General features: G+C 60.8%; 79 protein-coding genes and 1 pseudogene (2 of these 80 cut by a window edge). 59 read left to right on the top strand and 21 right to left on the bottom strand.

Annotated elements, in window-relative coordinates:
• On the top strand, positions 1 to 94 hold the final stretch of the coding sequence (locus AC1VVM_RS23640) for a hypothetical protein (RefSeq protein WP_482956690.1). The gene continues 545 nt to the left of window position 1, outside the view; only the last 94 of its 639 coding nucleotides appear in the window; its start codon lies off the left edge, out of view; it ends in the stop codon at positions 92 to 94.
• 1,551 nt (positions 95 to 1,645) lie between these two features.
• A complete protein-coding gene (locus AC1VVM_RS23635) occupies positions 1,646 to 1,888 on the top strand; it encodes a hypothetical protein (protein ID WP_343610810.1) in 243 nt (80 codons plus the stop codon).
• Between the two features lie 510 nt (positions 1,889 to 2,398).
• On the opposite strand, the gene AC1VVM_RS23630 is transcribed toward AC1VVM_RS23635, so the two are convergent.
• Positions 2,399 to 3,568 carry a Ros/MucR family transcriptional regulator gene (locus AC1VVM_RS23630; RefSeq protein ID WP_482956689.1) on the bottom strand — a complete coding sequence of 390 codons (1,170 nt, stop codon included), beginning with the start codon at positions 3,566 to 3,568 and terminating at the stop codon, positions 2,399 to 2,401.
• A 150-nt stretch (positions 3,569 to 3,718) separates the two neighbouring features.
• Complete coding sequence (locus tag AC1VVM_RS23625) at positions 3,719 to 7,153, bottom strand: AAA domain-containing protein (RefSeq protein WP_482956688.1); 3,435 nt, start codon at positions 7,151 to 7,153, stop codon at positions 3,719 to 3,721.
• 268 nt (positions 7,154 to 7,421) lie between these two features.
• On the opposite strand from AC1VVM_RS23625, the gene AC1VVM_RS23620 reads away from it, so the two are divergent.
• The 13 genes from AC1VVM_RS23620 (at position 7,422) to AC1VVM_RS23560 (ending at position 19,577) form a co-directional block, all read left to right on the top strand.
• Positions 7,422 to 9,488, top strand: coding sequence for a conjugal transfer protein TraG (locus AC1VVM_RS23620; RefSeq protein WP_482956687.1), 2,067 nt, complete (start codon positions 7,422 to 7,424; stop codon positions 9,486 to 9,488).
• A 2-nt stretch (positions 9,489 to 9,490) separates the two neighbouring features.
• Entirely contained in the window at positions 9,491 to 9,889 is a 399-nt protein-coding gene (locus AC1VVM_RS23615) for a CopG family transcriptional regulator (RefSeq protein WP_482956686.1), read from the top strand.
• Positions 9,886 to 10,887 (top strand): P-type conjugative transfer ATPase TrbB, encoded by a 1,002-nt coding sequence (trbB, locus tag AC1VVM_RS23610; RefSeq protein ID WP_482956685.1) that lies wholly within the window; start codon positions 9,886 to 9,888, stop codon positions 10,885 to 10,887. The genes AC1VVM_RS23615 and trbB overlap by 4 nt, the downstream gene beginning before the upstream one ends.
• A gap of 4 nt (positions 10,888 to 10,891) precedes the next feature.
• Positions 10,892 to 11,233: a TrbC/VirB2 family type IV secretion system protein gene (locus tag AC1VVM_RS23605; protein WP_482956684.1), complete on the top strand. Its 342-nt coding sequence runs from the start codon at positions 10,892 to 10,894 to the stop codon at positions 11,231 to 11,233.
• On the top strand, positions 11,230 to 11,502 hold the full coding sequence (locus AC1VVM_RS23600; RefSeq protein ID WP_482956683.1) for a VirB3 family type IV secretion system protein: 273 nt from the start codon (positions 11,230 to 11,232) through the stop codon (positions 11,500 to 11,502). Before AC1VVM_RS23605 ends, AC1VVM_RS23600 begins: the two co-directional genes overlap by 4 nt.
• The gene (gene trbE / locus AC1VVM_RS23595; RefSeq protein ID WP_482956682.1) at positions 11,496 to 13,934 is read left to right on the top strand and encodes a conjugal transfer protein TrbE; all 2,439 of its coding nucleotides are present in this window, start codon (positions 11,496 to 11,498) and stop codon (positions 13,932 to 13,934) included. Before AC1VVM_RS23600 ends, trbE begins: the two co-directional genes overlap by 7 nt.
• A gap of 57 nt (positions 13,935 to 13,991) precedes the next feature.
• Entirely contained in the window at positions 13,992 to 14,762 is a 771-nt protein-coding gene (gene trbJ, locus AC1VVM_RS23590) for a P-type conjugative transfer protein TrbJ (protein WP_482956681.1), read from the top strand.
• Positions 14,763 to 14,931: 169 nt separating this feature from the next.
• On the top strand, positions 14,932 to 16,239 hold the full coding sequence (trbL, locus tag AC1VVM_RS23585) for a P-type conjugative transfer protein TrbL (RefSeq protein ID WP_482956680.1): 1,308 nt from the start codon (positions 14,932 to 14,934) through the stop codon (positions 16,237 to 16,239).
• Positions 16,240 to 16,242: 3 nt separating this feature from the next.
• Positions 16,243 to 17,040, top strand: a complete 798-nt coding sequence (trbF, locus tag AC1VVM_RS23580; protein ID WP_482956679.1) for a conjugal transfer protein TrbF — start codon at positions 16,243 to 16,245, stop codon at positions 17,038 to 17,040.
• Positions 17,037 to 17,855, top strand: coding sequence for a P-type conjugative transfer protein TrbG (gene trbG / locus AC1VVM_RS23575; protein ID WP_482956678.1), 819 nt, complete (start codon positions 17,037 to 17,039; stop codon positions 17,853 to 17,855). Before trbF ends, trbG begins: the two co-directional genes overlap by 4 nt.
• Positions 17,852 to 19,123 carry a TraB/TrbI/VirB10 family type IV secretion system protein gene (locus AC1VVM_RS23570; RefSeq protein WP_482956677.1) on the top strand — a complete coding sequence of 424 codons (1,272 nt, stop codon included), beginning with the start codon at positions 17,852 to 17,854 and terminating at the stop codon, positions 19,121 to 19,123. The genes trbG and AC1VVM_RS23570 overlap by 4 nt, the downstream gene beginning before the upstream one ends.
• Complete coding sequence (locus AC1VVM_RS23565; RefSeq protein WP_482956676.1) at positions 19,120 to 19,335, top strand: DUF2274 domain-containing protein; 216 nt, start codon at positions 19,120 to 19,122, stop codon at positions 19,333 to 19,335. Before AC1VVM_RS23570 ends, AC1VVM_RS23565 begins: the two co-directional genes overlap by 4 nt.
• A 2-nt stretch (positions 19,336 to 19,337) precedes the next feature.
• The gene (locus AC1VVM_RS23560) at positions 19,338 to 19,577 is read left to right on the top strand and encodes a hypothetical protein (protein WP_482956675.1); all 240 of its coding nucleotides are present in this window, start codon (positions 19,338 to 19,340) and stop codon (positions 19,575 to 19,577) included.
• A gap of 401 nt (positions 19,578 to 19,978) precedes the next feature.
• Here the strand turns inward: AC1VVM_RS23560 and AC1VVM_RS23555 are convergent, their stop codons facing one another.
• A complete protein-coding gene (locus tag AC1VVM_RS23555; protein ID WP_482956674.1) occupies positions 19,979 to 21,010 on the bottom strand; it encodes a tetratricopeptide repeat protein in 1,032 nt (343 codons plus the stop codon).
• A gap of 177 nt (positions 21,011 to 21,187) precedes the next feature.
• On the opposite strand from AC1VVM_RS23555, the gene AC1VVM_RS23550 reads away from it, so the two are divergent.
• The 6 genes from AC1VVM_RS23550 (at position 21,188) to AC1VVM_RS23525 (ending at position 34,670) form a co-directional block, all read left to right on the top strand.
• Positions 21,188 to 21,547: a hypothetical protein gene (locus AC1VVM_RS23550; RefSeq protein ID WP_482956673.1), complete on the top strand. Its 360-nt coding sequence runs from the start codon at positions 21,188 to 21,190 to the stop codon at positions 21,545 to 21,547.
• Between the two features lie 243 nt (positions 21,548 to 21,790).
• Positions 21,791 to 22,030, top strand: a complete 240-nt coding sequence (locus AC1VVM_RS23545; RefSeq protein ID WP_482956672.1) for a hypothetical protein — start codon at positions 21,791 to 21,793, stop codon at positions 22,028 to 22,030.
• A 264-nt stretch (positions 22,031 to 22,294) separates the two neighbouring features.
• Positions 22,295 to 28,672, top strand: a complete 6,378-nt coding sequence (locus AC1VVM_RS23540) for a hypothetical protein (protein WP_482956671.1) — start codon at positions 22,295 to 22,297, stop codon at positions 28,670 to 28,672.
• A 127-nt stretch (positions 28,673 to 28,799) separates the two neighbouring features.
• Positions 28,800 to 30,023 (top strand): DUF3644 domain-containing protein, encoded by a 1,224-nt coding sequence (locus tag AC1VVM_RS23535; RefSeq protein ID WP_482956670.1) that lies wholly within the window; start codon positions 28,800 to 28,802, stop codon positions 30,021 to 30,023.
• A gap of 401 nt (positions 30,024 to 30,424) precedes the next feature.
• A complete protein-coding gene (locus AC1VVM_RS23530) occupies positions 30,425 to 31,117 on the top strand; it encodes a sacsin N-terminal ATP-binding-like domain-containing protein (protein ID WP_482956669.1) in 693 nt (230 codons plus the stop codon).
• A complete protein-coding gene (locus tag AC1VVM_RS23525) occupies positions 31,017 to 34,670 on the top strand; it encodes a protein NO VEIN domain-containing protein (RefSeq protein WP_482956668.1) in 3,654 nt (1,217 codons plus the stop codon). Before AC1VVM_RS23530 ends, AC1VVM_RS23525 begins: the two co-directional genes overlap by 101 nt.
• A gap of 91 nt (positions 34,671 to 34,761) precedes the next feature.
• Here AC1VVM_RS23525 and AC1VVM_RS23520 read toward each other — a convergent pair whose 3' ends face one another.
• On the bottom strand, positions 34,762 to 34,980 hold the full coding sequence (locus tag AC1VVM_RS23520) for a MerR family transcriptional regulator (RefSeq protein ID WP_482956667.1): 219 nt from the start codon (positions 34,978 to 34,980) through the stop codon (positions 34,762 to 34,764).
• Between the two features lie 341 nt (positions 34,981 to 35,321).
• On the opposite strand from AC1VVM_RS23520, the gene AC1VVM_RS23515 reads away from it, so the two are divergent.
• Positions 35,322 to 35,792, top strand: coding sequence for a hypothetical protein (locus AC1VVM_RS23515; protein ID WP_482956666.1), 471 nt, complete (start codon positions 35,322 to 35,324; stop codon positions 35,790 to 35,792).
• Positions 35,793 to 36,267: 475 nt separating this feature from the next.
• On the opposite strand, the gene AC1VVM_RS23510 is transcribed toward AC1VVM_RS23515, so the two are convergent.
• The 4 genes from AC1VVM_RS23510 to AC1VVM_RS23495 form a co-directional block, all read right to left on the bottom strand.
• The gene (locus AC1VVM_RS23510) at positions 36,268 to 36,948 is read right to left on the bottom strand and encodes a hypothetical protein (protein WP_482956665.1); all 681 of its coding nucleotides are present in this window, start codon (positions 36,946 to 36,948) and stop codon (positions 36,268 to 36,270) included.
• A 43-nt stretch (positions 36,949 to 36,991) separates the two neighbouring features.
• Entirely contained in the window at positions 36,992 to 38,869 is a 1,878-nt protein-coding gene (locus AC1VVM_RS23505; protein ID WP_482956664.1) for a hypothetical protein, read from the bottom strand.
• A 178-nt stretch (positions 38,870 to 39,047) separates the two neighbouring features.
• The gene (locus AC1VVM_RS23500) at positions 39,048 to 40,694 is read right to left on the bottom strand and encodes a hypothetical protein (protein WP_482956663.1); all 1,647 of its coding nucleotides are present in this window, start codon (positions 40,692 to 40,694) and stop codon (positions 39,048 to 39,050) included.
• Positions 40,695 to 40,733: 39 nt separating this feature from the next.
• Complete coding sequence (locus AC1VVM_RS23495) at positions 40,734 to 41,243, bottom strand: TPR end-of-group domain-containing protein (protein WP_482956662.1); 510 nt, start codon at positions 41,241 to 41,243, stop codon at positions 40,734 to 40,736.
• Positions 41,244 to 41,434: 191 nt separating this feature from the next.
• Here AC1VVM_RS23495 and AC1VVM_RS23490 point away from each other — a divergent pair, with 191 nt between their 5' ends.
• The 12 genes from AC1VVM_RS23490 (at position 41,435) to AC1VVM_RS23435 (ending at position 56,169) form a co-directional block, all read left to right on the top strand.
• Positions 41,435 to 41,809, top strand: a complete 375-nt coding sequence (locus AC1VVM_RS23490; protein ID WP_482956661.1) for a hypothetical protein — start codon at positions 41,435 to 41,437, stop codon at positions 41,807 to 41,809.
• A gap of 315 nt (positions 41,810 to 42,124) precedes the next feature.
• Positions 42,125 to 43,726, top strand: a complete 1,602-nt coding sequence (locus AC1VVM_RS23485) for a sensor histidine kinase (RefSeq protein WP_482956660.1) — start codon at positions 42,125 to 42,127, stop codon at positions 43,724 to 43,726.
• Complete coding sequence (locus AC1VVM_RS23480) at positions 43,723 to 44,328, top strand: response regulator transcription factor (protein ID WP_482956659.1); 606 nt, start codon at positions 43,723 to 43,725, stop codon at positions 44,326 to 44,328. The genes AC1VVM_RS23485 and AC1VVM_RS23480 overlap by 4 nt, the downstream gene beginning before the upstream one ends.
• An 868-nt stretch (positions 44,329 to 45,196) precedes the next feature.
• Positions 45,197 to 46,531 carry a tyrosine-type recombinase/integrase gene (locus AC1VVM_RS23475; RefSeq protein WP_482956658.1) on the top strand — a complete coding sequence of 445 codons (1,335 nt, stop codon included), beginning with the start codon at positions 45,197 to 45,199 and terminating at the stop codon, positions 46,529 to 46,531.
• Positions 46,532 to 46,740: 209 nt separating this feature from the next.
• The gene (locus tag AC1VVM_RS23470) at positions 46,741 to 48,219 is read left to right on the top strand and encodes a DUF1214 domain-containing protein (RefSeq protein ID WP_132392379.1); all 1,479 of its coding nucleotides are present in this window, start codon (positions 46,741 to 46,743) and stop codon (positions 48,217 to 48,219) included.
• Between the two features lie 548 nt (positions 48,220 to 48,767).
• On the top strand, positions 48,768 to 49,685 hold the full coding sequence (locus AC1VVM_RS23465; protein ID WP_482956657.1) for an alpha/beta fold hydrolase: 918 nt from the start codon (positions 48,768 to 48,770) through the stop codon (positions 49,683 to 49,685).
• Positions 49,682 to 50,173 carry a cupin domain-containing protein gene (locus AC1VVM_RS23460; protein ID WP_482956656.1) on the top strand — a complete coding sequence of 164 codons (492 nt, stop codon included), beginning with the start codon at positions 49,682 to 49,684 and terminating at the stop codon, positions 50,171 to 50,173. Before AC1VVM_RS23465 ends, AC1VVM_RS23460 begins: the two co-directional genes overlap by 4 nt.
• The gene (locus AC1VVM_RS23455; protein WP_482956655.1) at positions 50,170 to 50,781 is read left to right on the top strand and encodes a hydrolase; all 612 of its coding nucleotides are present in this window, start codon (positions 50,170 to 50,172) and stop codon (positions 50,779 to 50,781) included. The genes AC1VVM_RS23460 and AC1VVM_RS23455 overlap by 4 nt, the downstream gene beginning before the upstream one ends.
• Before the next feature lie 48 nt (positions 50,782 to 50,829).
• Positions 50,830 to 51,540, top strand: a complete 711-nt coding sequence (gene bdcA / locus AC1VVM_RS23450; protein ID WP_482956654.1) for an SDR family oxidoreductase — start codon at positions 50,830 to 50,832, stop codon at positions 51,538 to 51,540.
• 158 nt (positions 51,541 to 51,698) lie between these two features.
• Complete coding sequence (locus AC1VVM_RS23445) at positions 51,699 to 52,400, top strand: SDR family NAD(P)-dependent oxidoreductase (RefSeq protein WP_482957368.1); 702 nt, start codon at positions 51,699 to 51,701, stop codon at positions 52,398 to 52,400.
• Between the two features lie 104 nt (positions 52,401 to 52,504).
• Positions 52,505 to 55,540: a sensor histidine kinase gene (locus AC1VVM_RS23440; protein WP_482956653.1), complete on the top strand. Its 3,036-nt coding sequence runs from the start codon at positions 52,505 to 52,507 to the stop codon at positions 55,538 to 55,540.
• On the top strand, positions 55,540 to 56,169 hold the full coding sequence (locus AC1VVM_RS23435) for a response regulator (protein ID WP_243652827.1): 630 nt from the start codon (positions 55,540 to 55,542) through the stop codon (positions 56,167 to 56,169). Before AC1VVM_RS23440 ends, AC1VVM_RS23435 begins: the two co-directional genes overlap by 1 nt.
• Positions 56,170 to 56,785: 616 nt before the next feature.
• Here AC1VVM_RS23435 and AC1VVM_RS23430 read toward each other — a convergent pair.
• A complete protein-coding gene (locus AC1VVM_RS23430; protein WP_482956652.1) occupies positions 56,786 to 59,941 on the bottom strand; it encodes a YadA-like family protein in 3,156 nt (1,051 codons plus the stop codon).
• Positions 59,942 to 60,538: 597 nt separating this feature from the next.
• Here AC1VVM_RS23430 and AC1VVM_RS23425 point away from each other — a divergent pair.
• From AC1VVM_RS23425 to AC1VVM_RS23415, 3 genes and pseudogenes are all read left to right on the top strand, one after another.
• The gene (locus AC1VVM_RS23425; RefSeq protein ID WP_132392506.1) at positions 60,539 to 62,047 is read left to right on the top strand and encodes an arylsulfatase; all 1,509 of its coding nucleotides are present in this window, start codon (positions 60,539 to 60,541) and stop codon (positions 62,045 to 62,047) included.
• An 818-nt stretch (positions 62,048 to 62,865) separates the two neighbouring features.
• The gene (locus tag AC1VVM_RS23420) at positions 62,866 to 73,875 is read left to right on the top strand and encodes an autotransporter-associated beta strand repeat-containing protein (protein WP_482956651.1); all 11,010 of its coding nucleotides are present in this window, start codon (positions 62,866 to 62,868) and stop codon (positions 73,873 to 73,875) included.
• A 142-nt stretch (positions 73,876 to 74,017) separates the two neighbouring features.
• A pseudogene (locus AC1VVM_RS23415) lies at positions 74,018 to 74,799 on the top strand (IS5 family transposase).
• Here AC1VVM_RS23415 and AC1VVM_RS23410 read toward each other — a convergent pair.
• The gene (locus AC1VVM_RS23410; protein WP_482956650.1) at positions 74,796 to 75,248 is read right to left on the bottom strand and encodes a GNAT family N-acetyltransferase; all 453 of its coding nucleotides are present in this window, start codon (positions 75,246 to 75,248) and stop codon (positions 74,796 to 74,798) included. The pseudogene AC1VVM_RS23415 and the gene AC1VVM_RS23410 sit on opposite strands and share 4 nt — an antisense overlap.
• Before the next feature lie 667 nt (positions 75,249 to 75,915).
• On the opposite strand from AC1VVM_RS23410, the gene AC1VVM_RS23405 reads away from it, so the two are divergent.
• On the top strand, positions 75,916 to 77,208 hold the full coding sequence (locus tag AC1VVM_RS23405) for a tyrosine-type recombinase/integrase (protein WP_395335337.1): 1,293 nt from the start codon (positions 75,916 to 75,918) through the stop codon (positions 77,206 to 77,208).
• A 255-nt stretch (positions 77,209 to 77,463) separates the two neighbouring features.
• Here the strand turns inward: AC1VVM_RS23405 and AC1VVM_RS23400 are convergent, their stop codons facing one another.
• Both AC1VVM_RS23400 and AC1VVM_RS23395 read right to left on the bottom strand, forming a co-directional pair.
• Entirely contained in the window at positions 77,464 to 78,438 is a 975-nt protein-coding gene (locus AC1VVM_RS23400; protein ID WP_395335334.1) for a hypothetical protein, read from the bottom strand.
• 188 nt (positions 78,439 to 78,626) lie between these two features.
• Complete coding sequence (locus tag AC1VVM_RS23395; RefSeq protein ID WP_395335331.1) at positions 78,627 to 80,024, bottom strand: helix-turn-helix domain-containing protein; 1,398 nt, start codon at positions 80,022 to 80,024, stop codon at positions 78,627 to 78,629.
• 111 nt (positions 80,025 to 80,135) lie between these two features.
• Between AC1VVM_RS23395 and AC1VVM_RS23390 the strand changes: the two genes are divergently transcribed.
• The 11 genes from AC1VVM_RS23390 (at position 80,136) to AC1VVM_RS23340 (ending at position 95,535) form a co-directional block, all read left to right on the top strand.
• Positions 80,136 to 81,662, top strand: a complete 1,527-nt coding sequence (locus AC1VVM_RS23390) for an acyl-CoA carboxylase subunit beta (RefSeq protein WP_132385597.1) — start codon at positions 80,136 to 80,138, stop codon at positions 81,660 to 81,662.
• 102 nt (positions 81,663 to 81,764) lie between these two features.
• On the top strand, positions 81,765 to 82,946 hold the full coding sequence (gene bktB, locus AC1VVM_RS23385; protein ID WP_395335328.1) for a beta-ketothiolase BktB: 1,182 nt from the start codon (positions 81,765 to 81,767) through the stop codon (positions 82,944 to 82,946).
• 237 nt (positions 82,947 to 83,183) lie between these two features.
• Positions 83,184 to 83,621 carry a methylmalonyl-CoA epimerase gene (gene mce / locus AC1VVM_RS23380; protein WP_132385595.1) on the top strand — a complete coding sequence of 146 codons (438 nt, stop codon included), beginning with the start codon at positions 83,184 to 83,186 and terminating at the stop codon, positions 83,619 to 83,621.
• Between the two features lie 137 nt (positions 83,622 to 83,758).
• Positions 83,759 to 85,915, top strand: coding sequence for a methylmalonyl-CoA mutase (scpA, locus tag AC1VVM_RS23375; protein WP_395335326.1), 2,157 nt, complete (start codon positions 83,759 to 83,761; stop codon positions 85,913 to 85,915).
• Between the two features lie 76 nt (positions 85,916 to 85,991).
• Positions 85,992 to 88,016, top strand: a complete 2,025-nt coding sequence (locus tag AC1VVM_RS23370; protein ID WP_395335323.1) for an ATP-binding protein — start codon at positions 85,992 to 85,994, stop codon at positions 88,014 to 88,016.
• Positions 88,017 to 88,021: 5 nt separating this feature from the next.
• On the top strand, positions 88,022 to 88,768 hold the full coding sequence (locus AC1VVM_RS23365) for an electron transfer flavoprotein subunit beta/FixA family protein (protein ID WP_395335321.1): 747 nt from the start codon (positions 88,022 to 88,024) through the stop codon (positions 88,766 to 88,768).
• Positions 88,768 to 89,697: an electron transfer flavoprotein subunit alpha/FixB family protein gene (locus AC1VVM_RS23360; RefSeq protein ID WP_395335319.1), complete on the top strand. Its 930-nt coding sequence runs from the start codon at positions 88,768 to 88,770 to the stop codon at positions 89,695 to 89,697. The genes AC1VVM_RS23365 and AC1VVM_RS23360 overlap by 1 nt, the downstream gene beginning before the upstream one ends.
• A 230-nt stretch (positions 89,698 to 89,927) precedes the next feature.
• Complete coding sequence (locus AC1VVM_RS23355; RefSeq protein ID WP_395335316.1) at positions 89,928 to 90,836, top strand: helix-turn-helix domain-containing protein; 909 nt, start codon at positions 89,928 to 89,930, stop codon at positions 90,834 to 90,836.
• Between the two features lie 93 nt (positions 90,837 to 90,929).
• Positions 90,930 to 92,345 carry a phenylacetate--CoA ligase family protein gene (locus AC1VVM_RS23350; protein WP_395335314.1) on the top strand — a complete coding sequence of 472 codons (1,416 nt, stop codon included), beginning with the start codon at positions 90,930 to 90,932 and terminating at the stop codon, positions 92,343 to 92,345.
• An 8-nt stretch (positions 92,346 to 92,353) separates the two neighbouring features.
• Positions 92,354 to 93,811: an acyl-CoA reductase gene (locus tag AC1VVM_RS23345; RefSeq protein ID WP_395335312.1), complete on the top strand. Its 1,458-nt coding sequence runs from the start codon at positions 92,354 to 92,356 to the stop codon at positions 93,809 to 93,811.
• Positions 93,812 to 93,822: 11 nt separating this feature from the next.
• Positions 93,823 to 95,535 (top strand): N-acyl-D-amino-acid deacylase family protein, encoded by a 1,713-nt coding sequence (locus AC1VVM_RS23340; protein WP_395335310.1) that lies wholly within the window; start codon positions 93,823 to 93,825, stop codon positions 95,533 to 95,535.
• A 12-nt stretch (positions 95,536 to 95,547) separates the two neighbouring features.
• Here the strand turns inward: AC1VVM_RS23340 and AC1VVM_RS23335 are convergent, their stop codons facing one another.
• Entirely contained in the window at positions 95,548 to 98,037 is a 2,490-nt protein-coding gene (locus AC1VVM_RS23335; RefSeq protein ID WP_482956649.1) for an aldo/keto reductase, read from the bottom strand.
• A 14-nt stretch (positions 98,038 to 98,051) separates the two neighbouring features.
• The gene (locus AC1VVM_RS23330) at positions 98,052 to 99,428 is read right to left on the bottom strand and encodes a hypothetical protein (protein WP_395335306.1); all 1,377 of its coding nucleotides are present in this window, start codon (positions 99,426 to 99,428) and stop codon (positions 98,052 to 98,054) included.
• Between the two features lie 286 nt (positions 99,429 to 99,714).
• On the opposite strand from AC1VVM_RS23330, the gene AC1VVM_RS23325 reads away from it, so the two are divergent.
• From AC1VVM_RS23325 to AC1VVM_RS23300, 6 genes are all read left to right on the top strand, one after another.
• Positions 99,715 to 100,089 carry a limonene-1,2-epoxide hydrolase family protein gene (locus AC1VVM_RS23325; RefSeq protein WP_395335304.1) on the top strand — a complete coding sequence of 125 codons (375 nt, stop codon included), beginning with the start codon at positions 99,715 to 99,717 and terminating at the stop codon, positions 100,087 to 100,089.
• Positions 100,090 to 100,100: 11 nt separating this feature from the next.
• Positions 100,101 to 101,123 (top strand): LLM class flavin-dependent oxidoreductase, encoded by a 1,023-nt coding sequence (locus AC1VVM_RS23320; RefSeq protein WP_395335301.1) that lies wholly within the window; start codon positions 100,101 to 100,103, stop codon positions 101,121 to 101,123.
• Complete coding sequence (locus tag AC1VVM_RS23315) at positions 101,116 to 102,174, top strand: class I SAM-dependent methyltransferase (RefSeq protein ID WP_395335299.1); 1,059 nt, start codon at positions 101,116 to 101,118, stop codon at positions 102,172 to 102,174. Before AC1VVM_RS23320 ends, AC1VVM_RS23315 begins: the two co-directional genes overlap by 8 nt.
• Positions 102,175 to 102,260: 86 nt before the next feature.
• Positions 102,261 to 102,644: a nuclear transport factor 2 family protein gene (locus AC1VVM_RS23310; protein WP_395335297.1), complete on the top strand. Its 384-nt coding sequence runs from the start codon at positions 102,261 to 102,263 to the stop codon at positions 102,642 to 102,644.
• A 127-nt stretch (positions 102,645 to 102,771) separates the two neighbouring features.
• Entirely contained in the window at positions 102,772 to 103,152 is a 381-nt protein-coding gene (locus AC1VVM_RS23305) for a VOC family protein (protein WP_133085015.1), read from the top strand.
• Between the two features lie 102 nt (positions 103,153 to 103,254).
• The gene (locus AC1VVM_RS23300; RefSeq protein WP_395335293.1) at positions 103,255 to 104,469 is read left to right on the top strand and encodes an aromatic ring-hydroxylating oxygenase subunit alpha; all 1,215 of its coding nucleotides are present in this window, start codon (positions 103,255 to 103,257) and stop codon (positions 104,467 to 104,469) included.
• A 790-nt stretch (positions 104,470 to 105,259) separates the two neighbouring features.
• Here AC1VVM_RS23300 and AC1VVM_RS23295 read toward each other — a convergent pair.
• Together AC1VVM_RS23295 and AC1VVM_RS23290 are read right to left on the bottom strand one after the other, a co-directional pair.
• A complete protein-coding gene (locus tag AC1VVM_RS23295) occupies positions 105,260 to 106,837 on the bottom strand; it encodes a phytoene desaturase family protein (protein WP_395335291.1) in 1,578 nt (525 codons plus the stop codon).
• A gap of 21 nt (positions 106,838 to 106,858) precedes the next feature.
• A complete protein-coding gene (locus AC1VVM_RS23290) occupies positions 106,859 to 107,740 on the bottom strand; it encodes an SDR family NAD(P)-dependent oxidoreductase (RefSeq protein ID WP_395335289.1) in 882 nt (293 codons plus the stop codon).
• 73 nt (positions 107,741 to 107,813) lie between these two features.
• Here AC1VVM_RS23290 and AC1VVM_RS23285 point away from each other — a divergent pair, with 73 nt between their 5' ends.
• The 4 genes from AC1VVM_RS23285 to AC1VVM_RS23270 all read left to right on the top strand — a co-directional run bounded on the left by AC1VVM_RS23285 (position 107,814) and on the right by AC1VVM_RS23270 (position 111,934).
• Positions 107,814 to 108,569 (top strand): TetR/AcrR family transcriptional regulator, encoded by a 756-nt coding sequence (locus AC1VVM_RS23285; RefSeq protein ID WP_395335287.1) that lies wholly within the window; start codon positions 107,814 to 107,816, stop codon positions 108,567 to 108,569.
• 166 nt (positions 108,570 to 108,735) lie between these two features.
• Positions 108,736 to 109,491 (top strand): GntR family transcriptional regulator, encoded by a 756-nt coding sequence (locus AC1VVM_RS23280; protein ID WP_482956648.1) that lies wholly within the window; start codon positions 108,736 to 108,738, stop codon positions 109,489 to 109,491.
• Positions 109,445 to 110,656, top strand: a complete 1,212-nt coding sequence (locus AC1VVM_RS23275; RefSeq protein ID WP_395398141.1) for an acyl-CoA dehydrogenase family protein — start codon at positions 109,445 to 109,447, stop codon at positions 110,654 to 110,656. Before AC1VVM_RS23280 ends, AC1VVM_RS23275 begins: the two co-directional genes overlap by 47 nt.
• Before the next feature lie 66 nt (positions 110,657 to 110,722).
• Entirely contained in the window at positions 110,723 to 111,934 is a 1,212-nt protein-coding gene (locus tag AC1VVM_RS23270) for a cytochrome P450 (protein WP_395337583.1), read from the top strand.
• A 73-nt stretch (positions 111,935 to 112,007) separates the two neighbouring features.
• Here AC1VVM_RS23270 and AC1VVM_RS23265 read toward each other — a convergent pair whose 3' ends face one another.
• The 5 genes from AC1VVM_RS23265 to AC1VVM_RS23245 form a co-directional block, all read right to left on the bottom strand.
• A complete protein-coding gene (locus tag AC1VVM_RS23265; RefSeq protein ID WP_395335283.1) occupies positions 112,008 to 112,607 on the bottom strand; it encodes a malonic semialdehyde reductase in 600 nt (199 codons plus the stop codon).
• Between the two features lie 2 nt (positions 112,608 to 112,609).
• Positions 112,610 to 113,221 carry a gamma carbonic anhydrase family protein gene (locus tag AC1VVM_RS23260; RefSeq protein WP_395335280.1) on the bottom strand — a complete coding sequence of 204 codons (612 nt, stop codon included), beginning with the start codon at positions 113,219 to 113,221 and terminating at the stop codon, positions 112,610 to 112,612.
• 130 nt (positions 113,222 to 113,351) lie between these two features.
• Entirely contained in the window at positions 113,352 to 114,578 is a 1,227-nt protein-coding gene (locus AC1VVM_RS23255) for an acyl-CoA dehydrogenase family protein (protein WP_236549404.1), read from the bottom strand.
• A gap of 4 nt (positions 114,579 to 114,582) precedes the next feature.
• Positions 114,583 to 115,215 carry a TetR/AcrR family transcriptional regulator gene (locus AC1VVM_RS23250; RefSeq protein WP_133085022.1) on the bottom strand — a complete coding sequence of 211 codons (633 nt, stop codon included), beginning with the start codon at positions 115,213 to 115,215 and terminating at the stop codon, positions 114,583 to 114,585.
• On the bottom strand, positions 115,212 to 115,343 hold the final stretch of the coding sequence (locus AC1VVM_RS23245) for an SDR family NAD(P)-dependent oxidoreductase (RefSeq protein ID WP_133085023.1). The gene runs 681 nt beyond the window's last position; only the last 132 of its 813 coding nucleotides appear in the window; the start codon falls outside the window, past its right edge; the stop codon is at positions 115,212 to 115,214. Before AC1VVM_RS23245 ends, AC1VVM_RS23250 begins: the two co-directional genes overlap by 4 nt.

The following is a 115,343-nucleotide window of genomic DNA, read 5'->3' as shown; positions in this document are numbered from 1 at the left end:
GCTAGAAGATACTGAAGGCAAAAGGATAAATGCCGTCGATGGCTTGCCTGCGGGCTCTGGCGATGTGACGCCAGCCCTATTGATATGTTCATGACCGACAATCACATATTTTCCGGCACGGCAGGTTTCAGGCGTTTGCCTGTGGCCGCAGAATGACCAGCTTGGGCGCGTAGCTGCCAAAGTCCCGTGCCCTCCCCCCATCAAAAGCGCCGATAAAGCGGTCGTACCCGGCGCTGAGCCGACCGATGCAAAGCGGCCGTACGTTCATTGTCGCAACGCCAGAAAAAAGGCAGCTTCTGGTGAGCGACATCAACTCACCAAATTAGAAATAAGACACCAAGGACCTTCCCTCGACACCCGAGCAATCATAATCGTGATACGGCGGAGCTGTGAGCGAGAACCAACCGGTCATCGCCCTATACGCCGGCATTTCCATCTTAAATAGGAATTTATTATTTACATGCACGTCAATTTTTTGAATAATTAGGCCGTCTAGGTTATCTGATGGAGGCGCAGGCCTCACATATTCTCCAGAATTCATCGAGCCGCTTACGAATGATACGTCTCGCTCTGGATTTACGTCTCCAGAATTAATTTCATGCCTCAGTCGGTCTGCGGCTTGCCTCCATTGCGGCTTCACATATTCGAATGTTCGGCAAACATCTTTGAAATGCTTTATCGATCCTTCACTTGGCTTTGAACTGCATCCAGACAAGCACAGAGATCCGATAATAGAGATAAAACCCGATGCGCTTCGATTTGCAAACATTTGACATCCCGCGATATAATACTTCATAATCATCCGAGATTTTCTTAGAGCCCGTTTAAGAGTTCTCATGGATGGACAATTCTTCCGAGCATAAGGCTGCCGAGGGCGATGTGGACATAGCCTCGGAGACGTCTATCCCCAACAAACCGGAATGGCAGAGTTACAGCGTTTTAATCCGAAACCTGCCTGACCGGCCCCGCCGACGTTGCGGGCAATTGATTTTGCCTCTTTCGCACCATTGATCGAATGCAAATCCTTGAATAGTCCATTCACATGTTTCTGAGCTTCATTTGGCACTACCGGGGTAAAGTTCCCGTACCGATCGACATACCGCAGGCGATGTCTTGGATAGCCTAGAGGGTATGTTGGCGGAGCAAAGCAAGGATATCGTCATAAGAGGTGAGAATTGCATTTCTTTCAGCATCCCGGCGCCGCTATATTCGGGCGGAAATAGGTCGGACGCTATGGTTCTATTCGACAGGGGATCGTTTTGGCTTGATTGCGATGAAGGCGGGTCAATGCCGATGTTGACGTTCGACATTAGCTGCCTTTGGGCTTTTCTTTTTTGCCTGACCCCAGTCGCAATCGGTGCTGGCGTGAGCATAAGCGATCCGAAACATGGGGCGCTGATTGCGGTTGCTGGGTTCTGGTGGCTGTACGGCATGAACCAAATTCTGGCTCGCATTAGAATTCCGTGGTTGCTTCACCGAACTCTGCAGCGCTGCACTAATCTTCCGTTGTCCGCTAACCCAACAACGCGGAATGGCGGATTTTCAGAGTTTTAACCGGAAGCCTGCCCTTCCGGATGCGCCGACATTGCCGTCATTGAAATCCTCTGCCAGCGCCTTGTGACGGCTCATGGGCAGGAGTTTGCATATGTTCGATCCGCAGGTGATGAAGGCGCTAATCGACATCGCGATATTCTTGGAATTTTCGGACGATCGGATCATCGACCCTGACGCCGCGGTATCGGCATTGGAAGATTTGGCAGCCAATTTACAGATGGCGACACCGGAGACTCGCGCCGAACTCACGCAGGGTATCCGATCCTTGGTTGGGTCTTATCCTGACCGCGTCGAATTTGTGTCAGATCTTCCAGAGACTCTCGGGATTGCTTAAGAATTCCACGTCGTCTGGGACGGCAGCTTTCCCCAACATTTCTGCCATTCAGCGCGCTCCGGAACTCCCCGATAGCTGCCCATCGTTCAGCCAGAATTATGTCCATGCGGCGTAGCAACGCTGATCGTCCGGTTTCAGGATCGCAGAAGGGGGCGGCCTAGGTCTGGAATCGGGCGCTTGCCGCCAATGGATTTTTAGCAAGCTGGACGTTGGGAGTGTCTTGTTTCCTGAGCCGGGCACTCAAAACCAGAAAGTCGCGAAGGTCCCAGACCCAGTCATGACCCGAATGTCCGCTGCCAGGCGCGGCACAATCACTGTCGAACGGGTGGGATGGGCGCATTCCCGACTGGCGCCCTAGGAGGCGGGGGCGCGATTATGCGATCAGGTGATGGATGCTAGGAACGATCCAGGATACCTGAGCCGGAAAAAGTGTGATCGGCGGTCCCTAAGGTGTTTTGACGTCAGCCTTCTGGGGCGGCCTACCATTCAGAAAGGCCGCCCCAAAAATTCTTAGACCTTGGCTTCAGCAGGGCTCTGCTCAGATGGCAGTTCGGAAGAGGACGCCAATGTCGCTGACCCAGCAGTCGTCGAAGCTGCGTTCTTCGCAGCAGGAACCGCGATCCGGAGCTTAGCACGGCTCTTCTTCGGGGGCGCAGACTTGGCGGTCGCTGCAGTCTTGGCCTCGGGCTTGACTGTCGGAAGCTTTGCCGTCTTGGCGACTTTTTCTGCGGCAGGCGCAACGGCATTCGCAGCGGCTGCAGTAACCTCGGCCGTCTCGAGCTTCGAGGCCTTGCTCGCCGCAACGGTAGACTTCTTGCCGGCCTTAGCTCCCTTCTTGGGAACTGTAATTGGCTTTGCGGCACCTGCTTCGGTGGTAGCATTGCCGATCGTGCGGGCCATGCGGCGGCCAGGCTTGCTGACAGAAGTTGTGGCGGCGACCGGCTCACCCTTCGCTGCAGCGGCCTTTTTGGCTACAGGCTTAGTCTCCTTGAATACTGCCGCGCTGGCAGACGCCTTGGGCACAGGCTCACTGACTGACTTCGGCGCTGCCTTTGGGGCATTTTTCGGTGTCGCGTTTGAAGACTTGGCTGCTGGCGCCGTCACGGAAGACGGTGCTGCAAGTGCCTGCGTTACCTTGCTCGACGGATTGGTCGTAGCCTTGGCCGTCGGCGCGGTTTTTGGACCTGCCTTCTTCGCAGCTCCCTTGGTGGCCTTCGCTGCTACGGGAGCTTTGGCCGCTGCGGATTTGGATGGCACGGCGGCAGAAGCCCCTGTACCGGCTCTGCTGCCACCAAGGCCTGCTGCTTTGGCGAAAGCGCGGCGCTTCTCGGAGTAGCCTGCCGAAACCATGGGGTAAGTGGCGGGAAGGTTGTAACGCGCACGGTATTCTTCGGGAGTGAGGCCGTTGCTTGCCAGGTGCCGTTTGAGCGCCCTGTAAGGCTTCCCGTCGATCAGGCTGAGAATGTGTTCGCGGGAGGTCAGGCTGTCTTCAACCGAAACAGCGGGTTTGAATTCCGGCGCTTCAACACTCTGCTCCTGCGCGGCTTTTCCTGCGAGTGCGCTGCGCGTCGCCTCGATCAGGCCAGGAAGAGCATCGCTTGAAACAGTATTATTTGAGACAAAGGCGCTGAGCAGTTCAACTGTCAGGCGAGCGAGCTCGGGCTGCTCGGTGTCGGACATCGAGTTTCCCTCTTGGGAGATTTATCGGAGGACGCCGTTCTCTTCCCAATTCCTTCCCAAGTAAAGGCGCATTTTTGCGGGAATCGGTGTGCGAATAGTGGGCCTCGGCCGGATCGCTATACTGGAATTGCCGGTTTGCCCGAAAACGGATCATGCAATCGCCCGCTTACGCAAGCTGTCCTTCATGGTTTCGATCTCAGGCGAGACGCTGGTCCCGCGATAAGCGAGTGAGGTCTCGTGGCGCACGAAGGCGCCTTCGCGCGCCGCGCTCAGCCAATTGAACGACCCGACACAATAGACATTGTTGTCGGCCATCACGATCTTGCTGTGCACGTCCTTCACTTCAATGACAATGGCGCCGGCGCCTTCAAGGTTCTGCTTTGCCGCCGTAAAGCTCTCGACGGCGCCTTTGTCCTGTTTGCCCCGCCATTCGTTGAGAGCTCGGTCGGTATAGACTGTGACCGAAACGCCGGAGTTCGCAGCGGCCTCGATGAGCGGAACGATCCTGGCACCCTGCAGTCCGCGATCCGTCAGCCAAGGTGTGACGATGTGAATGTCGCTTCGGCATTCTTCGAGGACGTCGCGCAAAAAGCCGTCGTGCGCATCGAGGTCGGTGAGGTGCACCAGACCTGCTTCGCGTGTGAGATCGGGCCGTGCAGGCGCGTCGAAGAACAGCCGATTGCCTTCGTGTGCCAGAAGCCGCTGTCTCAATCGGCCGCGCGGGCTACCCGGTGCCGCGGCCGAGAAGCAATCCATGTCGCCGAACACGAGGAAGCTGTTCATCGCCCGCGAGACTGCCACGTTGAGCATGCTGGCCTTGGCGTCGATGAAACCGCCATCCGCGTGCTTGGAGTAGGTCGGAGAGAACAGGATTACCGGCCTTTGACCACCCTGGAAGGTATTGATCGTGCCGATAGTGACATTGGCGCCGGCAAGGCTTTCCTGGCGGCCGAGCGCAGACGTGATCGCCCGTGCCTGACCTGCGAACGGGGTGACGATGCCAACGATCTCGTCGAGGCGCTTGCCGGGATAGGAGGTCAGCAGTTCTTCCTGTCGATCAGCCAGCCACCGAGCGATCGTTTCGGCTTCGAGAGCATTTCGCCGGCTGCCGCCAGCGATGGAATCGCACCGACCGTCGATATGAAGGTAGCCGAGCGCGGGGAGCCCGTCGCTCTTGCGGGCATCCGATTTGAGCCCGCGCTTCGGCTGCAGTTTTCCACGATAGCAAAGGTCGTTGCAGTAGCCGACGATCTCGTCGAAGCACCGGCGATGCTCGTAGAGCATGAGGCCGCGCTCGAGATCGGCATCCTGATGGAAGCGGGACGCATGTTGAGCAATCCTCATCACACTGCCGGACGAAGCGGCGCGTCCTGTCTCGAGGAAGGCGGTCAGATCCGGACCGTTGTCGTCGCCGCCAATGAGCCCGGCCTGCCTCAGGTTGCCGACGTCGATCCGGCTGGGCACGCTCCAGATCGGCTCGATCTGGGCCGTGTCGCCAATGATCATCGCACGCTTGGCGAGAGCAAAGGAAGCACCGGCGATTTCGGGAGTGACCTGTCCGGCTTCGTCGACGATCAGGAGATCGATCTGGCCATAGAGGTAGTCCGGCAGGAAATCACCGTCCTGGAAGCGGCTCGCACAGAGCAGGCGCGGTAGCATGTAGAACGTCGAAACCGCGCAAGGTGTCAGTTTCATCCGGCGGGACCACCGCGCGGTCATCGGGATCCTGCCGGTTTTCTTCTGCTTGGCCGGAATGTCCGGATCGGCCGCCATGTCGAGCAGCCAGCGTCCTTCCCAATAGTGCGTCGTCGTCAGGAAGATCGGGAAGCGAAGCAGGCGATCCGCAGCCTCGTCCGCATCGGCGAGCGTCATGGAGGTCGCAGCCTCAGGACTGATAGAAAGTACCGCGAGGGCACTGGCCCAGGAACCGAGCGCGGTGGTTTCGTCCGCGATAACAGCGTCGGCGCGGCCAAGTGCCGCAATATGGTCGCCCATCGCCGACTGTGCCCGAGCAACTTCGGCCCTCACGGAGGACGAGATATCACCCAGACTTGTCCATTCCGGCAAAGGGCCGGACCAGTCTGATGCAAGGGCTGCCCGTGCTGCAGCAAGCCGCCGCCTTGCGATCGACGGGAGCCAGCCAAGCAGGGCGTGAAGAACCGGCTCGGAGGCCTGGTGCCGATCCCAGAGGCTTGAGATTGCTTGTGTACGGTGCAACTCGGCTTCGGCCGCTTCCAGTGCATTTGCCCGATTGGCACGCGCTTGGCGCGGATCCGGGCCCAGTTCTGCAAGAACCGCCGCCCGCGCTTGGAGAAGAGCCTGCCAGGCGTTCTCGATCGCCGCCAGCATTTGCACCTGTTCGATTAGCCGATGGTGCAGCGCCGCGACTACGGTTTCGACGGTCAGGGATTGGAGGTGCGGAAACGCTTTGGCTGCCGCATCAAGGTAAGCAAGGCGGCATTGCTCGACTTGATCGGCCTCTTCGAGACGGTCGAAGAAGGCGGCGATCTGATAGGTCTTGGCCGCATCGCTCTCGCGGCGCTTGGATGGGAAGTAGGACCCGAAGCTGCGAAGCGCGGGAAGCCATCGCCCGGCGAAAGGTCCGGTACCCTTGGCATAGTCGGCGCCGAACGCATCCAGGATATTGGTCACGGCCTGGTTGTTCGTCGAGGTCGCGACGATCAGTGGGGCTTCACCCTGCTCGATCGCCGCCTTGGCCCAGAGGGTGGCGATGACCGAGAGGAGCATCGTTGTCTTGCCGGTGCCAGGCGGGCCGTTGACCGCGAGGACTTCGCCGTCCTTCGATGCCGTGAGGTGGGCAAGCGCCTCGCGCTGCGCGGGGGCCAGTGCATAAGTATCGCTGGAGTGGCCGAGCCGTTCCGCAAAACGCGAGTTTTCGGGCAGGCATGGCTCGGTACGCTGCTCTATCTGACCGGCGAACGTGGTCAGGAGCGGCCCGTACGCGCCGTCGAGTTCGATCTGGTCGTAGAGCGCAAGAACGCTGGCGGACATGCTACCATGCCCATCCGAGCGCTGGACATATCCGTGCGGCACCACTTCGAAGCGTCGGTCTTCCTCGATCGCGGATGCGACCGTCTCCATAAGGCCTTCCGCGTGCTCGACGTAGTCCTGCCATTGGCAGTCTTCGGATAGTGGATGCGTGGTGACAAACGTATCGAGCGCATCAATCGTGCCCACCGTAAAGGCCATGCGATGCAAGGGCTCGAGAATGTCGCGCGGGACAACGCTGCTGACCGGGCGAATGAGGCGCCCATCGCGGGTTACCATCATCCGCGTCGCAATCGGTGTCACGATTTCCGGGAGGCTGCCGCGCTTCTGGCCGCGCTCGGTCCGGGAGGCAAAGACGAAGGGGCGCAGGATGATCGCGCAGGTTTCATCGGGCGAGGCGTTGGCGCCGAACAGGGAGGCAACCAGGTTTGCCGGGAGGCGGCCGGCGTTGAGGCTGGCGTGGTCGACGATTAGAAAATCGTCCGCGTCCTTTTGGGTGAACGTGCCGCGCCCCAATTCTGCGTCCGCCAGCGAATTGCGCCAGTACTTGGTAACCTTCTGAGTATCGCTCGTCATGATGTGCCGCATGCCTTCGTGGCGCGGCATTGTCATGATTAATGTCGAGTAATCAACCGGCGGATCATTCAATCATCCAATACGGCGCGGAATTGGACGTCTTTGTCGCCCCGCTCATCGCGACAGCAAGTCAAAACGGCGTCTGCCGGTTCTGAAGTGCACTCGAAAGACACCCGGGTGCACCAGACAGGCACTGTGACCGGTCGCTGATTTGCGGGACTCTCTGCCTGACGCCAGCGGATGTGATCCGCGGCGCGCGGAGGCTTTCATGACACCGACGAAACTCCTCATCGGACAGATGATGGTCGTGTTCGCGATCGTCCTTGCCGGTGTCTGGCTGGCAACCCAATGGGCAGCGGCGCAGCTTGCCTACCAGCCCGAACTGGGCAGCCCTTGGTTCGTGCTGCTGGACCGTAGGATCTATGCGCCCTGGGCGATCTTCCTCTGGTGGTTCGAGTTCGATGCCTACGCGCCGGTCGTGTTTGACGAGGCTGGCGGCATTGCGGCATCGAGCGGGCTCGTCGGCTGCGCGGCGGCCATCGTCGGTTCGGTCTGGCGCGCGCGCCAGCGCAGCAATGTCACCACGTACGGATCGGCGCGCTGGGCGAGCCGCAAGGATATCCAAAAGGCGGGCCTTCTGGCCGACGAGGGCGTGTTCCTCGGGCGGGTCGGCGCCGACTATTTGCGCCACGATGGGCCCGAACATGTGATGGCCTTTGCGCCGACGCGTTCGGGCAAGGGAATCGGCCTTGTCATTCCGACCCTGCTAGGCTGGTCGGGTTCTGCCGTTATCCACGACATCAAGGGCGAGAACTGGCAACTGACCGCCGGCTGGCGCGCGCGCTTTTCCCATTGCCTGCTGTTCAATCCCACCGATGCGCGTTCAGCCCGCTACAATCCATTGCTGGAAGTGCGCCGCGGCATCCACGAAGTCCGCGATGTCCAGAACATCGCCGATATCCTCGTCGATCCCGAAGGAGCAGTCGAGCGACGGGGCCACTGGGAGAAGACCAGCCACTCACTTTTGGTCGGCGCGATCCTCCACGTTCTTTACGCGGAAGATGAGAAGACGCTCGCACGCGTCGCCACCTTCCTGTCCGATCCTGCACGCAGCTTTGCCAACACACTTCACGCGATGATGTCGACGAACCATCTCGGTACCGAGAGGGCACCGCAGGTCCATCCGGTCGTGGCGTCGGCGGCACGTGAAGTGCTCAACAAGTCGGTAAACGAACGCTCCGGCGTGCTCTCGACGGCAATGTCCTTCCTGGGTTTGTACCGCGACCCTACGGTCTCGGCAGTGACGGCAGCTTCCGACTGGCGCATCGCCGACCTCGTCGATGGGAAATACCCGGCCTCGCTCTATCTGGTCGTTCCGCCTTCGGACATCAGCCGTACCAAGCCGCTGATCCGACTGATCCTCAACCAGATCGGTCGGCGCCTTACCGAAGAACTGCGGTTCGAGCATGGGGCGGACCACAAGGGCGGCCGCCGGCACCGGCTGCTCATGATGCTCGACGAGTTTCCCGCGCTCGGCCGTCTCGACTTCTTCGAAACCAGCCTGGCGTTTCTCGCTGGCTATGGTGTCCGCGCATTCCTGATCGCGCAGAGCCTCAACCAGATCGAGAAGGCTTACGGCGAGCACAATTCGATCCTCGACAACTGCCATGTGCGCGTCGCGTTTGCGACCAATGACGAACGTACCGCCAAGCGCTTGTCCGATGCCCTCGGGACCGCGACCGAGCAGCGCGCCATGCGCAACTACGCTGGCCACCGCCTCGCGCCCTGGCTCTCGCATGTCATGGTCAGCCGCCAGGAGACGGCGCGGGCACTGCTGACGCCGGGCGAGGTCATGCAACTCGATCCGCGCGAAGAACTCGTGCTTGCCTCCGGCACGCCGCCGATCCGGGCCAGCAAGCTGCGCTATTTCGAGGAGCCCTCAATTGCGCAGCGGGTCATCGCGCCGCCGCAGCTGAGCACGAAAAGCTATGCTGATACCCCGCCTGCGCGGAAGGACGACTGGTCCGGGCAGGTGCGCGACATCGACCAACGTTTGGCGCCGCCCGCCAGTGAGTTCGCGGAAGAAGAGCCGGAAGGCAAGAAGGCTGTAAATGGGACCATTGACCAGGCGCCCGCCGTTGAAGTCGGCCCGGAAATCGACGGTCCTCCTCAGGAGCCGCAGGTCGCCAGCGATCCGCTGGGTCTCACTGTCGATGACGATGATCCGGCACTGGACAAGCGTGTCCTCGATCAGGCGGCCCAACAGCGGCTCGTGCGCATCACGTATGCGCTGGGCTCCGCCGAGCGCGCCGATCAGTTCGATTTGGAGCTCTGAGCATGACGAACAAGGTCCGCTATCAACTGTTCCTGCCCGAGCCGCTCAGTGCCCGTCTCGTCGAGGAAGCAAACCGGCCAGGTGTCACCAAGTCGGCTATCCTGGTCCACGCATTGACGGTCTGGCTCGACAGGCGGGTGACGAACGAACTCGACGATCGCTTCGCTCGGCGGCTTGATCGCATCGCCGAACTGCTCGAGCGCCTCCTGCGCGACAGTCACATCGAGCTTGAAACGCTGGCGCTCTTCATCCGCTATGAGCTCGCGATCAATCCGCCGCTCGCGGAAAACGATGCTGCAGGCCGCGCGGCGGCATCGCTGCGCTTTGATGCATTCCTGTCCCAGGTTGCCCGGGAGGTAGGGCGGGGCAAGCGCACGCTCGATCACGAGGGCGGGCGATGAGCGGCGAAGAAACCGCTGCCCGTCGCCGCGCCATGCTGCGCACCGCCATGGGCCCGGCCATCGAGGCAGCTCTCGCGGATCCGCGGGTCATCGAGATCATGGTCAATCCTGACGGTGCACTCAGGCTCGATGTGCTCGGCGAGGGAAGGGCGGATACCGACGTGCGCATCGCAGCCGAACAGGTCGAGCGCATCATCCGTCTTGTCGCGAGTCACGCCCGCGCCGAAGTCCATGCCGATAGCCCGATTGTCTCAGCCGAGCTGCCACAGCACGGCGAGGGTGCCGGCGAACGCTTCGAAGGCGTGCTGCCGCCGGTTTCGCTGGCGCCGTGCTTCTCCATCCGCAAGCCGGCCGCGCGCATCCACACGCTCACCGACTATGTGGCAGACGGCATCATGCCGGTGGAAGCCGCGGACATGCTGCGCGCCGCCGTACTGGATCGACGTAACATTCTCGTCGTCGGAGGCACCAGTTCGGGCAAGACCACGCTCGCCAATGCGCTGCTCGCCGAGATGGCTGCGCTCGATGAGCGCGTGGTGCTGATCGAGGACACGCGCGAACTGCAAAGCCCGGCGCCCGATACAGTCGCCCTGCGCACCCGGCAGGGTGTCGCCACCATTGCCGACCTTGTCCGCTCAACCCTGCGGCTGCGCCCGGACCGGATCATCGTGGGCGAAGTGCGCGGGCCCGAGGCGCTCGACATGCTCAAGGCCTGGAACACCGGCCATCCCGGGGGGATCGCCACGATCCATGCCAACGGCGCATCGGCCGCGTTGCACCGCCTCGAGGGGCTGGTGCAGGAGGCGGTCGTCACGGTGCCGCGCCATCTCATTGCCGAGGCTATCGACCTCATCGTCGTCATCTCGGGCCGAGGTCTTGGCCGCCGGATCTCGGCCATCGCCAATCTCGACGGCTTCGATGCGGCACGCGGCGAATACCGCCTGCACGAGCTCTGCTTTCCGCCCGTCCCCCTCCCTTCCAGCAAGCAAGGAGAATGACCCCATGAAGACGTCACGACTTCACCGCCTCGACCTGCGCCCCGCCTCGCTGGCGGTGGTTGCCGCTGCGGCATCGCTTTCCTTCGTCTCTTCGGCCTGGGCCGCGGGCTCGGGAATGCCCTGGGAGCAACCGCTCGAGCAGATACTCGAATCCGTGCAGGGCCCGGTCGCCAAGATCGTCGCGGTCATCATCATCATCGTCACCGGCCTGACGCTGGCCTTCGGCGAGACTTCCGGTGGCTTCCGCCGGCTGATCCAGATCGTCTTCGGGCTCTCGATCGCATTCGCGGCTTCGAGCTTCTTTCTCTCGTTCTTCAGCTTCGGCGGCGGAGCGCTGATCGCATGATTGCGGCCGGCCAGCACATCGAGGGCTTCGAGGTCCCGATCCATGTCAGCCTTGGCGCTCCGATCCTCCTCGGCGGTGCGCCGCGCGGGATCGCGATCCTCAACGGCACACTCGCCATGGCCGTCGGCCTCGGGCTCCAGCAGTGGCTGGCCGGTCTCATCATCTGGGCGGCGGGACACAGTCTCGCTGTGCTCGCCGCCCGGCGCGATCCCGACTTCGCGCCCGTGCTGCTGCGCCACTTGCGCCAGAAAGGATATCTCGCGTGCTGAACCTCGCCGAATATCGCAGCAAGGCAGGCCGCCTTGCCGACCATCTGCCCTGGGCCGCGCTGGTCGCGCCGGGCGTCGTCCTCAACAAGGACGGCAGCTTCCTGCGCGTCCTCGAATTCCGCGGGCCCGATCTGGAATCGGCAACCGAGGCAGAACTGGTCTCGATCGCAGCGCGCGCCAACAATGTCCTGCGCCGCTTCGGCTCGGGCTGGGCGCTGTTCTTCGAGGCCGAGCGGCGCGAAGCCGCGAGCTATCCCGACGATCCTTTTCCCGACGCGGCAAGCTGGCTCGTCGACCGCGAACGCCGCGCCGCTTTCCTCGCCGAGGGCAAGCACTACGAGAGCGCCTACTACCTGACGCTGACCTGGCTTCCTCCCGCCGACAGCGAGGACGCGGCCGGCCGCCAGCTCGTCGAGCGTGCCGACGATGAGAAGGGCCGCGACTGGCGCGCCTCGCTCACCGGCTTCATCGCCGAAACCGACCGGGCGCTCGATCTGTTTGCGGGCTTCATGCCCGAGATCCGCGCGCTGGATAGCAAGGAACTGCTGACCTATCTCCACACGACAATCTCGGATCGCCGCCATCCCGTGCATGTGCCCGAAACCCCGATGTATCTCGATGGGCTTCTCGTCGACACGCCGCTGGTCGGCGGGCTCGAGCCGATACTGGGCGACCGGCACATCCGAACGATCTCGGTTCTCGGATTTCCGAACCTGAGCCGGCCGGGCATTCTCGATGCGTTCAATCACCAGGACTTCGCCTACCGGTGGGTCACGCGCTTCATCGCGCTCGACAAGTCCGAGGCGACCAAGGTCCTGACCAGCCTGCGGCGGCAGTGGTTCAACAAGCGCAAGTCGCTGACCGCCATGCTGCGCGAGGTGATGTACAATACCCCGGCGCAGCTCCTCGACAGCGATGCCGACAACAAGGTTGCCGATGCCGATCTCGCACTCCAGGCGCTCGGCGGCGATCACGTGGCGTTCGGATACCTGACGACGACGATCACCGTCAGCGACACGACACGCAGCGCGGTCGAGTCCAAGATGCGCCAGGTCGAGCGCGTGCTGGGCGGGCTCGGCTTCACGACGATCCGCGAGCGGGTCAATGCGGTAGAGGCCTGGCTCTCCTCCATCCCGGGGCACGTCTACGCCAATGTCCGCCAGCCGCTGGTCCATACGCTGAACCTCGCCCACCTGATGCCGCTCTCGGCGGTCTGGGCCGGACCCGCGCGAAACGATCATCTGGGGGGCTCCGTGCTGCTCCACGCCAAGACCTCGGGTTCGACACCATTCCGGCTCTCGACCCACGTCGGCGACGTCGGGCACATGTTCGTGGCCGGGCCGACCGGGGCCGGCAAGTCGGTGCTCCTGGCGCTGATGATCCTGCAGTTCCGCCGCTACGCGGACGCCCAGGTCTATGTGTTCGACAAGGGGCTCTCGGCGCGGGCAGCGGTGCTGGCCTGCGGCGGCGCGCATCACGCCCTGGGACTGGGCGGAGAGACCGGCTCGCTGGCGTTCCAGCCTCTGCGCGACATCGACGATCCGGCGCAGCGCGCTTGGGCTGCGGAATGGATTGCCGCGATCCTCGCGCAGGAGAACGTGACCGTGACCCCGGAGGTGAAGGATCAGGTCTGGCTGGCTCTGGGAAGCCTTGCCAGCGCGCCGCCCGCCGAGCGGACGATCACGGGCCTCACGCTCCTGCTGCAGTCAAAAGCGCTGCGCACAGCACTTGGGCCCTACACGATCGACGGGCCTTACGGCGGCCTGCTCGATGCCTCGGAGAGCACCCTCCATCTCGCCGACCTCCAGTGCTTCGAGACCGAGGCGCTGATGGGGTACGGATCGGTGGTCGGGCCGGTGCTGACCTATCTGTTCCACCGGCTCGAGGAGCGCTTCGATGGCCGCCCGACCTTGCTGGTGCTCGACGAAGCCTGGATCTTCCTCGATCATCCGCTGTTCGCTGCGCGTATCCGCGAGTGGCTCAAGGTTCTGCGCAAGCGCAATGTCTCGGTGCTGTTCGCCACCCAGAGCCTGGCCGACATTGCCGGATCACCGATCGCGCCGGCGCTGATCGAAAGCTGCCCGCAGCGCATTCTTCTGCCCAACGACCGGGCGGTCGAGCCGCTGAGCCGGGAAATCTACGAGCGCTTCGGGCTCAGTGAGCGGCAGATCGAGCTGATCGCGCGGTCGACGCCGAAGCGGCACTACTACCTGCAATCGGCCCGCGGGAACCGGCTGTTCGAACTGGGCCTGGGCGATGTGGCGCTGGCGCTGTGCGGCAGTTCCGATCCGGCGACGCAGGCGCGGATCGACGCGCTGCTCGCCGAGCATGGGCAGGGCGAGTTCTTCGCGCGCTTTCTCGCCGGAACGCACGCTGCCTGGGCGGCCGACCTGATCGGAACCTATCCCGGCAATCGGGCGTGGCGCCCCTGATCCCAACCTCCCTCTGTTCCCAACATTCTCGTGATCCCAATTTCAAGGAGAATGACGATGAAGAACTCGTCTTGCCCGTGCACGGCAAAGCCGCGTCACAAATTTGGAACGGGCATTGCTGCGTTGGCGCTGATCGCTGGCAGCGCCTTCGCTCTCGATGCAATGGTCGCCAGTCCGCCCGCCCATGCGCTGGTGGTCTACGATCCGGCCAACTATGCGCAGAATGTGCTGACGGCGGCGCGGGCGCTCCAGCAGGTGAACAACCAGATCAAGTCGCTGCAGAACGAGGCGCAAAGTCTCGCGAATGAAGCGAAGAACCTTTCGACGGTGAGTTTCCCCGAGCTGCAGGCGCTGACCCAGACGCTCCAGAAGATCGACACGCTGATGGGGCAGGCCCAGAACATCCAGTTCAAGGTCTCCAGCGCCGACCAGCAGTTCAGTAAGCTCTACCCCGATGCATTCAGCCAGTCGCTGAAACTCGATGATCAGGTGACGGCTGCGCGCTCGCGCCTCGACACTCAGGTCGCAGCCTATCGGCAGAACGTGACGATGCAGGCGCAGATCGCCGAGAATGTCGAGGCCGATGCGACGACAATGAATGCGCTGGTGCAGCGCAGCCAAGGGGCCGAGGGCACCTTGCAGGCACTGCAGGTGACCAACCAGCTTCTCGCGCTGACGGCCAAGCAGCAGTTCCAGATCCAGCAGATGCTGGCCGCCCAGTTCCGCGCCCAGGCCGTGAGCGACGCCAATAGCGTCCAGTCCGAGAGCGAAGCCGACGTGGCGACGAAGAAGTTCCTGGGCACCGGCACGGCCTACACGCCGAACTAGGCAGCCGCTTTCCTTTCCCGACAGCGGCGGCGGATCGCCTCTCCTGCCGCCGCGCCCGCGGGGCACGTGCTCCATCCCCGGCCGTGCCCCGCGGGCACCCACCACCTTAGTGCTGCGCTGAGCGCGTTATCGCGCGTCTGGCGCACTCGCCCAGACAGGATGACCGCACGTGGACGACCTCAACATCATCGATCAGTTCATGACCGCCTTCATCCGCTACATCGACAGCGGCTTCGGTCTGCTCGGCGGCGATGTGCGGTTCCTGACCGCGACGCTGATCGCGATCGATGTGACGCTGGCTGGCCTGTTCTGGTCGCTTGGGGGCGAGGACAACGTGCTCGCCAAGTTCATCCGCAAGGTCCTCTACGTCGGCGCCTTCGCCTTCATCATCAACAGCTTCTCGACGCTGGCCGACATCATCTTCCATTCCTTCGCGCAGGCCGGGATCACGGCCGGTGGGGGATCGCTCACTGCGGACGATCTGCTTCGCCCCGGACGTCTGGCTGGCACTGGGTTCTCGGCAGCATGGCCGCTCCTTGAGCAGGCCTCGAAGCTTCTTGGCTTCACCAGCTTCTTCAAAAATTTCCTGACGATCGCAGTGCTGCTGATCGCTTGGCTGCTGGTCATCCTCGCCTTCTTCATCCTCGCTGTGCAGATGTTCGTCTGCATCATCGAGTTCAAGCTGGTAGGTCTTGCCGGCTTCATCCTGGTGCCTTTCGCGCTGTGGAACCGGACGAGTTTCCTTGCCGAGCGCGTCCTGGGGCACGTGGTGAGCTCTGGCATCAAGGTCATGGTGCTCGCCGTCATCGTCGGCATCGGCTCGAACTTCTTCGATCAGTTCACCCAGGCGCTGCAGGGGCAGGAGCCCGACATCGGACAGGCCATGAGCCTGGTGCTCGCTAGCCTCGCGCTCTTCGGTCTCGGCATCTTTGCGCCATCGGTCGCGAGCGGCCTCGCATCGGGTGCTCCGCAGCTCGGGGCAGGAGCGGCGGCCGGTACAGCGCTGGGCGCCGGCGGCATCGCCATGCTGGCAGGGGGAGGGGCGGTTGCCGGCGCACGTCTCGCCGGCACCGCGCTGGGCGGCATTCGTGCCGGGACTTCGATGGGCAGCAGCGCGGCGGCCGCAAGTTCGGCCAGTCATGGCGGCGGGGCTCATACAGGATCGACGACAGGTCCTTCGACGTCATCTGGCGCGGCGGGTCATAACACAGGTCCTTCGACACCTGGGGTATCCACGTCCCGGTCAACTCCCGGCAGAGCTGCACGATCGTCGCAATCCGATAGTTCGACATCTTCTCCGTCCGCCCCGGAGACGGCCACCAGCACTGAAGGCGGAGAAGGGGCGCCTGCCTGGGCCAAGACCATGCGCGCCGAGCAGACCGCTCGTCATCGCCGCGATGTCGCCATCCACGCCGTCCAGCAGGGCGATCGCGGTGGCGGCGCCACCACTCCCGACATCAGCGAAAGGAACGACTGACCCATGCGCTTCAAACGCAGCGTCCAGCTCTATGGACGGACACCGCTTCCCGAGACGCCCTTCCAACGCGCCGCACAGCTTTGGGACGAGCGGATCGGCTCCGCCCGCGTCCAGGCGCGCAGCTGGCGGATCATGGCCTTCGGCTGCCTCGGACTATCCTGCAGCATGGCAGGAGGCCTCATCTGGCAGTCGTTGCAGAGCCGGGTGGTTCCCTATGTCGTTGCGGTCGACAGGCTGGGTGAGCCGCGCGCGGTCAGCGAGGCGGAGGCTGGCTATCAGCCCACGGATCCACAGATCGCCTGGGCCCTGTCCAAGTTCATCGGACACGTGCGCGGCATCTCGCTCGATCCCGTCATCATGCGTGAGGGTTGGCTCGAGGCCTACGACTTCTCGACCCAGCGCGGCAGCCGGTTCCTCAGCGAATATGCCCGGGCCTCGGGTGCGCTGACGGGGCTCGGCGAACGCACGGTCTCGGTTCAGGTCACCAGTGTGGTTCGGGCTTCGGACAGAAGCTTTCAGGTGAAATGGATCGAGAATGCTTTCGAGCGTGGCAGCGCGGCAGGCACGAGCCACTGGACCGCGATCCTCACCGTTGTCCAGCAGGCGCCGCGCGATAGTGAGACGCTGCGGAAGAACCCGCTGGGGATCTACGTCGATGCCATCGACTGGAGCCGGGAACTCGAGGTGCCCGCTCCGGTCGCCGCAGCTGCACCGGCAGGCGCGGTCAACGAAGAGGAGGCGCCGGCTACGCGCGGTCTCCCCAATTCCAATCCCGACCAAGCCAAGGAGGTACTGCCATGAAGACTTCGCTATTGGCCGCGGCTGCCTTTGCCGTGGGCGTTCATCCGGCGGACTTGCCGGCGCGGGCGAAGCTGCCGATCAGCGGTATGAGCTCCTACGGTGTCGAGCCGTCGCCGAATGCCTGGGTTAATGCGCGGCAGGTTTACCTCTGGTCAGATGGCACTGTGTACCACGTCTATACGCAGCCGGGCATGATTACGGACATCGCGTTACAGGCGGGCGAGGGGCTGATCGCGGTCGCCGCTGGCGATACCGCGCGCTGGGTGATCGGCGATACGGCGAGTGGGAGCGGCGAGGACAAGCGCACGCATATCCTGGTCAAACCGTTCAGCACCGGGCTCGAGACCAACCTCGTCATCACCACCGATCGGCGCACCTATCATCTGCTGCTGACCAGTCGGCCCAGCGCCGGCATGTCCGCGCTCTCGTGGAATTATCCGCTCGACGAGCTGGTCGCGGTCAAGGCTGCTCAAGCTGCGGCCGAGGTCGCGAAGCCGATTGCTGCGGGGTTAGGTGTGGAACAACTCTACTTCGGGTATGCAATCACCGGCGACACGCCGACCTGGAGGCCACTCAGGGCTTTCGATGATGGCCGGCAGACGTTCATTGAGTTTCCGGCCTCAATCGGCGTCGACGAAGCCCCGCCGCTGTTCTTGATCGGTGCCGATGGTGCAGCCGAACTCGTCAACTATCGCATGAAGGGCCGCTTCTATGTGGTGGATCGCATCTTCAGCGTCGCTGAGCTGCGTCTCGGGACCAAGAAGCAGCAGGTCGTGCGCATTACCCGAGGTGGCGAGGGGAGGGGGCGCCGATGAGCGGGGAGTCGGAAACCGGCGCATCAGCGCCTTCCGGCGGCGCCGTGGCGAATTCGGCGGCGATGCTGGAAGCGCTCGAGCAGCGGGCGTCGTCGCCCGAGAAAGTCGATCCCGAGACCTTGGCACTACGGGCACAGCCACCCCGCGTGACGCGGTTTCGCAAGCAAGTCATCATCGGTGGAAGCGCAGCGGCCACGATCGCGCTGGTGGGTGTGGCGTGGATTGCTCTCGCGCCCCGGCTCGCCCGAAATGCCGCGGTCCAAACGGAATTGGCCCAGCCCAATCGGAAACCTCCCGATGACGCGCTCAGTGGGCTGCCGAAAAGCTACGGGGATGCGCCGAAACTCGGGCCGCCGCTGCCCGGCGATCTTGGGCGACCGATCTTGAGAGCGCAGCAGCGTCAGTTTGCGGATACCGGCATGGCAGCGCCCGTCACCTCTGGCATTGACGATGCGCGGCAACGACAGGCTGCAGAGCTGAAGGCAGCGAGGCAATCATCGCTGCTCATTCAGGGAGCGCACACAGCCACCGGGACACAAGGTGTCGCCGCTGCAACTGCGCCGGAGGCTTCGATTGATCCGGGACTAGCAGCGAATGGCGATGCATCGGGTTCGGCGGCGGACCGCAAAACCCAATTCGCGGAGAAGCTCGACGAGCGCGGCGATGTGAACCCGCACAGTCTGGCGATCCAAGCTTCGCCCTACATGCTGATGGCGGGCAGTGTTATCGCGGCCAGTCTCGTCACGGGCGTGAATTCCGATGTGCCAGGCATGGTCATTGCACAGGTCACACAGAACGTGTTCGACAGCGCCACGGGGCAGACTCTGCTCATTCCGCAAGGGGCAAGGCTGGTCGGCAAGTATGACAGCGTCGTGGCCTATGGGCAAAGCCGGGCATTGGTGATCTGGCAACGCCTGGTAATGCCCGATGGCAAGTCGGTTCGGCTCGATAACATGCCGGCGGCTGATCCGTCGGGCTACTCGGGCCTCTCGGACCGGGTGAACTACCATACTGGACGGCTGCTCAAGGGCGTCGGGATCGCTACGCTTCTTGGTGTCGGCACCGAGCTCTCGATTACCGGCGAGAGCGATCTGGTTCAGGCGGTCCGGGAGTCCGCCCAGACCAATGTATCTCGCGCGGGGGATCAGCTCACGCAGCGCAATCTCGATGTTCAGCCAACCATCGACATCCGGCCGGGTGCGCCTGTGCGACTCTTGGTGCGGCAGGACTTGGTATTGGCGCCCTGGAAAGGGGAGGGCAGACGATGAGCACGATCAAGTTGGGGAAGCTTCCCGACAAGACGCCTGTGAAACTGGCGATAACAGTGACGCCTGACCTCCATCTGAGCTTGCAGGACTACGCGGCCGCTTATGCAGTCACATATGCGACTGAAGTGCCGATCGCCGAATTGATCCCGGCTATCCTGAGTGCGTTTCTGGAAGCGGATCGTGGATTTCAGCAGCAGCGGAAGGGGAAATGACGATGGATAATGAATTTGATATCCGCGCGCCTTCCGGCGGGATGGAGCAGATCAGCGTGCGAATTTCCGATGCCGTACGGTTGACCGGACTGAGCCGAACAATCATCTACCAAATGATTTCCTGTGGCGATTTGGAAGTGGCCAAAGTCGGTCGATCGACCGTGGTCATCGCTTCAAGCCTGCGCGATCTTGTCATTTCAAGGCGAATGCCGCCCGCGCCGCGCCATGCTGATGACTGCTAAGTTGGACGATCCGGAACGTCTTCTTCAGATCCCAGCTGGCCGCTTAGCAGCCCTTTGTTCAGGTCATATCGCGCTTGCTTTGGAAGCCCGGTCCGAAGGATGCCAGGCCGCATCACGGTTCTGACAGGCGAGATGCGAAACCAAAGCGCCATCAAGGAGGACAGCCTTGTCGCCACGACTGTCGTCACTGAGGGGGCAGCAAAGATTACCCTCGTGAAGCGATTGACGGAAAATGGCATTTCGGTCGGCGGCGGTAAGCGGCCGGAGCTGCGATCAAGGATATCCAACGGGTGTCTGTCACACAACGGAGCGCACGGCGCGGCAAGATGGAGGGTGATCAGTTCCACAGGCAATTTGCCCGCAGGGAACGGCATGACATTGTCGCACTACTGGCTTGGTCACTAGGGCTTCAATTCCGTATCTTCCGACTTTGGTTTCCCGGATTTCCTCCCAACGCTGGCCATGCGTTTGCGAATTTGCGCTGCTTTCCGCGCCACCCCGATTTTCGGGTTCAGCGCCAAGGCTTGCTGGTAGCTTTCGAGCGCATCGCCGAACGCGTTTAGAGCTTCTTGGCACAGTCCGCGGATCTTGAGCGCCAGCGGGCGCTGGCGCTCGTCGAATTTTGGGGCAGCGAGTGTTGCTGCGATGCTCTCCAGAATTTTCGCGGCATCGTCAGCCGTCAGGCCGTCGCCGGCGTCTTGCACCAGATTATACAGCATATGGAGATCGTCGCCGCGATACTGCGCCTCAAGCCACTCGGCACGATTGAGCAATTCGCCAGTGAGCGAATAATGGCACATCTCACCGTCGGAATAGACGAGGCCGACTGTCTGATGATCTTCTGAAAAGCGATACGTGCTGGCCCAACCTGTTTCCGGGACCCAACTCGCGAGCTCCTGCTCGCCATCGAGATCAAACACAACGAGCAACGAGTTATCCGTGCCCTTCGCATGGCACGTCTGACAGACCGCTGTGCGTCCGTCCGGTGAGAGACCATTGTTCAAGAGATTGGCTGAAAATCGTCGCTCGAGCAGCGGCGCGCCGGAGGGGTGAAAAGCACGAAAGACACCTTGGGCGGCGGGCCCGAAGAGCCAGTCATTGATAATGAACCTGCCATCGTCTGCAACGTGGCCATTGTTGGGTCTTTCCGCATGGCCTTCGGTCAGGAGATGTCCGTCTTGAAAAAGAAGAAATCGGCCCGGTCCCTCGGATCTGGATCCGCCCCGCGTCCCGGCATCGTTGGCGTCCCGCCAGGCGAGGACAAAGCGGCCATTGGCGGAGCGGCAAAATTGCCCGAAAAAGTTGCGCGAGGGGATCCGCAGGAAGCGATCACCGATCGTTTGGAAGTCGATCGATTCTGCTATTTCTTCACATTCATTTTCGGTGCTGGCGCGTGCAGAGCGCCTGGCCAGGATCGACTTGAACCATCTCATCGTGCTTGGTCCCGAAGTTCAGGAAGAAGAGCCGGACAAGCTGCCTCGCTCGCTTAGGCATAATCCAAATCTTTGTGGAACGGGCAGCCAATTGCAAGCCCATGATTCGCCAATATCCAGATCTCCACTATTTCCATCACCGTGACAGGAGCGGCTTCTTGTTCTAAGCGACATAGGATGAGCTCTGCGCAAAATTACGCTCAAACTCCAGCGGTGTGCCGTATCTGTGGCGGCGCCCCAACGATCCGCTCCCACTTGTTGCCCGAAGCGTTTGTGAAGGAAGTGCAGACAGCGCCCAAGTCCGGCGAACAACATATGATTCATCATGCCAACAAGGGTTTTAAATGCGCCTCTAAGACCGGTCGCTTTGAAAAAGGCATTCTCTGTCAGCCTTGCGACGGCCAGCTCGGTCGGCATGAGGAACGAGCCATCACCCTGCTACGGCAACTGCGTCAACGCAGGTTGGGGCGCAAAGTCGGATCGAAAATGAAGATCCGCGAGCGCACGATACCGGTGCGTATTCCGGACAACGATTAACTTGTACGTTTTGCATGCGGAATCCTCTGGAAATACGCGTCGACCCCGGATGCGGACCCGGCCCATCTTGATCTCGGCACGTTCCTGCCAGTCATCGAAGATATATGCTTTCACGATTCCAAGATCCCACCCGACGTCGACGTTTTTCTGGAACGCGACCTCTTCCAAGTCCTGGCTTTTAACGACCCGACGGACGTTTTTTATTATCAGACACCGTCCATGGGGATGCGCGGGAAAGAACAGGTGGCCCGCATGGCATGGTTCAACGTGGGCGGGTTCATGATCTATGTTCGGATCGACCGCGAACCAACGGACCTAGCACCGAAGCGCTGTTGGATCGAGGGAAAAAAGCAGGCCCACGTCCTGGTCTCGCCGCGCACTTTTGAGCAGAATATGGGTGTTGTTGTAGCGATGCGCGAGGTGCAGGGTGACCTTGCTCGCCTCAATCCGAAGCTGACAAACATGCTCAAGGCCAATTGTTGAATCGAAACTACGGCGCCATCGGGACCACGAACATTCGGTAGTCGGCCTTGGTCTTGAGAATTTTCCAAATTCTCGACGAATTGGAAAATTGAGCGCGGCACGAGCTGCAATCCTCAGCCGAGATCTTGACCACTCGCCGCATTCTGGCTGAAACCGGGGGCATCAAAGGACGAGGGCGCGGGAAACTTGGCGACTGTAGATTACCTGGGTGCGGTAGCTTCCAACGCGGGGGATGATTTCCATGTCCTGTGGGCGGCGCGAGAAATGCTGCGCATTCTCGATCCGGCAAGCGATGTCGAAGCGGTCAAGGTAGAGGGCCTGCCGGACAACGAGATTCATTTCGAGCTCGGCGAGCACGCTCAAGCCGCCGATGTGACGCTGGTGCGCAAGATTGGCGACAAGCAAGTCCATCGGTACCTGCAGCTCAAACATTCCGCCTCGAACCCAGGGGCCACCTGGACGTGGTCTAGGTTGCTCAACCGCCGAACGGCAAGCAAACCCTACAGCAGCGTGCTCGGAAAGCTTGCCGGCTTGATGGAGGGAACAGCCTTCGCAGGCGATTTTGCCATCGTCACCAACCAGCCTTTGGCGCCCGCAGTCTCCTTGGATGTTACTAGGCTTCTGGCCAATGGTGCGAAGCAGTCGGCGGATGATGTCGAGCTTATCACAACGCTGACAAATGCGTTGGGTCTCGGTAAGCGCCAGTTGCTTACCTTCCTCGCGAAATGGGACCTGTCGGGGTTCTCGTCATCCTCTCGTCTATCGATGGAAAGCGAACTCCTGGTACGTCTCGCGGCGCTGCATGATGCCGATGTACGCAACGACGCCGAGCTCTTGCAACGCCGTGTAGCGACGTTGATGCTTCCAGAAAGCCGTCTCGACCCACCCATCACGCGGGAACTCTTGATGGTCTGGCTCGGGATTGGCAACGAGCAGGCACTCTTTCCCGCGCCTTCGCAGCTGACGCCGGCAAGCCCCTACTTGCGTCGGGCAGTCCTCGATGTCCTCGGTGCGCGGCTCGCCGCGCCGCAGGCCAGACCCTTGCGCCTCCACGCCGGCGGCGGTTGTGGCAAAACCAGCCTGCTGTGCGACATTGGCTCGGTCCTACCGACAGGGTCGCAGGTCCTGATCTACGATTGCTATGGAGGCGGATTTTTCCTGACCTCCGACCAGAAACGGCACCTGCCCGAGATCGCCTTCGGACAAGTCGCCAACGAACTGGCCGTGCGGTTCCGGACTCCGTTTCTGCTCCGACGGTATGGCAGCGCCGAAGCGTTCGAGGCATTCCGCAATCGCGTTGCGATCGCTGCCGATCTCCTGGCCCAGCGCGAACCCGGCGCACAGCTCGTTTTGTGCTTCGATGCGATCGACAATGCCCGGAAAGGCGCCATCCATTGGCAGGAGCCTTGTTTCATCGAAATGCTCAGCCAGGCCTCGACCTGGCCCGCGAACGTGCGGATCGTGGTTAGCTGCCGCACCGCGCGCCTCGCCGAAGTCGGGAATGCCAGACTATATGATGATTTCGAAGTCGACCCGTTCGATGTGGACGAGGTTCGTGAACTCGTCGCACTCCGGCAACCGACTTGGCCACGCGGGTTGGCCGGTACATTTTGGGATCTGACGGGCGGGATCGCGCGGCGCATCGTCTACGCCGTCGACGGGCTGCCCGAGGACGGCGCGGGGCGAGCCATCGAGCGGCTGATGCCTAAGGCCATCGGAATCGATCCCCTTTTCGAGCAGCGGGTCGACGAGGCGGGCAAGCATCTCGGCGATCCCAGCAGAGTGTGGGAGGTGCTCCAGGCCCTCGCGCGACTGCCGCGGCCAGTGCCTAGTCAGTTCCTCGCGTCGCTCGCCAGGGTTTCATTGGCTGAAATACAGGACATCGCCGTGGATGTGGGCGGCATCGCTGCGCGCAACGAAGGGTGGTCCTTCCACGACGAGGACTTCGAAGCGTTCGTCATCGATCGCCCGGACTATGATAGCGCGCCGCTGCTCGCACGGGCAGCGGACATGATGCTAGAAGATCGTATCCAGGATCGGTACTGCGCGACTGGGGTTGCCGAAGTGCTGGTGGCGGCGAACCGGCTCGATGCCCTTTACGCCTTGGTGACTCAGCCAGAGCCGCCATCGCAAGTGCTATCCAAGCTCGAAGCGCAATTCGTCTGGTCACGCCGATTAGCCTTCGCTCTGCGCGCTTGCCGCGAAGCGGCAGATATAGCGTCGGCGTGCAGCCTCCTTATCGCCTCGGCAGAGGCGGTTGGGCGAGCGCGCTTGCTGGACAAACTCGCCATCGAAAACCTAGACCTTGCAGCGAGGTTCGCGGCCGACGAGGCAAACCGCCTCGTCATGATCAATCAGAGATACCGCAGCAAGCGCCCGCGCCTGCGGTTAGAACTTGCCTGCCAGGCGGCTGCGGAGCAGCCTGGCGCGGCGCGAAAGCACCTACGATGGTGGTTCGCTCATTTGCAAGAACGCGACGATTCCGATCAGACGAGTTTCGACGTTACCGCGAAGGACATTGCCGCCGAGTATGCTGTCATCGCTGCCTTGGAGGGTAACGACGCGGCGCGTGAGCGCTTGATGCAATGGAGTCCGATTGGCATTTGGCTGGCGGTGTTCCGTGAACTTTGCGTCCGAAGCGCCGGCCGTGACCTTGCCGCGATCGAGGACAACCTTGCGGCGCAGTTCTGGCCGCCGCGCGCGCGCGCGCCGATGATGGCCGCGGCCTTGCTGGCTGGCGCGGATGCCGCCTCTCCTGCAATGCGTCAGCATCTATTGTGGTTGGCCAAGGCAAAACCGACCCGATGGCAACATGCGCACAATAGCAACGACCACACGCCGATTCTCGGATGCCATGAGGCCGTATTGCTGGTGGCGGAACGCGCCTTGGCGCAAGACGACCTCCATCCCGCAATTCTTGCCCTCATCGACAGTGCCTTTCCTCGCCCCGAGCTGGACGAACCCCGGGATCTCTACCGTCTGCGTTCTGCCGGTGCCCGGTACGCGCGTGCCCATGCGATCCGCGAGGCGATTTCGAGGTCGGAAATCCCCATCGCCGATTGGCTACCGCCCGAGCGCGAGGTTCCAAAGCCGGTGGAAACACGTCGGCGGCCAGGCGTTCGCACCGAAGCTTCGCCCGAACAGCAGTGGAACGAGGCGCTTCAAGAAACCACGGTCTTTTATCACCGTCTGGTCAAGGCCGCGCGCGCGACGCTGGCGGGCCTCGGCACCGATCCTGCAGCCGCCTGGACGCAAGTCACAACAGCCCTCCGTATGTCGGGTGGATATGACCATACCTCGCGCCGCGATCCGGATGCGGCGATGCTTTTGATGCGCAATCACATTGTCCACGTCGCACTCAACGGAAGCGATGTTGCAGCAATGGTTGCGGATTTGAGGTCGGTTCTGAAAAGCTGGTCGGCGGACAGTTTTCAGCGCAGTCTGGGTCTTGCCCAGGTTCTCGCAATGATTCCCAGCGCGCATGCAGCGGTCGGCGGGTTGCTGACGGATCTCTGCACTGAAATCAAACAGCATCCGCTTCCCGCCAGTGACCGCGTGAAGCTTCTTTCGCAATCCGCCCGTATTGCGCTGCCGATTGACGAATATCTTGCGGACTGGCTTTTCAGTGCCGCCGTTGAAGCGACAGATGCGGTCGACTTCGAGGCTCACAGCGCACTTGCCGCGGCTGGCGCAATCGCAGCGCAGGGGTTCAATGGTACATCTGCAGAAACATCCGCTCTGGCGGCGCGTCTCGGCAATGCTGCTGGAATGATCGTCGCCTCGCTGGGCGACGGGGGCAATTTCACATGGGAGCGCGTTGCTGGATGGGTTGCTTCGGCAAACCTGTCGACGGGTGTAGCTGCTGCGTTGAGATGGCACGACCAGGGAATCGTGGGTTTACATGATAGCCTACCGGCAATCCTCGAGGGTCCCTCACGATTCACCTTCGCCCAGCGAGTCGCGATCGCCCGACTTGCTTCGCACGATGATCTCGATATCGATCTGGCGATCGGTAATGCGGGAGCCGTACCGCGCTGGTTCGTCGCGGCGGAGCTGGCCACCTTGCAGAAGAGTGGTAGAATTGATCACTTCCTCAGAGGATACGCCTTGCTCGATGGACGGGCAGCACGTGATGCCAGTGATCTGGTCGCTGCGGCAGGTCCTATCCGCGATCGTCTTACGGGATGGCGAATTCAACCGAACATGGAGGAAGACGGGGAGGGCGGTCCGCCAGCATCTCCCAACCAAGGGGGGAGCGAGACGGGCGCCGTGACGGCAGATGCGCTGCCTATCGCCGATGAGGCGGGAATTCGCAGCGCGCTTGTCTCGCAACACGATCATCGCGGGCCTAATGCATTCCAGCTCATTACGATCGCGAAGCGGCTGGCGAGCCCGGCGCTTCGGATCAAGTTTCTGGATATCGCGCTGCAGTTCGGAGGAGCCGATGGCGCCTTCGGGCAAGCGATTCCTCAAATACTGGCAGCTTGGTCCGGCTATCCTCCAGCAGCAGCTTGGGCACAGCGGAACCTGCCGGGCTATATTGTCGGCGCGCTCAGCGACCTGTTTCCTTGGCGGTACGACGATGCCGAGATTGTTGAAGCGGCGTTGGCTGCGACAGGGTTGGGCCCGAGTGAACAGGCGAGCACCCTGTTGGATGGGATCGTACGACAAGGCGAGGCGCTTAACGGCGATCTCCTTTACACATTGACCGGTCTTATTGCGGCGCGCACGCCCAAGGATCGGCGCGTAGCGTTGTTCGAATCTCTGCTCACACGGATAGAGGCGCGCACCACGCATCCTTCGGTTGTGACACTGACCCCCGAGCTCGCAAACTTTGGTGCTGCCGAAACGGTCGCCGCCGCCCTGTTCGCGGCAATGGGCGATATGGATCGTCGCATCCGCTGGCGCGCCTCCCACGCCGCCCTTGCTTTGATGCGAGGCAACGATCCGGCTTGGGATGCCCTCGCCCGGTCTCTGGATACCGAAGGTGATGCGGCCTTCAATGGTCCGCCATTTTATCGCTATGCCGCGCTCGAACAGCTCTTGATGACGCTCCAGCGCGCGGCAAACGAGCATCCGGTCGCCGTCGTTCCGCATACCCAGATGATCCTCGCATTGATTCGCCGTGAGCCGCACGCGACCTTGCGCGAATTGGGGCGTTCGATATTGCTGGCGTTGGACCGTCCCGAAGCCGCGCCCCTTGACCAGGCTGATCGGGATTATGTCGAACGGCTCAATCGCAGCCAGTTGCCGCCTGCTCCAGAGGAATCGTTCAGGTCCCGACACCGTTCAGCGCAAGAGCGCGATCGTCAGCGGAAGTATCGCTTCGACGAGACGGACGCGATTCCCTATTGGTACAATCCAGTCGTCCGCTTGTTCGACATTTCGATGGAGGCCTTCCTCGACCGAATGGAACATTGGCTTCACGACGAGTGGGGGCACGTCGAGACGGACACGCATTGGGCGCGGGAGCCGCGGCCCGAACGGCTGGGTGACAGTCTTGATTCGCGCAGGCACGGGTCACGACCGACCATTGAACGCTGGAGCTATCATATCGAGTGGCACGCGATGATGTGCGCGGTGGGCGAGATGATAACCGAGGTTCCCTTGAGAGAGCCCAAGAGCGATGAAGGGGGGCGTTATTTGGAGTGGCTTACGAAAGCGTTGCCCACTTTGGCGCCGCAATGGTTGGAGGATCTGGTTACCTCTCCGCCGCTTGAGCCTCGCTTCTGGGGCATACCGCCCTTAACGCCGGCACAGGGCGGCCATAGCGAGGACAGCCGTGCAATTACCCCTTGCGATTGGGATGCAACGATCAGCCCGCAGGTTTTCGACGCCGAATGGATCGCCGGTGAGGATATCGTCGTGGCCGGCGATTTCGAGTTGAACTGGCGAGACGGCACGCAAAAGGTGGCAATCCATTCGGCGCTCGTGAGGCCCGAGACGGCATTGTCGTTGGGTAGAGCGCTGGCGACGATCCGCGACCGCATGGATTTCGCCTTACCCGATGCCTGGTATCACGACGATTATGATACACCGGGCTTCGAGCTAGAGGCCTGGTTGCGTTCACCAGAATCCGATCCACGAGCGGATAAGTTCGACGTGCGGCGCGGTGCGATCGCAGGCATTCCTGTCGAACCAGCGGGCGCTACGAAGGCCGAAGGACTGCACTTCGATTTCGACAAATCCGCCTGGTGCGCGCAGGCAGGCGTTCCACTGTTGTCGATCGACCAATGGGGCAGCGAAGATGCACCGCATGGCCATGGGTGGCGTGCAACGGCAGACCGCGCATTCCTTTCGGGCTTGCTCAAAAAGACCGGACGCAGTCTCATCGTCAATGTCGAGATTTCTCGGGACATCCGTGACGCGCAGGCGGAGCGCAGTCCCACCCGCTGGCAACTCTACGTCGTCGAGATGGACGGTAATGTGACGCGGGTCGAACCCCTTCGGCGCAATCTTGGGCGCTACCTTGTACGCCGGGAAGGACTGACCGACAGTGTCGATACCCTCGGGCGTTGGATGCTGCACCGCGCCGCTGAACTCGACGTTCTTCGCAAGGATGTGGACGATACTACGCGCGCCTTCCTCGACGAGGAAATGGCATCCGTATGCGCGGCTTTTCACGCGCGCCTTTCCGGTTAGGCATTTACGTAGGGCACGAGTGCCAAATATAAAGTTGGATCGAGAGCAGGTAACGAAGGCCGGGAGGCTCGACCTCCTATCGTGACGCTGCGGATATGATCCAATCTCGAAAAGGGGGGGCTCGAGTATGGCGCAAACGCCGAAACGCAACGCAGCAAACAAACTGGAGCGTTCGGAAATCGCGCTGATTAAGCGCATGATATCAGAAGGTATTTTGAACGATCAGGACATCCTTGCCTACTTCACGCGGCCAACTCGTAGCATCAACCACGCACGGATTGCCGAAATTCGAAATCAGACAAAACACCGCAACGTAGCAGCCGCCAACCAAGCAGAGCTTGGTACATTTTTGCAGGCGTGGCCACAGATTGATCCGGTCACTGGGGCTCACCTGCGCGGCGACGAGTTGCTCGTTAAAGCCCGCGAAGCGATGCTCCAGGCGGTGCAGGGCTTTAACAATCCCCGCGCCTATTTTAAAAGTGAGATGTTCATCGTCATCGCGGTAATTGCTTACACCTACCTCCTTCACTGGCACTACCGTCGAAGCGGCGTTGACATCCGTTACAAACGAACGGTGGACGGTGTGGAGACCGTCTTGAAGACGCGACACGGAGCAGACAAACATTGGGAGCTGGAGGCATGCATCGATTACGCAGAATGCCCTCTCGACGCTCCGACGATTGCCAACCTCAGGTTTTTGATTGCTATTCGGCATGAGATTGAGCACCAGCTCACCAACCAGATTGATGATACGATCTCAGCGAAGCTGCAGGCCTGCTGCTTGAATTTTAACCGCGCTATAAAGGAGATTGCAGGCGCGCAGCACGGCCTCGACCGAGATTTATCGCTCGCCCTGCAGTTCAGCGGTATCAGCAGAGATCATCGTAACATTCTGCTCTCCGAGACGGACATGCCGGCTCACATTCAAGCAGCTCACACTGAATATGAAAATGGGTTGACCGACGAGATGGTGGCTGATCCGCGCTACTCATATCGGGTCGCATACATCGAGCAAGCCGTGAACTCGCGAGGGAAGGCGGATCAAGTCATTGAGTTTCTGCGCCCGGGCACTGAGAAGGGTGACCATGTTCGACTGGCGTTGAAAGAAGTCGAAAAACCGAAGCTTAAGCCGGGTCAGATTGTTTCCCTGATGAGAGAGGAGGGCTACCCGCGCTTCAATTTGCATCATCATACACAGCTTTGGCAGGCCGCGGACGCTAAGGCTCCGGGCAAAGCATTCGGGACGACTTTGGCCGACGGCGCTTGGTATTGGTACCCGGCGTGGGTCGACCAAGTTCGAGCGCATGTACAGGCAAATGCACATCAATATGGACCAGAGCCAGTTGGGTAAAAGCAGTCGAGCGCCTTCGAAATGAGCACAGATAGAGTCCTGTGATCCGCTGTTACGATTGGTTGCTTTCATCATGCGATGTCGGTCAGACAACCGCCACATGGCGGCCCATTCCCTGCTCTGCGGGATCGATTTCTTTCACATAGTCTTTCAGTGGCATTCGAAGATGTAGCGGCCGGGCTTTAGCGCGCCCTGCCGAACCAGCGAATAGATTTGCGGATTGCAGGCCGAACGCTCCGAAAATCGCCTTGGGCCATGCCAAAATCCCTGAGCCTGAACGTCGCTACCACTGCGCGTTCCCGTCTAGGTATTCTTTTTTTACTTCACGCTGGTAGATCAATCGTGGCACATCCTTGAATGGCCACTCGCGCTGCACCCCAGGAGGAACTTTTATCAAAGCCATGGCGACTGAGGCTGCGGCCAATGAGGCGCTCACCGCGGTCAGCGAAGTGCCCGAACATGCTCACGAGTGGCTCGACTGGCTGGACGAGCGACTTGCCCAGTGCCAAGCCGGCTATAGCGCAGCTCCAGATTGGCTAAAGGGGCACGCAAACGGCGAAGCTTCCGCCGCGCGCGACTATGCCGGCCGTGAACTGCTGGAACTGGTCCAGAACGCTGCAGACGCGGCGGCCGAGGTCGGTGGGCGGGGCCGCGTCCGCATCGAGATCAACGGCGAAGGCCTGCTAGTGGCCAATACCGGAATGCCGTTTCGCACGAAGGGCATCCGTTCGCTGATGACGGCGCACACCAGCGACAAACCGGAAAGACAAGCTACGTTGATCGGCGCGAAGGGACTTGGCTTTCGTGCGCTTCTCAACTGGTCGCATGAGCCGTTCATCACGAGTGGAGCGCTGGAGATCGCCTTCTCACGCACGCATGCCGCCGCTCAAGTGGAAGCGCTTGCAAAAAAAAAGCCCGAAGATCGCGGCCCTCCTGAAGGAGAGCCGAACGGTACCGGCTCCGGTGCTGTGTTTCCCCGCAGCTGGGACTGCATTGACCCTACTGGAGCGGCAAACGCCGCGCACATTGTTCGCGCGGGCACGCGAACTGCGCGCACAAGGCTACGACACGGTGGTTGCAGCGCCGTTCGATGATCCCAGGGCACGCCAGCAGGCCATCGCGCAGCTCGCGGAATTCCGGCCGGACTTTCTCCTTTTTGTCGAAGCGATCGATGAGATCGTGATGCAAACCGACGCACAACCCGAGCTACGCTGGATGACTGTTCCGGTCGAACAGGATCGCTTCGCAATAGAGGTTTCAAGCCAGGGCCGTGTCAGTTTCAGCGAATGGTATTGCATGCGGAAACGAGGCGATCTGCCCGATCCGCAATCTGAGGATGGAGCTACTCGGCCATTTGAACTGGCAATCGCGATCCGGCCCGAGCTGAGCGAGGGAACCGGCCAGCTTCACTGCTTTTTTCCGACATCCGTATCGCTTCCGTTTCCTGCACTCTTCCACGCGACCCTCGAACTCAACTCGAGCCGCAAACTGCTCAAGGACAATTCCGAACTAAACGAAGGCGTACTGCGCGAGCTAGCGGTCTTCTACGCCGAGATGCTGACACAACTGCGCGAGAGAAAACTGCTGAACGACACGATCGCCCAATTGACCCGGGCTAGCGTCTTCCCTTCTGTACTGCAGGGCTTCGAAGCGCAGGTTTATCTGGCGGCGCGTGCCCAACCGCTGGTCCCGACCAACGGCGGGCGTCATGTCACCGCCGATCGCGCCATACTGGGCCCAAAAGGCTATGGTAGCTACCTGCCGAAGCGCTTCTTCCGCACTCTGGCGCGTTGCCGAAACGATCGCGACCGAGAAACCCTAGCTCGGCTCGAGATTGGCGAACTCGCCCCCCAAGCGATGTTGGACACATTGCTCGATGCCCCGCTGCGCATGGACGAGCGTGCCCGTGCAATCGTGGGTATAGCCACGAGTTTGCCAAAGAGGTTTCACGACCGACGGCTGTTGCTGGACACCGGTCTGACCCGATTGACACGCAACAACAGCTGTTTTCCGCTGCCACAGAGCGGCAAGGCACCAGCACTGCCGCGCTGGGCGATCGCAAAGTTCATTCATCCCGAGTTGTGGCAACGCATCCAAACCCAGATCCCCGGTACGCAGCGCGCCCGCTTCGAGGCGGTAAGCGGCTTTGGCATTCACGAGTTCAACGCAGCCGGGATGATTGCATCGCTGAGGCGGCAGGCTAACGACTTGCTCGAGCGCGGGCATGCCGATCCGGACAAGGTCCGCCGCGAGCTGATCGCCGCGCTCTACGCGTTGCGCAAGGGCGTCGCGAGAGACAGTGCGGCGCTTGGTGTTCGCGTCGAGGTGATCTGCGTTGATGGTGTCTGGCGCGAGGCCAGCGAGGTTCATCTTTCGCATGGTTATGGCGATGCCGGAGGGATCGTATCTGCACTTTATGCCACGCAGCCAAGACGGCTGCTCGGCCTTGCGGCTCCAAACGGCCTCCGCGAGCCGGCCGATGACCATGCCGCATTCTTCCGGTGGCTTGGCGTACGCACCTGGCCAATGGAAGAAACCCGCAACGTCCCTCCCGCTCTGCGCGCAATCGTGGTTGCCGCTCTTCCCGCTAAGTTCGAGGTTACGGAAGGCAATCATCGGCGTGAGATCAACCGCGACGCGCTCTCCTGGGATTCGACGTACACCGCTCAGCATGACTGGATTGCAGGGCTGGATGAAATTCTGTTGACGGCACCGAGCGCTGCGATCCTGGCCTGGCTCGCGCTCGACCCACGCTTCGACGCGGTGCGTCCGACCACATTCAAGACGAGGCTCAAGGCCAGGTCGGGTGCCGCGGGATACAAGCCCTATCACGGCGCTCTGCCCGATCTCGTTCGCGAGAGCCTTATCAGCGCTGCCTGGCTCGACACGACTGATGGTGGCAAAGCCGCGCCTCACATGACCATGGTGCAGCCCGGTGCGCTCAGCGTTCTGTTCAAGACACCCGCACCACCAACGGTCGAGCAGGAAACTGCCTTTGGTCTTACACGCCCGCTCTGGCTACGCGGACTGGCCAACGCACAGTTGCCGCAGGGCCTGGCCGATCTTGGCGAGGCGGCAGTCTACCGCCTGCTCGCGCAGCTCAATGACCGTGATCCCGGTGCTGACACGGTGCGCCGCATCTACAGCCAGATCCTTAGCGTCGAGGGATTCTCTGCGGTACGCGCACCGGAGGAGAGCAGGGTCTTTCGCGAAAAGGGCGAGGTGCAGGCGCGCAAAGAAGGGGCCATCGTGTGGAACCCGGTCCGGGACACCCTATACCTTGATCGCGACAATTTCCCTTCCGCTGCCCGCGAGCATCTTGCGCTCATCGACCTGCCCGCCCGGCGCAGCGCCGCCGAAGTCGAGGCACGCTTTGGCATTGCGCCGGTCAGCAAGCAGCCCTTCAGCCTGACCATCGGCCGCACGGTCGAGGAGGCCGGCAGCGTCTCTGCGCTTCTTACGGCACGCGTCGCGGACAGCTTGCCCTTCATAAAGGCATTGCGGGCGGCAAACTCGATGGAGTCGGCGCGATTGCGACGCCTTGAAGCGCTTGAACTCGCGGTTGTCGTCGAGGCAGAACTGGAGTTCAGCCTTGGCAGCAGGATTTTTGCCGGCCAGCTCGAACCCGGCAAGTACGTGCTTGATGGCGACCGATTGCTGGTCTGTGTCGATGTATCGGAATCGGAGGATGAGATCGTGCTGCGGGCGATCACCGCGATCAGTGATGGGCTTGCAGAACTGTTCGAACTCCAGGCAGGCGACGACTTCGAAAAACTTCTCGCGCCGCACAACGATGCGCTGCGCATGCTTCAGCTGCGCCGCCTGCTCGCCAACCAGACTCCCGAGGAAGTCGAACGCCTCATCGCCGGGCTTGAACTGGAAATCGCGCGGTGCGAGGCCCCATATACGGTGGATGCTGCGACGCTGGCGACAGCGACCAGACCGGGAGAAACTGAAGATACCGGCGAACCCGGCAGCGCGGCGGAGTCCTCTATCCCGCTAGCGGATCGGGGCAGCACGGCGGGTACCGGTGGCTCCGAGGACCGCGCCCCGCCGTCTGCGCCCGCAACGCCGCCGCCTCCTGCCCCACCGAGGCAGCGCCCCAAGGCAACGCGGGTCGAGGTAACCGTTCTCGATCTTGAAACCGGCACCTCGAGCCGGACCGGATGGAGCCCTGGGATCAGGAACGGAGGCGCCACCTCGTATGGAACTGGCAGCCGCGATCCCGCGGCGCCACGAGATGCCGAGGAATGGACGGCGCTGCTCGAACAAAGCCAGGGACGCTTCCCACTTAACGTGACCCGCCTGCAAGGCCGCGATGCATTCGGCTGCGACTATCTGAGCTTCGCGAGCGAGGCGGATCGCAGGGCATTCGAGGCTGATCCGAGCCTGGTGGCGCTCATCGTGCGGTTCATCGAGGTCAAGTCGGGTACGGTTCGTCTTACCCAGAATGAACAGCGGGTCGCCCGTCGCGAGAAAGCCCGTTACCATGTGTATCAGTTCGCGTTCGATACTGCCGGACGTGGAACTGCCCATGTCACGATTGTCGCTGATCCGCTCAGTCATCGCAGCGCCCTTGCCCGTGAATGTGAGGTGCGGCTCGACCTGATCCCCACCAGGCAGAAGTTGCGCCTTTCCGCCAGCTGACCGAGCAGTGGCGTGTTCAGAGCTGGGAAACTGACATGCATCGCGCCCTGCTTCACGTGCCGGTGAAAACCGGCCCGGCACCGGCGGGCTATCATGCGCGGGCCGGCAGTGTTGATCCAAGCGCATCGATGATGCGGCAATCGGCGACGGTGCCGCTATCGCCGCAACCGATCACGGCCGTGAGTTCGTTACGCATCGCCGCAAGATCGGCCAGTTTGCGATCCGCTTCGAGCAGATGGTCTCTAGCGATTCGATCAATAGCCTCCGATAACTGCTCACTGATCGCAGCTGGGAACGATAGCTTATTCATACAAGCCGCTCCGAAGCGGACCGAGCACAAAGTCCCATTGGCGGCCGTTCATTATGGTCGACCACTCGGTGAACAAATGGCCGCTTCGGAGATGCTCACAGGAGGTGCTGAACGGCGGCTCTTTCGGCGGTTCGGATTGGAGAGCAGGGCAGGGCAGGGGACTTTGGTAGCTACGCGCCCCTTTTCGGATCTCTGACACCTAATACAGCGATGCCGAAAGCGGAACGCCGACTTTCCTTGGGTAGCCGTTTCACCTAAAGGCAGGATGTGGCGAACGGTCCCATTCAACCTTGGGGCGTTATATTTATATTGCGCGACAAGAATGCGGGAAGAGGGGTGTGATGTCGGTTGAGTTAAGGGCAGGGGTTGTTTCGAATATTAGATTATTCGCGCAAAAGGCAGAAACTGGAAAAGTTTCTTTTGCTGAATTTGACCTTGATGGCGCTCGTTCGCAATATTGTGTCGGCCTTATACACAACTCCGACGATCCCGAGCTCCCTCCCTTCGGTGACGGCGATGAATTACGGGTAACGGGAGTGCATCGAGGGTCTACATTCAAGGTTTATGCGATCGAATTGGCACCGAATGATATAATTATGAGCAATAGTTCTGCATTTTCCTTGACTGCCGGATTGTTTGCGGCATGCGTTGTGCTATCATTCATTTGTGTATTTGTCACAATAGACACTGACGTGATTAGAATGCGCATTTTGTTAGGTATGATGATTGCGTTTTTGGCCAGTTTGAGCGCCCATTTGATTTCCTGGGGCCTCTGTTTGAGGGCTGCGAAAAGGATGCTGGAGCAACCCTAAGTACGTCATTTTCCGGCCGCCTGCAGAGAGCAGCGCCCCGTAAATGGAAGCGCGGTCGCTATCCGGAAGGTTTCGGGTGGCCGGCAGGGCCAGCCGATGACTGGAATTGCGGGCTTCCAAACAATGCAAACGCTGCGCGCTTAATGCATTGCAATTATATGAAAGGGACCGATCGGTCTCGTCACGGCCATTGCCAGCCTTTCATCGTGGCTGATCTCTCGGTGAACGAATGACCGCTTCGGAGACGCTCGCAGGAGGCGCTGAACGGCAGCTCTGTCGGCGGCTGCCGTCGGCGAAAAGGCTGGGTTACGAAGAGCCGGGCAGGGCCTTGCAGCTAACCGCATTTTACCAGCGATATGCGGAAATACCGGTCAGACGATAAACATGTCGCCAAGGTTGGCAGCGTTTTTGGCGTTAATGCGGTCAGGGTTGATGTGCAATCTGGCCCCGGTAGCGCCGGGGCCAGAATTCTTCATTAAAGCGAAACGGGAACGGGATCAGTGGTTTCGGCTTCCGGCAACGGCTTGATCTTCAGACCAGTCATGAGTTTGGGTAGCGCGGTACCGATAGTGCCGAGCCCCTTGCCTTGCATACCCAGCAGGCTGGCGGCGGTCTTGAACTCGCCGATACGGGTCATGAGCTGAGGATTGCTTCCGACCGATTTGACCATGCTTGGAGCTGCGCTGGCGAGCTGGACGTTACGATGAATGCCGAGCGCCAGGTTGGCGATCGCAGCGCCAATAGCCGCCTTTTGCCTCGCATCGCCTGCCTTGTAGGTCGCAGTGAGGTCATCGGTCAGGTTTTCACGCGACGCCATAACTTGAAGATTTTGCTCGAGCTGGCTGCGGTGAGCGTTAAGTTCGCCGAAGTTCTGTGCACCATTAATCGCAGTGATTTCTGCCTTTTGCGAGGCAAGACCGCCGCGATCGTTGAGCGCCTGAGCCAGCAAAGCGGCTGAGATCATGACATTCTTGGTAGAACGCATAGCACCATTCAGAAATGCGCCCGCGTCCGCGCTGGAAACGCTTGTCTCCGAACTGCCGCCGAGGGCTTTCTTGCCCAGACCGCCCAGACCACCAAGCTGGGCAGACACCCCAACCGGTGCCGCGAGCACAGCGGCGGCAAGCAACAGAGTTATCGGTTTACGCGTAATCATCGGTATTGCACTCCTCAAACAGATTTGGTCAGGGAATTAAAAGTCAGGACGAGAGCTTGAGAGCTGCGGCGGCTTCTTCCGCTACGGGCAATGCTTGGCTCACAAGATCGGACTGGAGCATCGCAGCCTGCGCCTCGGCGCCAGAGTTTGCCGGCATGCGGGTTGGAGTCAGCTTAGTGGAAAGGCCGCTGGCCCCAATTTTTGGGTTCGACGCAAGCGCCCCTTGGTGCAGCGTGTAGCCTATGGTGACCTGGTAACCAGTCGCCACGGGCGCAACGGCTAGAACAGGTAGGAAGCAGGTATCGACCGAGGCTTCCGAAGCCGCCCCGAAGCGGTCCCAGCCGGCAAAGCTGGGAGCATAGCTTTTGAGGATAGCAGGAAGGCCTGTCAGTTTCACAGGCGCGGCCATCCGCCCCGCCACCAACGCCGATGCGACCGCCCCATAGGCAGGCATTGCAAGTTGCCCCCGGTCGTCGACGGCAGGAATTCCATTGGCAGCAGCGCACTGCCCGACCGTCTGGCGCATCGCTGCAGGGACACCCGCCGCTTCGAGCGCCACCACTTCACCGCCATGCAGGGCTAGTGGCGTCACGCCAGCATCGCTGACGACAAGGCCGCCGGACACTGCTTGGCGGGTGGTCACATCGCCCACGGGCACCATGACAGGTCCGGCAAGTCCAGTGAAACGTCCCGCCTGTCGCAGAACCGGAAACGTTTGCCCGATCCCTGCAGAACCGCCGGAATCCGCCATGAGCAGGGCGCCGTCTCTGCGCGAAAGCGGCAACAGGCGAGGCTGCGGCCGAAATGCGCTCATGGTCTTTGCCACATCTTCAAGCGCGTTGCGCAGCACCGCTTCTCGCCGTTGTGAAAGAGGCAGCCGAATACCTCGGCTGATCTTGTCTTCGATCACGTTATGACCTTGCCAAGTCCCGATCGCGCGGCCGGAAGCATCCACCAGCGTTACGAAAGCAAATGCCTCGTACCTGTCCACGGTGACGCCTGGTATTTCGCTGGGACGGCTGACCGGATCCAACAGAACCACGCGTGCGCTGGCCACGTAATCGGGTAGACTGCGCTCCTCGGACCTGAGGTTAGCACCGGCACCATCGAGGGCGAGCGTGCGCAAGCGTGAGAACGACGCGTTGACCGGGACCGGAGCAAGTGCACTGCCACTCCCCAGCGCGTTTTCCAGTATTTGGCCAAGCCAAACGGGTGCGTAACCCGCCGGCGCATGTTCCACTACGGTAAGTACGCTGGGTCGCGCCAGTGTTTCTACCGGAGCGGTCGCCATGCGGCTCAGGATCTGACCCTCGCGATATCCGCCAAGCTGTGCTTCGACGACTGCATAGTCTGGCCCGGCGTAGAGTACCCTGCCGTCACCGTTGATGCCGTCCCCCTTGCGGAGTCCGGCATTGCGGCCCTTGTTCACGATATATCCGGTCTCGTCCTTACCCAAGGAGACTGAGCCGAGCACTTTTGCGGTCTGCTGGTAAGGATGAAAGGCTTCCGCCGCTTCCGCGACCAATGCCAGCATTGCAGCGTTTAGGTGCGCCGGGAACTGGCGCGCCAATTCAGCGTCGACGGTTTCGACAGATTGCGTACCCTGCGCGATATCGTTGCTTGTACGGGTAAAGACGACTTCACCAGTGGCGGGGTTGGTGATGTCCAGGGTCAGCGTGATTGGCGCATAAGCATCTACCCCGCCGGGCTTTGGAACTGTGGCGCGTCCTGCTCGGGTCAGACGAAGCGAAACCGCCAGCGTACCGCGGAGCCGCGCGGAGGGTGTCGCGTCAACGGGAAGATGCGCGCCGAACTTTGGCTCGACATTGCGAAACCGCGCAGCGACCGCCTGCGCAAATGCGTTACCGATAACGACGCGCTGATCCTTGCCCAGCATAGGACAGAAGAGCGGGTCGACCATGGTAGCGCCCTGCGAGGCGCGATCCTCGCAAACTCCGCCTTCGAACCCATAGAGAGCAGGCGCGGCCCAGAGCCATGGCGCTCCGGCATCCTGCGCTTGGGATGGGATCGCCGTTGCCAGGATAGTGCTCAGCGCTATCGACGACACAGCCGTGCGCACGCAGGCGGTCCTCATCGCCTTAAGCCCCGGCGCACGTCGACAGGCACAGGACAATCGCTCGGCCGTCGACGGTGGACTGCATGCCAGCGAAGGCAGGGCGGCCGCGCAGTTGCTGGAAAAGCGCAAACTGCAGGGGCATGTTGCCCGCATATCGTACGGTCAGTCGAAGTTCGGTCGTGCCGGACGAGACGAAGGCCTGCATTTGCGCGCCGGGTGTAGCGGAGATCGCGTCGAGCAGGTCCTGTTGCAGACCCATATCGAGCTTCGCAGCGCGTAACACTAGAGTGTAGTCTGCCTCCTGCCTGGTATCTTGACCAACAGAGGCGGTCGCCTTCGAACGCCAGTAGCGCTGGATTTGAGGTCCTAACCTAGCTGCAGCCTCTAGCGACAGCTTCTTCGCCAGATTGCTCGCACAGTCCTCTGGGCTGATACCCAGTGCGGTGGCCGGAAACACACCACTTCCGATGACGCGCCCGTCGTCACTGGCCGCAGCGCCGGCATCGAGCTGGCCGGAACACAGCGCCTGGCCGCTGGCGGGATCTTGCCCGGACTGGGTGACCTTGAACGATCCGCCCAGGAAGAAGGGGGTGTTCTTTGCCTTCAGGCTTCCCAGGAAACCTGCAAAACTGGGGTCGCGCTTGAGGTCCTGATAGCGCGGAACGCCCGAAGGAAAATAAGATGAAAGCGCCATCCAGGAATCCGCGACCTGGACATCGTAATCAATCAGGGCACCGTTCAGCCCCTGACGGATCGCATCCCCGTCAGCGCTCTGAGGCGGCTTCTGGTAGACCACATGGGAGTGGTAAGAAACGTCGTCATGAACTTCCGCCTGTACATTGGTGCGGTCGGCGAAGGATGCGGACGCAGCGTAGGCGCTGGAGGCCTTCGTTGCTGACGCACTGGATGCACGGTTCGAGTAACCACTGGCCGAGTTGCCGGAATAGGCGCCTGCACTTGCTCCGCTCGATGAACCCGCCACCGATCCTCCCCGACTTGAAGCACCAAAGCTGGATGCCCCGCGCTGGCTATAGGCCCCCGAAACGGAAGTCCGCTGCGCGCCGGAAGACGCATTGCTGGAGGCCGAAGCGCTACGGTAGCTGGAGCCGCCCGCTTCCTTCGAGGATGCAGTGACGCTAGACGTGTCGGAGAATGATCCCCCCGTGCGGCGGTCGTAGTCGACATTCACTTCGGCGGGAGCGGAAAGATCGCTCGCTGTACCATCATCGCGATCGAGATAGACAAGGATCAACTGGCGATTGCCGTCTGCCCGCTGCGAGGCGCTTTCCAGTCCATAGTCGGATAGCATTGTGCGAAACCACGCCTGATCAATGTCGGCTGTAAGGTGGACCAAAAACTCGTTCCCCACCCGTTCGGAGGTCTGTGCCGAGATCATGTCGTCGCGGACCTGGCCAGCCATGCGATTGACAACATCCGGGGTCGCTTCACGCAGGCGACCATTACCGATCGTCGTGATCAACATGGAGCGCACAATGTCGCGTTTGGCTTCCAGGATCGCTAGATTGCGAACAGATTCAGCATCCTTGGTAATCAGGGCGCGGCCGTTACCTTGGATGGTGTCGGCAAGCGCAGGGGAGGCTATCAGCAGCGGGGCAAGGCAGATGGAAGACGCGCGCAACCAGGCGCGCAGGCAAGCACGATCGTTCATCGCGGGAACGGTCCTATCAGTAGTGTGAAGGGAAAAGGATCAGAAGTCGGTGTCGAGAACGACGTCGCCCGCTTGGATATGTGTGCCGCCGTTCGATTTCTCGTGAATTGCTACACCATTACCTGCCTGCTCTTGAGGCGGCTCAGCGGCCAAATCACGGCGAAACGTTTCATCTCTCACAGGGCTGGTCTGGTCGACGAGGGCGATAAACCGTTTGGAGCCGCTGATGTTGGCAAAGGCGGGGTCTTCAAGAGCGTGAGCGGCATCGGGTAGACCTTGCGAGATCGCAACTTCCAACGCGTTCAGAGCACTCGCTTCGTTACCGACGAGTGCCTCGGCGCGGGCCTGCTCGAAGTGGGCGGCGGGATCCTTGGGATGTGTGTTCACTTCGACGGCTGCGAGTTCCGCCGCTTCGCCGTAATTGTGCGCGGCGATGGCGGCGCGAACGCCTGCCAGTCCCTCGGGATCTTTATGCCCGGAGAACATGTTGCAGCCTGCCAGCGACACACCAAGGCACAGCGCAAGCGCTGCCAACCCAGTGAATTTCATATTGGAATACCCCCATAATTGCCGACGACCTGCAAAAACAGGCTCCCCCGCCGACCGTCGTTTATTTTCAGCGACTTGCTAAAATGCGTATCCGTGTTTTTTCCGGATATGCCGCGAATGAATCAATTGAGGCAGTTCGAAACCGGCGTATCCGAGGGCATCCAGCAAGCCTTATCCCGTTTGGAGTGAACGTGGACGACCACTTCGCTATGCCCGCTCCGGTCGAGCACCGACTTCACCGCTACCATCACCTACGATCTAGGCGGAGAGGTCGAGATTGCGCTTTCAGTTGGTTCATCGCTTCGCTGTCCCGCGCTTTGGGTGCCGGCAACGAATACAGCCAGTACGGCCGCACTTGGAAACTTCATAATAACCCCCGTTATCGCCGCCCGCCTAACGTCGGTTCAACTGGCAAACAACGATTAAATTTTGTTATCCGGATATTAGCTCGCCCTGCAGCTGAGGTGCTGTTCAGAGTATCAAAATACCAACTTCTGATTTTCTTCCCAACGCTGCGCATCAATGCCCATTCAATCGAATGTAAGTCATTCGACCTCGGTGTTTGATATTTATAGAGGGCTTGGTCGCCTTCCGGTTGCTGGTTGAAGGGGAGTGCTGCACAGTACAGACCGGCTCTCGCAAGACGACGGCCACCGTGTAGCGGCGCCGAGCTGATGGCGGCAATTTGCCGTGAGCCAATCCGGAAAAAATCCGGACAGCAAATTTTTCCGATCAACCCCAGGTGTTTGCAAACATCAGGATCAGAAGTCACCGATGGCCTTGCTTGAGGTCTTTGCCTTTCGGCAATTCCGAAATGGATGCGGGCAACCGTATATCTTCCGGGTTTTGCGCTCCGGTGACATTTGCGACATGTCGGAACGATGACTTTTCGTGACGATGCTTACCTTTCTGAGTCTATTCTGCGGGCCATCACGCCGCGCATCGGTGAACTGCCTTTGGTTGCACTCTATGCGTGCGCTTTCGGGTTGCTCCATTGGTCCGCGAGTCCATGGAGCGGCGCGGGCTTTTTCTCCCTCTGGTATCCACCGGCGGGATTGCGGTTCGCGGTATTATGGAACCGTGGAGTGCGGATCGCGCCCTCGCTGATGCTGGCCGAACTCTTCACCGACTGGGTCATGGGGGCAGTACCGATCGGCGGGCCGGAGGCGTTGCAGGCGATATCAGGGATCCTGCGCCCCGGTCTGACGTACGGAATGGCGCTGACCGCGGTGCGAAGCATTGCACGCGGCAGGGGTGACGCGCTTGCGCTGCCGCCCATGACTTTCGGCATCGCCGCCGTTGTTGCTCCGACACTCAATGCCATACTAGTTGTGCCCATCGAAGCGGTTCTACCCGTCAACGCAGGCCGCTATCACATAGGCGTCGACATGGTAATTTCGCTGACCAGTCTTGCGGTGGGCGATCTGTTGGGAATCCTGGTTCTCGCGCCGCTGCTGGTCTGGCTCGCTGCATCTTTCGATTCGCCGGGGCACAATCGCTTTGCGATGCCTCCAGCTCGCCCGATTCTGGAAGATGCTATCGTCATGAGTGGGTGCCTGCTATTGACGATAGGCCTGTGGCATGCCGGGCTGGGTGCGCAGCCGGCTCCGGGATTGTTAGCGGGTTCCTGGATTGGGCTGCGACACGGCCGGATCGGTGCGTGGCTGGCAATTTTGGTTCAACTTCTCCTGTTCCTGCCATATTCAGCAGGCTCACTCGATGATGCCGTGCGCTTGGAACTGCACCTGGGCCTTGCGGCAGTCGTGCTTGTGACCTGGCTTGCCGGCAGTTTCTCTGATGCCCAGAAAGAAGCGCGCAGACTTATCGAAAAGCGCAACCGCCTGCTTTTTCAGGCTGAGCGGCTCAAGACATTGCGTGCCATGTCGGTCGCCGTGATCCATGAGATCAGCCAACCGCTCTCCACCCTCGCGATCGAGGCCAGCCATTTGCGTTCGGCTACCGAGAAGCTCGATCCCGCCGTTGTCGAGAGTGCGGCGCTTGTCGATCGCAAGGCTCAGGCGCTCTCGAACCTGGTGCGCCGTCTTCGCCGCTTCGGCGGACGCGATGTCGACGAACCTTCCGCACTGCCGGTTGCAATGCTTGTGCAGACCGCGTGCCAGATTATAGCTGCGGAACTCCGCGCCAGCGGCGGTAGCTTGCAATGCCCATCCGTTTCGCCGGACCTCGTGATCCAGGCGCAGGAAATCGAGTTGACCCAAGCGCTCGTAAACCTTCTGCGCAACGCTATCGTCGCCAGTCCGGGACGGGTCATATCCCTCCGCGTGTCTGCCGCGCGCGAAGATGTGCGAATTGAAATAGGCAATCCGATTGCGGCATCTGGACCGGGCAACGGAATGGGAGTGGGTCTCGTCATCGCTCGAACTATCGTTGAGGCGCACGGCGGTACGCTCGTCCGTGAAGATCAACCCGACTATGTGCGTTTCGTTCTTTCCCTACCTGCACTCGTTGGAGCTGTCGCATGAACGGCGGTTCGCCTGGCAATGAACTGTTGGTTGCAGTGCTTGATGACGATGCGGACCTGGCCACTTCCGTGGCGCGCCTGTTGGGTCGCAACGGCCTTGCCGCGCGGGCTTTCGTGTCGCCGGAGGAGTTGCTCGCGACATTACCCGGTTTTACGTTCGGCTGTGTGGTCAGCGACATTCAAATGGGCGCTATGGATGGCTTCGCCTTCGCCGACGCCCTGCGCGTCCAAGATCCCGCAGTTGCGCTGATCTTCATGACCGCGTGGCCGACGACTTCCCATGCGGTCGATGCAATCCGCCGCTACGGAGGCCTCGACTATCTGGAAAAGCCAATTGATGAGTCGCGGCTGATTGCTGCCGTCCTGGAAGGGCTGACGTGGTCCGAGCGGGAGCGCCGCATCTTGGCCGCAACCGCTGGATTGACGCGGCGAGAGCGCGAAGTCTTTGACCTGCTTGTACGCGGACATTCCAACAAGGAGATCGCTGATCGCCTGGTGATATCGGCTCGCACTGTAGAAGACCATCGTGCTTCCATTGTCGCGAAGACGCGCACCAATGGGCTGGCACAGCTCATTGCGCATAGTAGAGGCGAAGAAATCTAATCTGTTTCCTAGAGGCCGGGAATTTCCCGGATCGACCGGCACTGGAAACGGCGCCAGCATCCAGTTGCGACCCGAAGGCCGGCTCGTAAACGTCGAACCGGCCGAGCCTAGGCCGGTGGGGGAACCTTTGGGCCCCCACCGGTCATTTGCTGCCGAGGATTCGTTGGATATCTGCTGTGTGCGGATCTTACGGCACAAGCCCGCTTCGATGATGCCGCGTCGGGCATTTTCGAAGCGGGTTCTCTACGCGCGTGAGGTGCCTCTGGCTGAGGCCTCATCATATTGATTCGCCAACTGGCCTTAAAGTTCGACAGCGACGAGGATGACTGCGCGCAGTTGCAGGATATGAATTGCGCCGGATTTATCGGTTCGCGATGCCTGGTTAACGAAAGTCTCGTTTCAAGGGGACCCTTTGGTCTCTGAACGTCGGCAATGTCGGCGGAGCAGGGCGGGGCGCTTCCGGTAGGTCGCGACCACAAGCTGACGCATTAGTGAAAGGCCGGATTAGGGGAAGGTGGTTTGCCTGCAAGCTTGCGCCACATGAGGGTTCAAGCAGCGGGACGTTTGGCTACAAAGCAGCTTCTCTTCGCGCAAACGTCCCGCAGCAGTCCAAGATGGCTAGATCGCGGCAGTCAGTGAATGTCGGGATCGGCCAAATCCTGCCCCCGCAACCAAGCCCGATCGTCCCGCTCTGTCCGGCGACGTCCACGGGCGGCCACTTTCCCAACCATATCAAATATTTTTGACCATCCCGGCGGGCCATCATGCGTCCCGCTGTGTCCCGCTCAATGCACCCACAGTCATTTGCTCTGGGGGTATTTTTGGGGGTACTTTTTCCGCGATACCCCCAGATGGATACCCCCACGCGGTGCTTACTGAGCTCGAGGTCAAATATGCAGCGAAGCGGCGGCGGCCGTACAAGCTTGCCGATGGCGGCGGCCTGCATGTCCTCGTGCAGCCCAATGGCTCCAAGCTGTGGCGGATGAAATACCGCTTCGCCGGCAAGGAAAAGCTTCTCAGCTTCGGTCAATACCCCGACGTGTCGCTGACCGCGGCCCGTTCCAAACGACACGAAGCACGCCAACTGCTGGCGCTGGGAAAAGACCCCGCCAAGATCCAGCAGGCCAAAGACGAGGCGGAGGCCCGCACCTTTGAGATCGTCGCGCGTCAGTGGCACGCTCGCCGCGTGGATAGTCTCAATCCCGCCCATGCGAAGCGTCTGCTGGCGCGATTGGAACGCGACGCGTTTCCGGCGATCGGGTCCACTCCCATTGCCGGCGTGAAGGCGCCCGAAATACTGGCGGCGATCAAGGCCGTCGAAGCGCGCGGCGCATTGGACGTGAGCAGGCGCGTACTCCAGTCGATTGGCCAGATCTTCCATTATGCGATTGCCGAAGGGTTTGTTGAGCACGATCCCTCCGCGCATCTGACAGGTGCGCTCAAGGCGCGTCCCAAAGTGCGGCACATGGCGCGGCTGCCACTGCAGCAGCTTCCCGAACTCGTGCAGGCCATTCAAAACTACGACGGGGAAGAGGATCCCCGGCGCCGCGAGATCACCCGTGAGGCGATGCTGTTCACGCTGCTGACTTGGTGCCGGACCAGTGAGACCCGCTTTGCGGCGTGGACGGAGTTCGAGGACCTCGACGGCGACACCCCGCTCTGGCGGATCCCCGGTGAGCGCATGAAGATGGACCGCGAGCATATCGTGCCGCTCTCCTCGCAAGCAGTCGCACTATTGCGCCGCCGTATGCGCACGGCCGACCGCGAGGATCTCGTGTTCCCGGGGACCAAGCCAGGCAAGCCGATCTCGCAGAATACCATGATCTACGCCTGCTACCGCATGGGCTATCGCGGGCGCCAGACCGTGCACGGATTCCGCGGCATGGCCTCGACCTGGGCCAATGAGCAGGAGATCTACAACTCCGACTGGATCGAGATGGCGCTCGCGCATTCGGAAGACGACGACATTCGCGGCGCCTATAACAGCGCGCTCTATCTGACACCTCGCCGCCGCATGCTTCAGCACTGGGCGGATACGGTGAGCCAAGCTGACAAGCAGCCGGCGGAGAAGTCGAGCGGCGACGTTGCCGAGGCGGCCTCCGTATCCGAGATCGTACAGCCAGCACACGGCGGCAATGTGTTCGGCTTTTCAATGACAAATCGGTTCGAGTGGCAGACTTGCCTATCCACTGATCAAGATTGAGCCTTTCCTAAACAGGCCATTCCTGGAGTGCCGGCACCTGCCGGCCCGAAGGGCCGTATGTGGGACATTCGCGACTTTCTGGTTCTGAGTGCCCGACTCAGGAAACCAGACGCTCCCAACGTCCCGCTTGCTAAAAATCCATCGGCGGCAACCGCCCGTTTTCAGCCATTCAGGCCGACCATGATCAACACTGATAGCTGCCGCAATACTTGCGTCTGGCGCGCGCCAATTTTTTTGGAGCGCCTCATTTCATTGAAATTGCACCACCGGCCCTAGGAATGAAGCTGCACCGACCTCGGGTTTCCCCTGATGGCTACGGTTACATCGGTGCCATAGCCTCGGCCACGCAAACCTCGATCCGCGGAAGGTCACGCATCGGATCATCGAAGGAAGTCTTTCAAGAGGATGGCAATCTCATGGCCTCGGCGCATTCCAACCCAACCTCTGACCTCCTGCCGGATTCGGCTATCAGCGACGCCTACATCTATCTGCTCGGCCGGCTGCTGATTACCCGGCAGCAGCAAGTCGACTTTGACGAGGAAGGATTTGTCTGGAACGAATTGGTCCATCGCAAACCAGGCCAGGTTGCCTGGCCGAACCCGAACCTCGATGTCGCCTATTCCGAGGCATGGGTGACAATCGACGAAGTCAGCACGCTGCTGGTGACAGTGCCCGAGATCACAGGCCGTTACTATACAGTGGAGTTCATCAACGGATGGGGCGAAACGCTGGCCAACCTCAACGAACGTTGCCACCCCGACCATCCGAATGGGTTGTTCGCCATATGCTTCCAAGGCAGCGACGTCGAAGTCCCCAGCGGCGCCTTGCGCGTGGATGTGCCGGCGAAAACCATGCGCGTGCTGCTTCGCGTCGAACTCGGGGCGAATTGGGATGAGGCCATCGCTCTCCAGCACCAGTTTAATTTCGAGATTTGGGGAAAACTGCAGGCGCCTGAAATTCCCCGTACCGTGATGTTCGACATGGCACATCTACCTGGCGTTGAAGCATTCGAGTCCGCCGAGCTTGCCATGCAGGAAAAGGATCTGAGCCCACTGGACGACATGCAGGCAAAAGTTCGCGCCATCGTGAGTGAGATTGCCGATCCCGAGCGCCGGGCCGAAGTCGATCAGATAATTCGAACGAAAGCGCAGGCGGACTTTGCAGCCGCTGCGCCTTACATCGGGCGGGGCTGGATCCGCAACGGGTGGGCGCGGGAAAGCTGTTGCGGGCACTGGGGCACGGATTGGTTGACCCGTACGACCGTAAACTACGGTGGCATCTGGGCCAATGTGATGGAGGAAGTGGTCTACTACCGCGGGGCCTTGGACAAGAACCTGAGCTGGGTGGAGGCCGACGGTACCTACTCGCTCACCTTTCCGGCGGACGCGCTGCCAGAGAAATTCGCGCGGTACTTCTGGTCGATAATCGCGGTGGATCGTCAGTTTCGCCACGTGCTGCCCAACCCACTCGAACGCTATCTGCTGAACAAGGAGTCCGGCGTAGTTAGAAGTAGCGACGGTTCGCTCACCTTGTATTTCGGCCCTGCCAAGCCGGATGATGCTCCCGATGCCAACTGGTTGCCGACGGGAGCCGGGAAGCCTTGGAGCCTGACATTTCGCTTTTATGGGCCACAAGGCGGCGTTGCTGACGGAACTTACTATCCGCCGCCGCTTATCCGAATTGCATGAGCCGGTTGCCAGCTGTGCGCCCAAACTTGTCGTTCGGCGGCTACTTCCGCGAGTCCGAAGGTGGACAGCCAGCCTTGTCTGGGCGGCATTCACACGAATGGTCGCAAATGGCGAATTGGCTCACTGACCTGCTCGCCTTGAATACGGAATAGTGAAAGCGCTCTATGCGCAATCGGAGCGATTGTTTTTGGCCATCCGCTGGCCCCAATCAGCGATCGCTGCTGTCGGCGTGAAGCGTGCGCTCTGCAGGGAGGCAATTTGGGCGAACGTCTGTAGTTCTACCCGTTCGGGTAGTCCTGAAGCCCCACCTTGGGATTGTAGCCCGACCGGGCAGCGTGGATATCAGGCACCGTTATAACCGTTGCTATTACGGCTCAAAGGAGAAGCAATGTTCTGAGCCGTCTTATCGGCAACCGCGCTTTGCCTTGCCGCGCCCGTGGCAACCGAGATTACGCCGTTCCTAGCACGCTCCGGTCCGCGACATAAACGCCGGCGGAGACGCCCCCCGGATTGCTTACCCGACGCTCCCAGAGCCCGAGGAGATTTCCATGCTACGCATTCTAGCTACCAGCCTGATCGCCTTGTTGTCTGCCTCTTTAGCTGAAGCAAAGGTCGTGCAGTTTCCACCGACCTGCAAAGTCCAGGATATCCCAACCAACGCTACCTCGCTGCACGTACGCATCTGCGGAAGCGGGCCCGCCGTGGTGCTGCTGCACGGTTACGGTGAAACCGGCGACATGTGGGCGCCGCTGGCCGCAGACCTTGCTCGCGATCATACGGTGATTGTGCCGGATTTGCGCGGAATGGGGCTCTCGGCACTACCAGTCGGCGGGTATGACAAGAAAACGCAAGGTCAAGACATTGCCGGCGTGCTCGACGCGTTGAAGGTTGGCCAGATCGATCTCGTCACTCACGATATCGGCAATATGGTCGGTTTCGCCTTTGCGGCCGAGCATCGCGATCAAGTGAAAGCCTTCGTGCTGATGGATGCGCCGCTTCCCGGCGTCGGCCCTTGGGATGAGATCCTGAAAAACCCGTTGCTTTGGCACTTCCGCTTCGGCGGTCCCGATATGGAGCGTCTCGTCGCCGGTCGCGAGCGCATTTACCTCGACCGCTTCTGGAACGAATTTTCCGCCGACCCCGCAAAGTTCGACGAAGAGTCCCGCCAGCATTATGCTGCGCTCTATGCTCGGCCCGGCGCAATGCATGCAGGTTTCGAACAGTTCAAGGCGTTCGATCAGGACGTCAAGGACGATCAGGCTTTCCTGGCGACCGGAAAGCTGACGATGCCGGTCCTGGCGGTCGGCGGCGATCACTCCTTCGGCCCGATGATGGCGGTGGTGATGCGCGCTGCCGCAACTAATGTGAAGGAAGGCGTCGTGCGCGACGCCGGCCATTGGCTGATGGAGGAGCAGCCGGGGCAAACCGTGTCGATGGTCCGCACCTTCCTGGACGCACAGAAGTGAGCCGGGTTTTGCTGCTCGCCTTCCTGGCGGGAACCACAGCCGCGACTAGTGCCCATGCCGCGCAGCGCGGCGAGATTCGCCTGACGCAGACCGAAATCGCGGCGCAACATCCCGCTTCCGGCGGACCGGGAACCTCAGGTGTCGCCGGTATCCAGACCGTCGTTCTGGCAGGCGATCCCACGGCGGCGGGCCCGTATACGATCGAGTTGCGAGTCCCCGCGAACACCAAGATCGCGGCCCACACGCACCGCGACGATCGAACCGCAGTGGTCGTCTCGGGCACATGGCATTTTGGCTATGGCGCGGTGGCGACCGCGGCGGCGACGAAGGCGCTGGGCCCCGGCAGCTTCTACAGTGAGCCGGGCGGCGATGCCCATTTCGCGATGACCGGGGCTGAACCGGTGACAGTCATCATCAGCGGCTACGGCCCGACCGATACCATTTTCACCGCCGCCGCGCATTCGCAGCAAACGGAGAAGCAGCCATGACCTCACCCGCAATCATCCGTGATCCGATCGCCGACCATATGCTGACGCCGGAAAACGCGGCGCTGATCATTATCGATTTCCAGCCGGTCCAGGTTGGATCGATCGTTACGATGAACAAGCGGCTGTTGGTCAAGAACGTTGCGGCCCTTGCCCGCACCGCCAAGCTTTACGGCCTTCCTGTTGTCCTCTCGACCGTCAATGTCGCGACCGGACGAAACATGCCGACGATCCATCAGATCACCGATCTGCTGCCGGACGTCTCTCCCATCGATCGCACGTCGATCAACGCATGGGAGGATGAGGATTTCGTGGCCGCCGTGAAGGCCACCGGCCGGTCCAAACTCGTTATGGTGGCGCTGTGGACCGAGGTGTGCCTTGTCTTTCCCGCGCTCGACGCGCTGCGAGCAGGCTATGAGGTCTATGCCGTCGTCGACGCCGTCGCCGGTACGTCCGAAGCAGCGCATCAAGCGGGGATCGACCGCTTGGTCCAGGCAGGGGCCGTTCCCGTCAGCTGGATCCAGTTCGCTTGCGAACTCCAGCGCGACTGGGCGCGCGATGCGACCGTCCCAGGCTTCGCAGATATCGTCTTCGCAGAGGTTGGCCACTGACGGCGACGAACCGTCCATCTATCAATCCAAATCTCGATGGAAATCCATATGACTGATGAAAAGCGCAATGTTCTCGTCATTGGCGGCAGCCGCGGTATCGGTGCCGCCATCGTGCAGCGATTTGCCGAGGCAGGCGACCGGGTGACTTTCTCCTACGCAGGGTCTGCAGACGCGGCGGCTGCGCTCCAGAAAAACACGGGCGCCGTTGCGATCCGTTCGGATGCTGCGGATCGAGAGGCGGTCGTCGCCCTGGTCAAGTCGCGGGGTAAACTGGATGTTCTGGTGATCAACGCCGGGGCGCTCGTGCTTGGCAATCCGCTCGACCTGGATGCTGATGCGGTCGATCGGATGATCGATCTCAATGTCCGCGCACCATATCATGCGGCCGTCGAGGCTGCTCGTACGATGGGAGACGGCGGCCGCATCGTCATGATCGGATCCGTCAATGGTGACCGGATGCCCTTTGAGGGCGGAGCGGCTTATGCGCTGACCAAATCGGCGATGCAGGGTATGGCCCGCGGGCTGGCGCGTGACTTCGGCGGGCGCAACATCACCGTCAATGTCGTCCAGCCGGGACCGACCGATACCGACATGAATCCCGGCGACGGCCCGATGAGTGATTTCATGCACGGCTTCATGGCGATCAGGCGCCACGTCCGTCCCATGGAAGTCGCGGGCATGGTGGCCTGGCTCGCCGGACTGGATGCGGGCGCTGTTACCGGCGCTATGCACACCATCGATGGCGGCTTCGGAGCCTGAGACGTTCGCTGCCCGCGCGGCATGGCTCGCGCCAAGCCTGACGCAATGCCCCTGTGCAATTTGATCAAAGGACCAAGCCTATGAACGTCGATCTCAGCGGCAAGACCGCACTTGTCACTGGTTCGACCGAGGGCATCGGTTTCGCCGTCGCGTAGGGTCTGGCCAAAGCTGGCGCGGCGGTGGTGATCAATGGCCGCGCTCAAGCGAAGGTAGACGCTGCTGTCGCGCGTATCGGCGGAAGCGCGCGCGGCGTCGCTGCAGACCTAGCGACGGCCGCCGGGCACGATCTTCTGGTCGGAGAAGTGCCGCAGGCGGATATCGTTGTGAGCAATCTCGGCATCTTCCAGCCCATCGATTTCTTCGACGCGGACGATGCCGTCTGGGACCGACATTGGCAGGTCAATGTGATGGCAGGCGTGCGCCTCGCCCGATTCTATTTGCCCAAAATGCAAGCGGCTGGTTGGGGCCGTTTCCTGCTGCTCGGGTCGGAATCTGCCTTCAACATTCCCGCTGACATGATTCACTATGGCGTCAGCAAGACGGCTGACGTCGCTCTCGCCCGCGGTCTGGCGAAGCGCATGGCCGGCACCGGGGTTACGGTGAACTCGGTTCTGCCTGGGCCTACGCTGTCCGAAGGCGTTGCTGCGATGCTGGAAAACGAACGGGCCGCATCGGGCAAACCGATTGAGGAGGTCGCTGCTTCGTTCGTGCGTGCCTCTCGCTCAACGTCGATTATCCAGCGGGCGGCGTCTGTGGAGGAGGTCGCGAACATGTTTGTATATCTCGCATCGCCACTGGCCTCGGCGACGACCGGCGCGGCGCTCCGGGTCGATGGAGGGGTTATCGATACTCTGATGTGAGCCCGGATGTGGCGATTGGAGATTGCCGAAAATGCAAGCGTTGTCCATACGTTGCTCATGGGTGGGGGGGATCTGGCCTCCGGTAGTGGGAAGAGGCCAGCTGAATGACCCGGTCTTGCAAAACCAGACTTGGCCACCTTGCGTTTTCGATAACACTACAGTTCGTCGGAACTGCCTGCCTGGCCCAATCAGCCTCCCCCGGTTTCGAAGCGTATAAGCACGTCCGCGCTGCGGCCGACGATGGCGCCCCTGACGGTCTCCTGAGAATTGCGCAGACGTCCGACGGCTACATCTGGCTTGCCGGCGACGCACTCTATCGCTTCGATGGCGCGACCTTCGAGCGGATTGACTGGCCGCAAGGGTCGGGCAAGCGTCACGCGTCGCCCTCAACGCTCATGGTAAGCGACCGCGGCGAGCTTTGGGTCGGATTGCGGGACACTGGCGGGGTTGCCGTTTACCGGCAAGGCGAACTGCGGGATATGCATATGCCCGATCCACCGCGGGGCCTGGCCGCTCTTGCACAAGCGCCCGATGGAACAGTCTGGGCGTCCTCCATGTCGCTTGACAAGCGGCTGGAGCGGAAACGCGGGAACCGGTGGGAGCGCGTGGACGAAGCGCTGGGTCTGCCGCGCGGGTATATCATGGACCTGATCGTGGCGCGAAGCGGCAGGCTGTGGATCGCGCTCAGCGCCGAGAATGGAGAAAGCGGCTCGCTGGCGTATCTCGACCCCCACGCGGTACGGTTTCAAAGAGTGCCTGTGCAACTTTCGGGCCGCCCCAAGATCGCGCTCGATCATAGTGGAGCGCTCTGGGTCTCGGACGCAGCGGGAACGCGCATTTTGTTCGACGCCCGGGGCATGCGCAAGCAATCGACCATCACTTTTCCCGCAGTGCCCGGTGTCACCCGCGCCGCTATTGCGTTCGATCGCAGCGGTGGGCTTTGGGGCACGACGGCGTCTGTCGGAATTTTCCACATTGCCAGCCCCCAAGCCCCGTTTGCCGGTCCCGGAACGCGGGTTCGCCGGTTCGATGCGGCCAACGGCCTCACTTCGGACACCACCTATGCCCCGTTTGTCGACCGTGAGGGGAATGTCTGGATCACGACGGAAAACGGAATAGATCAGTTCCGCCGGTCCGCGGCACCACAGGACACCGCCGTGCCCAGCGATTCACAGCACGGCCTTTCGATGGCCCGGGCGAAAGACGGGAGCATTTATGTGGGTTCGCGCGGGACAGTGTTTCGCGTGTCCGCGAACGGTGCAGCGGCACCAATCCTGAAGTTGCGCACCGATGAAATTTCCATGTGCCCTGCCCGAGGCGAGGGGGTCTGGGTTATCGAGCCCGGCCAGCTCATTCTGCTGCAAGGCCAGCGAGCGCAGAGGCTGCCCGGTTATCCGGGAGGAGAAGCCAAGATCGCCTGCGCCGAAGATGCCGCTGGGCGCCTCTGGCTTGGCCTGGCCAGCGGCGTGCTCCTATGGCGAGACTCATCGGGCTGGCATCGGGCCAACGGAGCGCTGGACAGCCTCAAGATTTGGGATTTGACCACGACGGCGTCCGGTGATCTTGCTCTCATCATCCCGCCCGACGTCGCCATTCTCCACGGCAATCGGCTTGAGAAGATCAGTCTGGAGCGCACGGGTATCGGAACGCCCTGGGCGGTGATGCCCGGCAATGGCCTGACCTCGCAAGACTTGTTCGTCAGCGGAAGCGCAGGCCTTGCCCGAAAGCGCGGCAATCAATTGCGAATTCTCGCCGAAAACCGCTTCCCCTGGATCACTTGGGTAAGGACGCTCCAGCAGACAAGGGACGGCAAAACTTGGCTGTTCAGCAGAACCGGGGTGTACCAGCTTGCCACGGCCGATCTGGACCGCGCGTTCGAAGATCCACACGCACCGCTGCCTTTTATCAAATTTGACGCGTTGGACGGGCTGGCGAGCACGGTTCAGCAAGGCGGCTTCGCAGGCCCGCAATCCGCCGTTGGGGGAGACGGCAGAATCTGGTTCCTCAATCGGCAGGGCGCGGCCTTCTTCGACCCCGCGAAACTTCAGCCGAACATCATGCCCCCGCCCTTGACTATCCGGTCGCTTGAGAGCGGCGGCAGAACATGGCGCGATCCGGTCAATGTCACCCTTCCCCCCGATACGCGCACGGTCAACATCGTTTACGCAGGGCTAAGCTTCACGGTCCCGCAGCGTGTGCAGTTCCGGTACAGGCTGCAGGGCGTCGACGACGCCTGGATCGATGCGGGCGCGCGGCGGACTGCTTCCTATACCAACCTCGGGCCGGGCAGATACAGCTTTCGCGTCATCGCACGAAACAGCGGCGGCGTGTGGAACCGTCAGGGGGCCACTCTGGCATTCGAAATCGAGCCCACCTTCATGCAGAGTTGGCCGTTCAAGTTGATGTGCGCGGCGGCGATACTGGCGCTGATGTGGCTTGCCTATTCGTTGCGGCTGCGCACTGTGGCCGACCGCATCCGCATGCGCATGGCCGAACGGGCGGAGGAACGCGAGAGGATCGCGCGTGAACTGCACGACACGCTTTTACAGTCTGTTCAGTCGCTCACGCTTCGCTTTCAGCTTGCGGCAGACGATCTGCCGGACGGGACGCCCGCGCGGGCCTCGCTCATCACCGCGATCGACACGGCGGACAAGGTCATAGCGGAGGGTCGCGATCGGGTGCGTGAACTACGCACGCAGCAGGATGGCGACTTGCAGCAGATCATTTGCGACCTCATTGCACGGCTCGAGTTCAGCCCGTCCGTCGTCACAACGATCTCCTCCGACGGAGAGGCGTGGCCACTTGAGCCGGCAGCGCTCGAGGAAATCACCCGGATCGCAAGTGAGGCACTTTTCAACATCCGCCGCCATGCCCAAACCACCGAGTTGAGTGTCGAGGTTCACCACGGAGCAAATCTGCAGATCCGTTTTGCGGACAATGGTTGCGGCATAGACGCAGAAGTAGCCCGGGTGGGAGAGAAAGCTGGACACTACGGATTGGTCGGCATGACCGAACGCGCGCGGCGGCTGCGTGGCCGCCTTGTCATCCAGCGGCGCGCCGATCACGGCACCGAAGTCTTGCTGACGGTTCCAGGAGCGATCGCCTACCAGTCCCGCAAATCACGACGATGGAGTTTCTGATGCCCTCACCCATCCGTGTTCTCATTGTCGACGATCATCCGATGGTTCGCGACGGCATTGCGGCCTTGCTCGACCGGCAGCCGGACATGGAGGCCATTGGTGAGGCCTGCAACGGTGACGAGGCGGTTGAGAAGTTTCGCCAGTTGGCGCCCGACCTAACACTGATGGATGTGCAGATGCCAGGTATGGGCGGAGTCGAAGCCATCGCGGAAATATGCCGCCTGTCACCTGATGCACGCATTCTGGTGCTGACCACCTACCCTGGAGATGCAAATGCGGTACGTGCTATACGTGCCGGTGCTGCCGGCTATCTTCTCAAGAATGCCATTCGCGGCGAACTGACTGACGCTATTCGTTCGGTCCATGAGGGGCGCCGCGCGATCTCAGCCGACATTGCGCATGAAATTGCTACGCACGCTCTGGGCGGGGTACTCACCGAACGCGAAATCGAGGTTCTTAGATTGGTTTCCGAGGGGCAGACGAACAAAGAAATTGCGTCAAGGCTGAACCTGTCAACCGATACGGTCAAAGCGCAGCTTAAATTTATATTCGAAAAACTAGGAGTTCACGACCGCACTCATGCCGTAATAATCGCCACGAGGCGCGGATATATCAATCCTTTTTTATAGCATGGCCGCATCACATTTATTTATTCATGAGAAATTTCGCAACGGCTGCGGCCTAGCAGGACCGTGTCGGATTAAACGGCAGGTCAGCAGCCGCCCCTTACCGGCCTTCGGTCGCTGATTTTTCGTGCCCAATCAGACGCATTAACGAAAGGCCGGTTTCGGTGAGGCGCTTGGCCCCGCCAAAGGCGGCTTTGTCGGCGGCTCCGGAATGACCGCTTCCTGGTTAAAATAGTGAAAAGCCGCCATCTGTCAGGTTTTGTCAGGAGCCGCTATTCCGACAGCCTGAGAGAAACGGATTGAGTTGGTCGGCAAGCGACCCAGTGTGAACGACAGCTATCCCAGTTTCTGCGCTCTGAACCGGACATTCGCCTATCGGCCAGATCCAGTCATAACCTGACGCATTAACGAAAGGCCGGTTCGGGGGCGCTCAGCGCCGTGAACGGCGGCTTATGTCGGCGCAGCTGCAGCAAACAGCAGCAAGGCTGACCCCGCAAGCTGGCGGACAAAACGGGGAGGTTGCTCGGCAACCTCCCTACGTCCCCTCAACGGACTAGGTAGACTGGGGGCAAAAGCTCGCGCAGCTCCGCACTCATCGCACCGAGTCTGTTGTTCGCGTTTAGAACGCAAACCCAGCGCCCACCTGCCAGGTTACGCGGTCGTGATAGCCTTCGTAACTCAGGCCGGCTTTTGCAACGACATGCTCATCAAAAGCCTTGGATGCGCCGACGGCGATTGCCACATTGCTGCCTGTTCCGCCCACGCCGACGCCGACGAGTCCTTGTCCGGGTTCAAAAGCCTGCGGAATTCCCCCAAGAGCCGCGTTGCGTGCATCGCCTGAATCGATACGCTTACGCATGTCGTCCAGGTCAAAGCGGATGCTGGCGATTTGGTTGTCGGTGTAGGAATTGGCCTGGGCCAGCGTTGCGGTCAGCCGCGAATTGAGCTGTCCCACATTGACGGCATCTGTTGCGTTCGTCCCTGCGGCGACATTTGTGATACGTCGTTCGCCTCCTGCCGAACCGACAGACACGACATTCGCAGCACCGCCATCGGTTGACCCGGCCCCCAGAGCAACGGAATTGGCGCCGCTGGATTGCGCCGCATAGCCAAGTGCCGTGGACGCCGTGTTGGTCGCGGTTGAATAGTTGCCGGCCGCAAGGGCGTGAGAGCCCGACGCACGCGAACCATTGCCACCTGCAGAGGCATCTGCTCCCGTGGCTTCGGGAGCGACGCCGGCAGAAGTGTTGTCCGAAGCGAAGGCCCCCGCTTTCGCACCGGTGACGAGGTTGGTGACTGCCAGCACTGCTTCGTTGGTCGCGTTGAGCTGGCTGCCGTTAACTGCGTCGGTGGAACTGGTGCCGAGCGTGCCGGCAGCGACGCTGGTCAGCTTTCGGTTGCCCGCGGTTCCGGCAAAGCTGACCTGTGTGCCATCAGTGGCCGCGCCCACAGTAATGTCCGCGCCGGGCGCTGCTTGCTGGACCAGTCCAAGTGTACCGTCGATGAGGCCGGTGATGTTGCTTGTGTTGGTCGCTACCTGGTTGCCAAGGTTGGTGATGTTAGTCGTGTTCGTTGTCACCCGACTGTCGAGTTGGGTGATATTGGTCGTATTCGTTGTCACCTGGGTGTCGATAGCGCCAAGAGCGCTCCCCACGTTGTTATATGCAGAACCCTGCACGGTGTAGCTCGGCGCTGAGATTGAGCCGTCGGCATTGACAACAGTACCCCCGCCCAGCGCGGACGCCGTGCTTTGCGACGCTCCAAACAACTGGCCCCCGTTCACGCCTTCATTGGAACCGCCAGCTACCGTGCCGTCAGCCACGTTTATCAGCTTGCGTGCACCTGCCGTGCCGGCAAAGTCGATCGCCGCACCATCGGTGTCCTTGCCCACCGTCAGATTGGCACCGGCCGCTGCCTGCTGCACGAGACCAACCGTACCGTTGGTGATGCCGGTGATGTTGTTCTCGATGGTCGTCGTGCGATTGTCGAGATTGGTAAGCGAGTCACCTACGTTATTATAGGTATTGCCGCCAATATGATAGGTCGGCGCGCTGATCGAGCCGTCCGTATTGACGGTCGAGCCACCGCCTAGTGCGCTGGCGGTGGAACTGGCGGTCGCATAGAGTTGCGAGCCGTTGACAGCATCGACAGAGGTCACATTGACCGCGCCGGCAGCGACGTTGGTCAACACTTGCGCTGAGCCGGGAGCCGAAGCATCGCCGCCAATGGCAATCAGCGACAATTGGTCTGTACCGGTGCGCTGCACCGGGCCGATCGTGCCATTGTTGATGGCGTTGATGTTGGTGGTCAACTGGGTATCGACCGCGCCAAGAGCGCTGCCCACGTCGTTATAGGTTGAGCCCTGCACGGTGTAGCTGGGCGCAGTGATCGTGCCGTTGAAATCGACAGTCGAGCCGCCGCCTAGCGCGCTGGCTATGGGGCCGGCTGTCGCGTAGAGCTGTGAGCCGTTGATAGCGTCGACCGAGATTGCATTGACCGCGCCGCTCGCGACGTTGGTCAACACCTGCGCCGCACCGGGAGCCGAGGCATCGCCGCCGGCTGCAATCAGCGACAACTGGTCCGTGCCGGTACGCTGCACCGGACCGATCGTGCCATTGGCGATTGCGGTGATATTGGTAGTCAGCTGTGTATCGACCGCGCCCAGGGCGCTGCCCACATCGTTATAGGTTGAGCCTTGCACGATATAGCTGGGCGCAGTGATCGTGCCGTCCGCATTAATGGTGGTACCGCCGCCCGCCATATTCGCCACAGAAGCGGCCAGCCCATAAAGCTGGGTGCCATTGACTGCGTCTGTAGAGGACAAGTTGATGGCGCCAGCTGCGACGTTGGTGACGATTGTTCCTCCAGATCCAAGAACAACACGGCTCTTACTGGAATCCTCATATAATACCGCATTGGCGCTCAGGTCCTCCAAAGCGCTATTGGTCGCGGACAATTGGGAGCCGTTGACCCCATCGGTGCTCGATGGATCGATTCGCCCGGCCGCAACATTGGTAATGGTTCGCTCCGCGTTTGGCGCGCCGACACTGACAGTGCTCAACGGATTACCGCCAGCAAAGCTATAGGTAATGCCATTGATGACGGTCGACGTCGTGGCAATAGGTGCGGCTACGGTAGATCCATCGCCAAGTGCGATCGCTCCATCGAGCCCCGCAGCGATCGAGACATTGTTGCCCAGCACGAAAGCATTGTTGGCGTCGATCACGTTGTCGTTACCAACCGCATAACTGTTATTTCCGTTAACGGCGTTGGGATCGCCGATCGCCCCGCTCCCGGAGCCCGTGACGATATTGCCCGCGCCAATCGCGATCGCATTTGCACCCGTCGCTTGGGCTCCTGTACCGATTGCTGTCGCTGAAGCGCCGCTTGCTACGCTATTGGCGCCCGTGGCCGTCGCGCCTTCATCAGTCGCTTGGCTATTCAATCCCAAGGCGGTGCTGTTAGTGCCGGTCGCTTGGCTGGTCGTACCGCATGCAACACCGTTCGAAGCAACTGCGGCTCCGTCCCCCGTCGAGTCATTGAATGGCGTCCCGGCCGCGTTCCCCATGCAGATGAACTGCGCCGCAGCAGGCTGCGACAGAAAAATGAAACCGGCTGCGGCAACAGTGGCGGAGCTTGTCAGTAAGCTAAAGCGATAAGCCTTGGCATCGATTTGCATTGATCGTCTCCCCTGGTTCGCATCCGTGGACAGCCAACACAGCGCACCAATAATAACGACGCCACACGGATTTGAGTCAAAGCTACCGACGATCAATAATTAACATCTATTAGTATAAGTACTGATTCTAGCTATCACCGTCCCTGATATTTGATTATATTTTTACAAACTGCTCTAAGGGGGTGTTAAGCAATTTGGATATGAATTTACCTTCGTTTAATCGCCTTATCTGTGGCTAGAATTTTCCATCTAAACCCTCGCAATTGCATGATTAGACCACGAATTACTCCACTCGAGGGAGGGGCTTTGCCGATTTTATCGATCGGGAGTTTTTCGGCGGGGCTCTGCCCCATTCTCGCCATTCGCCCCTGCCACACAGGGCTCGGGATAAAGTGACAGGGTAAGCCCGCGGCCGCTCTGGAGCTTAGTTTGAAACTGCGAAACCCGCCCTCCATTAACGCGACTTACTACGGAGGTTATGGCGGTTTTCGGTGTGACCGGCTTTGGATGACGGCTCGGGAAAAGTCGCCATTCCCCGAGCTTGGCCAGAAATTGGCATTCAATGCAGTTCGATTCTCCGGCGAAGCTTTCGGAGTAACCTCAGTCATTTCTCCATCGGACCTGAGGGTTCACCCGGATCGGCACACCGCTGGCGCAATGGCACTCTCGCCATATCTTGTCGGGAGTTTCGTGATGCCGAATGGAAAGCCCAATATCCTCTTTATCATGGCCGATGACATCGGTTGGTTCAACGTAAGCGCCTATAATCTGGGCGTCATGGGGTATCGCACTCCCAATATCGACCGCATCGCCCGCGAAGGTGCGCAGTTCACCGACTTCTACGGCCAGCAGAGCTGCACGGCGGGGCGCGCTGCCTTCATCACCGGGCAATCTCCCATTCGCACGGGCCTCACCAAAGTCGGGATGCCGGGCGCCACGCTGGGCCTCAGTTTCGAGGACCCGTCCGTGGGCGAGTTCCTCAAGCATTTCGGTTACGCGACCGGTCAGTTCGGCAAGAACCATCTGGGTGATCGCAACGAACACCTTCCCACCGTCCACGGTTTCGACGAATTCTTCGGTAATCTCTATCACCTCAATGCCGAGGAAGAACCGTATTACGACAACTATCCGAAGGACCCTGCCTTCCGAAAGAAATTCGGCCCGCGGGGTGTGCTCAAATCCAAGGCGACAGACAAGGACGATACCACTGTTGACGAGCAGTTCGGCAAGGTAGGCAAGCAGACCATCGAGAACACCGGCCCCTTGCCCAAGGAGCGAATGGAAACGGTGGACGAGGAATTTCTTGGTGCAGCGCTGGATTTCATCGAGCGCAAATCAAAGGACGATGCACCGTGGTTTTGCTATTTCAATCCCACCCGCATGCACGTCTTCACTCACCTGAAGCCGGAATCCAAGGGCAAGACCGGTCTTGGCGTCTATCCCGACGGCATGGTTGAACTGGATGGCTATGTCGGGGAATTGCTCAAGAAGCTCGACGATCTGGGTATCGCGCAGGACACTGTCGTCGTTTTCACCACGGACAATGGCGCTGAAGTATGCACCTGGCCGGATGGCGGTGCCACGCCGTTCCGGGGTGAGAAGGACACCAACTGGGAAGGCGGTTGGCGCGTTCCCTGCGTCATGCGCTGGCCCGGCGTGATCGAACCGGGGCGTATCGTCAACGATATCGGGTCCCTACAGGACTTCATTCCCACCTTTGCCGCCGCCAATGGCGAGCCCGATCTCGTGGAAAAGGTCAAGAAGGGCTACGAAATGGGCGGCAGGACCTACAAGGTTCACCTTGATGGGTTCAATCTCCTCCCATTCCTGTCCGGCAAGGAGGAGAAATCGCCCCGCCAAGGCTTCATCTATTGGAGCGACGATGGCGATTGCATGGCCATGCGGATAGGGCGCTTCAAAATCGTGTTCGCCGAGCAGAGAGCCGAGGGACTACAAGCATGGCGAGAGCCGCTATCCGCAATGCGGATACCGAAATTCTATGATCTGCGCGCAGATCCGTTCGAACGCGGCGAAGACAGCATTAAATACAATGATTGGTTCATGGAGAACAATCACTTGCTCTACGGCGCGCCGCCGCTGCTGGGACAATGGCTGACGAGTTTCAAGGAATTCCCGCCGCGCGCCAAGTCGGCCAGCTTCTCAATCGATCAGGTGGTGCAGAGCCTCATGCCCAAAAGCTAGTTGACGTCCGCCTTACGCTTACAGACGTGTGAGCGGAAAAGCCTGCTGGGGAATGTAGCTGGATAGCGGCCCCGCGTCATAAAAACGATCGCTGCACCCCTAGCTCGTCGGAACTTCGATACCGCCAGCAATATGCATGGTGACGACCAGCAAGTCATCGCCAATTCGAGCTGGATCTCTGGCGCGGCGCCTGCGGAGCTTTCTCAGGTCATTTCCCGATATAAGAAAGGGCAGAAACGTCTAAAGTACTACTGCATAATATTGGAGGGTGTGGCTGTGCATATTAATCGCGATAGGCCGTACGATTCGGACAGAACTCATTGTTCTGAGAGTTTTGCGAGTCGAGTTGGGGAATTGTTATATAACAAGAAGCCGAAATTTGGCGGAAGTTTCCGCCATTTTGACAGGGATGCGGCTTTCTATCGAGCACGAGGCCAACTCCGATCGGCTTGATCATGGTCGAGCCACGATTACAAAAGAATGGTTATTGGGAAGGGCTCCGCGCGGCAACCGAGTGTAGCCACTCTTTCCAACTCAACTGTATTTCAACCCCGGAGCGGAGCCGCCGGCTGCGACGGCAAAGGCTGCTGTCAACGTTGGCGGTGGTCGCGCTGCTTCCAGGTTTCGCACCAAGGGCTTACGCCCAATGCGCATCAAACGGAGAAGCCACGAATGCATCTTCAGCGGGCGGCTGCGACGCTAATGCAGTAACCGCCCGTCTCACAGTTGCAGCAAGCGCGGATACGCCGATTTTCTGGGACGGCACGGACGAAACCCTCTTCAACAACGGCACCGTGGATGGCGGCGCGGGAACATGGTTGGCGGCGGCCCCCGACACGAGTTGGACCGATGCATCGGGTGCCGCCAACACGCCATGGTCGGCTGACGGCGTAGCCGTCTTTCAGGGCGCACCGGGAATCGTCACGATAGACGACAGCGCGGGCAGCATCACGTTCGGCGGGCTTCAGTTCGCTGTTTCGGGTTACGGTATCACGGGTGGCGACTTGACGACGAACGTGCCTGACACCGTGATCGCGGTGGGAGACGGTTCGCCGGCAGGTTCGTCGGTAACGGCAACGATTGCCGCCTCGATCCAGGGGACAGGCGGAATTCGCAAGACGGATTTCGGCACGCTCATCCTGACCGGCGACAATGGGTTCAGCGGCGGGACCGTCATCGACGGCGGCAGCCTGCAAATCGGCGATGGCGGCACCAGCGGCAGCATTGTGGGGGACGTGGTCGACAATGGCACCCTGATTTTCAATCGCGCCGACCGGACCACTTTCGAGGGAGCCATCACGGGAAGCGGTACGGTCGCCAAGCTGGGCGCGGGTACATTGACGCTCTCGGGCGCGAGTACCTACTCGGGTGCAACGACAGTTGGCTCCGGTACGCTGCTCGCAAACGGTTCTCTCGGCATTTCCCCCGTGACAGTCGCCAGCGGCGCGACGCTGGGCGGGAGCGGTATGATTGCCGGGCCTATCACCATAGCGGACGGGGGCCACCTGTCGCCGGGCGACGGCGTAGGTACTCTTTCGCTCGGGAGCCTCGTTCTGGGCGGCGCTTCGATTCTGGACTACGATCTGGGCATCCCGAATGTCGTCGGGGCCGGGGTCAATGACCTGCTGACCGTCAACGGCGACCTCACGCTCGGCGGGACGCTGAACGTGACCGATGCCGTCGGCTTTGGAAACGGCGTTTACCGGTTGATCGATTTCAGCGGGTCACTGACCGACAACGGTCTGGTCCTGGGCACGCTACCGAATGGTTTCGATGCCAACGAGTTTACGGTCCAGACCGGTCAGGCCCATCAGGTAAACCTCGTCGTCCAGCAGCAACTGGCAGCGGGTGCAAATCAGTTCTGGGACGGTGCCAATCTCTTGCCAAACGGCGTTGTCGACGGCGGGTCCGCAACCTGGTCCGCGGCGACGGTCAACACGGACTGGACGAACGCCGCCGGTACAATCAACGCGGCCTGGGCATCGAACAACCTTGCGATCTTTCAGGGAACGCCGGGCACCGTAACCGTCGATACGAGCGCCGGCGCGGTCAATGTCCAGGGGATTCAGTTCGCCGTCGATGGCTATACGATTACCGGCGGCGCCCTGACCACGACCACGGCGGCGACGGCCATTCGCGTGGGCGACGGTTCGGCCGCCGGTGCGGGCATGAGCGCAACCATTGCCGCGGTCATTCAAGGCACCGGCGGCTTGAAGAAGACCGATTTGGGCACGCTCGTTCTCTCAGGCAGCAATACCTATTCGGGCACCACGACGATCACGAGTGGAACACTGCAAACGGCTGCTGCTGCCGGGCTGGGGACAGGCACCACGCTGACCTTCGATGGTACCGGAGCGACTGCTGGCAGTCTATTGTGGACCGGCGCGGGGACATTGGCGAAGCGCCTGACGGTTGCGGCAAACGCCACCGGCACGCTCGCCACCGGGCCCGGTGCCGCCGTGCAGATCACGTCCCCCAGTTATACAGGCAATGGCGGTGCCGGCACACTGAACACGGGCAGTACGCTGTTCCTGAACGGCGGCATTACCTTTGCGAACAATATCGCGAGCGGGGCAGGCGGCGCGTTCTACGTCGGCAGCGGCACCCTTTCGGTCAATTCCGGAAGCGCGGACTTTGCCCTCACGGGGAATACCGCCACCGGCAATGGCGGCGCGATCGCGTCGACGAATGTCCGCAGCATTGCATTCACCAGCGCGGGCGGTGCGTTCAATCTCGTGGGTAATACGGGGGCGCAGGGAGGCGCGATCTACAGCGGCACGGTCTCGATCGATGGCGCATTCAACGCCATCACCATTGCGAACAATCGCGGCACTTACAGCACTGCCACCTCCAGCCTGACCGATCTCAGCCGAGGCGGCGGCGGCGCGATCTATGCCTACAGCACGATGCTGATCAACAACACGGCGGCAGGCGGCACGCTGACAATCGAGAATAACTCGAGCGGGGCCGATGGAGGCGCACTGCTGGCGCAAAAGGGCCTGACCATCAGCGGCAATTACAGCGACATACTAATTGATTCGAACAGCAACCAGATCACCAGTAGTTCGCGCGGCATGGGCGGGGCGATACGCGTGACGGACGGCCCGCTGCTGATCGATACCGTAACAACGGGCGACATGATCATGCGCGGCAATGTCGCTGCCTCTTTCGGGGGGGCATTGGACGCTGCCTATAACAACAGCACGATTACCCTGCTGGGGAGTTATCGCTCGATCAGTCTCACCGACAACATTTCTACTTTGAATGGCGGCGGGGCATTAGGCGCCGGGAACGCGATGCTGATCGACACGGCGACGCAAGGCGCGCTGGAGATCAGCCGCAACAGCGCAAAAACCTCAGGCGGCGCGCTCCTCGGCTATTTCGAGGGGATGACGCTCAGCGGCAGCTACGGCAGTATCGTCGTCGATGACAATTTGGTCTCGGCCACGACCGGAACCGGCGCCGCGGGCGGCTGGGGCGGTGCTTTCTACACGGAAAAGGCCTTGCTGATCGATCCTTCGGTCACGGGAGGATTTTCGTTCACCAACAATGTCGCGGGTATCAGGGGCGGCGCGCTGGCGACGGGCACCGGCGGCGCGATCACGATTGGCGGCAGTTCCGCCGGGCTGCTCTTTTCCGGCAACCGGACCAGCACGCTCGGGCTCGGAGGGGCGATCTATACGGAAGGGCAGGTGACGATCGGCGGCACCCACAATGCCATCGTCTTCGAAAACAACACCGGGCCCACCCGCGGTGGAGCCATCTATGCGGGTGCCGGATTCAACCTCTCGCTGGCGGCGGGGACTACTCTGACCGCCACCGGCAACAAGGCCGCGACGAATGCCGGGGGCGGTTTCCTGTTCGCCAACGCCGGTAGCATGGTCTTCGACATCGGTACGGGCGCGGCGGCCACTATCGGTGACAGCACGTCCATTGCCAATACCGCCGACAGCATCGCCGCCGGGACCACCGTGCAGCTTTTCAAGCGCGGCGCGGGCGGGCTGACGCTCTGGGGCGCCAATTCCTATACCGGGATGACGAATGTGGAAGCCGGCACATTGCTGGTCGACGGCTCACTGGCGGGTGCCGCAACCGTGTCATCGGGCGCGACACTCGGCGGCACGGGAACCGTGAGTGGCTCGGTGGCGGTTCAGGACGGAGGGCACCTCGCGCCCGGTGACAGCCCCGGCACGCTGACCATTGGCGGAAATCTCGTTCTGTCCGGCGCGGCGATCCTCGACTACGAGTTCGGGCAGGCGGGGACCGTCGGCGGCTCGTTCAACGATCTTGTTATCGTCGGGGGCAATCTCACGCTCGATGGCACGCTCAACCTGACCCAGTCGAGCGGAGGCGCGCTGGGGCCGGGCATTTACAGGATTTTCAATTACGCCGGCACACTGTCGAACAACACGCTCGATTTCGGAAGCGTGCCCGCCGGTTTGCAACCCAATACAAACCTGTTCATCCAGACCGCAGTTTCAAAGCAGGTCAATCTCGTCGTCAGTGCGGGAAACATGACCTTCTGGGATGGCGGCAATGCCGGGCTCTACAATAACGGCGCCGTCAATGGAGGAACCGGAACCTGGACATCTGCGCTCGGCGGTGCGGCCTGGACCGATTCCGCGGGCCTTGCCAACCGTCCCTGGACGGCCGACAGCTTCGCCGTCTTCCAGGCTGTGCCGGCAACCGTAGTCATCGACAATACCGATGGCCAAGTGGCCTTCTCCGGGGCCCAGTTCGCCGTGGGTGGTTATACGATCGGCGGGCAGTCGCTTCAGACCGACACGGCGGATACGGTGATCCGCGTGGGTGACGGTACGGCGGCCGGTGCGTCGATGACCGCCACGATTGCGGCGGTGATCCAGGGGACCGGCGGCCTCGACAAGACCGATCTCGGCACGCTGGTGCTCTCGGGACAGAATACCTATTCGGGCGGAACGACTGTCACCCAGGGCGTGCTGTCCATCTCCGGCGACGGCAACCTTGGCGCGGCGGCGGCCGGGCTGACGCTCGATGGGGGTACGCTGCTGACCACGTCCGGCATTGCCTCGGCGCGTGCGGTGAATCTTGCCAGTACCGGCACGATCAACAACGGCGGCAATACGGACGCCTTTTCAGGGGTGTTCTCTGGCATGGGCGGCGCCGCGTTCGCGGGCGCGGGAACCACGGTCCTCACGGGAGAAAATACCTATACCGGTGGGACCACGATCAGCGGGGGCACGCTCCAGATCGGCAATGGCGGAGCAACCGGCAGCCTCGTCGGCAATGTGATCAACAATGCCGCGCTCACCTTCAACCGATCGTCCGACTATACGTTCGGCGGTGCCATCGGCGGAGCCGGAGTGCTGAACAAGCTCGGCGGTAACACGCTGACATTGAGCGGGCAGGTCAGTTCTACATCGACGAGTTCCGGCGCGGTCTCCGTGCAAGCGGGCGCGCTGACGGTTACGGGTGCGCTGGCCGTTACCGGCGCTGGCGGCGGGATCGCCATCGCCAGCGGCGCCGCGCTGAACATCGGCAATGGCGGGACGGCCGGGGCGGTTTCGGGCACGATCAACGACAATGGCACGGTGACGGTCAACCGCAGCGACGACCTTGCGCTGGATGCACTTGTTACCGGGACGGGGGCGCTCACCAAGCTGGGTAACAACACCCTGACGCTGACCGAGGACAATACATATACCGGCCTGACGACGATCGCGGCGGGAACGCTGCAACTCGGCACCTCTACCCAGAGCGGCAGCGTCACCGGAGACATTCTCGACAACGGGACGCTTGTCTACGCAGGCCAGCAGAGCGCGACTTACGGGGGGACAATCAGCGGCTCGGGCGCGGTGATCAAATCGGGCGCCGGCGATTGGACGCTGACGGGGCTGAACAGCTATTCCGGCGGCACGGCCATTACCATGGGCACGCTGATTGTGCCGACCGACGCCAGCCTTGGTCTTGCCGGAGCGCCGCTCTCCTTCGATGGCGGTACCTTGCAGTTCACCGCTACGGGCCAGCCCCAGAACCTGCGTCCCATCACTCTCAACCTTGGTGGCGGGACCATCGCTGCCCCTGCGGACGGCCTGACGCTGGCCGGCCTGATCACGGGGGCCGGCGGTCTGACGGTCCGGGGCGCCGTGACAGTGCTGGGCAACAATACCTATTCGGGCATCACGACGGTCGCCGCCGCCAGCAGCCTGAAGATCGGGAACGGCGGCACCGCGGGCAGCATTTCCGGCAACGTTTCCAGCAGCGGCAGCCTGATCTTCGATCGTTCGGACAGCTTCGATTTTGCCGGAACGATCACCGGATCGGGGTCGGTGGAACAGGCCGGAACCGGCACGACCGTGCTGACGGCGAACAGCAGCTACACCGGCGGGACCACGATCAGCGCGGGCACACTGCAGATCGGCGACGGCGGGGCGAGCGGTACGATTGTGGGCAATGTCGTCGACAATGGCCGGCTTGTGTTCGACCGGGCCGATGAAATCACATTCGCCGGAACGGTCAGCGGTACAGGCGGGCTGGGCAAGGCGGGCAGCGGAACGCTGCGGCTGACCGGAGACAGCACGTACGCCGGCGGCACTTCGGTCGATGCCGGGCGCCTGCTGGTGGGCGGTTCGATTGCGAGCGCCGTGCAAGTCAATGCGGGCGCAACTCTGGGCGGCGAAGGGACGATCGCCGGCACCGTGACGGTCCTGGACAGCGGTCACCTGGCGCCGGGTGAAGGGATCGGCACGTTGACCATGGGGTCTCTGGTGCTCTCGGCCAATTCGCAGCTCGACTATGAACTGGGCCTTCCGGGTACCGTCGGCGGCAATGCGAACGATCTCATCAGGGTCGGTGGCGACCTGACGCTCGATGGCATACTCAACATTACCGACGAAGGCGGCTTCAGCCAGGGCGTCTACCGTCTGATCGACTACGGCGGCGGCCTGATCGACAATGGGCTGGCATTGGGCAGCCTGCCCAGCGCGAGTTCGGGCGCCGGCTTTCTCATTCAGACAAGCACGCCGGGCGAGGTCAACCTGGTCGTGCAGAACGGTGGCTTTGCCCTGCAGTTCTGGGACGGTCCCAATCTTGCGGGCAACGGCCTGATCGACGGCGGCACGGGGGTCTGGAACACGGCGGCGTCGAACTGGACGGGCGCGGATGGCGCCGTCAATGCGCCCTGGCAATCCGGTTTCGCGGTTTTTCAGGGCACGGCCGGAATCGTGACTCTGGGCGGGAACCTTGCGTTCGACGGCATGCAGTTCCGCACCGACGGCTATGTCATCACGGGGAGCGGCTTCACGCTGGCGGGCACGCCAGACACGATAATCCGCGTGGATCCGAATGTCTCGGCAACGATCGATGCGCCGATCGTCGATGGAAGCGGCGGCGCGGCAAGGCTCACCAAGACGGACGATGGCGTTCTGACACTGGCGGCCGACAATGGCTATACCGGAGGCACCGCGATCGACGGCGGCACTCTTGCGATCGAGCGGGATGCCAATCTCGGCGCGGCGTCAGGCGCACTGGAGATCGATGGCGGCACGCTCGCCACGACTGCCAGCTTCAGTTCCTCACGTATCGTCACGCTCGGGCTCGATGGCGGAGCCTTTGCGCCGCAAGCGACTACCACGCTGACCTTGACGGGCACGATCGGCGGTTCGGGGCAGCTCGCCAAGCTGGGCGCGGGCACGCTGGTTCTCACGGGGGCGAACAGCTACGCCGGGGGAACGTTGGTGACGGATGGCGTGCTGGCCATTGCCAGCGATGCTGCTCTGGGGAGCAGCGACAGCGCACTCGGCCTCGACGGCGGCACGTTGCGCTTCGACGCGGGCTTCGATCCGGCGCCAACCCGTGTGGTCACGCTGGGCGCAGCGGGTGGCTCGATCGATACGAACGGCAATGGTGTCGCTTTCGCTCAATCGGTCGGCGGGACTGGCGCTCTCTTCAAGCTGGGTGCAGGCACGCTGATTTTGGCGGGAGACAACACGTACTCCGGCGGCACGACGATCGCGGCAGGGACGCTGCAGATCGGCAATGGAGCGGCTTCGGGCAGCGTGCTGGGCAATGTCGTCAACAACGGGACGCTCGTGTTCGATCGCAGCGACCAGTACATCTATGCCGGCGTCGTCAGCGGGAGCGGCGCGCTCGTGCAGGCGGGCAGCGGCACTACGATCCTTACTGTCGACCAGAGCTATTCGGGCGGCACCGCGATCGATGCGGGCACGCTTCAACTGGGCGATGGCGGCACATCCGGAAGCCTGTCAGGCAATGTCGCCAACGCTGGGACTCTGGCCTTCAACCGTTCCGACGACGTGATCCTGACTGGCATCGTCAGTGGAACAGGCGGTCTGTCGCAACTGGGACCGGGCCTGCTCACCATTGCCGGTGCCCAGAGCTATACCGGCCCCACGCAGGTTGCAGCGGGCACGCTCGAAGTTGCAGGATCGCTTGCAAGCGGCGCGGTGGCCGTGGCGTCGGGGGCTACGCTGACCGGCGACGGGCGCATCGATGGCGTCGTCGCGATAGCGTCCGGAGGCCATCTGTCGCCCGGGCCGCTTGCCGCGCCGGGTGGCATCTCGCTGGGCGCGCTTGTCTTGGCCGACGGGGCGCAACTCGACTGGCAACTGGGTGAACCGGAAGTGGTCGGAGGGCCGCTCAACGACATTGCACGGGTCGATGGCGATCTCACGCTTGACGGTACCCTCAATGTCACGGCCAGCGGCGGGTTCGCCTTGCTTCCGGGAAGCTACAAGCTGATCGAATATGGCGGCGCCTTGACCGACAACGGTCTGGCCGTCGGCCCATTGCCCGCCGCGTTTGCGTCCAGTCAGGTGCAGACGGCGATTGCCGGGGAGGTCAATCTGATCGCCATCGAGAACGGCCTTGCGGTGCAGTTCTGGGATGGCAGCAACCAGACCGGCGACGGCGTCGTCTCGGGCGGCGACGGCGAATGGAATCAAAACGCGACCAACTGGACCAACGTCAACGGCCGGATCAACCAGCAGTGGCTGTCGGGAATGGGGATCTTCAGCGCCCAGGGCGGCACGGTCACGCTGGGGGAGGACGTGTCCGCCGTCGCACTGCAGTTCACGGCTGACGGCTATCGCATCGCGGGCGCGGGCAGGACGCTGACATTTGCCGATCCGGCGAATACCGGCTTTGCAGGACTGATCCGTGTCGATGCAGGGGTAACGGCTGAGATCGCGGTGCCCATTGCCGGTTCGGCGGGCCTGACCCTGACGGATCCGGGCACGCTGATCCTCTCGGCGGACAATAATTATACCGGCGTGACGACCATCGAACGGGGCACGCTTCAGATCGGTGCCGGAGGTATCGGCGGCTCCATTCGCGGCGACGTAGTCGACGATGGTACGCTCATATTCAATCGGTCGGATACCGCGACCTATACGGGCACGATCAGCGGCACGGGATCGCTGGAACAGGCAGGCACCGGCACAACGATCCTGACCGCAAACCATAGCTATATAGGCGGCACGACAATCACGGCCGGCACGCTTCAACTGGGCAATGGCGGCGCCTCCGGTAGCGTATCGGGGAATATCGTCGACAATGGCACGCTGACCTTCAACCGCAGCGATACGGCAACCTATGCGGGCATCGTCAGCGGGAGCGGCGCACTGGTCCAGGCCGGGCCCGGCACCACCATCCTCTCCGCCGACCACAGCTATACCGGCGGGACGACGATCGCCGCTGGCACGCTTCAACTGGGCAACGGTGGAACCACGGGAAGCGTTGTCGGCAATATTCTCGACAATGGCGGGCTTGTTTTCGATCGCAGCGATGTCGTCCTGTTCGGCGGTACCATCAGCGGCAATGGATCGATGACGCAGGCCGGCACAGGGCGGCTCATCCTGACCGGCGCCAATACCTATGGCGGAGGCACGACGATTGCCGCGTCCACTCTGCAGATCGGCAATGGCGGCACTTCGGGAAGCATCGAAGGCAATGTCGCGAACAACGGCGCGCTGGTCTTCGACCGCTCCGACACGATCGAATATGCAGGCACGATCAGCGGGCCGGGTTCGGTCACGCAAGCCGGGACAGGGACTCTCAGCCTTACCGGCGCAAGCAGTTATGGCGGAGGAACCGTGGTGAATGCGGGGATCCTGCAGATAGGCACCGATGCAAGCATTGGCGCGCCCTCCGGCGGCTTGACCTTGAACAGCGGGACATTGCGGTGGGCGGGGGCGTTCGACCTCGCCGGGACGCGGGTAATCGACCTGGGGCTCGGTGGCGGAGACTTCGACACCAACGGCTTCGTCACCGCGATCAGCCAGGGAATTACCGGCACGGGCATCCTTGTGAAATCGGGAAGCGGAACCCTCAGCCTGAATGGCGCAAGCAGCTATACGGGGCCGACTGCGGTCGTGGCGGGCAGGCTTTCGGTCAATGGATCGATCCGATCGAACACCGTGGTCTATCCCGGCGCCACGTTGGCGGGCAGGGGGACGATCATCGGGGACGTCCTCAACGAAGGAATCATCGCGCCGGGCAACTCGATCGGCACGCTGACGATCGCCGGCAATTATCGCGGCGATGGAGGTTCGCTGCAGATCGAGACGGTGCTTGCCGGCGACCAGTCGCCCGCGGACAGACTTGTCATCTCCGGCGGGACCGCCACGGGATCTACGTCGATCGATGTGCTCAACCAGGGCGGCCTTGGCGCGCTGACGACCGGTGACGGTATCCCGATCGTGCAGGCCGCGAACGGGGGCAAGACGGCCGCCGATGCCTTTTCGCTGGCGGGACCCGTCATTGCCGGGCCCTACGAATATTCGCTCCATCGCGGTAGCGCCTCTGCAAGCGACGACTGGTTCCTGCGCTCGGTTTCGAGCAATCCCGGGCCCTCGCCCCGCCCCGATTATCGGCTTGAGACATCCCTCTACGCGGCGATCCCCGCCCTGGCGCTCAGCTTCGGACGCAATCTGCTGGGTACGCTGGACACCCGCGTCGGTGAAATTGGCGAAAACACTGCCATCGCCAAGGATCGGGGCACCATCTGGGGCCGGACCATGGGCCGCTTCGGCCATCAGGAAGGCAAAAACCTGATCTTCGGTGCCGGGCCCTACTACGACTATGATTTCTATGCGTTTCAGGTGGGAGCGGATCTCATCCGCAAGACGGACGGGGATAAGGCGGACTTTGCCGGCGTTTATGGCGCCTACGGTTCGGGCCGCGCCGAAGTGACGCATTATACGAACCGCAGAGCCGGTCAGGACCCCTTCGACAGCTACTCGGCGGGGGCCTATTGGACACACTTCGCACCCGCCGGCTGGTACCTTGATGGTGTTGTCCAGGGCACCTGGTACAAGATGAAAGGGCAGTCCACGAGGTTGAGCGAACTCCGGACCGACGGTTTCGGAATCGCGGCATCTCTTGAAAGCGGATACAAGATCCGCTCGAACGGGATTGCCATCGAACCTCAGGCGCAGCTCATTTTTCAGTCGGTGTCGCTGGAGGACAGCGGCGATGCCGCAGCGACAGTGCGGTTCACCGGGATCCAGTCGCTCGCGGGCCGGGCCGGCGTGAAGCTGGCGCAAACCTGGATGCGTGGCAGCGGCACCGATGCACGGCCCGTAACCGCTTGGGTGCGGGGCAATCTCTGGTATGAATTTCTCGGCAATCCCAAGACCGAGTTCTCATCGGCCGATGGGCTCGTCCCCCTGCGCGCCGATCTCGGCGGAGCCTGGGGCGAATTGAGCACCGGCGTCACCGCCCAGCTGACCGGCAATCTGTCTTTCAACGTGAGCGCGGGCAGCGAAATCGGCATCAGCGATGGGCGCCGCTCTTACGAGGGGCGCTTTGGATTGCGGCTCACTTGGTAGATTACGAGCAACAATGAATGATCGGCGGCTGTAGCAAAGCGGCGCAGGGAATGACCGACATGTTGGCGCTAGGTCGTGTTGACAAAAGGGATTCCCAATCAGGTTGAGTTCTGATTCAAGCCTGCTTTTTGGAAGGGCGGGCATGGATCGCGGCGACCTGAGCGACGCAGAATGGGAATTGATCGGACCGCTGCTTCCGCCTGAGCGCGGCAGACATGCTCGGCCTGCCGGAGATAACCGGCTGTATCTCAATGGAATGCTGCACGTCCTGCGGGTTGGCTGCCCCTGGCGCGACATGCATGAACGATACGGGAAGTGGAACTCGGTCTACGTGCGCTTCCGCCGTTGGGCCGAGCAAGGCGTCTGGGATACCATGTTGCAGACGCTGGTCGATCTCGGCCTGACCGACGACTGGCAGCACATGATCGACAGCACCATGATCCGGGGCCACGTGTCGGCCGCTGGCGCTAAAGGGGGACTTGTAAGGAGGCTTTTGGTCGATCACGCGGCGGCTTTACGTGTAAGGTCCACGCCCGCTGCGACAATCAGGGCCTGCCTCTCGGCTTCCACCTGACAGGCGGCGAAGCGTCCGATTACGGTGGCGTCAAGGACCTGATGGCCATGCCGGTGCCGAAGCCCAAGGCTTTGCTCGCCGACAAAGGTTACGATGGCGACCGCTTTCGCGAGGACCTGCTCCTGAACAACATCCTGCCCGTCATCCCGCCGCGCTCAAACCGCAAGGCCCCAGTGCATCCCGACTATGGTCGCTACCGCGATCGCAATCGGATCGAGCGTATGTTCGGCTTCCTCAAGCACCAGCGCCGCATCGCCACTCGTTTCGAGAAAACCGCACTTTCCTACCTCAGCTTCCTCAACCTTGCTGCCGCAAGGTTATGGCTGAAGCATTTTGTCAACGCGACCTAGGAAACGTGCTTGAACATGTGGATCAGCACACCGCCATTTAAGGGCTCCTCTCTTTCGATCTCGTAGCCGAGCGAAAGGTAGAGTCGCACATTCTCCTCAAACTGCGAGTTCGTATACAGCCGAACGACTGCCGATCCAGCGCATACCGCGAGTTGTTCGGCGTGTGCTACCATTTTCCTGCCGTAGCCTCGCTTCTGGAATTTCGGCTCAACGGCAACATTTTCAATGAGCAGTCCGTCATCGCCTTGGATCATTTCGACAAGCGCGGCTAAGTCTTGTCCAACTAACAGCAGATCAACCCGATGATCTTGGATCATGGCTGCATGGTCTGCCTGCATTGGCATAGGTTCCCGCCCAATCACTGGCACCCATTTGGCATAGGCCGAACGAGTCAGCGCCGTTACAGCGTCGGCATCGCCGATCGTGGCAATTCGAATCGTCTCAGTCATGACTAGCTTATGGCCGATCCCGGGTATGGGCGGAACAGGTTCAAGCGACGAAGATAATGGCGCAGCCGGAAGTCCGCTTTGCTTGAGTGGAGATCTGTAAACGGTCAGACTGAAAGCGGCCAGAACTCCCCAACTGCGGATGCTCCGATGACGAGAATCGTGGGCCCTAGAAGAACCCACCGATGGCAGTGCGCGCGCGTTACCAGACGTGCGCCCGCGAGCACCTGCGTGGTGTAAAAACGTCCCGGTTCAGATCCCACTATGGGATCTGAATTCTGTGCAGGAACTATGTCGTAATAATCTGTTTTGTAAGAATAATGTTCCGCTGCCGTTGTCAGAATTAACGATCGCGGAAGATGCCGTATCTTGGGGGTGGTTTGGGGGATATTGGAAACATCGGAAAACCGAAAAATAGTTTGTTTTCATATTATTAGTCGCTCGTGCTATGTCCTGCCCCCGCAACCACATCCAGTCCTGATCCGACCGTCCCGCACCGTCCGGCGACGTCCACGGGCGACCATTTTTCCAAGCATATCAAATATTTTTGACCATCCCGGCGGGCCGTCATGCGTCCCGCTGCGTCCCGTTCAATGCACCCAGAGCCATTTGAATTGGGGGTATTTTTGGGGGTAGCATTTGGGCCGATACCCCCAGATGGACACGGCCCATGGCGCTCACGGAACTCGAGGTCAAATACGCGGCAAAGCGCGGCAAGCCTTACAAGCTCGCCGATGGCGGCGGATTGCATGTTCTCGTCCATCCCAATGGTTCCAAGCTGTGGCGCATGAAGTACCGCTTCGCCGGCAAGGAAAAGCTTCTCAGCTTCGGTCAATACCCCGACGTGTCGCTGACCGCGGCCCGTGCCAAACGACACGAAGCACGCCAACTGCTGGCGCTGGGAAAAGACCCCGCCAAGATCCAGCAGGCCAAAGACGAGGCGGAGGCCCGTACCTTTGAGATCGTCGCGCGTCAGTGGCACGCTCGCCGCGTGGATAGTCTCAATCCCGCCCATGCGAAGCGTCTGCTGGCGCGATTGGAACGCGACGCATTTCCGGCGATCGGATCCACTCCCATGGCCGGTGTGAAGGCGCCCGAGATACTGGCGGCGATCAAGGCCGTCGAGGCGCGCGGCGCATTGGACGTGAGCAGGCGCGTACTCCAGTCGATTGGCCAGATCTTCCATTATGCGATTGCCGAAGGGTTTGTTGAGCACGATCCCTCCGCGCATCTGACAGGTGCGCTCAAGGCGCGTCCCAAAGTGCAGCACATGGCGCGGCTCCCACTGCAGCAACTTCCCGAACTCGTGCACGCCATTCAAAACTATGACGGGGAAGAGGATCCCCGGCGCCGCGAGATTACGCGAGAGGCGATGCTGTTCACGCTGCTGACCTGGTGCCGGACCAGCGAGACACGCTTTGCGGCCTGGCACGAGTTCGAGAACCTCGACGGCGCGAACCCGCTCTGGCGCATCTCCGGCGAGCGCATGAAGATGCAGCGCGAGCATATCGTCCCGCTCTCGCGTCAGGTCGTGTTGCTCCTCCGGCGCCGCCTGCGCGCGACCAACGGCGAAGGGCTGGTGTTTCCGGGAACCAAACCGAGTAGTCCCATCTCGCAAAACACCATGATCTACGCCTGCTACCGGATGGGCTATCGCGGCCGGCAGACGGTGCACGGCTTTCGCGGCATGGCCTCGACCTGGGCCAACGAGAAGGAGATCTACAATTCCGACTGGATCGAGATGGCGCTCGCGCATTCGGAAGACGACGACATTCGCGGTGCCTACAACAGTGCGCTCTATCTGACGCCGCGTCGCCGCATGCTCCAGGACTGGGCGGATACCATAGGGCGCAGTGGAGATGCGGCGATCGAGAAGCGAGCGTCTGCTTATGACAAGGTCGAAACGGACGCCGCTGCAGAACCAGAGGAAGGAAACGTCATCCGATTTCCTTCAAAGCTATAAACACCTTTAGAGTAGAGACTGTCCATCACAGCAACGGGCTCCATCTCGATCGCTTAAACTTCGCCACCGATCCCCGGAAGCCGCCATCACATTGGTGCAGAGTGCAATGACTGCGTCGGTGGTCGATCCGGCACCTTGAAATGGGATTCGATTGTGTCCAGCCGCAGATTCTTGCGCATCGTCTTGCGTGAGAGCCCGGGCCATGATCTCACTGGGCGAACCCATGCAGCTTCGATGGCGTTGTGTTTTGCGGACTCAGTCCTTCTTTACGAAAGGCGCAATAGCAGTCAGGAGTTTCCCGAGGGTCTCGGCCGAGCGTTCGAGTTCTGCTTTTTGCTCAGTATTGGGGGCGCTATTTCGATCAATCTCTGCGAGACCACAAACAAGCTTCGAGTACGAAGTCTGATCCGGTAGTTCAGATCCGATAACCACGGCAGCGATCCTGGCTTCTGCCGAAGTCAGTTCATTATGATAGTATTTGATCTCGGTAAGGCTGTATTTGTAGAGTCCGAGGAAGAAAAATGCAAAAATCTCAATTGAAAGGACGAGCGAGATGCGTGGTGCAAAACTGTATAGAAACTGAGATATCGTGACGTTGGCGTAGTTGGCCGTAAATACAAACACGCCTAGGGTCGTAATTCCAATAATGGTGGCCACAATGCCAATCGAGAGGTTGAGATTGCCTCTAAATTCAAGCGCCTCGATCTCTCTGCGCATTCTGTTGACCGATTGTTCCATTAAATCGGTGTATCGCTTGGCGCGATCATCGGCCAGAACGCGCTGGCTTATCCGGGCCAACAGTTCGGTATGTGCCAGATCATCGATCTGATTCTCAATCGCCTCTCGAACCTTATCCTTGTCGACCTTGCGAAGATCGTTGCCGAGACGTGCAGCGAGACGTTGAAAAGAAATAATTTTCTTTGTGTCGCCGCCAAACGGCAGGATGCTATCCGGGAAAGCCGAAGATCGTCTTCTTGTTTTGTTCAGATAAGTCAGCGTGGCCATAAACAGCGTGGCGGATGCGGCGGCGAACAGTGCAAGTAATTTGGCATCATGGGTTTGGGTAAAATTTTCAAAATCCGATTTGTTCAGGCTGGACGTGGAACCAATCAGTGCAATCAAAGCCGCGGATAGACCCATCGTTGCGGGTACTACCGACATCACTAGGTGTTTCAGTTCTTTGAGATAGTGTTTCTTCAAGAGCTTCAGTTCGACCTTACCCGCAGACACCTTCTATCCCCCTATGATTAAGGGGGGGTAATGCAAAGTATGGACGGAATGTTCAAGGCGATATCGAAGGCGCAATTCGACCGAGCGACGTCGCCCTAACGATAATAATTTGTGAGATTAAGTGCAAAACGAGGTCGAGTTCGCACGGTAGATTGTGCTGTGAACGGTCTAATCGATCTATTTATCTATTAATCGATTGAGTATGGGACTACTTCCCGCCGAAAGCTATCGATGGAGATGTCTTTTCCGTTAGGAGGAAATGCTCTCTGGTCGCAATTATGCCGGCTACAAGTTCGGCATGAAGCTCCGATAGGTGTGGCGGGGTGGCTCAGGTTTATTTCGTCCGCGTAAACGAACTCTGCAGCGAAGTCGACTTCACACCCTAATGCAACGGCGTAGCGACGAGGGCGCTCCGCGTAGCTGCCGGTCGGCTTCACAAGACCTTTCGCCATGGAAACGTAGCGGACGCCATCTGGCATCTCCGCGAGCTGAATATGAATTCTATCAGGCACCGCGGCAGCCTCATGGACTACCCAAAGGGGGCAAGCGCCGCCGAAACGCGCAAATCGAAGGCGCGTAGCCGAGTGCCGTTTTGTGATGTTGCCGGCCAGGTCGACGCGGCAGAAATAAACTGGCGTGCCGCGTGCGTTTGGGCGCTGGAGTGTGGAAAGCCGGTGACAAACTTGCTCGAAGGTCACATTGAAAAGGTGTCGGAGCCTATCAACGTCATGCCGCATGTCGCGCGCCATCGAACGAAATTGCTCGTATGGCATCAGGATCGAACCCGCCATGTAATTGGTTAGGCCAATAGATAGAAGATTCCGAGCGGTTTTGGAGCGGACGTCTGCGTTACTTGAAATCGTCGCGATGTCTTCGTTGAAGTGCGTGCTGCTGATGTGCCAAGCTAGGTGGAACCTAAGACTGTCGTTCGCTTTTGCCGTATTTATCGTGAGTGTACTTTGTTGTTCGTCGAATAATCGAACAGGCCCTTTGTCTGAAAAAATGAGCGAGATATTTTTATCATTGAGCCACGATACCAAGTTTTGGGTTGATGGTGACAGAGTATCATTTGCCAATTCGTGAGAGAAAGCCTCTGCTAGGCGATCTAAATCATCGACATAATTGTTGATGTTGTGAAACCAGTCGCGGACCTCCTCCCATGGTAGCCTGCCTCCAGCCAGATTGTCTGCGCCCAGAGCCTCGTCGAGCATCTCGAGGCGCTGGGAATTGTCTCGATTCACGCGTGCAAGCTGGATGAATGACTCTGCAAAGCTTGGGAATTGTTCCACGATCTTGCGAACTTGTGCGGAGGATTGCGGATCCCGTGAGTGCGTGTCCGACATTGCGTCCTCGAAGGCGCGAAGAAGTTCGGCGCTTTGATCGACGGGGACGTCCTGCCACTCCACCGGAAAATTGCTCCGCAAGCGGTCGAAGATTGCGGGGGTCAGCGGGCGATCGTCGCTTTCGAGCTGCGACAGATATGATGCGCTGATGCCAATAGCTTTGGCTAGATCGGCTTGTTTCATCCCGCGAGCAGCACGCAGGCTCCTCAGCGTGGTTCCTGCGAAGGTGCGGCGCAATGTCATTCTGCGTGTGTAGTTTGCAAACCTCTAGTTTGCAAATTTGCAGATTTGCATTGGACAGCGATCCATTGGCCGCGCAGTTAGGCCGGAATCGGGTTTGTATGGATAGTGGATATGTCAGCCAATATCGCCGAAATGGAGAAGCGCCGCGCCGCAGCAAAGCTGGGTGGTGGTGAGAAGCGCATTGCCGCGCAGCACGCCAAGGGCAAGCTGACCGCGCGCGAACGCCTCGATATCCTGCTGGACGAAGACAGCTTTGAAGAGTTCGACCTTTACGTCGAGCATGACTGCACCGATTTCGGCATGGAGAGCCAGAAGATCCCGGGCGACGGCGTCGTTACCGGATCGGGCACCATCAACGGCCGCCTTGTCTATGTGTTCAGCCAGGACTTCACGGTGTTCGGCGGCTCGCTCTCGCATCGTCACGCGCAGAAGATCTGCAAGCTGATGGACAACGCGATGAAGGTTGGCGCGCCGGTGATCGGCCTCAACGATTCCGGCGGCGCGCGCATTCAGGAAGGCGTGGCTTCGCTCGGCGGCTATGCCGAAGTGTTCCAGCGCAACGTGCTCGCCTCGGGCGTGGTGCCGCAGCTTTCGCTGATCATGGGCCCCTGCGCAGGTGGCGCGGTCTATTCGCCGGCGATGACGGACTTCATCTTCATGGTGAAGGACAGCTCCTACATGTTCGTCACCGGGCCGGACGTGGTGAAGACCGTCACCAACGAAGTCGTCACGCAGGAAGAACTGGGCGGCGCGATCACGCACTCCAGCAAGACCTCGGTGTCCGACCTCGCGCTGGAGAACGATATTGAGGCGCTGCTGGCCGCGCGCGATTTCTTCGACTTCCTGCCGCTCAACAACCGTGAGGAAGTGCCCGAGCGTCCTTGCGCCGATCCGTGGGACCGTGCCGAGGAAAGCCTCGACACCGTGATCCCGCCTTCGGCCAACCAGCCTTATGACATGCATGAGGTGATCCGGAAGACGCTCGACGAGGGCGATTTCTTCGAGGTTCAGCCGCTGCATGCCGGGAACATCATCGTCGGTTTCGGCCGGATCGAGGGCAAGACCGTGGGCGTCGTCGCCAACCAGCCGATGGTGCTGGCGGGCGTGCTGGACATCAACTCGTCCAAGAAGGCCGCGCGTTTCGTGCGCTTCTGCGATGCCTTCAACATCCCGATCATCACTTTCGTGGACGTTCCGGGCTTCCTGCCGGGCACCGATCAGGAACACAACGGCATCATCAAGCACGGCGCCAAGCTGCTGTTCGCCTATGCCGAGGCGACCGTGCCGAAGATTACCGTGATCACCCGCAAGGCCTATGGCGGCGCTTACGACGTCATGGCGTCCAAGCACCTGCGCGGCGATCTCAACTATGCCTGGCCGACCGCCGAAATCGCGGTGATGGGCGCCAAGGGCGCGGTGGAGATCATCTTCCGCGGCCTCTCGCCCGAGGGCATTGCCGAGAAGACCAAGGAATACGAAGACCGCTTCGCCAACCCCTTCGTGGCGGCAAGCCGGGGTTATATCGATGAGGTTATCTACCCGCACTCGACCCGCAAGCGCATCGCGCTGGGGCTGCGCAAGCTGCGGACCAAGAGCCTCGAAAATCCCTGGAAAAAGCACGACAACATTCCGCTTTGATAGCGTCACGGATCGCGGCGCATCGCCTTTGGGCGAGCACCGCGATCCACCCCAGCCGCGAAAGACGGCACGCATCGAAAAACCAGATTGGGAAGTCAGGTCATGGAAGACATCTACATCGTCAGCGGCGTACGCACGGCAGTTGGTGATTTCGGCGGCTCGCTGAAGTCGTTCATGCCCTCCGATCTCGGCGGCAAGGTCGTGACCGAGGCGCTGGCCCGCGCGGGCGTTTCGCCTGAGGACGTCGGCCATATCGTCATCGGCCAGGTCATGCCGACCAGCGCCAAGGACGAGATGCTCAGCCGCGTTATCGGCCTTAACGCGGGCGTGCCGTTCGAAGTGCCTTCGATGACGCTCAACCGTCTTTGCGGATCGGGCGTGCAGGCGATCGTTTCGGCCGCGCAGATGATGAAGCTGGGCGAGGCGGGGATCACCGTCGCGGGCGGCGCAGAATCGATGTCGAACGTGCCCTATCACGACCACGGCGTGCGCTGGGGAAAGAAGATGGGCGACAATACGCAGGAAGACGCACTGACCGTCGGCCTGTCGGACGCCATCGGCGGCTACCACATGGGCATCACCGCCGAGAACGTGGCGGAGCGCCACTGCATCTCGCGCGAGGATATGGACACCGTCGCTGCGACCAGCCACCAGCGCGCCGCCAAGGCTATCGCGGAAGGCCGCTTCAAGGAGCAGATCCTTCCGGTCGAAGTGAAGACCCGCAAGGGCGTCACCGTCTTCGATACCGATGAACATGTTCGCGCGGACACCACGGTCGAGACGCTCGGCGCGATGCGTCCGGCGTTCAAGAAGGACGGCACGGTTACGGCGGGCAATGCCTCGGGCATCAACGACGGCGCTGCCGCCGTGGTGCTGGCTACGGCTTCGGAAGTCGAGAAGCGCGGCTTGAAGCCGATGGCCAAGATCGTTGCCTGGGGCCACGCCGGCGTTGAGCCTGCCTACATGGGCGAAGGTCCGATCAAGGCGGTGCCGGTGGCACTGAAGCGCGCCGGACTGTCGCTCGACCAGATCGACGTGATCGAGAGCAACGAGGCTTTTGCCGCGCAGGCTGCCGCCGTTTCCAAGGTGCTGGGCTTCGATCCGGAGAAGGTGAACCCCAACGGTTCGGGCGTTTCCATCGGCCACCCGGTCGGCGCGACCGGTACGATGCTCGCCATCAAGTGCATGTACGAGCTGAAGCGCACGGGCGGGAAGTACGGCCTTGTCACCATGTGCATCGGCGGCGGGCAGGGCATCGCTCTCGTGCTTGAGAACATGGCCTGAGCCTGTGACGGAGGCGTTGCTCTTCCTTGCTGTCCTGACGGTGTTCTGTTGGCTGACGGTATGGGAAATGCGACGCTTCGGCCGGTTGAGGCTGCAGATTGGACGGAGCGGGGTAGAACATTGGCTGACAGAAAACGAACGGCCGAAGCTGTTTCGAGCGGTGCTGGTCTTGATGTCAGCTCTGCCGGTCCTCGTTGGAAGTATGATGCTAATGTCCCAACTGAAGGTTTTTGCTAAATGAAGCTGGGTCGTCTCAACCATATCGGCGTCGCCACGCCGGATCTCGACGCCTCGATCGCGTTCTATCGCGACGTGATGGGCGCCACCGATATTACCGAGCCGTTCGTGCTGGAAAGCCAGCAAGTGCGGGTCTGCTTCGTCAACACACCCGGTGAAGACGGCACAGCAGGCACGCAGATCGAGCTGCTTCAGCCCACTACGCCGGATTCGGCCGTGGGCAAGTGGCTGGAGAAGAACCCGCTCGGGGGCCAGCACCACATCTGCTACGAAGTGCCGGACATTCACGCCGCCAAGGCGTGGTTCGAAGGCCTTGGCAAGCGGGTGCTGGGTGAGCCGCGCATGGGCGCGCATGGGACGCTGATCTTCTTCGTCCACCCCAAGGACATGGGCGGTCAGCTCACCGAGATCATGGAAACGCCCAAAGAGGCGCATTGAATAGAAGCCGTCGCCCAAGCTCCACCGTCATCCTGAACTCGTTTCAGGATCCATTTCGCCTCCGGGCGACGACGGTGAGAGGGCGAGGAATGGATCCTGAAACGAGTTCAGGATGACGAAGCTGCAAGGGTAGTGCGATGACCGAGGGACCGAACATCAACGACTGGAAGGCAGCCGCCGACAAGGAGGTCAAGGGCAAGGACCTGACCTGGAACACGCCCGAGGGTATCGCGGTAAAGCCGCTCTACACTGCCGAGGACGTGACCGTCGATCCCGGCCTTCCCGGCTTCGCGCCGTTCACGCGCGGTGTGCGCGCCTCGATGTATGCCGGCCGTCCCTGGACCATCCGCCAGTACGCGGGCTTCTCCACTGCCGAGGAATCGAACGCCTTCTATCGCCGCAACCTTGCGGCAGGTCAGAAGGGCCTTTCGGTCGCCTTCGATCTTGCCACCCATCGTGGTTACGACAGCGATCATCCGCGCGTCGTGGGTGACGTGGGCAAGGCCGGCGTCGCCATCGATTCCGTCGAGGATATGAAGATCCTGTTCGACGGTATTCCGCTCGACAAGATGTCGGTCTCGATGACGATGAACGGCGCGGTGATTCCGATCCTGGCCTTCTTCATCGTTGCCGGCGAAGAGCAGGGCGTCGATCGCAAGCTGCTCGACGGGACCATCCAGAACGACATCCTCAAGGAGTTCATGGTCCGCAACACCTACATCTACCCGCCAGAGCCTTCGATGCGGATCATCTCGGACATCTTCGGCTACACCAGCCGCGAGATGCCGAAGTTCAACTCGATCTCGATTTCCGGCTATCACATGCAGGAAGCCGGCGCGACGCAGGTGCAGGAACTGGCCTTCACCATCGCCGACGGCGCGGAATACGTGAAGTACGGCGTGGCATCGGGCCTCGATATCGACAAATTCGCGGGCCGCCTGTCGTTCTTCTTCGCCATTGGTATGAACTTCTTCATGGAAGTGGCCAAGCTGCGCGCCGCGCGCGTGCTGTGGCACCGGGTGATGACGGAGCTTGGCGCCAAGGACGAACGGTCGAAGATGCTGCGCACGCACTGCCAGACTTCGGGGGTTTCGCTGCAGGAGCAGGATCCCTACAACAACGTCATCCGCACCACGATCGAGGCGATGGCCTCGATGCTGGGCGGCACCCAGTCGCTGCACACCAACGCGCTGGACGAGGCGATTGCGCTGCCGACCGACTTCTCGGCCCGCATCGCCCGCAACACGCAAATCATCATCCAGGAAGAGACCGGCATGTGCAATGTCGTCGATCCTTTGGGTGGGTCCTATTACATCGAATCGCTGACGCAGCAGCTGGTCGACCAGGCCTGGGAGATCATCGAGCGCGTGCAGGCCGAAGGCGGCATGGCCAAGGCTGTCGCCGCTGGCTGGCCCAAGGCGATGATCGAGACCGCTGCCGCCGCCCGTCAGGCCCGTGTGGACCGGGGCGACGATGTGATCGTCGGCGTCAACAAGTACCGCCTTGCCAGCGAAGACCTGCTGGAAACGCTGGAAGTGGACAACGCCAAGGTCCGCGAAGGCCAGATCGCCCGCATCAACAAGATGAAGGCTGACCGTGACGAGGCTGCCTGCCAGGCCGCGCTCAAGGCCCTGCGCGACGGTGCCGCCGCGCCTGCCAGCATCGAGAACAACCTGCTCGCGCTCGCCGTCGAATGCGCACGCGCCCGTGCGACGCTGGGCGAGATCAGCTCGGCCATGGAAGACAGCTTCCAGCGCTATGGCACTCAGCCGACCCCGGTGAAGGGCGTCTATGCCGCGCCTTACGAGGGCGACAGCCGCTGGCAGCAGGTGCTGGATGGCGTGCAGGCGGTGGAGCGTCGCCTTGGCCGCAAGCCCAAGGTGCTGGTCGCCAAGATGGGTCAGGACGGTCATGATCGCGGTGCGAACGTGATCGCCTCCGCTTTCGGGGACATGGGCTTCGACGTCGTTTCCGGCCCGCTGTTCCAGACTCCGGAAGAAACCGTGGTGCTGGCGCTGGAGAGCGCGGTCGACGTGGTCGGCGCGTCCTCGCTGGCCGCCGGTCACAAGACGCTGATCCCCGAACTGATCCAGAAACTGCGCGCAGCCGGCCGCAGCGACATCAAGGTGATCGCCGGCGGCGTCATCCCGCCGCAGGACTATGAATTCCTGCGCAATGCCGGCGTTCAGGGCATCTACGGCCCCGGTACGAACGTGGTTGAGAGTGCTGCCGACGTACTGCGCCTGCTTGGCCACAACATGCCGCCGCTCGGTTCTTCGCTGGAAGTAGCATGAACGATCCAACAGCAGGAGAGTTTGCAGAAAATCTCCGCAAACCATTCGGTACGAATACCTGGAAAACGGATATCTGATGTTCAAGAAAATCCTCATCGCAAACCGGGGCGAGATTGCCTGCCGCGTGATCAAGACCGCGCGCCGCATGGGCATTCAGACGGTGGCCGTCTATTCGGACGCCGATGCCCGCGCACCGTTCGTGCAGATGGCCGATGAGGCCGTCCACATCGGCCCCGCGCCTGCCGCGCAGTCGTACCTGATTGCCGATAAGATCATCCAGGCCTGCAAGCAGACCGGCGCCGAAGCCGTCCATCCGGGCTATGGCTTCCTGTCCGAGCGTACCTCCTTCGCAGAGGCGCTGGCCGCAGAAGGCATCGAGTTCATCGGCCCTCCCGTTGGCGCTATCGCCGCGATGGGTGACAAGATCGAGTCCAAGAAGCTTGCCAAGCAGGCCGGCGTCAATGTCGTGCCCGGCTTCGTCGGCGAGATCGAGGACACCGAGCACGCCGTGCGCATCTCGAACGAGATCGGCTATCCGGTGATGATGAAGGCCTCGGCCGGCGGCGGCGGCAAGGGCATGCGCCTTGCCTACGACGAAAAGGACGTGCGCGAGGGCTTCGAGAGCGTGAAGCGCGAGGGCCTGAACTCCTTCGGCGACGACCGCGTCTTCATCGAGAAGTTCATCCTCAACCCGCGCCATATCGAGATCCAGATCCTGGGCGATAAGCACGGCAACATCCTCTACCTGAACGAGCGCGAATGCTCGATCCAGCGTCGCCACCAGAAGGTGGTCGAGGAAGCGCCGTCGCCCTTCGTCACCGAAAAGATGCGCAAGGCCATGGGCGAGCAGTGCGTCGCCTTGTCGCGCGCGGTGGGCTACTATTCGGCCGGTACGGTGGAACTGATCGTCTCGGGCGCCGATCCGACGGGCGAGAGCTTCTACTTCCTGGAAATGAACACCCGCCTTCAGGTCGAACACCCGGTCACCGAAGCGATCACCGGTGTCGATCTGGTCGAGCAGATGATCCGCGTCGCCGCCGGCGAAAAGCTGGAGATGACGCAGGCCGACGTGAAGATCGACGGCTGGGCCATCGAAAACCGCGTCTATGCCGAAGACCCCTATCGCGGCTTCCTGCCCTCGACCGGTCGCCTCGTGCGCTATCAGCCGCCGGTTGATGGCTGGGACGACGACGGCTCCGCAAACGGCCGCCGCGGGATCGACGGCGTGCGTGTCGATGACGGCGTCTATGAAGGCGGCGAAGTCTCGATGTTCTACGACCCGATGATCGCCAAGCTGATCACCTGGGGCGAGACCCGCGACGAAGCGGCGGACAAGCAGGTTGCCGCGCTCGACCTGTTCGAGATCGAGGGCCTTGGCCACAACATCGATTTCGTCTCGGCCATCATGCAGCACCCGCGCTTCCGCTCGGGCGAGCTGACCACGGGCTTCATCGCCGAGGAATATCCCGAAGGCTTCACCGGCGCGCCTGCGTCGGAAGAACTAAAGGGCAAGCTGGCTGCCGTTGCCGCCTTCGTCGCTACCGCGCGGGCAGACCGTGCGCGCCGGGTCGACGGGCAGCTCGCTTCGCGCCGTCTGGCGCCGCCGTCGGAATGGACCGTCCTCGTTGACAAGGCGCCGTACGAAGTCGTCATCGACGATGAGGACGTGACGGTGAACGGCATCTCCGTCGATCTCGCGATGGAATATACGCCGGGTGATCGCCTGATCGATGCCGAGATCGACGGCGAGGCCATCGGCATCCGTGTCGCGCCGACCCGCACGGGCCTGAAGATGACCACGCGCGGGGCGATCCACGACGTGCTGATCCTCCCGAGCCACATCGCCTCGCTCAACAAGCACATGATCGAAAAGATCCCGCCGGATCTCTCGAAGTACCTGATCTGCCCGATGCCGGGCCTGCTCGTCGCGCTCCACGTGGGCGAGGGTGACAAGGTTGAGGCTGGACAGCCGCTTGCCGTTGTCGAGGCGATGAAGATGGAAAACATCCTGCGCGCCGAGAAATCGGGCGTGGTGAAGGCGGTCAACGCCAAGGCAGGCGAAAGCCTTGCAGTGGACGCGATCATTCTGGAAATGGAGTGAGTTCGATGAAGATCCTCGTCCCCGTTAAGCGGGTGATCGATTACAACGTGAAGCCGCGCGTAAAGGCGGACGGCACGGGCGTTGACCTGGCCAACGTCAAGATGAGCATGAATCCGTTCGACGAGATCGCGGTCGAAGAAGCTATCCGCATCAAGGAAGCGGGCAAGGCTGAAGAGATCGTGGCCGTCTCGGTCGGCCCGGCCAAGGCGCAGGATACGCTGCGCACCGCACTCGCCATGGGTGCAGATCGTGCGATCCTCATCGAGACCGATGCCGAAGTCGAGCCGCTGGCCGTCGCCAAGATCCTCAAGGCGATCGTTGCCGAAGAGAATCCGGGCCTCGTGATCCTCGGCAAGCAGGCGATCGACGACGATTCGAACCAGACCGGCCAGATGCTCGCAGCCCTCACCGGCCGCCCGCAGGGCACGTTTGCCAGCAAGGTCGAGATCGACGGTGATCACGTTGCCGTGACCCGCGAAGTCGATGGCGGTCTGGAGACCGTGAAGCTTTCGCTGCCCGCGATCGTCACCACCGACCTGCGCCTCAACGAGCCGCGCTATGCTTCGCTGCCGAACATCATGAAGGCGAAGAAGAAGCCGCTCGATGTGAAGACCGCCGCCGATTACGGCGTCGACATCGCTCCGCGCCTCAAGACCCTCAAGGTCTCGGAGCCGCCCGTGCGCTCGGCCGGGGTCAAGGTTGCCGACGTCGATGCGCTGGTAGCCAAGCTCAAGGAACTGGGAGTCGCCTAATGAAGACGCTCGTTTGGGTCGAACACGACAACGCGTCGGTCAAGGACGCAACGCTCCACACCGTCACTGCTGCCGCCAAGCTGGGTGAAGTTCACCTGCTGGTCGCAGGCGCTGGCTGCCGTGCCGCTGCCGAGGCTGCCGCGAAGATCGCCGGCGTCGCCAAGGTCCACGTGGCCGACAACGCCGCCTACGAACATGCGCTGGCCGAAAACGTCGCGCCGCTGATCGTGGAACTGATGGGCCACCACGACGCGTTCCTGGCGCCCGCCACCACCACCGGCAAGAACGTCGCCCCGCGCGTTGCCGCGCTGCTCGACGTGATGCAGCTGTCGGACATCCTCTCGGTCGAAGGCGAGAAGACCTTCACCCGTCCGATCTACGCCGGCAACGCCATCGCCACCGTCGAATCGAGCGATGCCAAGCTGGTGATCACCGTGCGCGGCACGGCCTTCGAGAAGGCCGCTGCCGAGGGCGGTTCGGCTGCCATCGAAGACGTCGCAGGTGCCGGTGACGCCGGCCTTTCGAGCTTCGTGGGTGCCGAACTCGCGAAGTCCGAACGTCCGGAACTGACCAGCGCCAAGGTGATCGTCTCGGGCGGCCGCGCGCTGAAGGATTCGGAGACGTTCGAACAGTACATCATGCCGCTCGCCGACAAGCTCGGCGCTGCCGTCGGCGCCTCGCGCGCTGCGGTGGACGCGGGCTATGTGCCGAACGACTATCAAGTCGGCCAGACCGGCAAGATCGTGGCTCCCGAAGTCTACATCGCCGTCGGCATCTCGGGCGCGATCCAGCACCTTGCGGGCATGAAGGACTCCAAGACCATCATCGCCATCAACAAGGACGAGGACGCCCCGATCTTCCAGGTCGCCGACGTCGGCCTCGTGGCGGATCTGTTCAGCGCCGTGCCGGAACTGACCAAGTCCGTTTGAAATGTTCGCCTCCGCTGTCAGGGCGCTCAGGCGCCCTATCCGAAGGAAGGTTGCGGTATATGGAGGTTCGCCGCAAGGTGACCAGGAATAGAGTTATAGCGTTTCAAGGCCCCTTGCTTTGAAACGCGGGCGCCGGGCGGGTCGGAGGAGGGCCTGCTCGGCGCATGACATCGAAGACCGGATTGGTTCCATCGACGAGCGGAACAATTCGGCTGACGAGGAGGCCGAACATGGGCATTGCGGATCGAGGCGATTTGCCGATGTGCGCACCTCACACGGCGTCTCATTTCCGCATTGAACGCGAAATCGAAATCAATGGCATTTTTGCGGACATCCGCCATTTCGGTTGGAATGAGGGCAGTCGCGCTCTGTACGAGCCGAATTCATACTACCTTGATTTTTCGCTCGGCCCGCGTTGCCCAAACTCGCGATTTTTCAGGACCGCCAACGAATTAGCCGATCCTCCGGGAAACGTCGTGTTTCTCCCAAAGGGCGGCGAATTTGCGACGTGGAGTGAGCCTGGCGAACATAGCCTTCTTTGCCTGACGTTCGCTAACGAGCGCGCCGAGGAACTGTTCGAAGATGAACAGCTTGCTGATCTGGCTCCTTGTCTCGATGTTCAGAGCGTGTCGATAAGGCAGGGCCTAGCCCGGTTGGCGAATGAATTGCGGCATCCGGGATTCGGTCAGGCTATTCTGCTAGAGAGCATGGCGCTCCTCCTTGTGGTCGAGCTGTGCCGCCATTTCCAGAAATCGGGATCTCCACGGGATGCCGGATCCGGACAAATGCCGGTTTGGCGATTGCAGCGAGTGAGAGACAGGATCGAAGCGGACTTGGGCACCGACCTCTCGGTATCCTGCCTCGCCGCCGAAATTCGCACCAGTCCGAGACATCTCATCCGTACCTTTCGCGCGACCACGGGAGAGACGTTAACCGGCTATATCGCCAAGCGCCGTATCGCCCGGGCTCAGGAGCAACTTCGCGACGATGCGATGATGATCAAGGTTATCGCCGGTAATTGCGGTTTTCAGAGCCCGGCCGCTTTTTCGGCGGCTTTCCGGCGGGCAACCGGCCTGACGCCACGCGAATATCGCGAGCGCTCAATCAGTTGCACACCGTCATTCGACATGACCTCCTGACAATAGTTTGGCGCGAACGCGGCACCGTTCTTCGTTGTCGTGAGCCCCAATGGAGAGCCAGAATTCGTCATCGAAACAGGACGGATTCGCATCATGACTACGTACCTCGACCGCCTCATCGAAGACCCGACAAGCTTTCATGATGCGCCCTATGATCTGGCATTTACGCTTGAGCAGGAGGAAATTGACAGGCTCCATCTTGCGGGCGCGCGCAAGCGCTTCGCACAGCTCCGGCCGGGTCTTTCCGTTCTCGACCGGTTGGCCCGAGAACAGGGGATCGAGACGATCGAAACGATCGATGACCTGGCGCCGCTGTTATTCCCACACACCGTCTATAAGTCCTACCCGATAAGCTATCTTGAGCGAGGCCGCTTCGACAAGCTGACCAAGTGGCTTTCGGGCCTTACGACGAGCGATATCTCTCATGTCGATGCGTCGGGAATAGAGACTATCGATGACTGGATCGATCTGCTGGATGCCGCGACCGACCTGACCGTGCAGCATACTTCGGGCACCACCGGCAAGCTAAGCTTCGTACCGCGCAGCAAGGCGCAGTGGCGAGAGACCATTATCCACTCCGCGATAATCATCCGCGATTGGTGGCCGGAGCGCGGCCCGGACATCCTGAAGGACGGAATGCCGATCATCATCCCGGGCTATCGCTACGGGGCGGCTGCGACGCAGCGAGGGAATGGCATCCAAATCGAACTCTATGCCAAGGGTGAGGAAAATGCCCTTTTTCTCTATCCAGAATCCCGCTTCAGCGCGGATATTGCTTCGCTCGGTGGGCGGCTGAGGGCCGCTGAGGCGAGGGGCGAGGCTGGTGCCCTCGCTATTTCTCCTGCGCTGGCGGAACGCCGGGAGGCTCTGCTCGAGCTCGAACGCCGAAGACCGGAAGACCTCAAACATTTCTTTGCCGAGGCGCAGCGTCGTTTCGGCGGCAAGGATGTCTATGCCACGGCTATGTGGGCAATCCTTTACGATTGGGCGGAAGAGGGGCTGAAACGTGGTCTCACGAACGTTTTCGGTAAAGGCAGCGTGTTGCTGACCGGAGGGGGAAACAAGGGCAAGGAGCTTCCGGACAATTGGCGCGAGCGCGTGCTCGAATTCCTTGGATTCGACACGATCTACGAAATGTATGCCACCTCGGAATTGATGGGGCTGTGCATGATGTGCGAGCAGGGCCACTATCACATCCCACCGATCCAAATCCCGTTTCTGCTCGATCCGGCCACGGGTAAGCCCCTGCCGCGCAAGGATGGCCAGACCGGACGATACGCTTCGTTTGACCTGATGCCCAATACCTATTGGGCGGGGCTTGTCACGGGCGACGAAATCACGCTCTCAGGCTGGCAGACGCCCTGTTCCTGCGGCCGTACTGGGGTGCACATCATCCCGCCGGTTCGCCGTTACAGCGAGAAGGAGGGCGGCGATGACCGCGTAGTCTGCGCCGGCGCACCCGAAGCTCATGACAGGGCGCTGGAATTCCTTGCCGAACTATCGATGTGAGAAAGCTGATGAACGATGACTTCCGCGTTCCTCTCATTATCCGAGGGCAAATCATCGATGATGGTGATGTCCTCTATGGTGGACGCCGGGGAGGCGTATCCTTTCGTGCCCCGGATTTGGCAAAATACGTAGCGGACTTGCCGCTACGCACGCCGTCGGCGATGGCCGATCTCTATTCGCTGCGGTTCGAAGAAATCCTCGATTTCCTGGTCGCGCTGGGTGAACGATTGGACATCGGACGGAACCGCCATCTTCAGCAGGCATTTCGTCTGTCCTGCCTGACGTCTGGACTGTCCGAAAGCATCCTGCGCCGCCACTTCCAGCATATGGGCGCGACGTTTGATCGCGGGGAGATGCGACGAATGATGGAGCGTTCGTGCGGCGTCGATTATCTGGAAGGCTGGGTTGACCAAGGACCGAGCATTTTCCCTGGCCTTTCCGCGCGCACGCGCGCTTTCGGGGCACGAGCTGTCCATGTCATAGCCGGCAATGCACCTATCGTGTCGATATTGACAGTAATCCGCAACGCGTTGACGCGATCTGATGCGATTATAAAGTTGCCGTCGAACGATCCGCTGACGGCAGCGGCGATCGTCCGGACTATGGCCGAGATGGCGCCGGAGCATCCATTGTCCAGACACATATCCGTCGCCTATTGGAAAGGCGGCGATGAGCTGGTTGAACCGGTGATCTATGATCCGCGGGGCATCGAGAAAATCGTTGCCTGGGGCGGTTTCGATTCAGTGAAGCACATCACGCGCTACCTCCAGCCAGGCATCGATCTCATAACGCAGGACCCCAAGCTCTCCGGAACGATCATCGGAAGGGAAGCCTTTGCCGACGACGCAACCATGAAACAGGTGGCGCGTCGCCTCGCTCTGGATATTGGCGCACAGAACCAGGAGGGCTGCGTTTCGGCGCGCGTCATCTACGTCGAAAGCGGGACAGATGATGTCGGACTGCGCAACGCCAACCGCCTGGGCGAACTCACCTTCGAGGCTCTCCAGCGATTGCCCGATCATCTCAGTACGCCTCACAAGGCATTCGACACAGCACTCAAGTCGGAAATTGATGGCGTTCGCCTTAACGATGAAGAGTACCGGGTTTTCGGCGGGCGATCTAATGAAGGCGCGGTGATCGTCAGCCAGGATGACTACCCAGTTGATTTCTCTCGGACACTGGCATGCCGCGTGGGCAATATCGTCCCGGTCGATACCACGGATACTGCGATCAATTCCGTGAACGCCTACACTCAGACGATTGGGATTTTCCCGGAAAGTCTCAAAGAGGCGCTGCGCGATCGCTTGGCTTATCAGGGAGTTCAACGGATCGTGTCGTTGGGGGGCGCTGCGACCATGCAGCATAACATGGAGCGGCAGGATGCGATCGAGCCGGTCCGCCGGATGGTGAAGTGGGTGACCGAGGAACATGCACCGGGTGAACTCTTGGCCTCGTTGGCGGATTGAAGGATTGAGCCATGCCCGACGCAGATTTGATCATCCGAGGCGGCACGATCGTCGACGGGACCGGCGGGAATCCATTCGTGGCAGATATTGCTGTCCTCGACGGCCGCATATCTGCCATCGGGGCGAACCTGGAGCGAGCCCGAGAAGAGATCGATGCCAATGGTCTCCTCGTGACGCCGGGCTTCATTGACATCCATACGCACTACGATGGCCAAGTGACTTGGTCGGACAGTTTGGTGCCGTCCGCCGAACACGGCGTCACAAGTGTAGTCATAGGCAATTGCGGGGTTGGCTTTGCGCCATGCCGCGCGGGCGACCGAGAAGCACTCGTCAATGTCATGGAGGGTGTTGAGGATATCCCCGAGGCTGTCATGGCCACGGGTTTGCCGTGGAACTGGGAGACTTTTCCGGAGTATCTTGAAGCGCTAGGCAACTGTGGGTGGGACGTAGACGTCGGCGCATACATTCCCCACTCTCCCTTGCGCGTCTATGCGATGGGCCAGCGCGGCCTGGACCGAGAAGCGGCGACGCCTGCGGATATCGTCCGTCTCTCCGAGCTTGTCAGCGAGGCCATGGATGCCGGCGCACTGGGGTTTGCAACCTCGCGCTCGCTCGTCCATCGTCGCGGGGACGGAGCCTTCATTCCCTCCTTCCAGGCCGCGTGCGAAGAGTTGGAAGCACTCGCCCGGGCTGTGGGAGAGAGTGGACGAGGGGTCATTCAAATGATCCCTAACCTCGACACTGCAGACTGGTCGGGCGACATCGATCTGATGAAGCGAATGGCTTGCGCTTCCGGCAGGCCAGTGACGTATTCGCTGGCCCAGTGGGCCGGAAATCCCGATGGCTGGCGGCAGACGATGGACGCGCTGCTGGAACATAACCGTAGCGGAGCGGCACCGATCCTGGCTCAGGTCTTTCCCCGGCTCATGGGAGCATTGTGCGGCCTTTCCACTTCGGCAAACGCCTTCAGTTATTGCCGGACCTATCGGGCGCTCGAGGATCTGCCATTACCTGAAAAAGTAAGGCTCATGCGCGATTCACGCTTTCGCGAACGACTTGTGGCGGAAGAGCCCGATGAAACGCCTACGCCGCTCCACGCACTGCTGCGAACATGGGATAATCTCTTTCCGCTCGGTGATGAACCGGACTACGAGCCGTCGCCCGATTCCAGCATTGCATCTCTTGCAAAACGACGTGGAATCGAACCGGCCGAACTCGCCTACGAACTGATGCTGGAACAGGAAGGGAAATCCTTAATCCTGATGCCTTTCTCAAACTATGCGCAGTGCTCTCTCGATCCGGTGCTCGCCATGATGAAGGATCCTTGCAGCATAATCGGCCTGGGAGATGGAGGAGCGCACTACGGTATTATTTGCGATGCCAGTTATCCAACGACAATGCTCGCCTACTGGGCACGCGACCGCGCCGGTGAGCGACTTTCCGTCGCGGCTGCTGTCAAGGCGCTTAGCGCTGATAATGCCGCCTTTCTCGGTCTGCACGACAGGGGGCGGCTGGCACAAGGGCTGAAGGCCGACATCAACCTGATCGACCATGCAGCCCTCAGGCTTCACGCCCCGTACGTCGTTCATGATTTGCCGGGAGGCGGTCGCCGCTTGGCGCAACATGCGTCCGGATATCGTGCGACGATGGTTAGCGGCGTCATCACTCGTCGGGATGGCGTCGATACCGGCGCACGCCCCGGACGGCTAATCCGGGCAACCTGAGCCAGCACTCCATCAGCTTGCTCGGGGTCGCACTTTGGTGCCGGCGGTCAATCCGTGGCGAATGAAGTCCGTTGCCAGGAATTCGTGCGGGAAGCCTTTCGGAGTGAAACTGGCCGCTTCCAATCGATCGAGATGGTGCAGATCCAGCGAAACGCCGAGAGCGGCTACATTGTCCTCATATTGCCGCATCGTTCGTGCACCCAGCAACGGCGAGACTACGGCCGGGTTCGCCAAAGTCCAAGCGATGGCCGCTTGTGCCGAAGTAGCGCCGACGTCGTCGGCGACTGCCTGAACGGCGTCAGCAATGGCCAACGTACGAGCGTCCAGCTTGCCCGCAGCGGCCAACATGGCGCCGCGTCCTCCAGTGTCCTGACCCTCTCCGTTGCTCCGGGCCGCGTATTTGCCGGACAGCAAGCCGCTGGCAAGAGGAGACCACGGCATCACGCCAATGCCGAGTGCTTTTGCAGCAGGAATGAGATCCCGCTCGGCGGTACGCTCCACAAGATTGTATTCGGCTTGCAACGCTGCGAACTGGGTCCAGCCGCGCAGGTCGGCCATCGTCTGCAATCGCGCCATCTGCCAGGCGGGCGTATCGGACAGACCCAGATAAAGAACCTTGCCCTGGGTCACCAAGTCATCAAAGGCGCGCATGATTTCGTCTGCGGGGGTGCTATCGTCCCAGACATGGAGAAATAGCAGATCGATGCGATCGGTGCGAAGCCGGCGCAGGCTCGTCTCAACGGTCTGCATCATGTTGCGCCGGCTGTTTCCGGCAGCATTGGGATCTCCAACCGATCGCGTCAGGGAGTATTTGGTGGAGAGAACCAGTCTGTCGCGCTTTGCCTCGGCGAATTTGCCCGTCAAATCTTCCGAAACGCCGCCTGCGTAATATCCTGCAGTGTCGATGAAATTGCCGCCCTGATCGACGTAGGCATCGAAAATGCGTCGGGATTCCTCTTCGCCAGCGCCCCATTCCTCGCCGAATGTCATTGTACCCAGAGCCAAAGGCGAAACTCGTAAGCCCGAACGGCCAAGCAGCCGGTAGGTATCGAGCGAAAGCGGTCCTGTATGCGTGCGGTTCATGGCTGTGTTGGCTCTCTCTGCTTCGGTCACGACCCAATGCATCATGCGATGGACGGGCCATCCCCCGTCGTGCGGCAGGCCGCCGAACTTTCCGCTATTGATGTTGCCAAGGCCGACGATGCGTTGCGCGCCGGCCGACGACAGCCCGTCGCGCAACTGCGTGATGCGGCCGGGCGGATAGACGCCGACCGACTGGGTGGCCACGGAGACATGGGCAATCGCCTCCGCTAGGCTGGAGACGGCGACCACGTTGACAAGCTTGCCACCGGGATTGAATGCGACCGGATCGCTTGATCGAACAACCATTCCGGTGCCGTCGGGTTGTCCGAACACACGGTAAATCGGCTCGAGATTGCCGAGCATATCGAGTTCGTCCAACAATGCCTCGGGAGGACGTGGTCCGCCTTGTCCATTCCCATACCGAACATCCTTGCCCATCTCGGCTACGAGAGCCTCACAATAGGCATCAACTTGCGGTAAGGATCCCTCGACGAACTGGAAGCGAGCGCAGCTACATGCGTCCTGATTGAAAGCGATGATATCGGCCGCGCTGCGCCGGGCGATCTCGGCTATAGGCAATCCTGCGAAAGCCTCCTTGCCGATCAGCGAAATCGAGATCTTGGGGTCGAAGGATACGATCTCGAAACCGGCAGCTGCATATTTCATTGCATGGCGAACGGCCGCTTCGCCTCCCCACACTGCCAGCTTGTCGAAATACTGGGATCTGAAGATGTGTTCCTCGATCGCGGTATCGCCGCCGCGCCAATAGGCCGCCGAGAACGAGCGTGTCACCGGGTGATTGGGCCCGACATCAGCCATCGTGCGCAGAAGTGCCGTGGCAGTGAACATGTCGTTCGAGGGCATCTTCAGCAAATGAACGCCCTTGCTGATAGCCCCGCGCACGATCGTCACTGGCGGCACGATGGGGGCATTTCCGGCAAGAATATGGACCATGCGCGGCGGAAACGCCCGGATGTCGAAGGCTTGGCCCTGGATATCACGTCTAATCCAGCCGTCATTCGCGCCGAGCCAACCGAGAGATTGCTCCGCCTCGGCTTCGACGGCCTCGCGCGTGAAGAACCAACCGATGTCCCTGTAGCAGTTTTCCAGAATCCGCGCGCCAAGACTATTGCAGTGAAGATTGAGGGCTGCCGCTTCCTGTAGATGGGCATTTTTATCGAAATCGAGTGCCTTGCCGACCTCGACGAGGAAATCGACGATTTCCGCCAGCGGCGTTTCGAACGCAGGTCCGGGGTCGCGTCTGGGCCAAATCAGCGCGTCGAGATCCAGTGCAGGGCTCATCACCGGGCTCGCGCTCGCTCGGGAGCGATGCTCGACTGCAGCGTCGAGCTGTACTTCTCCCTTTATGACGTGCGCTATCAGCAGCCTCGGCTCGTTGGACATGCTTTCCGGTCGCATGACTGTTTCCTCGTTCAAGCCGCGAAAGTCGGGGGAGACGAGATCGACCCGCGGACGTAGGAGTCGATGGATCCCGCGCAGCTGAGTTTGTCCTCGCCCTCTTCGAGATCGGCATAACGAGCTACCGCGTGGATCACCGGTGTCTTAACCCCTTCAAGGCCCGATCCGAACTCCACCTGCACCTTGTCGCCGGAAATCACGCCGCCCCAACGCGCATCGGCGAGGATGTCGAAAAATGCCATACGCCCCTCGACGAGGCCCATGTCACCGGTCGTGCCGAGCAGATGTTCGCCGGACTTGTCGAGAACCAAGGGGACGATCCACGGGGGTACCGCATAAGACTCGGTCGGCTGGATCTTGGCGCAGAAGCCGCTCATCTCCACCATTGCATAAGAACTGGTAATCCGGTCGGGCGTGACGCCGAAGAATTGCTGGATTTGTTCCCGGTAGTCTGCTGGGACCGCAGCGCCCTTCGTGCCTCCCCCGAAGCTCATCAGAGTGTCGGGGTGGAAATCTCCGTTCTTTATCCCGCGCTTTCGCAGCGTTTCTACGATCTGCCAGGCAACGCCGTACATTACGCCGATGTAAAGGGGACTGTGCCGGCGGTCTTCCAACAAGTCGATCCAGGTCTCGAACTCGGCTGCACGCTTGATGCGGCGGACCTCAAGTTCGGCTTCGTAGGCTGCGATCTCGCCTGGGCCGATCTTGCCTGCTGCCAACAAACGCCTCAATTGCGCAGGCCTCATAGCATCGAACGCACGGATCGGATCCTCGCTCAATCGGTGCAGTTCGCCGGGCGCTGCCCAGCGAGGAAAGTGGCGGTTGCAGAAATCGATCATCTTATGGGTGCCGCGCTCCGGCATCATCGTGAAGACCGAGCGCGAGTGATCGGCGACGTAGCTGGGCGTGGACAGGTCAGCGGCATGCAGACAGGCCGTGACGCTGATGTCCCGGTCCTGGTCCGACTGATCCAGAAATGAGGATTTTCCAGATGTTCCGCTCGAGGCAAATACGTGGTGGCCGGCCAAACGTGCGCGGTCCAACCACTCATCGATGTCGCGCACGTCCGACACGTCGATGTTGTCTGTGGGATAGGTTGCGAGGGTGCCAAGCCATAGGTTCATGTGAGCCCATTGCCCGTTGTCGACAAAGGCTTCCGGATAGCTTTTGTAGTTTGTGTGAGCGAAGAGAAGGGGCACAAGATCGGACAGCCCGTCTATGCTTTCGATCCCTGCCTCTCTGGCGCGCTTGTTCAGCACACCAATCTGTCCGCGCCGCTCGGAAAAACGTTCTCGTGCGGCTTCGAGCTGCAGTTCGGCCAACTGTTCCGGGGCGTTGCGGAATGGGTCTGCTGATCGTGCAAGTGCGATCAGTTCGTCGACGGCGCTCATGGTTGCGGCACTCCCGTTCGCTTGTGCCGCAGCACTATAGGAAGAGCTGTGCAGCATGCTGCAACTATGACTTTCAACACGAGGACATAGTGTCGCCGAAGCGACGTCATGTTGCGGCAAATGATTGGGGGGCAACGAACGGCCAATGCCAGGCACGACGGATTCCGATCTTCCCAAGGCGATGAGGCCAGGGCGCCGGCCCTAACTCGGGCTGGCTATCTTTCGGCAGGGGCATTGCCTGCCATCAGTCCCCATGGTGCCCCGATTGCAGATCGGGGAGGCGAATATGGCGGGGCCGTTGCAGGAAGTGCTGGCATTTTTCGATGAAAGCGGCGGCACCGCGCAAGACATGATCTCGGCAATGAGGAAGCGATTCACGTCCGTAACGCGCTGGGAAAATGTTGGCGTGGCGACGACAGTCGGAATCGAAGAAGCGATGGCCTTCGTTGAGGGTTTCCTGGCCCGCATTCCCTTCGAGCGCTGCGAAGTCGTTGTTCACCATGCCGCAGCTCATGGCAACGTCGTCCTCACGGAGCGCAGCGATATTTTTTACGGAGCAGACGGCGCGGAACTCGTTTCGCTGCGGCTGATGGGCGCACTGGAGATGGACGGCCCGTACATTACGGCGTGGCGCGACTATTTCGACACCAAGGGCTTCTGAAAGGCGATAGCATGGCAAAAGGAAAAGCTGTTTGGGCGCAAATCGCGCCAATGCCTGGTGAGGAGCTGGTCGCGGCGGTGCGGAGCTACGAAGCCGCCGGAGTAGAGGGAGTTTGGGCACCCCAAATGTTTGGGGCGCCGTTTTCGACCCTCGCGGCCGCCGCGCCTGCCACGCAGAAACTCAAACTCGGGACGGGCATCGCCTTGGCATTCGTGCGCAGCCCGCTTGAGACCGCTTGCAGCGCGGTTGATCTCGATCTGATCAGTGGCGGCCGTGTCGTGCTGGGACTTGGCTCCAGCGCGCAAAGCCAGACGGAAGGATCGTTCGGGTCGACCTATGGAAAGCCGCTTGCACACATGCGCGAAGTTGTGGGCATGATCCGCAAGATTGTGGCTCTCGGCCACACCGGCGAACTGTCGCAGCTCAAGGGCGATTACCACAGTCTAGACCTTTCGCACTTTCGCCTGTTGCAGCCGCCGGTGCGAAATGAGATTCCGATCTATCTTCCTGCAGTATTTCAGAAGGCTTGCCTTCAGGCTGCCGAGATTGCCGATGGACTGCTGGGCCACCCTCTGTGGAACGAGGCCTGGATCGAACGCGAGGTCATTCCGAATATCCGGGCAGGGCTAGACAAATCGGGACGAGAGCGCGGAGATTTTTCGCTCAACCTTTCGATCTTCACGGCGATTGATCCGGATCGCAAAGAGGCCATCGAAGATTGCCGGGCGACCGTGGCCTATTACAGCCAGTCCCCGCAATATCTGCGCTATTTCGAGGAGATCGGCTTCGGCAAGGAAGCCTCCGCTATCCAGGCGGCATTTGCTCGAGGCGATCTAGCGGCGATGACTGCCGCATGCCCGGACGAGATGGTGGAGAGCATCGCGGTTGTAGGCGATGTAGACGAGGTGCGCGCCGGCGTGGCTAGGCGCGCAGCGGCGGCAGACGCGATTACGCCCGTAATTCCGCATTATGGCCTCTCGCCCGAAAAGAGCAGGACATACAGCGTGCGGCTGGCGGAGGCTTTCTATGGCTGATCCAGTGCGCCAACCGATCGCCTCGATGGCAGGAGCAGGTGCTTACAACCGGCATTCCGGTTTGCAGCATGCCAATCTTCATTCGGCGCTTCCTCTCTGGGAGGAGGCAGTGGGAACTATCGCTGCGAATTCCCAAGGCTTGGTTCGGATTGTGGACTACGGCGCCTCGCAAGGGCGCAATTCGCTGCTTCCTATGGGCACAGCCATTGACCTTGTGAGGGATCACAACGGCCAACGAGCACTGGAGATCATTCATACCGATCTCCCATCCAACGATTACACGTCATTGTTTGGGCTCCTTGCGACCGAATCGGACAGCTACCTTGCGGGCCGGCGCGATGTATTCCCGATGGCGGTGGGCCGGTCCTATTTCGAACAGATTCTACCCTCCGACAGCGTGGACTTGGGGTGGTCGTCCAACGCCTTGCATTGGCTCAGTCACAACCCCGTCAATGTCGCCGATCACGGCTGGGCCGTATACAGCAGCAGCGTGCTCGCGCGCGAAGCTGTCGATGACGTGCTTGCCCAGGATTTACTCAATTTCCTGCGGGCCCGGTCGCGGGAATTGAGGGTCGGAGGGCGTCTGGTGTGCCAGTTCATGGGGCGTGGCGGCGACCGACATGGCTTCGAATGGATGGCTGGCCACTTCTGGGCAACGCTCCTCGACTTGAGGCGCGAGGGCCTGCTCGATGACGACGATACATTCATGGCGACCTCTCCATCGGCGGGACGTTCCCTGGAGCAATTGAAGGCGCCGTTCGAGCAAGGGCTCCTTCCTGACCTCTCGGTAGTTCACGTGTCTTGCGTCCGCTCGCCAGATCCATTCTGGGATGCCTACCGCGAAACCGGGGACGCGGAGGCATTCGGCTTTCAGTGGGCGTCGATGATGTGCGCGGCGAACGGCCCCAATTTCCTGGCCCAGATAGGCCGCAACAGAGATCCGGAACGCCTGATGGAAGAATTAAGAACAAGGCTTGCCACGCGTCTGGCCGCTGATCCGCAGCAGAGTGTTTCCTATCTCGCGCTCCTGTCGATCCGAAAAGGGAGCTAGCCACGCGGAATGGACGATCAACGAAAGTCATATCGGAACGTGTAGATTTCCGAACGGCACCTTGGTGAAGGCAGCGGAGAAAAGCGGTGAGCGATATCGAGAAAAATAAGGCAATTGTACGGCGTTATATGCGGGCTGTGGAGGAAGGGGATCTCGAGACAATCGAGGCTTTGCAGCACCCCGATTGCCAATGGTGGATATTGGGCCATGGCGACATGACACGGGCGGATTTCATCGCCAGCGTGAAGGGCGGATTGCTGTCGGCTGAGCGGCGCACGGCGAACGTTGTTGGAATCACCGCTGAAGGTGAGCGAGTTGCCGTGGAAGTGAGCGGCGAGATGGTTTTTCCCGACCGGGTCTATCGCAACGAGTACCATAACCTTCTGATCATCCGAGATGGTCAGATCGTTTCGGGCAAGGAGTACATGGATACGCGCGCGGTGGCTGAGGCTTTTTCGTCCGGCGCTTGAGCGCGTCAATATTTCGCTGCTCAAGCTAGAGTGTATTTGGGATGGCCTGATGCCCCCAAGCGGCCTCGCCAACTGCATCGGACGGTAATTCGAGAGCGCCTGCTTGAGGTGCTTTTTGGGAAAGAAAATGGGCATTTTTACCCACGCGTGCCTCGGCACCAATGACTTGGGGCGGGCAGCCTGCTTCTATGATGCTGCGCTGCTGCCGCTCGGTATTGCCAATTTGGGGCCGTTTCAGGAACAAGGTCTCTGCTATGGGCGCACTGTTCCGGAATTGCTCATTCTGCATCCCCTGGAAGGCCGCGCGACTTCGTCAAATGGTGCGACCTTGGGATTCAAGGCGCCCAGCAGGCTTGCGGTCGACCAGTTTCATGCGGCCGGGTTGGCGGCGGGCGGAACCGATGCAGGGGGGCCGGGACAGCGGAATGCGGTCCCCCACGCCTATGGCGCCTATTTGCTCGATCCCGACGGTAACAAGATCTGCGCCTATTGCTTCGATCCGTGCTGATCGGATTTCCGCCACTGAACCCTATCGGATTGCAGGTTCGCTTTCGCACCTCCCCGCCATCCTGCCCACATCGGGAGACGAGAATACCCAGGAGGACAGCCCATGCATGAAGCTGCATTGCAATTGCTCAAGCGGACGATGGACGATCAGTTGGCCCGGACCGAACACCCGAGCGACTTTCCTGCCTTGCCGCCCATTCCGGCTGGACGCTACACCGATCCCCGGTTTGCGGCCCTCGAGAAAGAAGGGCTGTGGGATCGTGCGTGGTTGCTCGCCGGCATAGCTTCGGAGCTGCCAGAGCCCGGTTCTTACCGACTCTTTCAGCACCTCGATCGATCCGTGATCCTTTCCCGCGGAAAGGACGACCGGATTCGCGCATTCCACAACACCTGCCGGCACCGCGGTTCGCCCCTCCTGCTTGAGGAGGAAGGACGGGCCTCGCGGTTCGTCTGTCCTTACCACTCCTGGAGTTACGCGCTGGACGGTGCCTTGAAAGCGGTGCCCAGCCAACACGATTTTGCCTGTTTCGAAAAGTCGGACCACGGATTGGCAGAAGTGCGCTGCGAAACTTATCGCGGCTTCATCTTTATCAATTTTGATGACGCGGCGGGTCCTTTGCGCGAATTTCTTGGCGAATTTGTTGCCTTGACCGAAGGATATCCCCTCGAACGCATGGTTGTGAAGGACCGGTTCACGGTCGAAATGGATTGCAACTGGAAAATCGCCTATCACAATTTCCTCGAAATCTATCACGTCAATACTGTTCATCCAAAGACGCTTGCACCGCACCTCGATTCCCGCAGTTTCGTGATAGCTCTTTACGACGGTGGCCATATGCGTTTTGGCACGCGCAAGAAAGGCGGCGTTTCGCTCTTCGAAAAGCCGCCTGTGCAGCCTGACGATATTGCCGACGTCTTTCTCGAGAACACGGTCGCATTGCCCACTTTTCCGAACACGTTCTTCTCGCTCGATCCCGTAGGTTTCAATCTGCAATGCTTCTGGCCGGCCGGGCCGAACAAGTCGATCATGGAAGTGCGCCAGATGGGATGGGCAACGGATGACGATGCCGACAGGGAATATTGGGGCGAAATGCGAAAGGCCACCGAACACATCCTGTCAGAGGACCTTTGCCTATTCTCCAGCATACAGCAATCGCTGCGCAACGGCGCATTGTCTTCTATCGTTACGGGTTATCAGGAGCGCGCCCTCTATTGGTTCGAAGAGGAAATCGACCGCCAGATTGGTCCGGATCGTGTACCGCGGGACCTTCAGGTGCAGCCGCGATTGGGCTCCTATTCCACGCCCCATAGCGAATGAGCCGGGCAAGCCGACAAGCTGCGCGATCGTCGCGGTGAACCTATCAGTTGCGCCGTCATATCGTCCATGGGCGGCATGACGGCGTGGCTGATGCGATATACTTGGTTTCCGCCGAAAATTTGATGAGCAGTTTTGGAAAAATGAATCCAGTTGTTTGCGGCAATACAAGCGCATCGGCGGAGCGGTCAAATTCTCCTCGGGGAATAGCTCCGCCGCACTGGCTCATGAAGATGGATGCGGCGCGCGCGAATATCATTCGTCGATTAAACGCGTCATGTGGTGATTTGCATGCATTCAAAAGTTGAAGAACGAGTAGACAATTTGGAACGCGCAGCTCTCGAGTTCGAGGGAGCACAATTCGCAACGCGCCACCTTCTGGCAATGCTACTATCCAGGCTCGACAGACATGAGGCTGAAGAATACTTTCGGGAGCTGCAATGCACCGGGCGTAAACACGTCGTCGAGCTCGGTAAGGCCCGCTTGACCGGGTATCTAGATGAGCTTGAAGCAGTTCGTCACGCTGCTTGCCTGGCGAGAACCCAGCCAGTTACGCCCTTGCGCGTCGTTTTGTGAAGCCGATTGCCCGAGTTTGGTGGCCATCAGACGGATTTCACGACTATCGCCCTCATCAGATGTCGACGTAATATCCCTCGCAGCAGTCATTAATTCGGAGACAAATCAGAGATAGTCTTTGCCAAGGTTTCAGTTTCGCTGGCCAACGCAAAGTGCGCACCATCACAGGTGGGCGGAGTGTGGGACAGCGTGGGTTTGGGTCAGTTCAAACCACCGGCTACCTTGTTTTTTTAAGCGCTCGTAGCGCGCGGGTAGCGGCGATCCGTCCTGCAATACCGGACACACCGCCGCCGGGATGAGCGCCTGCACCGCCGATAAGAAAGCCGGGAAATGGCGGCCGGGGGCCGCCGAAACCGGAAGCCGGACGGTGCACCCCCGATCGCAGGGCACCGAAATCTATGTGGGTGACGCACCCATTGCTGACGTTGAGCCGCTTTTCCCGTTCGCGCGCGGTTTCCACGAAGCGCCCGACCTCTGTGTCGAGCCCGTCGTAGAACTCGCCAAGATGGCTTATGATCGAGGCCATCGTTCGGTCCTTCAGCTCCGGGTTCCAGCCCTCGCGCGCATCCACAGCAACACCGGGCAAGTAGATGTAGGCCAGCGAACCGCCCGCCGGAGCCTGTGAAGGATCAGTATTGGACAGCGGGCTGAGGGACATCGCGTGACGTTCGGGAATGTCGCCGCGTCGCGCCATGGCAAATGACTGCCGCACTTCGACGGGCGTTCCGATGAGCCCCACAGCCTTGTCGAGATCGGCATCGTCATGGCGCATGTCCTGATGTCGCTTGAGCCGCAGCGGCCCGGACATCGCGACATTGGCGAGAAACGGCGCGGCGTTGGATCGGTTCGACGGGGCGTGCTCGATACGTTGCAACAATGTGCGTGAAACGCCGCCCGGCGTCGTCAGGCGCATCGCCGTTCTGGGATCGCACGTCGCGATCACCATCTTGGCGCGTATGATCCGGCCATTTTCCAGCCGCACGCCTTTGGCCGCGCCGTCGTCGACGATGATTTCCGCGACCGGCGCATTGAGCTCGATCGAGGCGCCCGATGCTTCGATACTGCGAGCAAGCGCGTCCGAAAACGACTGGAGGCTGCCGATGGGTTTACCGGTGCCGTATTTATGCGTGACGGCGAAGATCATGTACGCGGCAGCATTTCCGTCGTCATCGATGGGACCGGCGCCTGCGGCGATTCCCAGCAACAGCGCGATTGTTGCGGGGTCTTCAAACCTTTCGCAGGCGATCTGGTCGGCGGTCGCCTTGGACATCGCCACCAGTTCGTCTTTCAGCCGGACGTTGCGGACCGCGCTTTTGATCACCTTCGACATATTCCGCACGTCGGGGCGTCCGGGCTCGGCCATCATCATGGGAAATCCGATATCCATCATGACGTTCAACGTCTTCATGAAATCCAGATAGGCCTTGCCGTCGTTGCGGTTGATGCGGGCGATGTCTTCCGCCGTGCGGCGATAGTCATAGAAGAGGGCGATAGAGCTGCCATCGGGATGGAGGTAGGCGTAAGTGGGATCAGGATCGACAGTCCGCAGGCCGTATTTATGGAGATCGAAGTCCTCGATGATGCCAGATTTGCGCGCAAACAGCAGTTCCACGGCGCAGGGCGTTACCAAGTGCTCAGGCGCTTCCGGAATCATGTAGCCCGAGCTCGTCATCCCGCCCACTTTCGCAAGGCGCTCGACGACGACGACTTTCTTGCCCGCACGCGCCAGATAGCCTGCGGCCGCCATGCCGTTGTGGCCGGCTCCGATAACGACGACGTCGACCTCGTCCATCATTTCCCGCTATCCCTTAGCAAATCAGCCGTTCGCCGCAGCCGTGTACGCCTTGCCCCATTCGGCGAGGGCAAGAAGGCGCGTCTTTCGGTCTGCCTGGATGCGCGGGATCTGCGCTTCATCCGGACCGTCGGGCACGATCACAAGGGGCTCCTTGCCCAGGCTTGCAAGGGCCAGTGCACAGACGTTTGCGGGATCGTAGGCGGTCGAATAGTCCATCCCGAGCCCTTCGGTCGCCCGGCGCAGGGTCGGAGTGTCCATGATCGGGGCGGCAATTCCGAGGATATCTACGCCTTGTCCGTCGAGCTCTGCCCAAAGCGATTCCACGAAATTCAACTCGAAAGCCTTCGTCGCTGAGTACATAGTCAGCCAGGGCTGGCCGCCAAGTCCGGCTCCCGAAGACATGACTATGATCCCCCCGCTGCGCCGCTTGACGAGTCTGTTGCCGAAGCCATGAACGGCTTCGACGACATTGGCTGCATTCATGGTCAGAAGGCTGAGCGCTCGATCAACCGGCTCTCCAAGGAAACTGTTGCCGGCCCCGTCGGCCCCGGCGTTCGAAACGAAGAGTCCGATATCGAGATCACGTGTCTCTTCGACGAGCCGGGAGCCCGTTCCCGATTGCGTGAGATCGGCAACCACCGAGCGAAACGCAATCCCGTACAAACCGGCGAGCCGTTCGCCCAGTTGATCCAGGGCCTCCTTGCGGCGGGAAACGAGGACCACGTTGATGCCCATCGCCGCAAGTTGTTCTGCATAGCTTGCACCGGTTCCTTCCGAGGCTCCGGCGATCACCGCCCAAGGGCCGTAACGGCGTGCAAATTCGGCGTGATCAAGCGGGGGAAGCTCTACTGTTCGCATGCTGGAATGATCCTTGCCCGGGTAACCCGTGTCAGTTTGATTCATTGCGCGGATGGCGCTTGTTACAAGCTGACGGGGAAGCTCCGTCCTATCGGGAGGCAGGGAGCATCCTTGTTGATTGAAAGGACTGGGACATTGCAAGGTCGTTAATGTTCCAAAACATCGGAAAACTACCATTCCGCCCGACGTTGATATGGATTCTTGCGGCAAAGGTGTTAATCCTTGCCCGGTGGAAACGGCCTCGCCTCAACGACGTATACGGATTCTCCGGCGAGCAACCGAAATTTTCCTCGATCGCGGTTATGCCGGTGCGACGATCGACGACATCGCGCAGGCTGCCGGTGTGGGGAAAGTTGCGATCTATCAGCTCTTTGGTGACAAGGTGGAATTGTTCGCCGAATGCATGATCGACGCTGCGAAAACCGCTTCGGAAGGTACCCGGTCTGTGCTGCGCTGTGATGAACCGGTTCGTGACGTACTTGTCGCGTTTGCCGAGCAGCACATTCGCCAGATGCTCCGGCCGGTCTTCGGCGCCAGGCCGTTCTACGAATTTATTCGGGTGCTCCTGAGCGCTTCGATCACACATCCAGATATCAGTGGACGCTGCCTCGATATCCTTCGGACCGAGGAAGCCGCCCGGCTGAACGACTACTTCCAAGCGATGATTGATCGGCGGACGCTGGCAGGGGGCGATGCAGATTTTCTCGCGCGCCAATTCATGCAAACGATCTTCTTTACCAATGTGGTCATTTTGGAGCCCGCAAGCGCAGAGTGCTACAGCAATCCGCGCGTTTCCGCGGAAAATGCAGTTGACCTGTTCTTGAATGGATGTGCGCGAGGCGCTCTGCGATGTCTGGCGGTTGCTTCAGATTGACGTGATCGATTCTGAATTCTCGTCGTGCCATCATCTTCGGCCAGGCCCTGATCTGCTCGCATCATGAAGATGCCAAGCTGGCCGCTTGACACTAATCCATGAGACGCACCCTATCCTTGGAAAGGCGCGAAGATGCAGGGGCTCCGCAATTCTATAGAATATGGAATTGCATCGCCGCCTCCCTTCGCCAGACGTGCCTTCCGGCCCGAGCCTGTTCGGCACGGAGCCGGTCAGTACGCCGCCGACCCGCCGCCAGGCCGTTCTTGAGCGCCTTCGCAGCAGCATCGTTTCAGGAGCCTTGCCCCCCGGTACGCTGCTGCGCGAAACGAGTTTGGCGGCGCATCTGGACGTCAGCGCGACGCCCGTTCGCGAGGCACTTGGCACGCTAGAGGCCGAAGGGCTGGTCGAGATTGAAGTGCACCGCCTGAAACGGGTTGCGCGCATTGACTTTCGCAGCATGCGGGACCTGCTTCGCGTTCAGTCCGAGCTGTGGCGGCTTGGATACATATGGGGCATGCCACATGTTGGCGCAGGGCAGGTAGCTCAACTCGAACACGCACTTGCGCGCTACCGAGCGTGTTTGGCGAGCGATGATTCCGCAGGCGCCCTCACTGCTGGGCTGGATTTCCATACGATCTTCATCGCGGCGTCAAGCAACCAGGAGCTGCTGCGCTCAACGCTCGACCGCAGAGCCCTGATTGCAAGGTTTGTCCTGCTGCACGGTCTTCAAACGATTTGCCCTCTCGGGCTTTCCCAGCATGAAGCGATCCTTGCCGCCTTCCTGGCGAACGACCGCTCCGCAGTGCTCGCTGGTGTCGACCGCATCGCCACTCGCCTGATCGCGCTGGCCGAACAGGGGTGCGAGCTGTCCGACAATGTTGCTGAAAATCAGAAAATATCACTATACGAAAGAGATACCTGAGATGGATTTCGAACTCGAGGACGAATACCGTTCCTTTCGCGACACCGTGCATCGCTGGGTCGAAAACGAGGTGCCCAAGGAGTGGGCGCGAGCGCTCGAGAAGGACGAGCATGCCTACCCCTATGCCCTTTGGGACAAGCTGACTGAGGCGGGCTTTCACGGCGTCGGCATTCCCGAGGAATACGGCGGGCAGGGCGGCGACGTGGTGATGCAGATGCTGCTGGCCCGCGAACTGGCGCGTTCCCTGGGTGGACTGGCATGGATCTGGGGGATCACCAGTTTTGCTGGGGGGAAGTCGATCGGTCTCTACGGATCTGCCGAGCAGAAGGAGAAGTATCTGCCGTTGATCGCTTCCGGTCAGCTCAAGGCCGCCATCGCATTCACGGAACCGGGGGGCGGTACCGACCTGCTTGGCGCGATGACGACAACGGCGGAACGCGTCGATGGCGGCTGGAAGCTCAACGGCGAGAAAACCTGGTCCTCATCTGCGCATGTCGCCGACTATCTTCTGGTGATTGCACGAAGTGACAGGAATCCGGAGAAAAAGCATCAGGGACTGACTCTTTTTTGGGTTCCCGCCAAGACTGCCGGAGTGACGATAACCCCGCTCGCCAAGCTCGGCATGCGATCGATGGGGAGCTGCTCGATCCATTTCGAGGATGCTTTCGTCGCAGACGAACAAGTGCTCGGCGAGCCGGACAAGGCCTGGTACATGTTGCTGCCCACGCTCAACAACGAGCGGATCATGGTCGGCGCGTTCTGCCTGGGCGTCATCGACGGCGTACTGGAAGACGCTGTCGCCTACATGCAGCAGCGCAAGGCATTCGGCGGGATCATCGGCCGTTTCCAGAGCCTGCAGCACTATGTGGCGGATATCGCCACGATGCAGAAGACCACAGAACTCATGCTGCATTTCTGCGCCGACAAGCAGAGCCGAGGCGAAGACGTTGGCGTTGAGGCGAACATGCTGAAACTCATCGCGTCAGAGAATGCCAACGCGGCCGCAGATCTCGGCATCCAGATCCTGGGCGGCATGGGCTACTCCGCAGAGACCGACATGCAGCGATACTGGCGGGACAGCCGGCTCTGGCGGATCGGCCCGATCACCAACGAGATGGTGCGAAATGGCATCGCCGAGAGCCTCGGGTTGCCCCGATCCTTCTAAGCGACAGGTGCAGGAATGACCGGCCCCGGAAATGGGGCGGGACAAACGACAGGGAGTGTGGGAGTGATGATGTTTCCGGAGCAGCCGATCCCCGATCACGTGCCGCCAGCCTTGGTGAGCCGGGACTTTCCATTCATTTTCGGAACGACGACGGACAAAGATCCGTTCGACGATCTGGCCATGAGGATCCATGACGGACCCGAAATCATTTACGCGGCCCATGCCTATCCCGGAGGAACGGGAGCATGGGTGCCACGCCGCATGGCGCATCTTCGCGAAATCTATCTCGATACAGAGCACTTTTCTTCCACCGACTTTTCGCCTTTCTCGAAGCTGGTCGGTGGAGCGTGGATCAATTCGCCGGCGGAACTCGACCCTCCGGCGCATGGCCCATTCCGTCAGATGGTGAACCCGGCCTTCACGCCCAAGGCCATGGCGGCGCTGGAAGACAGGATTCGGCACTATGCGGTGGAGTACATCGAGACCTTCGCCAAGCGCGGGCAGTGCGAATTCATGGGCGAGTTCGCATTCGAATTCCCGATCAAGGTCTTCATGGAACTGATGGGTTTGCCGCTCGACCGGGTCAGCGAATTCATGGAATGGGAAATGAACCTCTTGCATAACCACGATTTGTCCAAGATCGCGGATGCCACGCGCAGTGTGCTTGACTATCTGGCCGGCGAGATTGCCGACAGGCGCGCAAATCCGCGCGACGATCTCATTTCATTCGGCGTGCGGGGCGAGATAGAGGGACGTCCTCTGACGCAGGACGAACTGCTCGGCTTCATGTTCAACCTATTTATCGGCGGGCTCGACACTGTCTCCACGAACATGGGCCTACAATTTCGCCACCTCGGCACACACGTTGAAGACCAGGCAATTTTGAGAGCCGACCCTTCACAGATCCCGCATGCCATCGACGAATTGATGCGGGCATACGGGGCGGTCACCACGTTTCGTACCTGCAAGAAGGAAGCGGTGATAGGCGGTGTGCAGTTCAGGCCGGGAGATAAGGTCGCCATGTCGACAACGCTCGCCGGGCGGGACCCCGACGAGTTCGAAAATCCCTGCGAGGTAAAGTTGGACCGGCGGCCGAGGCACGTCGGCTTCGGCTTCGGCATACATACCTGCGTCGGCATGCACCTGGCTCGCCGCGAATTGCGGATCGCGATGGAAGAGTTCCTGGCGCGGATTCCGGAATTCCGCCTTGCGCCCGGTCATCGGGTGCGTTGTCATCTGGGCATGATCCAGCCAGTGGAATTGCCGCTGGTCTGGTGAGGGTGCGACGGAGCCGTTTCCAGGACAGTCGCTGCTTTCTGACAGGAGAGCGCCTTGGAAACGGCTTTCGAGCCTAAAGGTCGACGCAGGCTTCGTCGAAGTCCAGCCGGGGATTGCGGGGATGGAGTCCTGCCGGATCGCCGTGACCGATGTTGCACAGGAAATTGCTTTTCCAGCGGCCATCCGGGAAGAATTCGGAATCGAGGCTGGCCGCATCGAAGCCCGACATAGGACCGCAATCGAGACCCAGGGCGCGGGCGGCCATGATGAGATAGGCGCCTTGCAATGTCGAGGAACGGGCGACAGTCTGCGCGACGAGTGCGTCATTGCCTTCAAACGTCGCCCGCATGTCCCTTGCGGGAAACAGCTTGCCGTAGAATTCATAGAACCGTGTGTCACCCGCTACGATCACAGTGCAGGGAGCCTGCATGACCTTGTCTCGGTTGCCGGCGTTGACGTGAGGCAAGAGCCGGACCTTGGCATCGGCCGAGCGGATGAAGACAAATCGGGCCGGATTGCTGTTCGCGGTCGTCGGGCCCCACTTCGCGAGTTCGTAGAGGTTCCGAATGGTCTCCGTGCTGAGCGGACGATCTTGCCAGGTGTTATGCGTGCGGGCTTCCCGAAACAGGAGGTTCAGCATCGTGTCGTGTTCGAGCGTGGTTGCGCCAGTCATCCTCATTCCTCGTCAGTGGAGTAGGAACCGGGAATTCCACGCTCGATCCATTGGCGATGTTCGCGTGCGAGGATAGCTTCGGCCTCTTCGGCCAGAAGCGCCATCTCCGCGATCTCCCAGACGCGGTGGTTTCCGGTCGCATAGGCGCGGGCGTTCTCGCGATAGAGGAGCGCATCGATGATGTTGCCGTGCAGCTTGTCAAGAACGCGCGTCACTCGGCCGGGCGTGCCCATTACCAGGGAATTTGGCGGAATAATGGTGCCGGCGGGCAAGAAGCTGTGAGCAGCAACAATCGAGCCGTGGCCTATGACGCAGCGCTCCATGATCGTGGCACCGATGCCGATGAGGCAGCCGGGCTCCAACGTGCATCCGTGCAGGACTGCACGATGTCCAACTGTACAGTAGTCGCCGATGATGGTCGGGTCATTCCAGCCGATGTGGATCATGGCGTGATCTTGCACACTTGCGCATTTTCCGATGCGCACATGACCTCTCTCGCTCCGAACGACCGCGTAAGGCCACAGACTGCAATCCTGTTCCAGCATGACGTCGCCGAAGATCCGGGCTGTGGGATCGACGTAAGCTGGTAGAGAGCCGATGCTCGCCTCGGTCACGATATCGCCGTTCGTTGTCTCTGTTGCTACCCCTGCGCAGCATCCATGGGCCGTCCCTCTCTAAATGGGCTGTGGATGCTGCCACTGGGGCGATCGCCTGCCTAACACGCGATCGCCCCGGCATTTTGGATCAATAGGCACCCGGCGGAGAGATCGGATCGGCTCCGGCAAGGTTCCGGCCATAGATTTCGTAGCCGATGGTCGGGATATTCTGGATGTGGCGGAGAGCCATCGAAATATCGCGCCAGTAGCGGTTGATCGGCTTGTCCAGCGCAAAACCGGAAGAACCCGCCTGGAACATCAGCGATTCACTTGCACTGTGAACGAGTTCGACCATCTGGGCACCGCCGGAGCGCTGCTTTGCCTTCTCGGCGAGGGTGAACTCCTCACCCTGCGCAACTCGGTCGAGCTTGGCTGTGAGGTTGAACAGGATCAACTTGGCCGTGTCGATCATGGCGGCCGCTTCACCAAGGTCGCGCATGTAGGCACCGGAATTGGTGCGCGGCGAAATCGTCGTCGTCAGTACGGGCTTCTTCGGCGATTCTGCCGTAACGATCTCCAGCATGCCCTCGACTGCGCCAATGAGCTGGGCAATGCCGGTCGTGCGAACCACCGGAACGGCAGGAAGGAGGTCTGAAGGCGCGCCGAAATGACGCTTGGTCCGATCGATCTGGCCCGCGCGTTCGTCCATCAATACCATCTGGTCATCGGGAATGAACACGTCCTTTGCTATCGCCGTGTCCGACCCGGTTCCCTGCATGCCCGAAACGAACCAGGTGTCCTCAATAGTCATGCTGTCCATCGGCAGATAACACATGCTGATGCCCGGAACGACCGGCCCGTCGTAGCCTTCAAGCACCACGCCCTGTTGCGCCCACTTCGACTGGCGGGAGCCGGACATGTAGGGCCATTTACCGTTGATGATCCAGCCGCCGTCCACCTTGCGCGCCTTGCCCGGCGGGTTGTAGGCGCCGCACACGGTCTGCGGGCCCTCGCCAAAAATCGTGTCCTGGACACCGTCGGGCGCGAGACTGGTGATCCAGCTGGTGCCGTTGATGATCTGCATCACCCAGCTGACCGCGGGGTCGCCCTTGGCGATTTCCATCTGGACGCGGCAAAAGTCGGTGGTCGAGAGTCCGAAGCCGCCGAGGCGTTGAGGCAGCAGAAGCCGCAGGAAACCTTCCGTCTTGAGCATTTGATCGACGGCCGGGGTTGGGCTGCGCCGCTTTTCCCCTTCAGGCGCTTCCTTTTGCAGGAATTCGCGCAGGCTGCGCGCCTTTTCCACTAGGCCGTCGGCCACCGCCTTGTCGGCGAAACCGGATTGCGTGTCTGATTCGAGCTTTGCTACTGTTGCCATGAAATCATCCTCTCGTATTTTCGGCTTGGTGGCCGGCGATTTGCATTGCGATTTCGTGCAGCCGATCGGGAGAACCGTTCCAGAGTTCCAGCCACTCACCAGTGGCCGGAATGATCAGCGTGCTAAGCTGCAGGCGAACGAGCGTGTCGCAGAATGTGTCCCGGTCTATGGTATTTCCGGTCAGTCCTTCGAAATAGTCGAGCACGGGTTCGAGAGCGCGTTGCACGGCGGCCTTGTGACGGCCGAAATGGCTGCGCAGGAAACTCAGGTGAAAGGCAGGTTCGACTTCGAAGATCCGTTCCGGCGACCGCTCGATCGTAAAACGGCCGAAGAATTTCATGACGGCACGGAACCGCTCGATCGGATCGGGAATGCCTTCGCCAGCCTCGACAATGCCCTTTTCGAAACTGCTGCAGATGTATTCGCTGACTGCCGCGAGCACTTCTTCCTTGGACGCGAAATGACGATAGAGGGTCCCGCGCGACACCCCGCTGCTTTCGCTGATGTCACTCATCGACAGTCGCCGCGTGCCGATTGTTGCGATCGCGCGCAGTGTACCGTCCATGATCTTCTGGACGCTGCCCGTGCTGTCGGTGGCGACGACTTCGCTCCAGTCGGTGTGCGGCGTCAGTTTCATGTTTGGGCTTCCATTTCGGCAAGGTTGTGCGGAACGCTTACATAGCCGGGCAGATGCTGACCGCCATCGACATTGATCAGCTCGCCATTGACGAAACGCGACATTTCCGAAGCGAGGAAGAGCACGAC

This window comes from Novosphingobium sp. BL-S-33, assembly GCF_056857025.1.
The sequence above is the reverse complement of the archived record's forward strand: the minus strand, read 5'-3'. Positions and strand labels throughout refer to the sequence as shown.

What these genes read in the sequence shown, in the direction of transcription:
- AC1VVM_RS23295 (WP_395335291.1), bottom strand. Translation starts at nt 106,837, where the DNA reads ATGATGGACGAGGTCGACGTCGTCGTTATCGGAGCCGGCCACAACGGC.
- AC1VVM_RS23390 (WP_132385597.1), top strand. Translation starts at nt 80,136, where the DNA reads ATGTCAGCCAATATCGCCGAAATGGAGAAGCGCCGCGCCGCAGCAAAG.
- AC1VVM_RS23370 (WP_395335323.1), top strand. Translation starts at nt 85,992, where the DNA reads ATGTTCAAGAAAATCCTCATCGCAAACCGGGGCGAGATTGCCTGCCGC.
- AC1VVM_RS23410 (WP_482956650.1), bottom strand. Translation starts at nt 75,248, where the DNA reads ATGACTGAGACGATTCGAATTGCCACGATCGGCGATGCCGACGCTGTA.
- AC1VVM_RS23520 (WP_482956667.1), bottom strand. Translation starts at nt 34,980, where the DNA reads ATGAATAAGCTATCGTTCCCAGCTGCGATCAGTGAGCAGTTATCGGAG.
- AC1VVM_RS23635 (WP_343610810.1), top strand. Translation starts at nt 1,646, where the DNA reads ATGTTCGATCCGCAGGTGATGAAGGCGCTAATCGACATCGCGATATTC.
- AC1VVM_RS23250 (WP_133085022.1), bottom strand. Translation starts at nt 115,215, where the DNA reads ATGAAACTGACGCCGCACACCGACTGGAGCGAAGTCGTCGCCACCGAC.
- scpA (WP_395335326.1), top strand. Translation starts at nt 83,759, where the DNA reads ATGACCGAGGGACCGAACATCAACGACTGGAAGGCAGCCGCCGACAAG.
- AC1VVM_RS23510 (WP_482956665.1), bottom strand. Translation starts at nt 36,948, where the DNA reads ATGATTACGCGTAAACCGATAACTCTGTTGCTTGCCGCCGCTGTGCTC.
- AC1VVM_RS23360 (WP_395335319.1), top strand. Translation starts at nt 88,768, where the DNA reads ATGAAGACGCTCGTTTGGGTCGAACACGACAACGCGTCGGTCAAGGAC.
- AC1VVM_RS23495 (WP_482956662.1), bottom strand. Translation starts at nt 41,243, where the DNA reads ATGAAATTCACTGGGTTGGCAGCGCTTGCGCTGTGCCTTGGTGTGTCG.
- AC1VVM_RS23455 (WP_482956655.1), top strand. Translation starts at nt 50,170, where the DNA reads ATGACCTCACCCGCAATCATCCGTGATCCGATCGCCGACCATATGCTG.
- AC1VVM_RS23270 (WP_395337583.1), top strand. Translation starts at nt 110,723, where the DNA reads ATGATGTTTCCGGAGCAGCCGATCCCCGATCACGTGCCGCCAGCCTTG.
- trbF (WP_482956679.1), top strand. Translation starts at nt 16,243, where the DNA reads ATGCGCTTCAAACGCAGCGTCCAGCTCTATGGACGGACACCGCTTCCC.
- AC1VVM_RS23480 (WP_482956659.1), top strand. Translation starts at nt 43,723, where the DNA reads ATGAACGGCGGTTCGCCTGGCAATGAACTGTTGGTTGCAGTGCTTGAT.
- AC1VVM_RS23615 (WP_482956686.1), top strand. Translation starts at nt 9,491, where the DNA reads ATGACGAACAAGGTCCGCTATCAACTGTTCCTGCCCGAGCCGCTCAGT.
- AC1VVM_RS23625 (WP_482956688.1), bottom strand. Translation starts at nt 7,153, where the DNA reads ATGACGAGCGATACTCAGAAGGTTACCAAGTACTGGCGCAATTCGCTG.
- AC1VVM_RS23365 (WP_395335321.1), top strand. Translation starts at nt 88,022, where the DNA reads ATGAAGATCCTCGTCCCCGTTAAGCGGGTGATCGATTACAACGTGAAG.
- AC1VVM_RS23355 (WP_395335316.1), top strand. Translation starts at nt 89,928, where the DNA reads ATGGGCATTGCGGATCGAGGCGATTTGCCGATGTGCGCACCTCACACG.
- AC1VVM_RS23555 (WP_482956674.1), bottom strand. Translation starts at nt 21,010, where the DNA reads ATGAGATGGTTCAAGTCGATCCTGGCCAGGCGCTCTGCACGCGCCAGC.
- AC1VVM_RS23505 (WP_482956664.1), bottom strand. Translation starts at nt 38,869, where the DNA reads ATGGTCGACCCGCTCTTCTGTCCTATGCTGGGCAAGGATCAGCGCGTC.
- AC1VVM_RS23290 (WP_395335289.1), bottom strand. Translation starts at nt 107,740, where the DNA reads ATGAATCAAACTGACACGGGTTACCCGGGCAAGGATCATTCCAGCATG.
- trbJ (WP_482956681.1), top strand. Translation starts at nt 13,992, where the DNA reads ATGAAGAACTCGTCTTGCCCGTGCACGGCAAAGCCGCGTCACAAATTT.
- AC1VVM_RS23535 (WP_482956670.1), top strand. Translation starts at nt 28,800, where the DNA reads ATGGCGCAAACGCCGAAACGCAACGCAGCAAACAAACTGGAGCGTTCG.
- AC1VVM_RS23275 (WP_395398141.1), top strand. Translation starts at nt 109,445, where the DNA reads ATGTTGCTGAAAATCAGAAAATATCACTATACGAAAGAGATACCTGAG.
- AC1VVM_RS23560 (WP_482956675.1), top strand. Translation starts at nt 19,338, where the DNA reads ATGGATAATGAATTTGATATCCGCGCGCCTTCCGGCGGGATGGAGCAG.
- AC1VVM_RS23255 (WP_236549404.1), bottom strand. Translation starts at nt 114,578, where the DNA reads ATGGCAACAGTAGCAAAGCTCGAATCAGACACGCAATCCGGTTTCGCC.
- AC1VVM_RS23530 (WP_482956669.1), top strand. Translation starts at nt 30,425, where the DNA reads ATGGCGACTGAGGCTGCGGCCAATGAGGCGCTCACCGCGGTCAGCGAA.
- AC1VVM_RS23630 (WP_482956689.1), bottom strand. Translation starts at nt 3,568, where the DNA reads ATGTCCGACACCGAGCAGCCCGAGCTCGCTCGCCTGACAGTTGAACTG.
- bktB (WP_395335328.1), top strand. Translation starts at nt 81,765, where the DNA reads ATGGAAGACATCTACATCGTCAGCGGCGTACGCACGGCAGTTGGTGAT.
- trbG (WP_482956678.1), top strand. Translation starts at nt 17,037, where the DNA reads ATGAAGACTTCGCTATTGGCCGCGGCTGCCTTTGCCGTGGGCGTTCAT.
- AC1VVM_RS23315 (WP_395335299.1), top strand. Translation starts at nt 101,116, where the DNA reads ATGGCTGATCCAGTGCGCCAACCGATCGCCTCGATGGCAGGAGCAGGT.
- AC1VVM_RS23565 (WP_482956676.1), top strand. Translation starts at nt 19,120, where the DNA reads ATGAGCACGATCAAGTTGGGGAAGCTTCCCGACAAGACGCCTGTGAAA.
- AC1VVM_RS23345 (WP_395335312.1), top strand. Translation starts at nt 92,354, where the DNA reads ATGAACGATGACTTCCGCGTTCCTCTCATTATCCGAGGGCAAATCATC.
- AC1VVM_RS23570 (WP_482956677.1), top strand. Translation starts at nt 17,852, where the DNA reads ATGAGCGGGGAGTCGGAAACCGGCGCATCAGCGCCTTCCGGCGGCGCC.
- AC1VVM_RS23335 (WP_482956649.1), bottom strand. Translation starts at nt 98,037, where the DNA reads ATGCGACCGGAAAGCATGTCCAACGAGCCGAGGCTGCTGATAGCGCAC.
- AC1VVM_RS23435 (WP_243652827.1), top strand. Translation starts at nt 55,540, where the DNA reads ATGCCCTCACCCATCCGTGTTCTCATTGTCGACGATCATCCGATGGTT.
- mce (WP_132385595.1), top strand. Translation starts at nt 83,184, where the DNA reads ATGAAGCTGGGTCGTCTCAACCATATCGGCGTCGCCACGCCGGATCTC.
- AC1VVM_RS23320 (WP_395335301.1), top strand. Translation starts at nt 100,101, where the DNA reads ATGGCAAAAGGAAAAGCTGTTTGGGCGCAAATCGCGCCAATGCCTGGT.
- AC1VVM_RS23300 (WP_395335293.1), top strand. Translation starts at nt 103,255, where the DNA reads ATGCATGAAGCTGCATTGCAATTGCTCAAGCGGACGATGGACGATCAG.
- AC1VVM_RS23600 (WP_482956683.1), top strand. Translation starts at nt 11,230, where the DNA reads ATGATTGCGGCCGGCCAGCACATCGAGGGCTTCGAGGTCCCGATCCAT.
- AC1VVM_RS23325 (WP_395335304.1), top strand. Translation starts at nt 99,715, where the DNA reads ATGGCGGGGCCGTTGCAGGAAGTGCTGGCATTTTTCGATGAAAGCGGC.
- AC1VVM_RS23515 (WP_482956666.1), top strand. Translation starts at nt 35,322, where the DNA reads ATGTCGGTTGAGTTAAGGGCAGGGGTTGTTTCGAATATTAGATTATTC.
- AC1VVM_RS23350 (WP_395335314.1), top strand. Translation starts at nt 90,930, where the DNA reads ATGACTACGTACCTCGACCGCCTCATCGAAGACCCGACAAGCTTTCAT.
- AC1VVM_RS23405 (WP_395335337.1), top strand. Translation starts at nt 75,916, where the DNA reads ATGGCGCTCACGGAACTCGAGGTCAAATACGCGGCAAAGCGCGGCAAG.
- AC1VVM_RS23620 (WP_482956687.1), top strand. Translation starts at nt 7,422, where the DNA reads ATGACACCGACGAAACTCCTCATCGGACAGATGATGGTCGTGTTCGCG.
- AC1VVM_RS23425 (WP_132392506.1), top strand. Translation starts at nt 60,539, where the DNA reads ATGCCGAATGGAAAGCCCAATATCCTCTTTATCATGGCCGATGACATC.
- bdcA (WP_482956654.1), top strand. Translation starts at nt 50,830, where the DNA reads ATGACTGATGAAAAGCGCAATGTTCTCGTCATTGGCGGCAGCCGCGGT.
- AC1VVM_RS23465 (WP_482956657.1), top strand. Translation starts at nt 48,768, where the DNA reads ATGCTACGCATTCTAGCTACCAGCCTGATCGCCTTGTTGTCTGCCTCT.
- AC1VVM_RS23440 (WP_482956653.1), top strand. Translation starts at nt 52,505, where the DNA reads ATGACCCGGTCTTGCAAAACCAGACTTGGCCACCTTGCGTTTTCGATA.
- AC1VVM_RS23605 (WP_482956684.1), top strand. Translation starts at nt 10,892, where the DNA reads ATGAAGACGTCACGACTTCACCGCCTCGACCTGCGCCCCGCCTCGCTG.
- AC1VVM_RS23550 (WP_482956673.1), top strand. Translation starts at nt 21,188, where the DNA reads ATGAGCTCTGCGCAAAATTACGCTCAAACTCCAGCGGTGTGCCGTATC.
- AC1VVM_RS23265 (WP_395335283.1), bottom strand. Translation starts at nt 112,607, where the DNA reads ATGACTGGCGCAACCACGCTCGAACACGACACGATGCTGAACCTCCTG.
- AC1VVM_RS23540 (WP_482956671.1), top strand. Translation starts at nt 22,295, where the DNA reads ATGCTGCGCATTCTCGATCCGGCAAGCGATGTCGAAGCGGTCAAGGTA.
- AC1VVM_RS23340 (WP_395335310.1), top strand. Translation starts at nt 93,823, where the DNA reads ATGCCCGACGCAGATTTGATCATCCGAGGCGGCACGATCGTCGACGGG.
- AC1VVM_RS23395 (WP_395335331.1), bottom strand. Translation starts at nt 80,024, where the DNA reads ATGACATTGCGCCGCACCTTCGCAGGAACCACGCTGAGGAGCCTGCGT.
- AC1VVM_RS23485 (WP_482956660.1), top strand. Translation starts at nt 42,125, where the DNA reads ATGACTTTTCGTGACGATGCTTACCTTTCTGAGTCTATTCTGCGGGCC.
- AC1VVM_RS23330 (WP_395335306.1), bottom strand. Translation starts at nt 99,428, where the DNA reads ATGAGCGCCGTCGACGAACTGATCGCACTTGCACGATCAGCAGACCCA.
- trbB (WP_482956685.1), top strand. Translation starts at nt 9,886, where the DNA reads ATGAGCGGCGAAGAAACCGCTGCCCGTCGCCGCGCCATGCTGCGCACC.
- AC1VVM_RS23500 (WP_482956663.1), bottom strand. Translation starts at nt 40,694, where the DNA reads ATGAACGATCGTGCTTGCCTGCGCGCCTGGTTGCGCGCGTCTTCCATC.
- AC1VVM_RS23305 (WP_133085015.1), top strand. Translation starts at nt 102,772, where the DNA reads ATGGGCATTTTTACCCACGCGTGCCTCGGCACCAATGACTTGGGGCGG.